The organism is Bradyrhizobium sp. HKCCYLRH3061 (assembly GCF_051168015.1).
In the GTDB taxonomy this organism is placed as follows: domain Bacteria; phylum Pseudomonadota; class Alphaproteobacteria; order Rhizobiales; family Xanthobacteraceae; genus Bradyrhizobium.
Map to the genome: position 1 here is coordinate 225,333 of NZ_JBNPUE010000002.1, position 115,343 is coordinate 340,675.

General features: G+C 64.5%; 101 protein-coding genes and 2 tRNA genes (2 of these 103 cut by a window edge). 29 read left to right on the forward strand and 74 right to left on the reverse strand.

Features of this window, described 5'->3' with window-relative positions:
• From ACQR2C_RS04910 to rpsL, 33 genes are all read right to left on the reverse strand, one after another.
• A protein-coding gene (locus ACQR2C_RS04910; protein ID WP_316216042.1) for a DUF1330 domain-containing protein crosses the window boundary here: on the reverse strand, positions 1 to 17 show its 5' end (the start). The gene continues 280 nt to the left of window position 1, outside the view; only the first 17 of its 297 coding nucleotides appear in the window; it begins with the start codon at positions 15 to 17; its stop codon lies off the left edge, out of view.
• A gap of 8 nt (positions 18 to 25) precedes the next feature.
• Positions 26 to 820, reverse strand: a complete 795-nt coding sequence (locus tag ACQR2C_RS04915; RefSeq protein WP_434847968.1) for an SDR family NAD(P)-dependent oxidoreductase — start codon at positions 818 to 820, stop codon at positions 26 to 28.
• Positions 821 to 1,142: 322 nt separating this feature from the next.
• A complete protein-coding gene (gene rplQ, locus ACQR2C_RS04920) occupies positions 1,143 to 1,556 on the reverse strand; it encodes a 50S ribosomal protein L17 (RefSeq protein WP_006611863.1) in 414 nt (137 codons plus the stop codon).
• 117 nt (positions 1,557 to 1,673) lie between these two features.
• Positions 1,674 to 2,705, reverse strand: coding sequence for a DNA-directed RNA polymerase subunit alpha (locus tag ACQR2C_RS04925; protein WP_315800968.1), 1,032 nt, complete (start codon positions 2,703 to 2,705; stop codon positions 1,674 to 1,676).
• 112 nt (positions 2,706 to 2,817) lie between these two features.
• Positions 2,818 to 3,207 (reverse strand): 30S ribosomal protein S11, encoded by a 390-nt coding sequence (rpsK, locus tag ACQR2C_RS04930; protein WP_006611861.1) that lies wholly within the window; start codon positions 3,205 to 3,207, stop codon positions 2,818 to 2,820.
• A gap of 129 nt (positions 3,208 to 3,336) precedes the next feature.
• On the reverse strand, positions 3,337 to 3,705 hold the full coding sequence (gene rpsM / locus ACQR2C_RS04935; RefSeq protein WP_315714555.1) for a 30S ribosomal protein S13: 369 nt from the start codon (positions 3,703 to 3,705) through the stop codon (positions 3,337 to 3,339).
• Positions 3,706 to 3,900: 195 nt separating this feature from the next.
• Entirely contained in the window at positions 3,901 to 4,770 is an 870-nt protein-coding gene (locus ACQR2C_RS04940) for an adenylate kinase (RefSeq protein ID WP_434880610.1), read from the reverse strand.
• An 84-nt stretch (positions 4,771 to 4,854) separates the two neighbouring features.
• A complete protein-coding gene (gene secY, locus ACQR2C_RS04945; RefSeq protein ID WP_315714557.1) occupies positions 4,855 to 6,189 on the reverse strand; it encodes a preprotein translocase subunit SecY in 1,335 nt (444 codons plus the stop codon).
• Positions 6,190 to 6,345: 156 nt separating this feature from the next.
• A complete protein-coding gene (gene rplO / locus ACQR2C_RS04950) occupies positions 6,346 to 6,831 on the reverse strand; it encodes a 50S ribosomal protein L15 (RefSeq protein WP_009031841.1) in 486 nt (161 codons plus the stop codon).
• A gap of 11 nt (positions 6,832 to 6,842) precedes the next feature.
• Positions 6,843 to 7,034, reverse strand: coding sequence for a 50S ribosomal protein L30 (rpmD, locus tag ACQR2C_RS04955; protein WP_006611856.1), 192 nt, complete (start codon positions 7,032 to 7,034; stop codon positions 6,843 to 6,845).
• Between the two features lie 44 nt (positions 7,035 to 7,078).
• Positions 7,079 to 7,651, reverse strand: coding sequence for a 30S ribosomal protein S5 (rpsE, locus tag ACQR2C_RS04960; RefSeq protein WP_006611855.1), 573 nt, complete (start codon positions 7,649 to 7,651; stop codon positions 7,079 to 7,081).
• 48 nt (positions 7,652 to 7,699) lie between these two features.
• On the reverse strand, positions 7,700 to 8,062 hold the full coding sequence (gene rplR, locus ACQR2C_RS04965; protein ID WP_006611854.1) for a 50S ribosomal protein L18: 363 nt from the start codon (positions 8,060 to 8,062) through the stop codon (positions 7,700 to 7,702).
• Between the two features lie 11 nt (positions 8,063 to 8,073).
• Entirely contained in the window at positions 8,074 to 8,607 is a 534-nt protein-coding gene (gene rplF / locus ACQR2C_RS04970; protein WP_172108074.1) for a 50S ribosomal protein L6, read from the reverse strand.
• 13 nt (positions 8,608 to 8,620) lie between these two features.
• Entirely contained in the window at positions 8,621 to 9,019 is a 399-nt protein-coding gene (gene rpsH, locus ACQR2C_RS04975; RefSeq protein WP_315714559.1) for a 30S ribosomal protein S8, read from the reverse strand.
• A 13-nt stretch (positions 9,020 to 9,032) separates the two neighbouring features.
• Positions 9,033 to 9,338, reverse strand: coding sequence for a 30S ribosomal protein S14 (gene rpsN / locus ACQR2C_RS04980; protein WP_315800970.1), 306 nt, complete (start codon positions 9,336 to 9,338; stop codon positions 9,033 to 9,035).
• A gap of 43 nt (positions 9,339 to 9,381) precedes the next feature.
• Positions 9,382 to 9,939, reverse strand: coding sequence for a 50S ribosomal protein L5 (gene rplE / locus ACQR2C_RS04985; RefSeq protein WP_315800971.1), 558 nt, complete (start codon positions 9,937 to 9,939; stop codon positions 9,382 to 9,384).
• On the reverse strand, positions 9,932 to 10,246 hold the full coding sequence (gene rplX / locus ACQR2C_RS04990) for a 50S ribosomal protein L24 (RefSeq protein ID WP_315737601.1): 315 nt from the start codon (positions 10,244 to 10,246) through the stop codon (positions 9,932 to 9,934). The genes rplE and rplX overlap by 8 nt, the downstream gene beginning before the upstream one ends.
• Positions 10,246 to 10,614 carry a 50S ribosomal protein L14 gene (gene rplN / locus ACQR2C_RS04995; protein WP_006611848.1) on the reverse strand — a complete coding sequence of 123 codons (369 nt, stop codon included), beginning with the start codon at positions 10,612 to 10,614 and terminating at the stop codon, positions 10,246 to 10,248. The genes rplX and rplN overlap by 1 nt, the downstream gene beginning before the upstream one ends.
• Positions 10,615 to 10,713: 99 nt before the next feature.
• The gene (gene rpsQ / locus ACQR2C_RS05000) at positions 10,714 to 10,962 is read right to left on the reverse strand and encodes a 30S ribosomal protein S17 (protein WP_015667612.1); all 249 of its coding nucleotides are present in this window, start codon (positions 10,960 to 10,962) and stop codon (positions 10,714 to 10,716) included.
• 10 nt (positions 10,963 to 10,972) lie between these two features.
• The gene (gene rpmC, locus ACQR2C_RS05005; protein WP_006611846.1) at positions 10,973 to 11,179 is read right to left on the reverse strand and encodes a 50S ribosomal protein L29; all 207 of its coding nucleotides are present in this window, start codon (positions 11,177 to 11,179) and stop codon (positions 10,973 to 10,975) included.
• A gap of 5 nt (positions 11,180 to 11,184) precedes the next feature.
• A complete protein-coding gene (gene rplP, locus ACQR2C_RS05010) occupies positions 11,185 to 11,598 on the reverse strand; it encodes a 50S ribosomal protein L16 (protein ID WP_008963467.1) in 414 nt (137 codons plus the stop codon).
• A gap of 40 nt (positions 11,599 to 11,638) precedes the next feature.
• Positions 11,639 to 12,349, reverse strand: coding sequence for a 30S ribosomal protein S3 (rpsC, locus tag ACQR2C_RS05015; protein ID WP_012045041.1), 711 nt, complete (start codon positions 12,347 to 12,349; stop codon positions 11,639 to 11,641).
• Positions 12,350 to 12,370: 21 nt separating this feature from the next.
• On the reverse strand, positions 12,371 to 12,751 hold the full coding sequence (rplV, locus tag ACQR2C_RS05020; RefSeq protein WP_006611843.1) for a 50S ribosomal protein L22: 381 nt from the start codon (positions 12,749 to 12,751) through the stop codon (positions 12,371 to 12,373).
• A gap of 10 nt (positions 12,752 to 12,761) precedes the next feature.
• Positions 12,762 to 13,040 (reverse strand): 30S ribosomal protein S19, encoded by a 279-nt coding sequence (rpsS, locus tag ACQR2C_RS05025; protein WP_006611842.1) that lies wholly within the window; start codon positions 13,038 to 13,040, stop codon positions 12,762 to 12,764.
• Between the two features lie 12 nt (positions 13,041 to 13,052).
• Positions 13,053 to 13,886 carry a 50S ribosomal protein L2 gene (gene rplB, locus ACQR2C_RS05030; RefSeq protein ID WP_006611841.1) on the reverse strand — a complete coding sequence of 278 codons (834 nt, stop codon included), beginning with the start codon at positions 13,884 to 13,886 and terminating at the stop codon, positions 13,053 to 13,055.
• 12 nt (positions 13,887 to 13,898) lie between these two features.
• Positions 13,899 to 14,198, reverse strand: coding sequence for a 50S ribosomal protein L23 (locus ACQR2C_RS05035; protein WP_172108066.1), 300 nt, complete (start codon positions 14,196 to 14,198; stop codon positions 13,899 to 13,901).
• Entirely contained in the window at positions 14,195 to 14,815 is a 621-nt protein-coding gene (gene rplD / locus ACQR2C_RS05040) for a 50S ribosomal protein L4 (RefSeq protein ID WP_006611839.1), read from the reverse strand. The genes ACQR2C_RS05035 and rplD overlap by 4 nt, the downstream gene beginning before the upstream one ends.
• Positions 14,816 to 15,535 carry a 50S ribosomal protein L3 gene (gene rplC, locus ACQR2C_RS05045; RefSeq protein ID WP_006611838.1) on the reverse strand — a complete coding sequence of 240 codons (720 nt, stop codon included), beginning with the start codon at positions 15,533 to 15,535 and terminating at the stop codon, positions 14,816 to 14,818.
• A 57-nt stretch (positions 15,536 to 15,592) separates the two neighbouring features.
• Complete coding sequence (rpsJ, locus tag ACQR2C_RS05050) at positions 15,593 to 15,901, reverse strand: 30S ribosomal protein S10 (protein WP_002712302.1); 309 nt, start codon at positions 15,899 to 15,901, stop codon at positions 15,593 to 15,595.
• 90 nt (positions 15,902 to 15,991) lie between these two features.
• Positions 15,992 to 17,182 (reverse strand): elongation factor Tu, encoded by a 1,191-nt coding sequence (gene tuf, locus ACQR2C_RS05055; protein WP_006611837.1) that lies wholly within the window; start codon positions 17,180 to 17,182, stop codon positions 15,992 to 15,994.
• Positions 17,183 to 17,221: 39 nt separating this feature from the next.
• Entirely contained in the window at positions 17,222 to 19,294 is a 2,073-nt protein-coding gene (fusA, locus tag ACQR2C_RS05060) for an elongation factor G (RefSeq protein WP_316177107.1), read from the reverse strand.
• Positions 19,295 to 19,327: 33 nt separating this feature from the next.
• Entirely contained in the window at positions 19,328 to 19,798 is a 471-nt protein-coding gene (gene rpsG / locus ACQR2C_RS05065) for a 30S ribosomal protein S7 (protein ID WP_006611835.1), read from the reverse strand.
• Positions 19,799 to 19,828: 30 nt separating this feature from the next.
• Positions 19,829 to 20,200, reverse strand: a complete 372-nt coding sequence (rpsL, locus tag ACQR2C_RS05070; RefSeq protein WP_006611834.1) for a 30S ribosomal protein S12 — start codon at positions 20,198 to 20,200, stop codon at positions 19,829 to 19,831.
• A gap of 649 nt (positions 20,201 to 20,849) precedes the next feature.
• Between rpsL and ACQR2C_RS05075 the strand changes: the two genes are divergently transcribed.
• Positions 20,850 to 22,082 (forward strand): FAD-dependent oxidoreductase, encoded by a 1,233-nt coding sequence (locus ACQR2C_RS05075; protein ID WP_434880611.1) that lies wholly within the window; start codon positions 20,850 to 20,852, stop codon positions 22,080 to 22,082.
• Here ACQR2C_RS05075 and ACQR2C_RS05080 read toward each other — a convergent pair.
• From ACQR2C_RS05080 to ACQR2C_RS05150, 15 genes are all read right to left on the reverse strand, one after another.
• Positions 22,010 to 24,334 carry an ABC transporter ATP-binding protein gene (locus tag ACQR2C_RS05080; RefSeq protein WP_434880612.1) on the reverse strand — a complete coding sequence of 775 codons (2,325 nt, stop codon included), beginning with the start codon at positions 24,332 to 24,334 and terminating at the stop codon, positions 22,010 to 22,012. The two genes, ACQR2C_RS05075 and ACQR2C_RS05080, sit on opposite strands and share 73 nt — an antisense overlap.
• Before the next feature lie 86 nt (positions 24,335 to 24,420).
• Entirely contained in the window at positions 24,421 to 26,484 is a 2,064-nt protein-coding gene (locus tag ACQR2C_RS05085) for an FAD-dependent oxidoreductase (protein WP_315800975.1), read from the reverse strand.
• A 338-nt stretch (positions 26,485 to 26,822) separates the two neighbouring features.
• Complete coding sequence (gene rpoC, locus ACQR2C_RS05090; RefSeq protein ID WP_315800976.1) at positions 26,823 to 31,022, reverse strand: DNA-directed RNA polymerase subunit beta'; 4,200 nt, start codon at positions 31,020 to 31,022, stop codon at positions 26,823 to 26,825.
• Between the two features lie 131 nt (positions 31,023 to 31,153).
• Entirely contained in the window at positions 31,154 to 35,272 is a 4,119-nt protein-coding gene (gene rpoB, locus ACQR2C_RS05095; protein WP_315800977.1) for a DNA-directed RNA polymerase subunit beta, read from the reverse strand.
• A gap of 548 nt (positions 35,273 to 35,820) precedes the next feature.
• Positions 35,821 to 36,198 carry a 50S ribosomal protein L7/L12 gene (gene rplL / locus ACQR2C_RS05100; RefSeq protein ID WP_172108050.1) on the reverse strand — a complete coding sequence of 126 codons (378 nt, stop codon included), beginning with the start codon at positions 36,196 to 36,198 and terminating at the stop codon, positions 35,821 to 35,823.
• A gap of 60 nt (positions 36,199 to 36,258) precedes the next feature.
• Entirely contained in the window at positions 36,259 to 36,777 is a 519-nt protein-coding gene (gene rplJ / locus ACQR2C_RS05105) for a 50S ribosomal protein L10 (protein WP_434880768.1), read from the reverse strand.
• A 686-nt stretch (positions 36,778 to 37,463) separates the two neighbouring features.
• Positions 37,464 to 38,111 (reverse strand): Isoquinoline 1-oxidoreductase subunit, encoded by a 648-nt coding sequence (locus ACQR2C_RS05110; RefSeq protein ID WP_315800978.1) that lies wholly within the window; start codon positions 38,109 to 38,111, stop codon positions 37,464 to 37,466.
• Complete coding sequence (locus tag ACQR2C_RS05115; RefSeq protein ID WP_434880613.1) at positions 38,108 to 40,291, reverse strand: molybdopterin cofactor-binding domain-containing protein; 2,184 nt, start codon at positions 40,289 to 40,291, stop codon at positions 38,108 to 38,110. The genes ACQR2C_RS05110 and ACQR2C_RS05115 overlap by 4 nt, the downstream gene beginning before the upstream one ends.
• A 2-nt stretch (positions 40,292 to 40,293) precedes the next feature.
• Positions 40,294 to 40,758: a (2Fe-2S)-binding protein gene (locus tag ACQR2C_RS05120; RefSeq protein ID WP_434880614.1), complete on the reverse strand. Its 465-nt coding sequence runs from the start codon at positions 40,756 to 40,758 to the stop codon at positions 40,294 to 40,296.
• A 214-nt stretch (positions 40,759 to 40,972) separates the two neighbouring features.
• Positions 40,973 to 41,923 carry an NAD(P)-dependent oxidoreductase gene (locus ACQR2C_RS05125; protein WP_434880615.1) on the reverse strand — a complete coding sequence of 317 codons (951 nt, stop codon included), beginning with the start codon at positions 41,921 to 41,923 and terminating at the stop codon, positions 40,973 to 40,975.
• Between the two features lie 76 nt (positions 41,924 to 41,999).
• Entirely contained in the window at positions 42,000 to 42,692 is a 693-nt protein-coding gene (gene rplA / locus ACQR2C_RS05130; RefSeq protein WP_315754183.1) for a 50S ribosomal protein L1, read from the reverse strand.
• Between the two features lie 6 nt (positions 42,693 to 42,698).
• Complete coding sequence (gene rplK, locus ACQR2C_RS05135) at positions 42,699 to 43,127, reverse strand: 50S ribosomal protein L11 (RefSeq protein ID WP_012045056.1); 429 nt, start codon at positions 43,125 to 43,127, stop codon at positions 42,699 to 42,701.
• Between the two features lie 383 nt (positions 43,128 to 43,510).
• Positions 43,511 to 44,068, reverse strand: coding sequence for a transcription termination/antitermination protein NusG (gene nusG / locus ACQR2C_RS05140; RefSeq protein ID WP_009031827.1), 558 nt, complete (start codon positions 44,066 to 44,068; stop codon positions 43,511 to 43,513).
• Positions 44,068 to 44,259, reverse strand: a complete 192-nt coding sequence (secE, locus tag ACQR2C_RS05145) for a preprotein translocase subunit SecE (protein WP_315800982.1) — start codon at positions 44,257 to 44,259, stop codon at positions 44,068 to 44,070. The genes nusG and secE overlap by 1 nt, the downstream gene beginning before the upstream one ends.
• A gap of 288 nt (positions 44,260 to 44,547) precedes the next feature.
• Positions 44,548 to 46,413: an invasion associated locus B family protein gene (locus tag ACQR2C_RS05150; protein WP_315801371.1), complete on the reverse strand. Its 1,866-nt coding sequence runs from the start codon at positions 46,411 to 46,413 to the stop codon at positions 44,548 to 44,550.
• A 359-nt stretch (positions 46,414 to 46,772) separates the two neighbouring features.
• Here ACQR2C_RS05150 and ACQR2C_RS05155 point away from each other — a divergent pair, with 359 nt between their 5' ends.
• Positions 46,773 to 47,993 (forward strand): ABC transporter substrate-binding protein, encoded by a 1,221-nt coding sequence (locus tag ACQR2C_RS05155; protein WP_434874292.1) that lies wholly within the window; start codon positions 46,773 to 46,775, stop codon positions 47,991 to 47,993.
• Positions 47,994 to 48,082: 89 nt separating this feature from the next.
• Here the strand turns inward: ACQR2C_RS05155 and ACQR2C_RS05160 are convergent.
• Positions 48,083 to 48,158, reverse strand: a tRNA-Trp gene (locus tag ACQR2C_RS05160).
• A gap of 150 nt (positions 48,159 to 48,308) precedes the next feature.
• Between ACQR2C_RS05160 and ACQR2C_RS05165 the strand changes: the two genes are divergently transcribed.
• Positions 48,309 to 49,544, forward strand: coding sequence for a serine hydrolase domain-containing protein (locus tag ACQR2C_RS05165; protein WP_434880616.1), 1,236 nt, complete (start codon positions 48,309 to 48,311; stop codon positions 49,542 to 49,544).
• A gap of 294 nt (positions 49,545 to 49,838) precedes the next feature.
• Here ACQR2C_RS05165 and ACQR2C_RS05170 read toward each other — a convergent pair whose 3' ends face one another.
• Both ACQR2C_RS05170 and ACQR2C_RS05175 read right to left on the reverse strand, forming a co-directional pair.
• The gene (locus ACQR2C_RS05170; RefSeq protein ID WP_315800985.1) at positions 49,839 to 50,606 is read right to left on the reverse strand and encodes an SDR family NAD(P)-dependent oxidoreductase; all 768 of its coding nucleotides are present in this window, start codon (positions 50,604 to 50,606) and stop codon (positions 49,839 to 49,841) included.
• Between the two features lie 152 nt (positions 50,607 to 50,758).
• Complete coding sequence (locus ACQR2C_RS05175; protein ID WP_434880617.1) at positions 50,759 to 51,466, reverse strand: histidine phosphatase family protein; 708 nt, start codon at positions 51,464 to 51,466, stop codon at positions 50,759 to 50,761.
• 145 nt (positions 51,467 to 51,611) lie between these two features.
• Between ACQR2C_RS05175 and ACQR2C_RS05180 the strand changes: the two genes are divergently transcribed.
• Complete coding sequence (locus ACQR2C_RS05180; protein ID WP_434880618.1) at positions 51,612 to 52,397, forward strand: SDR family NAD(P)-dependent oxidoreductase; 786 nt, start codon at positions 51,612 to 51,614, stop codon at positions 52,395 to 52,397.
• A gap of 964 nt (positions 52,398 to 53,361) precedes the next feature.
• The gene (locus tag ACQR2C_RS05185) at positions 53,362 to 53,640 is read left to right on the forward strand and encodes a hypothetical protein (protein ID WP_434880619.1); all 279 of its coding nucleotides are present in this window, start codon (positions 53,362 to 53,364) and stop codon (positions 53,638 to 53,640) included.
• 121 nt (positions 53,641 to 53,761) lie between these two features.
• Here ACQR2C_RS05185 and ACQR2C_RS05190 read toward each other — a convergent pair whose 3' ends face one another.
• Positions 53,762 to 54,820: a phosphotransferase family protein gene (locus ACQR2C_RS05190; RefSeq protein ID WP_434880620.1), complete on the reverse strand. Its 1,059-nt coding sequence runs from the start codon at positions 54,818 to 54,820 to the stop codon at positions 53,762 to 53,764.
• Positions 54,821 to 54,968: 148 nt separating this feature from the next.
• Positions 54,969 to 56,204: an acyl-CoA dehydrogenase family protein gene (locus ACQR2C_RS05195; protein ID WP_434880621.1), complete on the reverse strand. Its 1,236-nt coding sequence runs from the start codon at positions 56,202 to 56,204 to the stop codon at positions 54,969 to 54,971.
• A 226-nt stretch (positions 56,205 to 56,430) separates the two neighbouring features.
• Between ACQR2C_RS05195 and ACQR2C_RS05200 the strand changes: the two genes are divergently transcribed.
• Both ACQR2C_RS05200 and ACQR2C_RS05205 read left to right on the forward strand, forming a co-directional pair.
• A complete protein-coding gene (locus ACQR2C_RS05200) occupies positions 56,431 to 57,099 on the forward strand; it encodes a TetR/AcrR family transcriptional regulator (protein WP_316216031.1) in 669 nt (222 codons plus the stop codon).
• 33 nt (positions 57,100 to 57,132) lie between these two features.
• On the forward strand, positions 57,133 to 57,378 hold the full coding sequence (locus tag ACQR2C_RS05205) for a hypothetical protein (RefSeq protein ID WP_434874289.1): 246 nt from the start codon (positions 57,133 to 57,135) through the stop codon (positions 57,376 to 57,378).
• Between the two features lie 164 nt (positions 57,379 to 57,542).
• Here ACQR2C_RS05205 and ACQR2C_RS05210 read toward each other — a convergent pair whose 3' ends face one another.
• Positions 57,543 to 58,769 (reverse strand): CaiB/BaiF CoA transferase family protein, encoded by a 1,227-nt coding sequence (locus ACQR2C_RS05210; RefSeq protein ID WP_434880622.1) that lies wholly within the window; start codon positions 58,767 to 58,769, stop codon positions 57,543 to 57,545.
• Between the two features lie 370 nt (positions 58,770 to 59,139).
• Between ACQR2C_RS05210 and ACQR2C_RS05215 the strand changes: the two genes are divergently transcribed.
• Entirely contained in the window at positions 59,140 to 59,715 is a 576-nt protein-coding gene (locus ACQR2C_RS05215; RefSeq protein ID WP_315800994.1) for a hypothetical protein, read from the forward strand.
• A 138-nt stretch (positions 59,716 to 59,853) separates the two neighbouring features.
• Here ACQR2C_RS05215 and ACQR2C_RS05220 read toward each other — a convergent pair whose 3' ends face one another.
• On the reverse strand, positions 59,854 to 60,594 hold the full coding sequence (locus tag ACQR2C_RS05220) for an NUDIX hydrolase (RefSeq protein ID WP_316216028.1): 741 nt from the start codon (positions 60,592 to 60,594) through the stop codon (positions 59,854 to 59,856).
• A gap of 107 nt (positions 60,595 to 60,701) precedes the next feature.
• Here ACQR2C_RS05220 and ACQR2C_RS05225 point away from each other — a divergent pair, with 107 nt between their 5' ends.
• Complete coding sequence (locus ACQR2C_RS05225; RefSeq protein ID WP_315800996.1) at positions 60,702 to 61,739, forward strand: SPFH domain-containing protein; 1,038 nt, start codon at positions 60,702 to 60,704, stop codon at positions 61,737 to 61,739.
• The gene (locus tag ACQR2C_RS05230) at positions 61,726 to 62,655 is read left to right on the forward strand and encodes a sugar kinase (RefSeq protein WP_315800997.1); all 930 of its coding nucleotides are present in this window, start codon (positions 61,726 to 61,728) and stop codon (positions 62,653 to 62,655) included. The genes ACQR2C_RS05225 and ACQR2C_RS05230 overlap by 14 nt, the downstream gene beginning before the upstream one ends.
• An 85-nt stretch (positions 62,656 to 62,740) precedes the next feature.
• Here the strand turns inward: ACQR2C_RS05230 and ACQR2C_RS05235 are convergent, their stop codons facing one another.
• The 5 genes from ACQR2C_RS05235 to ACQR2C_RS05255 form a co-directional block, all read right to left on the reverse strand.
• Positions 62,741 to 64,696: an alpha amylase C-terminal domain-containing protein gene (locus ACQR2C_RS05235; protein WP_434838451.1), complete on the reverse strand. Its 1,956-nt coding sequence runs from the start codon at positions 64,694 to 64,696 to the stop codon at positions 62,741 to 62,743.
• Positions 64,697 to 64,716: 20 nt separating this feature from the next.
• Complete coding sequence (locus tag ACQR2C_RS05240; protein ID WP_315800998.1) at positions 64,717 to 65,088, reverse strand: tRNA-binding protein; 372 nt, start codon at positions 65,086 to 65,088, stop codon at positions 64,717 to 64,719.
• A 509-nt stretch (positions 65,089 to 65,597) separates the two neighbouring features.
• Entirely contained in the window at positions 65,598 to 66,590 is a 993-nt protein-coding gene (locus tag ACQR2C_RS05245; RefSeq protein WP_434874287.1) for an AraC family transcriptional regulator, read from the reverse strand.
• Positions 66,591 to 66,745: 155 nt separating this feature from the next.
• Positions 66,746 to 67,720: an AraC family transcriptional regulator gene (locus ACQR2C_RS05250; RefSeq protein ID WP_434880623.1), complete on the reverse strand. Its 975-nt coding sequence runs from the start codon at positions 67,718 to 67,720 to the stop codon at positions 66,746 to 66,748.
• A 188-nt stretch (positions 67,721 to 67,908) separates the two neighbouring features.
• Positions 67,909 to 68,085, reverse strand: a complete 177-nt coding sequence (locus ACQR2C_RS05255) for a hypothetical protein (RefSeq protein ID WP_434880624.1) — start codon at positions 68,083 to 68,085, stop codon at positions 67,909 to 67,911.
• A 371-nt stretch (positions 68,086 to 68,456) separates the two neighbouring features.
• Here ACQR2C_RS05255 and ACQR2C_RS05260 point away from each other — a divergent pair, with 371 nt between their 5' ends.
• Positions 68,457 to 68,864, forward strand: a complete 408-nt coding sequence (locus tag ACQR2C_RS05260; protein WP_315801002.1) for a hypothetical protein — start codon at positions 68,457 to 68,459, stop codon at positions 68,862 to 68,864.
• Between the two features lie 600 nt (positions 68,865 to 69,464).
• Here the strand turns inward: ACQR2C_RS05260 and ACQR2C_RS05265 are convergent.
• The 8 genes from ACQR2C_RS05265 to ACQR2C_RS05300 all read right to left on the reverse strand — a co-directional run bounded on the left by ACQR2C_RS05265 (position 69,465) and on the right by ACQR2C_RS05300 (position 78,858).
• Complete coding sequence (locus ACQR2C_RS05265; protein WP_315801003.1) at positions 69,465 to 70,439, reverse strand: ABC transporter ATP-binding protein; 975 nt, start codon at positions 70,437 to 70,439, stop codon at positions 69,465 to 69,467.
• Positions 70,436 to 71,425 carry an ABC transporter ATP-binding protein gene (locus tag ACQR2C_RS05270; RefSeq protein ID WP_315801004.1) on the reverse strand — a complete coding sequence of 330 codons (990 nt, stop codon included), beginning with the start codon at positions 71,423 to 71,425 and terminating at the stop codon, positions 70,436 to 70,438. Before ACQR2C_RS05270 ends, ACQR2C_RS05265 begins: the two co-directional genes overlap by 4 nt.
• 283 nt (positions 71,426 to 71,708) lie before the next feature.
• Positions 71,709 to 72,626, reverse strand: a complete 918-nt coding sequence (locus ACQR2C_RS05275; RefSeq protein WP_434880625.1) for an ABC transporter permease — start codon at positions 72,624 to 72,626, stop codon at positions 71,709 to 71,711.
• On the reverse strand, positions 72,623 to 73,564 hold the full coding sequence (locus ACQR2C_RS05280; RefSeq protein WP_316237714.1) for an ABC transporter permease: 942 nt from the start codon (positions 73,562 to 73,564) through the stop codon (positions 72,623 to 72,625). The genes ACQR2C_RS05275 and ACQR2C_RS05280 overlap by 4 nt, the downstream gene beginning before the upstream one ends.
• 12 nt (positions 73,565 to 73,576) lie before the next feature.
• On the reverse strand, positions 73,577 to 75,178 hold the full coding sequence (locus tag ACQR2C_RS05285) for an ABC transporter substrate-binding protein (protein WP_434880626.1): 1,602 nt from the start codon (positions 75,176 to 75,178) through the stop codon (positions 73,577 to 73,579).
• 225 nt (positions 75,179 to 75,403) lie between these two features.
• A complete protein-coding gene (locus ACQR2C_RS05290; RefSeq protein ID WP_434880627.1) occupies positions 75,404 to 76,360 on the reverse strand; it encodes an N-carbamoyl-D-amino-acid hydrolase in 957 nt (318 codons plus the stop codon).
• A gap of 75 nt (positions 76,361 to 76,435) precedes the next feature.
• Complete coding sequence (locus ACQR2C_RS05295) at positions 76,436 to 77,965, reverse strand: aldehyde dehydrogenase family protein (protein WP_434880628.1); 1,530 nt, start codon at positions 77,963 to 77,965, stop codon at positions 76,436 to 76,438.
• The gene (locus ACQR2C_RS05300) at positions 77,962 to 78,858 is read right to left on the reverse strand and encodes an NAD(P)-dependent oxidoreductase (protein ID WP_434880629.1); all 897 of its coding nucleotides are present in this window, start codon (positions 78,856 to 78,858) and stop codon (positions 77,962 to 77,964) included. The genes ACQR2C_RS05295 and ACQR2C_RS05300 overlap by 4 nt, the downstream gene beginning before the upstream one ends.
• Positions 78,859 to 78,965: 107 nt before the next feature.
• Here ACQR2C_RS05300 and ACQR2C_RS05305 point away from each other — a divergent pair, with 107 nt between their 5' ends.
• From ACQR2C_RS05305 to ACQR2C_RS05365, 13 genes are all read left to right on the forward strand, one after another.
• On the forward strand, positions 78,966 to 79,922 hold the full coding sequence (locus ACQR2C_RS05305; RefSeq protein ID WP_434880630.1) for a LysR family transcriptional regulator: 957 nt from the start codon (positions 78,966 to 78,968) through the stop codon (positions 79,920 to 79,922).
• 83 nt (positions 79,923 to 80,005) lie between these two features.
• Positions 80,006 to 80,329, forward strand: a complete 324-nt coding sequence (locus ACQR2C_RS05310; RefSeq protein WP_316216017.1) for a hypothetical protein — start codon at positions 80,006 to 80,008, stop codon at positions 80,327 to 80,329.
• A 290-nt stretch (positions 80,330 to 80,619) separates the two neighbouring features.
• Positions 80,620 to 80,790 carry a hypothetical protein gene (locus tag ACQR2C_RS05315; protein WP_434880631.1) on the forward strand — a complete coding sequence of 57 codons (171 nt, stop codon included), beginning with the start codon at positions 80,620 to 80,622 and terminating at the stop codon, positions 80,788 to 80,790.
• Positions 80,753 to 81,775 (forward strand): hypothetical protein, encoded by a 1,023-nt coding sequence (locus tag ACQR2C_RS05320; protein WP_434880632.1) that lies wholly within the window; start codon positions 80,753 to 80,755, stop codon positions 81,773 to 81,775. Before ACQR2C_RS05315 ends, ACQR2C_RS05320 begins: the two co-directional genes overlap by 38 nt.
• 58 nt (positions 81,776 to 81,833) lie before the next feature.
• Complete coding sequence (locus ACQR2C_RS05325) at positions 81,834 to 82,097, forward strand: hypothetical protein (RefSeq protein ID WP_434880633.1); 264 nt, start codon at positions 81,834 to 81,836, stop codon at positions 82,095 to 82,097.
• Positions 82,094 to 82,513: a hypothetical protein gene (locus tag ACQR2C_RS05330; RefSeq protein ID WP_434880634.1), complete on the forward strand. Its 420-nt coding sequence runs from the start codon at positions 82,094 to 82,096 to the stop codon at positions 82,511 to 82,513. The genes ACQR2C_RS05325 and ACQR2C_RS05330 overlap by 4 nt, the downstream gene beginning before the upstream one ends.
• Positions 82,510 to 82,878, forward strand: coding sequence for a hypothetical protein (locus ACQR2C_RS05335; protein WP_434880635.1), 369 nt, complete (start codon positions 82,510 to 82,512; stop codon positions 82,876 to 82,878). The genes ACQR2C_RS05330 and ACQR2C_RS05335 overlap by 4 nt, the downstream gene beginning before the upstream one ends.
• Positions 82,879 to 82,952: 74 nt before the next feature.
• The gene (locus ACQR2C_RS05340) at positions 82,953 to 84,059 is read left to right on the forward strand and encodes a hypothetical protein (protein WP_434880636.1); all 1,107 of its coding nucleotides are present in this window, start codon (positions 82,953 to 82,955) and stop codon (positions 84,057 to 84,059) included.
• A 228-nt stretch (positions 84,060 to 84,287) separates the two neighbouring features.
• Positions 84,288 to 84,752: a hypothetical protein gene (locus tag ACQR2C_RS05345; RefSeq protein ID WP_434880637.1), complete on the forward strand. Its 465-nt coding sequence runs from the start codon at positions 84,288 to 84,290 to the stop codon at positions 84,750 to 84,752.
• A 28-nt stretch (positions 84,753 to 84,780) separates the two neighbouring features.
• Positions 84,781 to 86,646: a phage terminase large subunit family protein gene (locus tag ACQR2C_RS05350; RefSeq protein WP_434880638.1), complete on the forward strand. Its 1,866-nt coding sequence runs from the start codon at positions 84,781 to 84,783 to the stop codon at positions 86,644 to 86,646.
• Positions 86,647 to 86,793: 147 nt separating this feature from the next.
• Entirely contained in the window at positions 86,794 to 87,645 is an 852-nt protein-coding gene (locus tag ACQR2C_RS05355; protein WP_434880639.1) for a GIY-YIG nuclease family protein, read from the forward strand.
• 37 nt (positions 87,646 to 87,682) lie between these two features.
• A complete protein-coding gene (locus ACQR2C_RS05360; protein WP_434880640.1) occupies positions 87,683 to 88,246 on the forward strand; it encodes a hypothetical protein in 564 nt (187 codons plus the stop codon).
• A gap of 228 nt (positions 88,247 to 88,474) precedes the next feature.
• Positions 88,475 to 88,897 carry a hypothetical protein gene (locus ACQR2C_RS05365; RefSeq protein ID WP_434880641.1) on the forward strand — a complete coding sequence of 141 codons (423 nt, stop codon included), beginning with the start codon at positions 88,475 to 88,477 and terminating at the stop codon, positions 88,895 to 88,897.
• A gap of 541 nt (positions 88,898 to 89,438) precedes the next feature.
• Here ACQR2C_RS05365 and ACQR2C_RS05370 read toward each other — a convergent pair.
• Positions 89,439 to 91,016, reverse strand: coding sequence for an ATP-binding protein (locus ACQR2C_RS05370; RefSeq protein WP_434880642.1), 1,578 nt, complete (start codon positions 91,014 to 91,016; stop codon positions 89,439 to 89,441).
• A gap of 172 nt (positions 91,017 to 91,188) precedes the next feature.
• On the opposite strand from ACQR2C_RS05370, the gene ACQR2C_RS05375 reads away from it, so the two are divergent.
• The 3 genes from ACQR2C_RS05375 to ACQR2C_RS05385 are packed head-to-tail and all read left to right on the forward strand — an operon-like array spanning position 91,189 to position 93,472.
• Positions 91,189 to 91,803: a hypothetical protein gene (locus ACQR2C_RS05375; RefSeq protein ID WP_434880643.1), complete on the forward strand. Its 615-nt coding sequence runs from the start codon at positions 91,189 to 91,191 to the stop codon at positions 91,801 to 91,803.
• Entirely contained in the window at positions 91,800 to 92,222 is a 423-nt protein-coding gene (locus ACQR2C_RS05380; protein ID WP_434880644.1) for a hypothetical protein, read from the forward strand. Before ACQR2C_RS05375 ends, ACQR2C_RS05380 begins: the two co-directional genes overlap by 4 nt.
• A complete protein-coding gene (locus ACQR2C_RS05385; protein ID WP_434880645.1) occupies positions 92,222 to 93,472 on the forward strand; it encodes a hypothetical protein in 1,251 nt (416 codons plus the stop codon). Before ACQR2C_RS05380 ends, ACQR2C_RS05385 begins: the two co-directional genes overlap by 1 nt.
• Before the next feature lie 56 nt (positions 93,473 to 93,528).
• On the opposite strand, the gene ACQR2C_RS05390 is transcribed toward ACQR2C_RS05385, so the two are convergent.
• The 3 genes from ACQR2C_RS05390 to ACQR2C_RS05400 form a co-directional block, all read right to left on the reverse strand.
• Positions 93,529 to 93,602, reverse strand: a tRNA-Gly gene (locus ACQR2C_RS05390).
• 422 nt (positions 93,603 to 94,024) lie between these two features.
• A complete protein-coding gene (locus tag ACQR2C_RS05395) occupies positions 94,025 to 94,636 on the reverse strand; it encodes a TMEM175 family protein (RefSeq protein ID WP_434880646.1) in 612 nt (203 codons plus the stop codon).
• Between the two features lie 159 nt (positions 94,637 to 94,795).
• Positions 94,796 to 95,602 (reverse strand): hypothetical protein, encoded by an 807-nt coding sequence (locus ACQR2C_RS05400; protein WP_434880647.1) that lies wholly within the window; start codon positions 95,600 to 95,602, stop codon positions 94,796 to 94,798.
• A gap of 372 nt (positions 95,603 to 95,974) precedes the next feature.
• Here ACQR2C_RS05400 and ACQR2C_RS05405 point away from each other — a divergent pair, with 372 nt between their 5' ends.
• Positions 95,975 to 97,876 (forward strand): acyltransferase family protein, encoded by a 1,902-nt coding sequence (locus tag ACQR2C_RS05405; RefSeq protein WP_434880648.1) that lies wholly within the window; start codon positions 95,975 to 95,977, stop codon positions 97,874 to 97,876.
• Here ACQR2C_RS05405 and ACQR2C_RS05410 read toward each other — a convergent pair.
• On the reverse strand, positions 97,873 to 99,771 hold the full coding sequence (locus ACQR2C_RS05410; protein WP_434880649.1) for an acyltransferase family protein: 1,899 nt from the start codon (positions 99,769 to 99,771) through the stop codon (positions 97,873 to 97,875). The two genes, ACQR2C_RS05405 and ACQR2C_RS05410, sit on opposite strands and share 4 nt — an antisense overlap.
• Before the next feature lie 168 nt (positions 99,772 to 99,939).
• Between ACQR2C_RS05410 and ACQR2C_RS05415 the strand changes: the two genes are divergently transcribed.
• Positions 99,940 to 100,491, forward strand: coding sequence for a hypothetical protein (locus ACQR2C_RS05415; RefSeq protein WP_434880650.1), 552 nt, complete (start codon positions 99,940 to 99,942; stop codon positions 100,489 to 100,491).
• A gap of 110 nt (positions 100,492 to 100,601) precedes the next feature.
• On the opposite strand, the gene ACQR2C_RS05420 is transcribed toward ACQR2C_RS05415, so the two are convergent.
• Positions 100,602 to 115,343: the 3' portion of a VCBS domain-containing protein gene (locus ACQR2C_RS05420; RefSeq protein WP_434880651.1), read on the reverse strand. It continues 315 nt past the right edge of the window; the window shows 14,742 of its 15,057 coding nt (coding positions 316-15,057); its start codon lies beyond the right edge, outside the window; its stop codon occupies positions 100,602 to 100,604.

Genomic DNA, 115,343 nt, shown 5'->3' on the forward strand with positions numbered 1-115,343 from the left:
ATGACGTAAGCCGCCATGGCCGGCCTCAGGCGATGGTGTCGAGTATACCGCCCTCGGCGCGTAGCGCGGCTCCGTTGGTGGCGGAGGCCTGCTGCGAGGCGGCATAGACGACCATGTTGGCGATCTCGTCGACGCTGGCGAAGCGCTGCAGCAGCGAGGCTGGCCGGTGCTGCTTGACGAAGGACGAGGCCGCCTCCTCCTCCGACTGGCCGTTCTGGCGGGCGAGATCCCTCACAAAGGTCTCGACGCCTTCCGACATCGTCGGACCCGGAAGCACGGCATTGACTGTGACGCCGGTGCCGCGGGTCAGCTTGGCAAGCCCGCGCGAGATCGCGAGTTGGGCGGTCTTGGTCGTGCCGTAGTGGATCATCTCGGTCGGAATGTTCACCCCGGACTCCGAGGAAATGAAGATGATGCGGCCCCAGTTGCGCTTCAGCATGCCCTGCATGTAGGCGCGTGCCATGCGCACGCCGGACATCACGTTGGTCTCGAAGAAGCGGCTCCAATCCTCGTCGGGAATGTCGAAGAAGTCCTTGGGCTCGAAGATGCCGGCATTGTTGACGAGGATGTCGACCTCGGGGAGCGCGGTGACGATGGCGTTGCAGCCGTCGATCCGAGCGACGTCGCCGACGACGCCGCGCAGCCGGGCGGCCGGGACAAGCTGCTTGAGCTTCGCGACCGTCTCGTCGACCCGGGCTTGGCTGCGACCATTGATGACGACCTCCGCGCCGGCCGCGGCCAGCCCCTTGGCGATGGCAAAGCCGATGCCGGCGGTGGAGCCGGTGACGAGGGCGGTCTTTCCCGAGAGGTCGATGTGCATGAGCAGCTCTCCGTTGTGCTGAAGCAACGGATGTGGGGCGTCGTCGCGCCAACGCAACGCAGAGCTGATCCTCGAGAAGAACGGTGAATGGCGCGCGCAAATGCCGCCGGCGGCCTCCGTAGGGTGAGCAAAGCGGCCGCCGAAGGCGGCGGCGGGCCCACCATCGATCGACGAATTCTCGGTGAGATGGCGGGCGCGGCGCCGCCAAGAGCACGTGTGAGGGGACGGCGTCGACCCGCCTTTGCCCACCCTAGAAGCGACCACCCTCAAACGAAAACGGCGCCCGAAGGCGCCGTTCTGAAAACTCGGGTCGGATCGCCGCTTACGCGGCTTCCGAGGTCTCCTGCACCGGGCCGGAATCCTGACCCTTGGCATCGACGTCGCGGTCGACGAACTCGATCACGGCCATCGCGGCGTTGTCGCCGTAGCGGAAGCCGGCCTTGATGATGCGGGTGTAGCCGCCGTTGCGGTCCTTGTAGCGGGGCGCCAGCACGTCGAACAGCTTCTTGACCTGGTCGACGTCGCGCATCTCGGCGATCGCCTGACGGCGCAGCGCGAGTCCGCCCTTCTTGCCGAGGGTGACGAGCTTCTCGACGATCGGCCGCAGCTCCTTGGCCTTCGGCAGCGTGGTGACGATCTGCTCGTGCTTGATCAGCGCGGCGCACATGTTGGCGAACATCGCCTTGCGGTGCTCGGCGGTGCGGTTGAGCTTCCGATGAACCTTGCCGTGACGCATAGTGTTAGTCCTTCATTTCAATCTGCCGCGACGGTTCGTCGGACATGTTGCTCAGGTGGGCTGCCTGCGTTCGCCCGGGTGGTTACGGTGGCGGGTAGGACCCTACCCGCCCTCCGCTCAGTAGTGATCCTCGAAGCGCTTGGCCAGCTCGTCGATGTTCTCCGGCGGCCAGCCGGGCACTTCCATGCCGAGATGCAGACCCATCTGGGCCAGCACTTCCTTGATCTCGTTCAGCGATTTGCGGCCGAAGTTCGGGGTGCGCAGCATTTCCGCTTCCGACTTCTGCACGAGGTCGCCGATATAGACGATGTTGTCGTTCTTCAGGCAGTTCGCCGAACGCACCGACAGCTCGAGCTCGTCCACCTTCTTGAGGAAGGCCGGGTTGAAGGCGAGGTCCGGGATGATCTCCTGAGCGACTTCCTTGCGCGGCTCTTCGAAGTTGACGAACACGTTGAGCTGATCCTGCAGGATGCGCGCGGCATAGGCCACCGCGTCCTCCGGCGAGATCGCGCCGTTGGTCTCGATCGTCATGGTCAGCTTGTCGTAGTCGAGGATCTGGCCCTCGCGGGTGTTCTCGACCTTGTAGGAGACCTTGCGGACCGGAGAGAACAGGCTGTCGACCGGGATCAGGCCGATCGGCGCGTCCTCGGGACGGTTACGATCGGCGGCGACATAGCCCTTGCCGGTCGCGACCGTGAACTCCATGCGGATCTCGGCGCCCTCGTCCAGAGTGCAGAGCTGCAGGTCGGGGTTCAGAACGACGATATCGCCGACGGTCTGGATGTCGCCGGCGGTGACCGCGCCCGGACCCTGCTTCTTCACGACCATCCGCTTCGGGCCTTCGCCCTGCATCTTGATCGCGATGTCCTTGATGTTCAGCACGATGTCGGTGACGTCCTCGCGGACACCGGCGATCGAGGAGAACTCGTGCAGCACGCCGTCGATGTGCACCGACTGCACAGCGGCGCCCTGCAGCGACGACAGCAGGATGCGGCGCAGCGCATTGCCGAGCGTCTGGCCGAAACCGCGCTCCAGCGGCTCGGCAACCACGGTGGCGAAACGGGTCGCGTCGGAGCCCGGCGTGACCTGGAGCTTGTTCGGCCGAATCAATTCTTGCCAATTCTTCTGGATCGTCACTGTTTCACCCATGGGCCAGTCATGGGATCTGACTGACTGGCGTTGGAGAACCGCGCTTCAGATCGCGGCAGTCGAAATGTCTCAAAAGCACGACGAGGCGGACATGCTGTCCGCCTCTTTCAGATTAGACGCGCCGACGCTTGCGCGGGCGGCAACCATTGTGCGGGATCGTCGTCACGTCGCGGATCGAGGTGACGGTGAAACCCGCAGCCTGCAGCGCACGGAGCGCCGATTCACGGCCGGAGCCAGGGCCGGCAACCTCGACCTCGAGGGTGCGCATGCCGTGTTCCTGAGCCTTCTTGGACACGTCCTCCGCCGCGACCTGCGCGGCATACGGGGTCGACTTGCGCGATCCCTTGAACCCCATCGTGCCGGCCGACGACCAGGCAATGGTGTTGCCCTGCGCATCGGTGATGGTGATGGTGGTGTTGTTGAACGACGAATTCACGTGGGCGACGCCGGAGGCGATGTTCTTGCGCTCACGACGGCGGACGCGTGCGGCTTCCTTGGCCATATAAGTACCTTTCTCGAGATCTCAACGCCGCCGTAGTGCCAGCGGCTACACCAGAAAGGCGAATGGTGAATAGCGAGTAGCGAATAGGGATCGCCCCTATCCGCCACCCGCCATCAGCAGTTCGCCAGATTACTTCTTCTTGCCGGCAATCGCCTTGGCCGGTCCCTTGCGCGTGCGCGCATTGGTGTGGGTGCGCTGGCCGCGCACCGGCAGACCGCGGCGATGGCGCAGGCCGCGATAGCAGCCGAGGTCCATCAGACGCTTGATGTTGATGCCGGTCTCGCGCCGCAGGTCGCCCTCGACGACGTAGTCGCGGTCGATGATTTCGCGGATCTGCAGGACTTCCTGGTCGCTCAGCTGGTTGACGCGACGATCCTCGGCGATCTTGACCTTGTCAATGATCTCGCCCGCGATCTTCGGGCCGATGCCATGGATATACTGGAGCGCGATCAGAACGCGCTTGTTGGTCGGGATGTTGACACCGGCAATACGGGCCACGGACTTCTCTCCTGTCACCGATCCCAGGATGGACCGGCCTTCGTTCTCGCTATCTCGGGCAGGCGTCCGCAAACGCGAACAAGACGCCCACCCCTCGATTCGTGGGGCCCGGCATCTTTGGAAAACCATCCGACTTGGATGCGGGCTTATTAATGGATTCACACGGCGGTCGTCAACCGCCCCTACAAGATTCGATCACCTCTTGGCGCGCTTTTTTGCAGCCTTTGCAGAGGTTTTCCGGGTTCCCTTGGTCGCCTTGGCAGCGGGCTTGGGAGCCTTCTTCGAGGCCTTGGAGGCTTTCTTGGGGGCCGCCTTTGCTCCCTTTTTGGCTGTCTTTGCGGCCTTTTTCGTCGGCGCAGGCGCCTTCGGAGCCTTTTTAGCGACCTTCTTGGCCGATTTGGCCGGCGCGGTCTTCCCCGCAGCCTTGGCACTGCGCTTGGCCGGGCTCGCCTTCTTCGCCGCCCGGCTGCCGCCGCTGTTACCGACGGCGGCCAGGATCCGTCCGATCTCCTCGGTGACCTGCTCGATCGGCATCATGCCGTCGACGGTCGCCAGCATCCGGTGGTCCGAATAATAGTGGATCAGAGGCTCGGTCTGGTCGCGGTAGCTGGCGAGGCGCTTGGTGAGGACCTCCGGCGTATCGTCGGCCCGCACGGCCTCGCCGCGCGCGCGGGTCTCGGCGGCCCGGCGCTCGACGCGCTCGAGCAGAACGCCCTCGTTGACGCGGAGCTCGATCACCGCGTCGAGCTTCATCTGCTTCTGCTTCAGCAGCGCATCCAGCGCCTCCGCCTGCGGCACCGTGCGCGGGAAGCCGTCAAGGATGAAGCCATTGGCAGCGTCCGGCTGCTCGATCCGGTCCGCGATGATGCCGACCACGACCTCGTCAGGCACCAGACCGCCCGCCGCCATGATGTCCTTGGCCTTGAGCCCGATCGGCGTCTGAGCGGCGACCGCGGCGCGCAGCATGTCGCCGGTCGACAGCTGAACGATGCCGTATTGCTGGACCAGGCGCTGCGCCTGCGTCCCCTTGCCCGAACCGGGCGGCCCCAGAAGAATGAGTCTCATCGAATTTCGCCCCCCGGCACACGGTGAGCGACCCTCCCGCACACCTTGTTCTTGGCTTGGTGGTTCCCGGGCCGCGATCCACCGCTATCCGCGGCGGCGCCCCCGCAACTTCGACTTCCTGATCAGCCCCTCATACTGATGGGCGAGCAGATAACCCTGAACCTGCGCCACGGTATCCATCGTAACGCTGACCACGATCAGAAGCGAAGTGCCACCAAAGTAGAACGGGACGGAAGCGTAGGAAATCAGAATTTCCGGGATCAGACACACGATCGCCAGATAGATGGCGCCGAGCACGGTGATCCGCGACAGCACGTAATCGATATATTCCGCGGTGCGCTCGCCCGGCCTGATGCCCGGGATGAAGCCGCCATGCTTCTTCAGATTGTCGGCGGTCTCGGTCGGGTTGAACACGATCGCGGTGTAGAAGAAGGCGAAGAACAGAATCAGCGCCAGATACAGCACCAGGAACAGCGGCCGGCCGTGGCCGAGCTGGGTGGTGATCCACTGGAACCACTCGGGTCCCTTGCCGGCGTTGAAATTGGCGACCGTGGTCGGCAGTAGCAGCAGCGACGAGGCGAAGATCGGCGGGATCACGCCCGATGTGTTCAGCTTCAGCGGCAGATGCGAGGACTGGCCCTCGAACATCTTGTTGCCGACCTGGCGCTTCGGATACTGGATCAGGAGCCGGCGCTGGGCGCGCTCCACGAACACGATGAAGGCGATCACGGCAACCGCCATCACGATGACGATCAGGATCAGGCCGGTCGACAGCGCGCCCTGGCGGCCGAGTTCCAGCATGTTGGCGAGTGCAGAGGGCAGCTCCGCGACGATGCCGGACAGGATGATCAGCGAGATGCCGTTGCCGATGCCGCGCGAGGTGATCTGCTCGCCGAGCCACATCAGGAACATGGTGCCGCCGGTCAGCGTGATCGCGGTCGAGAGGCGGAAGAACAGGCCGGGATCGGCCACGACGTTGCCGGCGCCCTCAAGGCCGACGGCGATGCCGTAGGACTGCACGGCAGCCAGGATCACCGTCAGATAGCGGGTGTACTGGTTCAGCATCTTGCGGCCAGCCTCACCCTCTTTCTTGAGGGCCTCGAGCTGGGGCGAGACGGTGGTGAGCAGCTGAATGATGATCGATGCCGAGATGTACGGCATGATGTTCAGCGCGAAGATCGCCATGCGGTGAATGCCGCCGCCGGCAAACATGTTGAACATGCCGAGAATGCCGCCGGCCTGGGTGCGGAACACCGAGTCCCAGATGTTCGGGTCGATGCCGGGCAGCGGAATGTAGGTGCCGAGGCGGTAGACCAGCAGCGCGCCGAGGGTGAACCAGATGCGCTTCTTCAGCTCATCGGCCTTCGCGAGCGCGCCGAAATTGAGGTTTGCCGCCAGTTGTTCCGCTGCTGAGGCCATGTCTAGCTTTCTCCCGCCGCCCTTCTTGACCGCATCAGCCCCGCGAGGGCTCGCGAGGCTTGGGCAGACGTCGGATATTATCTGGTACGCGAGCGCGTTCTGTCCATTGCCCTGCCCTCTCCAGCACAAGCCGGCAGCAGGGCAATGACGCAGATGTTACGCCGCCTCGCCTTCGTCCTTGGCTGGCGCCAGGAGCTTGACGGTGCCGCCGGCCTTCTCGACCGCCGCGATCGCCGACTTCGAGGCACCATGCACCTCGATGTTGATCTTGGCCTTGAGCTCGCCGCGGCCGAGCAGACGCACGCCGTCCTTGGCGCGGCGCAGCGCACCGGACTTCACGAGGGACTCGGCGTTGATCACGCTGCCGGCATCGAGCTTCTTGGCATCGATCGCCTGCTGGATCCGGTCGAGATTGATCTCGACGAAATCGAGCGCGAAGATGTTGTTGAAGCCGCGCTTCGGCAGACGGCGATGCATCGGCATCTGACCGCCTTCGAAGCCCTTGATGCGCACGCCGGAGCGCGCGGTCTGGCCCTTGCCGCCACGGCCCGAGGTCTTGCCCTTGCCGGAGCCGATGCCGCGGCCGACGCGCATGCGCTTCTTGCGCGCGCCGGCGTTGTCGGCGATATCGCTGAGCTTCATCGCCCTTCTCCTTACTTCTCGTCGACGATGCGGACGAGATGATGAACCTTGGTGATCATGCCGCGGACCGCCGGCGTATCCGGCAGCTCGGTCACGCGGCCGATCTTGTTGAGCTTCAACCCGATCAGCGTCTCGCGCTGCGAGTGATGCCGGCGGATCGGGCTGCCGATCTGCTCGATCTTGATCGTCTTGGCGCTAGCCATGGTCTTCACTCCGAGATGCGCCGGCCAGAGGCGGCGCGCGTTCGTTAGTCGGCAGCTGCCTCGGCATCGCCACCGACGCGGCGGGCCTGCAGGGTCGACACCTTGATGTTGCGGCGCGCGGCAACCGAGCGCGGTGAATCCTGGTGCTTCAGCGCGTTGAAGGTCGCGCGCACCATGTTGTACGGGTTGGACGAGCCGATCGACTTCGCCACCACGTCCTGGATGCCCAGCGTCTCGAACACGGCGCGCATCGGGCCGCCGGCGATGATGCCGGTACCGGCCGGAGCCGCACGCAGATAGACGCGGCCCGCACCGTGACGACCGAAGATGTCGTGGTGCAGGGTCCGGCCCTCGCGCAGCGCGACGCGGGTCAGGTTGCGCTTGGCGGAGTCCGTCGCCTTGCGGATCGCCTCCGGCACTTCGCGCGCCTTGCCGTGGCCGAAGCCGACCCGGCCCTTCTGATCGCCGATCACGACGAGCGCCGCAAAGCCGAAGCGCTTACCGCCCTTCACGACCTTCGCGACTCGGTTGATGTGGACGAGCTTGTCGACGAACTCGCTGTCGCGCTCCTCGCGCTCCTTGCGATCGCGACCGCCTCGTTCCCGTTCACCTGCCATGGTGCTATCCAATCTTCTGAGGGGCTCTCGCGCCCATATCCATTGATGTTAGAAGCTCAGCCCGCTCTCGCGCGCCGCGTCGGCCAGGGCCTTGACACGACCGTGATAGAGATAGCCGCCGCGATCGAACACGACTTCCTTGATCCCCGCCTTCACCGCGCGCTCGGCGAGCAGCTTGCCCACCGCCTTCGCCGCATCGATGTCGGCACCGGTGTTGCCGGCCGAGCGCATCTCCTTCTCCATCGACGACGCGGAGGCGAGCGTCTCGCCCTTCTGATCGTCGATGACCTGAGCGTAGATGTGCTTCGACGAACGGAACACCGACAGGCGCGGACGGCCGCCGGCGGAGCGGCGCAGCGACAGCCTCACGCGCTGCTTGCGCCGGGCATTCGTAACCTTTGCTCTCGACATGTCCGGCTCCGTTACTTCTTCTTGCCTTCCTTGCGGAAGATGAATTCACCCGCGTACTTCACGCCCTTGCCCTTGTAGGGCTCCGGCGGCCGGTAGGCGCGGATTTCGGCGGCCACCTGGCCGACGCGCTGCGGGTCGATGCCCGTGACCGTGATCTCGGTCGGCTTCGGCACCGCGATCGTGATGCCCTCCGGGATCTGGTAGACGACGTCATGGCTGTAGCCGAGCGCGAGCTGCAGGTTCTTGCCCTGCATCGCGGCGCGGTAGCCGACGCCGGTGATCTCGAGCTTCTTCTCGAAGCCCTTGGTCACGCCTTCGACCAGGTTGGCGATCTGGGCGCGCGCGGTGCCGTACAGCGACCGGGCGCGCTTGGTCTCGGCGCGCGGGGCAACCTTGACCTGGCCGTTCTCGAACTTCACGTCCACGTCGTCATGGACGATGAACTGAAGCTGGCCCTTCGGCCCCTTCATCTTGACGGTCTGTCCGTCGACGGAGGCCGTCACTCCGGACGGCACCGCCACAGGCTTCTTGCCAATACGTGACATGGCTCAATCCTTCTTAGAACACCGTGAAGAGAACTTCACCGCCGACATTCGCGTCACGCGCGCTATGGTCGGCCATGATTCCCTTCGGCGTCGACAAAACAGAAATTCCGAGCCCGTTGTTCACGCGCGGCAGGTTCTTCACCGAGGTGTAGACGCGGCGGCCGGGCTTGGAGACGCGCTCGATCTCGCGGATCACGGGCTCGCCGTCGAAATATTTCAGCTCGATCTCGATCTCGCTGCGGCCCGACGGATGCTCCAGCGTGGCATAGCCGCGGATGTAGCCTTCGGACTTCAGCACCTCGAGCACGCTGGCGCGCATCTTGGAGCCGGGAGTCGAGACCTTCGACTTCGAGCGCATCTGCGCGTTGCGGATGCGGGTGATCAGATCGCTGATGGGATCGTGCGTTGACATGGTGCGATCCTCCTTACCAGCTCGACTTCACGAGGCCCGGAACCAGGCCCTTGGACCCGAGCTCGCGCAACGCGATGCGGCTCAGCTTGTTCTTGCGATAGTTCGACCGCGGACGGCCGGTCAGCTCGCACCGGTTGCGGATGCGGGTCGCCGACGAATTGCGCGGCATCTCGGCCAGCTTCAGGGTCGCGGCAAAGCGCTCCTCCATCGGCTTTTCCTTGTCGGCGATGATCGCCTTCAACCGGGCGCGCTTCGGGGCGGCGTTCTTGGCCATCCGCTTGCGCCGGTTGTTCTTCTCGACTGAACTCTTCTTTGCCATGCTTGGCTCCTGGGTATCCGCGTTTGAGAGGCTGTTCAGCGTCTCACTGCCGGAACGGGAAATTGAATGCGGTCAGAAGGGCACGGGCCTCGTCGTCGGTCGTCGCGGTGGTGCACACCGTGATGTCCATGCCCCAGCTCTCCCCGGCCTTGTCGAAGTCGATCTCGGGGAAAATGATGTGCTCCTTGATGCCGAGCGAATAGTTGCCGCGGCCGTCGAAGCTCTTCGGGTTCAGGCCGCGGAAGTCGCGGACGCGCGGCAGCGCGACGTTGATCAGGCGGTCGATGAACTCGTACATCTTGGTCTTGCGCAAGGTGACCTTGCAGCCGATCGGCTGGTTCTCGCGCAGCTTGAAGGTCGCGATGGCGACGCGCGAATAGGTCACGACCGCCTTTTGGCCGGCGATCAGCGACAGGTCGGCCGCCGCCGTCTCCGCCTTCTTGCGGTCGTTGACCGCCTCGCCGATGCCCATGTTGAGCACGACCTTGTCGAGCCGCGGCACCTGCATGACGTTGGCGTAGCCGAACTTCTCGGTCAGCTGGCTCTTGATCTTGCGATCATATTCCTCGCGCAGGCGCGGGGTGTAAGCGGTCTCAGCCATCGATCTCAACTCCCGAGCTCTTGGCAACGCGGACCTTCTTGCCGTCCGCCTGAATCTTGAATCCAACGCGCGTCGGCTTGCCGTCCTTGCCGACATACGCGACGTTAGACAGGTTGATCGGCGCCTCCTTGGAGATGATGCCGCCTTCCTGGTTCTGGGTCTGCTTCTGGTGACGCTTCACCAAGTTGATGCCGCGTACCAGCGCGGTGCCCTCGTCGGGACGCACCTCGAACACCTCGCCGGTGCGACCCTTGTCGCGACCGGTCAGGACGATCACCTTGTCGCCCTTGCGGATCTTGGCAGCCATCACAGCACCTCCGGCGCAAGCGAAATGATCTTCATGTGGTTCTTGGCGCGCAGCTCGCGCGGCACCGGCCCGAAGATGCGGGTGCCGACCGGCTCCGACTGGTTGTTGATCAGGACGGCCGCGTTGCGGTCGAAGCGGATCACCGAGCCGTCGGCGCGGCGGATGTCCTTGCGGACGCGCACCACGACGGCCTTCATGACGTCGCCCTTCTTCACCTTGCCACGCGGAATGGCTTCCTTGATCGACACCACGATGATGTCGCCGACGGTGGCATAGCGGCGCTTCGAGCCGCCCAGCACCTTGATACACATGACACGGCGTGCGCCGGAATTATCGGCCACGTCGAGGTTGGTCTGCATCTGAATCATTGATGCACCTCGTCCTCTTCATCTGCTGCGCAGGAAAGCTGCGCCTTGTTTGATCCCGAAAGCGAAACCGGCCCCTTTGACAGGGCCGCGTCTCGCGCCTCAGGCGGTTTTCTTGTGCTCGCCCCGGATCACGGTCCAGCGCTTGAGCTTCGAGATCGGCTTGCTCTCCTCGATCCACACCATGTCGCCCGGCTTGAACTCGTTGTTCTCGTCGTGCGCGTGGTAGTTCTTCGAGCGGCGGATGGTCTTCTTGTAGATCGGGTGGGTGAAGCGCCGGTCGACGCGCACAACGATCGTCTTGGCCTGCTTGTCGCTGACGACGACGCCCTGAAGGGTCCGTTTCGGCATGTCGAGCCTCTTACTTCGTCTTGGCGCGCTGCTGCGCGGCGATGGTCTTGATACGGGCGATGTCGCGGCGCGCCTCACGCAGCCGCGCGGTATTCTCCAGCTGCCCGGTGGCACGCTGGAAGCGCAGGTTGAAGCGCTCCTTCTTCAGATTGACGATCGCATCGTCCATCTGATCGGGGCTCATCGCGCGAATGTCGGCAATCTTCATCTCGGCCATGACCATTACTCCGCAATGCGTTCGACGAAGCGCGTCTTGATCGGCAGCTTGGCGGCCGCCAGCAGCAGCGCCTCGCGCGCGATCTGGTTGCTCACGCCGTCGATCTCGAACATCACCCGGCCCGGCTTGACGCGGGCCACCCACAATTCCGGCGAGCCCTTGCCGGAGCCCATGCGGACCTCGGCCGGCTTCTTCGACACCGGAAGATCCGGGAACACGCGAATCCAGACGCGGCCGGCGCGCTTCATGTGACGGGTCAAGGCACGACGAGCGGCCTCGATCTGGCGCGCGGTGACGCGATCCGGCTCCATCGCCTTCAGCCCGAACTGGCCGAAGGCCAGCGTCGCGCCCGAGGACGCAACGCCGTGGATACGGCCCTTATGCGCCTTTCGGAACTTGGTCTTCTTTGGTTGCATCATGGCTTTGAGCCCTCAAACCTGTCTTGTCGCGGCTGATCGATCAGGCCGCGTCGCGGCGCGACCGGGGCTGCGAGCTCTCGCCGCCGCCTTCGTTCATCCGCTTGTCCTGTGCCATCGGATCGTGCTCGAGGATCTCGCCCTTGAAGATCCAGACCTTCACGCCGCAGGTGCCGAAGGTGGTGAACGCGGTGGCCACACCGTAGTCGATGTCGGCGCGCAGCGTGTGCAGCGGCACCCGGCCCTCACGATACCACTCCATGCGGGCGATTTCCGCGCCGCCCAGACGACCCGAGCAGTTGATGCGGATGCCCTCGGCGCCGAGACGCATCGCCGACTGCACGGCGCGCTTCATGGCGCGGCGGAACGCAACGCGACGCTCGAGCTGCTGCGCGATCGATTCGGCGACCAGCGTGGCATCGAGCTCCGGCTTGCGGATCTCGACGATGTTGATGACGACGTCCGACGAGGTAATGTCGGCGACGCGCTTGCGCAGCTTGTCGATGTCGGCGCCCTTCTTGCCGATCACGACGCCCGGACGTGCCGAGTGGATCGTGACGCGGCACTTCTTGTGCGGACGCTCGATCACGATGCGGGCGACGGCCGCCTGCTTGAGCTCCTTGTGCAGGATCTCGCGGATCTTGACGTCTTCATGCAGCAGCTTGCCGTACTCGGCCTTGCCGGCGAACCAGCGCGAATCCCAGGTCCGGTTGATGCCGAGACGCAGACCGATCGGATTGATCTTTTGACCCATCGTATTCTCCCAGCGCCTGCTTTAAGCGCTCGCCTCGACCTGACGCACAATGATCGTCAGCTGCGAAAACGGTTTGAAAACTCGGCCCGAACGGCCACGGCCGCGCGGCGAGAAACGCTTCATCACGATTCCCTTGCCGACGAAAGCCTGCGAGACGACGAGATCGTCGACCTCGAGCTCGTGATTGTTCTCGGCATTGGCGATTGCCGATTCCAGGCACTTCTTGACGTCGACCGCAATCCGCTTGCGCGAGAACTGCAGGTCGGCGAGGGCGGCCGACGCCTTGCGGCCGCGGATCATCTGCGCCACCAGGTTCAGCTTCTGCGGGCTCACCCGAAGCATCCGGGCCACAGCCTTGGCCTCGTTGTCGGGGAGGCTCCGTTCGCGCTTTGGTTTGCTCATCGCTTAATCCTCAAGCCTTCTTGGCTTTCTTATCGCCCGAATGGCCGTGGAAGGTGCGGGTCGGCGAGAACTCGCCGAACTTGTGGCCGACCATCTCTTCGTTGATCGCCACCGGCACGTGCTTCTGGCCGTTGTAGACGCCGAACGTCAGGCCGACGAACTGCGGCAGGATGGTCGAGCGGCGGCTCCAGATCTTGATGACGTCGTGACGGCCGGACGCGCGCGCCGCATCTGCCTTCTTGAGCAGCGACGCCTCGACGAACGGGCCTTTCCAGACTGAACGAACCATGTCCGTCGTTCCTTACTTCTTCCGCTTGTGGCGGCTCAAGAGAATGAATTTATCGGTCGACTTGTTGGTGCGGGTCTTCTTGCCCTTGGTAGGCTTGCCCCACGGAGTGACCGGGTGACGACCGCCCGAGGTACGGCCTTCGCCGCCGCCGTGCGGATGGTCGATCGGGTTCATCGCGACACCGCGGTTGTGAGGCCTGCGGCCCATCCAACGCTTGCGGCCGGCCTTGCCGATCGAGGTGTTCATGTGGTCCGGGTTCGACACCGCACCGATGGTGCCGCGGCAGCGGCCATGCACCAGACGCTGCTCGCCCGAGTTCAGGCGGACAATCACGTAGTCCTGGTCGCGGCCGACGATCTGGGCGTAGGTGCCGGCCGAACGCGCGAGCTGGCCGCCCTTCCCGATCTTGACTTCGATGTTGTGCACGATCGTGCCGACCGGCATGTTGCCCAGCGGCATGACGTTGCCCGGCTTCACGTCGACATAGTTGCCGGCGACGATGGTGTCGCCGACCGCCAGGCGCTGCGGCGCCAGGATGTAGGCGAGCTCGCCATCCTGATACTTGACCAGGGCGATGAAGGCGGTCCGGTTCGGATCATACTCCAGGCGCTCGACGGTCGCGGGAACGTCGACCTTGTCGCGCTTGAAGTCGACCGTGCGGTACGACTGCTTGTGGCCGCCGCCGAGGAAGCGAACCGTGATGCGGCCGGTGTTGTTGCGACCGCCGCTCGACTGCTTGCCTTCGGTCAGCGCCTTGACCGGCTTGCCCTTGTACAGGGCCGAACGATCGACCATCACCAGCTGGCGCTGGCCGGGCGTCGTGGGATTGAATGTCTTCAGTGCCATGGCAGCTCAGCCTTACAGTCCGGTGGTCACGTCGATACGGTGGCCCTCTTCGAGGGTCACGATCGCGCGCTTGCTGTCCGATTGCGAACCGAAATTGCCGCGGAACACCTTGGTCTTGCCCTTGCGGACGAGCGTGTTGACGCTCTTGACCTTGACGTCGAACAGCTTCTCGATCGCTTCCTTGATCTGCGGCTTGGTCGCCTTTGCGGCCACCTTGAACAGAACCTTGTTGTGCTCCGAGGCGAACGTCGCCTTCTCGGTCACGACCGGCGCGATGATGATGTCGTAGTGGCGCGGATCGATGGTCTTCATTTGAAGCGCGCCTCCAGCGCATCGATCGCCGCCTTGGTCAGCACGAGCTTCTGACGGCGCAGGATGTCGTAGACGTTGATGCCCTGGATCGGCAGCACGTCCAGGTTCGGGATGTTGCGGGCCGCAGCAGCGAAGCCGTTATGCAGCTCGGCGCCGTCGATGATCAGCGCGTTGGTCAGACCGAGACCGGAGAAATGACCGATCAACGCCTTGGTCTTCGCCGCCTCGAGGGTGGCGTTCTCCAAGACGACCAGATCACCGTCCTTGGCCTTGGCCGACAGCGCATGCTTCAGCGCCAGCGCACGGACCTTCTTCGGCAGGTCGGTCGCATGCGAGCGCACGACCGGACCGAAGGCGCGACCGCCGCCACGGAACTGCGGCACGCGGGCCGAGCCGTGACGAGCACCGCCGGTGCCCTTCTGCTTGTACATCTTCTTGCCGGTGCGCCAGATCTCGGCGCGGCCCTTGGCCTTGTGCGTGCCGGCCTGGCGCTTGTTCAGCTGCCACTGGACGCAACGCTGGATGATGTCAGCGCGCGGTTCCAGACCGAAGATGGCGTCGGACAGCTGGACGGAGCCGGCTTCCTTGCCCTCGAGCGTGGTGACTTTCAGTTCCATTTATGCGCCCTCCTGCACGGCCGGCGCTTCGGCAGCCTGCTCACCCGCGACCTTGAACTTGCCGGGCTTCGGCGCTTCCTTCGGCAGCGGCTTCTTGACGGCGTCGCGCACCGAGATCCAGCCACCCTTGGAGCCGGGCACCGCGCCTTCCACCAGGATCAGTCCGCGCTCGACATCCGTCTGCACCACACGCAGGTTCAGCGTGGTGATGCGGTCGACACCCATGTGACCGGGCATCTTCTTGTTCTTCCAGGTCTTGCCGGGGTCCTGACGGCCACCGGTCGAACCGATCGAACGGTGCGAGATCGACACACCGTGCGTGGCGCGCAGACCGCCGAAATTCCAGCGCTTCATGCCGCCGGCGAAGCCCTTACCGACCGAGGTGCCGGTAACGTCGACGAACTGGCCGACGACGAAGTGGTCGGCCTGGATCTCGGCGCCGACCGGGATCAGCGAATCCTCGCTGACACGGAATTCGGCAAGCTTGCGCTTCGGCTCGACCTTGGCGACCGCGAACTGGCCGCGCTCCGCCTTCGGCATGTAGACCGTCTTGCGGCTGCCGCTGCCGAGCTGCAGCGCGACATAGCCGTTCTTCTCGGTGGTGCGGTGACCGACCACCTGGCAATTGCCGAGCTTCAGCACGGTCACGGGGATATGTTCGCCGGTCTCCGTGAAGACCCGCGTCATCCCGACCTTTTGTGCGATCACTCCGGAGCGCATCGGCGTGCTTCCTGTTCTTCTCTATGTCCGCGATGGGGCGAACGTGAATCCAAAAACTTAGAGCTTGATCTCGACGTCGACGCCGGCGGCCAGGTCGAGCTTCATGAGAGCATCGACGGTCTGCGGGGTCGGATCGACGATGTCGAGCAGGCGCTTGTGGGTACGCATCTCGAACTGCTCGCGGCTCTTCTTGTCGACGTGCGGCGAACGGTTCACGGTGAACTTCTCGATGCGAGTCGGCAGCGGAATGGGTCCGCGAACCTGCGCGCCGGTCCGTTTCGCCGTGTTGACGATCTCGCGCGTCGACGTATCGAGGATACGATGGTCAAACGCCTTGAGACGGATGCGGATATTTTGGCCGTTCATTGCCGTATCTTTCTTTGAGTAGTGAGTGGCGAGTAGCGAACGGCGAATGGATATCTCCATTCGCCACCCGCCATTCCCTATTCGCTGTTGTTACTCGATGATCGAGGCGACGACGCCGGCGCCGACGGTGCGGCCGCCCTCGCGGATGGCGAAGCGCAGCTTCTCCTCCATCGCGATCGGCACGATCAGGTGCACTTCCATCGCGATGTTGTCGCCCGGCATCACCATCTCGGTGCCTTCCGGCAGGTGAACGACGCCGGTCACGTCGGTCGTGCGGAAGTAGAACTGCGGACGATAGTTGGTGAAGAACGGCGTGTGACGGCCGCCCTCTTCCTTGGTGAGGATGTACGCCTCAGCCTTGAACTTGGTGTGCGGCTTGACCGAACCCGGCTTGCACAGCACCTGGCCGCGCTCGACGTCCTCGCGCTTGGTGCCGCGGAGCAGCGCACCGATGTTGTCGCCCGCCTGGCCCTGATCGAGCAGCTTGCGGAACATTTCAACGCCGGTGACGGTGGTCTTCTGCGTCGGACGGATGCCGACGATCTCGATTTCCTCACCGACCTTGATGATGCCGCGCTCGACACGGCCGGTCACGACGGTGCCGCGGCCCGAGATCGAGAACACGTCTTCGACCGGCATCAGGAAGGGCTGATCGATCGGACGCTCCGGCTGCGGAATGTACTCGTCGACATTGCGCATCAGCTCGAGGATGGCGTCGTGGCCGAGCTTCTTGTCCGAATCTTCCAGAGCGGCGAGCGCCGAGCCCTTGATGATCGGGATCTTGTCGCCCGGGAACTCGTACTTCGAGAGCAGCTCGCGGACCTCGAGCTCGACGAGCTCGAGCAGCTCCGGATCGTCAACCATGTCGCACTTGTTGAGGAACACGACCAGCGCCGGCACGCCGACCTGGCGGGCGAGCAGGATGTGCTCGCGGGTCTGCGGCATCGGGCCGTCAGCGGCCGACACGACCAGGATCGCGCCGTCCATCTGCGCGGCGCCGGTGATCATGTTCTTCACGTAGTCGGCGTGGCCGGGGCAGTCGACGTGCGCGTAGTGGCGGTTCTTGGTCTCGTACTCGACGTGAGCGGTCGAGATGGTGATGCCGCGAGCCTTCTCTTCCGGCGCCTTGTCGATCTGGTCGTAGGCAGTGAACGTCGCACCGCCCGTCTCGGCCAGGATCTTGGTGATTGCAGCCGTCAGCGAGGTCTTGCCGTGGTCGACGTGACCGATGGTGCCGATGTTGCAGTGGGGCTTGTTACGTTCAAACTTAGCTTTGGCCATTTGACTCTCCGTTCAGTCGCTAACTTGAGCTAACGACAATCAGGCAAACTTCTTCTGGACTTCGGCCGACACGTTGGCCGGCGCTTCAGCGTAGTGCGAGAACTGCATCGTGAAGGTCGCGCGGCCCTGGCTCATGGAGCGCAGGTTGTTCACGTAACCGAACATGTTCATGAGCGGCACCATCGCGTTGATGACGTTGGCATTGCCGCGCATGTCCTGGCCCTGGATCTGGCCACGACGCGAGTTCAGGTCGCCGATGACCGAGCCGGTGTAGTCTTCCGGGGTCACCACCTCGACCTTCATGATCGGCTCGAGCAGAACCGACTTGCCCTTCTGCAGCGCCTCGCGGAAAGCCGCGCGAGAGGCGATTTCGAAGGCCAGCGCCGACGAGTCGACGTCGTGATACTTGCCGTCGACCAGCGCCACCTTGACGTCGACCACCGGGAAGCCGGCGACCACGCCCGCGCCGAGCACGCTCTCGATGCCCTTCTCGACGCCCGGGATGTATTCCTTCGGAACCGCACCGCCGACGATCTTGGACTCGAACACGTAGCCGCCACCCGGCTCGTTCGGCTCGACCACGAGGCTCACGGCCGCGAACTGGCCGGTGCCGCCGGTCTGCTTCTTGTGGGTGTAGTCCACATTGGCCGGCTTGGTGATGCGCTCACGGAACGCCACCTGCGGCGCGCCGATGTTCGCATCGACCTTGTAGGTACGCTTCAGAATGTCGACCTTGATGTCGAGATGGAGCTCGCCCATGCCCTTGAGGATGGTCTGGCCCGACTCGTGATCGGTCGAGACGCGGAAGGACGGATCTTCCGCGGCCAGCTTCGCCAAGGCGACGCCGAGCTTCTCCTGGTCGGCCTTCGACTTCGGCTCGATCGCGATCTCGATGACCGGCTCCGGGAATTCCATCTTTTCCAGGATCACCTGGTTGGACGGATCGCACAGCGTGTCACCGGTGCGGGCTTCCTTGAGGCCTGCGAGGGCGACGATGTCGCCGGCATAGGCTTCCTTGATGTCCTCGCGGTTGTTCGCATGCATCAGCAGCATGCGGCCGATGCGCTCCTTCTTCTCGCGGGTCGAGTTCACGACGCCGGTACCCGAGGTCAGGATGCCCGAATAGATGCGGCAGAAGGTGATGGTGCCGACGAACGGGTCGTCCATGATCTTGAACGCGAGCAGCGCCAGCGGCTCCTTGTCGTCCGCCTTGCGCACGACCTCGTTGCCCTTGTCGTCGGTGCCCTTGATCGCGGGCACGTCGAGCGGCGACGGCAGATAGTCGACGACGGCGTCGAGCAGGGGCTGCACGCCCTTGTTCTTGAAGGCCGAGCCGCACAGCACCGGATAGAACGCACCGGTCAGCACGGCCTTGCGGATCAGGCGCTTCAGGGTCGCCTCGTCCGGCTCCTTGCCGTCCAGGAACGCGGTGAGCGCGTCGTCATCGAGCTCGACGGCGGCTTCCACCAGCTTCTCGCGATATTCCTTGGCCTGATCGGCCAGATCAGCCGGGATCTCGGCGTAGTCGAACTTCGCGCCGAGCGCCTCGTCGTTCCAGACGATCGCCTTCATGGTCACGAGGTCGATGCAGCCCTTGAAGTTGTTCTCAGCACCGATCGGCAGCTGGATCGCAACCGGCTTCGCGCCCAGGCGGTCGACGATGTCGGCCAAGCACTTGAAGAAGTCGGCGCCGGTCTTGTCCATCTTGTTGGCGAAGACGATGCGCGGCACCTTGTACTTGTCGCCCTGGCGCCAGACGGTCTCGGTCTGCGGCTCGACGCCCTGGTTGGAGTCGAGCACGCACACGGCGCCGTCGAGCACGCGAAGCGAACGCTCGACCTCGATGGTGAAGTCGACGTGGCCAGGGGTGTCGATGATGTTCAGGCGCTTGCCGTTCCAGAACGCGGTGGTGGCAGCCGAGGTGATCGTGATGCCACGCTCCTGCTCCTGCTCCATCCAGTCCATCGTCGCGGCACCTTCGTGCACTTCGCCGATCTTGTGGCTCTTGCCGGTGTAATAGAGGATGCGCTCGGTCGTCGTGGTCTTACCGGCGTCGATATGCGCCATGATACCGAAGTTACGGTAGTCCTCGATGGCATGTTGGCGGGGCATGAAGGTGTTCCCTGATTTCCGTTCGGGCCGCTGTTACCAGCGGTAGTGCGAGAAGGCGCGGTTGGCTTCCGCCATCCGGTGCACGTCTTCACGCTTCTTCACGGCGTTACCCCGATTGTTCGAGGCATCGAGCAGCTCCGCCGAAAGCCGCTCAGTCATCGTCTTCTCGTTGCGGTCGCGCGCGGCCGAGATCAGCCAGCGGATGCCCAGCGCCTGCCGGCGGGTCGAACGAACCTCGACCGGCACCTGGTAGGTCGCGCCGCCGACGCGGCGGGAGCGGACCTCGATGGTCGGCATGACGTTTTCGAGGGCCTGCTCGAACACCGTCAGCGGGCTCTGCTTGGTCTTGGCCTCGATGATGCCGAACGCGCCGTAGACGATACCTTCGGCGACCGACTTCTTGCCGGCGTACATCACCGAGTTCATGAACTTGGTGACGATGATGTTCCCGAACTTCGGATCCGGAAGCACTTCACGCTTTTCGGCTGAATGGCGACGCGACATGTGATCTTGTTCCCGCTTCTCTCGAACGTCTTACTTCGGACGCTTCGCGCCGTACTTCGAACGGCGCTGCTTACGGTTCTTGACGCCCTGGGTATCCAGCACGCCGCGGAGGATGTGATAGCGCACGCCCGGCAAGTCCTTGACGCGGCCGCCGCGGATCATGACCACCGAGTGCTCCTGCAGGTTATGGCCTTCACCCGGGATGTAGCCGATCACCTCGAAGCCGTTGGTCAGGCGCACCTTGGCGACCTTACGAAGCGCCGAGTTCGGCTTCTTCGGGGTCGTGGTGTAGACGCGCGTGCAAACGCCACGCTTCTGCGGCGACTGCTGCAGCGCCGGCACCTTCTTGCGCGACTTCTGCACTTCGCGCGGATTTGCGATCAGCTGGTTGATCGTCGGCATCTTGGCCTTCACCCTTCTCAACGTTCGCACGGAGACCGCGACCGGCTTCCGCAAATTCTGTTCGAGGTTCCCCGCCTCACCGGGCCGTTTCGCGCGATCAAAACCCGCGCAAAACGAAATCGCGCCAACCGTTCATCGCTGAACGGAAAGCGCTTGACGCCACAGAGGACCGCGATCACCACCAAACAGCTTGCGCTGGCGGGCGGCCTACCGAGGTCATGCATCCGAAATTGGTCTCCAGAGAACGAGCTCGAGAGATCTAATATCGTTTTGGCATTGCCTAGCTATGATCGACAGCGTTTGAGCGGCATTCGTCGAGGGTGGTGCCCGTCCCGCCCTGTTCCGGGTGGTCTGGGTGATCCGTACCGACGCTGGCGAAGCTCACCGCCTGTCGTTGAGTGCCGGCCTTTTATAAGCGGTAAATATCCAAGTCAAGCAAAACGACGCCGCAGGACGCGCAAAGAAGCGCTTCTGGCCGCTGCAGTTTCCGCTCCGACCGCGCCCCTACATCCTAAGGTATCTGTAGACCGCAGAGCCCTGCCCGCGCCGGCCCAGCCCCTCTCCAACCCAGGGACATATCCAGAGACATTGAAGATAAGGCTTTTTTTGGCTTTGGCCGACAAGGATGGCGCCCACGACGAGGCGCCCCGTGACAGACTATATCGATATTGCGATCATTGGCGGCGGCTTGGCCGGCTCGATCACGGCCGCCATGCTCGGGCGTGCCGGCATCCCGGCGATTCTGGTCGATCCCCACGCGATCTCCCCGCCCGACTTTCGAATCGAGAAGATCTCCGGTGCCGGGCAGATCGGCCGATTCCGTCGCACCGGGATCGCCGACAAGGCGTTAACCCAAGCCACCCTGACCCCGGAGAACTGGATCGCCCGATTCGGCTACGTGCTCGAACGGGCTCCGGTCCCGCAATACGGCATCCTTTACGACACGCTGGTGACGGCCGTGCGCGACGAGATCCGCGGCCGCGTGACGCGAATCGTCGCCAAGGCCGTGGCGATCACGCCAGGCGAGGATCGCCAGTCGGTCGTGCTGTCCAACGGGCAGACGATCTCCGCCCGTCTCGTCGTGCTCGCCAACGGGCTGAACGTTGGGCTGCGGCACATGCTGGGAATCACCCGCAAGATCACCAGCCCCGCCCATTCGATCTCGATCGGGTTCGACCTGACGCCGGCCGGCCGCGCCGCCTTCCCGTTCCCGGCCATGACCTACTTCCAGGAGCGGGCCGACGCGCGGGTGCCCTACATCACCCTATTCCCGATCGGCGAGCGTATGCGGGCGAACCTGTTCGCCTATCGCGAGGTGGACGACCCCTGGCTGCGGGCGATCCGGCGCGCCCCGGTCGAAACGCTGATGGCCGCCCTGCCCGGCCTGCGGCGGATCACCGGCCCGTACGCCGTGAGGGGGGAAGTGAAGGTCCGCCCCGCCGACCTCACCATCAACACTGGATACCGCATGCCGGGCGTCGTGCTCGTCGGCGATGCCTTCTGCACCACCTGCCCCGTCACCGGCACCGGCTCCGACAAGGTGTTCACCGACGTCGAGCGCCTCTGCAACGTCCACATTCCGCGCTGGCTGGCGACTGACGGCATGGGCGAGGCCAAGATCGCGGCCTTCTATGCCGACCCGGTCAAGATCGCCTGCGATGCGTGGTCGCTCGACAAGGCCTGGAATTTCCGATCGGTCTCGATCGGGGCCAGCCCCTATTGGCAGGCACAACGCTGGGCGCGCTTTGCGGTCTCGCTCGGCCGCGGGATTCAGCAGCGGCTGACGAAGACCAATGCGCCGCTCAACGTCTATTCCTCATCATCGTCATCATCCTCCTCGTCGTCGTCATCCTCCTCATCATCGCTGTCGTCGTCGGCCTGATCGAGCCGGCTCGGCTGATGGCCCTGGTCGTCCCAGAGCTTGCGATAGGTCCCATTCTTCGCCAGGAGCTCGGCGTGGCTACCGCGCTCGATCGCCCGGCCGCCGGAGATGACGATGATCTCGTCCATCTCGACCACCGAGGTCAGGCGGTGGGTCGACCAGATCATGGTACGGCCCTTGGCGACCTTCAGCAGGGTGCGGTTGATCGCGGCTTCCGTGGTCTGGTCCAGCGCCGAGGTCGCCTCGTCGAGCAGCAGCACGGACGGGTTGCGGATGATGGCGCGGGCGATCGCGATGCGCTGGCGCTGGCCACCGGACAGCGTGTCGCCGCGCTCACCGACGATGGTGTCGTATTTCTGCGGCAGGCTCATGATGTAGCGGTGGATCTCGGCCTTCTTGGCCGCCTCCTCCACCTCCGCGTCGGTGGCGCCCTCCTTGCCGAGCCGGATGTTTTCCCGCAGCGACATGTTGAACAGCATGTTCTCCTGGAACACCACGGCCATGCTGCCGCGCAGCGAATCGCGCGTCACCTTGCGGATGTCGACGCCGTCGATGGTGACGCGGCCTTCATCGGGCACATAGAGCCGCAGGATCAGGTTGAGCAGCGTGCTCTTACCCGAGCCCGACGGACCGACGATCGCGATCCGCTTGCCGACGTCGAGCTTGAGGCTCAGATTGTCGAGCACCGGCGTCTGGCTACCCTCGTACTGGAAGGTCACGCGCTCGAAGGTGATGTCGTGGCTGATGCGGGGCAGATCCGGCGCGCCGGGCCGGTCGGCACCGCGGGTCGGCTCGTCCAACAACTCCTGCATGTGCCGGATCGCGGCCGCCGACGAGATCGACACCGGCACGAAGTGCATCACATGGGCGATGTTGTAGGACACCTCCCAGAATGCGCTTTCGAAGGTAACGAAGGTGCCGATCGTGATCTGGCCCTTGGTGGCGAGATAGGCGCCGAGAGCGAGCACGACGAGATGCAGCAGCAGCACCGAGATCGTGACGGTGCGCTCGACCATGGTCGACAGGAACATCGCATCGGCCATCTTGCGCCGCGCCGCGTCGTTGCGGAAGCTGAACCAGCCGAACACCTTGCGGTGCAGGCTGAAGGCCTTGATGACGGCTTGCGCCGCGATGTTCTCCTGGATCACGCCGAGCAGCGACGCTTCGTTCAGTTTCTGCTCGTAATTGGCCTGAACCGCCTTCGGCGTCAGGATGCGCGGGCCGATCAGGGTGATCGGAAACACCAGCAGCGCGATCGCAGCGAGCTGCCAGTTCAGGAACAGCATCAGAATGATGCCTGCAATCAACTCGAGGAACGGCAGCACGGCGCTGTTGGCGAAACTCTTCACGACGTTCTCGAACGCCGACATGTCGACCGAGAAGCGCGACAGGATCTCGCCGCGCTTGGTGCGCTGGAAATAGGCCGCCGGCAGGTTCTGCACGTGGTCGAACAGCCGGGTGCGGACATCCGAGATGACGCAGGCCGCCAGCCGCGCATCCCAGCGCTCGTAGAGCACGGCAATGATCGAGGTGACGATGCCCGCAACCGCCAGCACGCCGAGGATGCGGTAGAGCGCCTCGAAATCCTCTTCGCCAAGCGCATCGTCGATGAGGAACTTGAGGCTGAGCGGCATGATGACGTTGAACAGGGTCTCGATCAGAACGCCGATCGACACGAAGGCCAGCATCTTCTTGTATTTGGCGAGCAGCGGCGAGACGAAGCCGTAGATGGTCGCGAGCGCGCCGGCGGCCTCCCGCGCGGTGTAGACGACGAGATCCTCGTCGTCATCGTCGTCGTCGAGATCGTCGTCCTCGTCCTCGCCGTCCTCGTCGCCATCATCGTCGGAAGGCGGCGGCGCAGGCTTGCTGGCTTGTGGCGGCTTTGAGGGCTGCGCCGGCTTTGAAGGCGGCGCCGGCTCTGGCGGCTGTGCCGGCTTGGTCGCCTCCGGCGGCGTGCCGGCCAGTAACGGCTCGGAGGGCTGCAGCGCTTCGGTGGTCGGCGGCAGGGCGGCGGCCGGTGCTTGAGTTGCCGGCGGCGATTCGGGTGTCGTTGGCGTCGCGGCGGTTCCGGAAAGCCGCTTTGCGATCTCGGCAGCGGCGCCGGCGGCAGCCGCAATTCGTTCGCCAGCGATCCGATCGTCTTCGGTCTGACCGGGCGCAGCCGAGGCCGAACCGGGTTTCGAGCCTCGCTTCGAGCCTGATTTGGAGGCCGGACCCGACCCTGACTTGGACTCTGGTTTCTTGGGCGCCATGCAACCAACCGAAGCAGCGTGGCCGACGACGCGCCAGCCTTGCGCGTCAGGCCTTTAACATCTGCACGGCGCCGCGGCCAGCGTCCTCAGTCTTCGTCCTCGACCTTGTCGAAGAACGAGTAACGCAGGCTGTCCGCGTCGGCGTACCATTGGCCCGGGCCTTTGTTGGCCGCGAGCGTCGCGGCCCACACCTCGTCGGTGCAGTCGCGGCGATGCATGGCAAGATCGAAGCCGTTGCCGAAGAACAGCTCCGACCACTCCCACCAGGTGCCGAGCTTCTTGACCCCGCGCAGCAGATCGTAGCGGTCGACGAGCGCCGGAGCCATGTCCGAGGTGATCGAGCCGAACACGAGGCCGGTCTTGACGACGCGGTTCAGTTCGCGAATCGCGCGCGCAACCTGCTTGTCACCGAGGTGGCAGAGGCTGGTCTCGAACACGAAATCGAACTCGCCGGTCTTGAACGGCATGTCCGTGATCGAGCCGAGCTTGTTGTACTTCTTGAGCGCCTTCGGCGTCTTGCCGTGGATGTAGCGGTTGTTTTCGATGCCCCAGGCATCGATGCCGCGCTCGCGGAGCGCTCCCACCAGTTCACCGCTCGCGGAGCCGGCGACCAGGAGCTTGTAGCCTTTGCCCTTGCCGGCCCGGTTCCAGACGATCTTGATCAGGCTGGTCAGATAGTCCGGATCGGTGAACTGCGACCACGCTTCGCTGTACGGCCCCTGCCCGCGATAATTGTCGAAATAGTCTCGGTCGATCTTGTCCGACAGCGGCATCTCGGCCTGCGAGCGGACGCGGCGCAGCCGCATCATTTCGGTCAGGATGATGTCGGTGGCGGCGTCCGAGGAATCGAGCAGTCCGTTCAAGGTCGAATCGAACAGGTAGTCACCGACCACGACGATGCCGGGGTGCTCCTTCGGCTCAGGCCGGTGATTGGTCATGACGTCGCGTACCGGCAGACCGCCAGGCAGCGCGTTGACGGACGACAGCCAGCGATGGATCTTGCCTTCCATGAAGTGCGCGCGCGCGTCGCCGAGCGCCGCCGGGAGCGACTTCAGCGCGGCATCGATCAGTTCCTGGTCCGACAGGTTGGCGAAGGCGAGCGCATCCGAGCCTGCGATCAGCCAGTTGAGCACGCCGTGCTTGCCGACATCGTGGCGCGAGCCCTCGTTGTAGATGCAGCAGCCGCCGAACGCCTCAGACATGAACCAGGAGCCCGGAATCTTCTCGCCCCAGAACGGCTCGTCGAACAGGATCGAGACGCGCAGGTAGTGCGCGGGACGATCGAAATAGGCGATGTGCTTGATCATCGACTGGCGCAGCTTCTCGCCCTCCCAGCCGACCGTCGACAGCCAGGAATGCGGCAGGCACACCAGCACTAGATCGAACTCGCGCGTCTCCGGCCCCTTGCCGTTCATCATGTTGAGCCGGTAGCGGCCCGCCTCCGTCTTGCCGATGCGGAGCACGCGATGATTGAGCTGGATGTCGGCATCGACCTCGGAGCGCAGGCACTCGATCAGTTGCTCGTTGCCGTTCTGAATCGAGTACAGGCCGATATAGTCGTCGATATCCATCACGAAGTTCTTGAGCGCATTGAGGCCGTTGGTGTTGTGGGCCTCGGTCGCGAGGTCGGAGCGCGACATCACCTTGAAGAAGCGCTTGGCGGTGGGATCCTCGACCTCCTCATCGAGCAGCTCCTCGCAGGTCTTGTAGGCCCAGGGGTGCTCGTTGTCGTGGGCGCCGACGCCCTCGTAATATTCGACCGGCGACATCACGTCGGTGCAGCGCTTGCGGAACGCCTCGACCGCGGCAGCCGTCTTCGGCCCGTATTTGCGGCGCAGCCCCGGCACGTCGTCGAGCAGCTCGCCGTCGAGCTGGACCTGCAGCGCATCCATCGGGATCGTCTGCAGCCCGAAATGCTGGATCAGCTCGCGCAGCGGATCAGGGCCGGTCATCGAGTAGTCGTAGATTTCTGCGACACCAGCCTCGTACATCGCCGGAGCGGTATCGAACTTGCGCGTCACGATCTTGCCGCCGAGCCGGTCGGATGCCTCGTAGATCGTCACCTTGCAGAGATCGCCGAGTTTGCGCCTCAGATACCAGGCGCTCATCAGGCCACCCGGACCGCCACCAACAATCGCAAGGTCAAGCATCGAAGTTCCGCCATCTCCGGCTGTCAGCGACGTTGCCGGTCGTCCATATCAGGGGTCCTGCCACCCTCGGGGCTCGATCGGCCATAGCCTACCCGGCCCGCAGAAGGTTTGCGCCGGAGCAAATCGGCGCATCGCCACGGGAGTCGACGGAAATCAGCTCAGCGGATCTGATGCTTCCAAAAGCGCCTCTGTCCCTGAAGGGAAGATGAACAACGGGGCAGCAGCGCGGCAACAGGAGAAGAAAATGTCAAAAAAAGGCCGGCAAACGCCGGCCTTTTCTACGCGTGATGAACGCACGGCAGACCCCGACACCGTCAGGGTCATGCCGCAACCGTCCGTTACTCTGCCGGCGGCAGCGCGAGCGGCTGAGGCTCGGGCTGCGCCGGCACGATCGCCGCCTGCTTCTCGCGCTCGTCGAGAATCAGCTTGTCGCGCTTCAAGGCGACCTCGCGGATGCGGGCCATCGAGGCGCCGGTGCCGGCCGGGATCAGACGGCCGACGATGACGTTCTCCTTGAGACCCTCGAGCGGATCGATCTTGCCGTTGACCGCCGCCTCGGTGAGGACGCGGGTGGTCTCCTGGAACGAGGCCGCCGAGAAGAACGACCGGGTCTGCAGGCTCGCCTTGGTGATGCCGAGCAGAACCGGAGTGCCCGTGGCCGGCTTCTTCGCCTCCTCCACGGCCTTCGCGTTGAGCAGGTCGAACTCGATCTTGTCGACCTGTTCGCCCGAGATCATGTCGGTATCGCCCTGGTCGGTGATCTCCACCTTCTGCAGCATCTGACGGACAATCACCTCGATGTGCTTGTCGTTGATGAGCACGCCCTGCAGCCGGTAGACCTCCTGGATCTCGTTGACCAGATAGGCCGCGAGCTCCTCGATGCCCTTGATCGCCAGGATGTCGTGCGGCGCCGGGTTGCCTTCGACGATGAAGTCGCCCTTCTCGACGATGTCGCCATCCTGCAGATGGATGTGCTTACCCTTCGGGATCAGGTACTCGCGCGGCTCCTCGGTCTTGTCGACCGGCTCGATCGAGATGCGACGCTTGTTCTTGTAGTCGCGACCGAACCGGATGGTGCCGGCGATCTCGGCGATGATCGCGGCATCCTTCGGCTTGCGCGCTTCGAACAGCTCCGCCACCCGCGGCAGACCGCCGGTGATGTCGCGCGTCTTGGCGCTTTCCGTCGAGATACGCGCCAGGATGTCGCCCGGCTTCACCGTCGAACCGACGTCGACCGACAGAATCGCGTCGACCGACAGCATGTAGCGGGCATCGCCGCCGCGGGCGAGCTTGAGCACCTTGCCGTCCTTGCCCTTGATCACGATCGCCGGACGCAGATCCGCGCCACCGCGCGTTCCACGCCAGTCGATGACCACGCGCTTGGCGATACCGGTGGATTCGTCGAGCGTTTCCGAGATCGACAGACCCTCGGTCAGATCCTCGAACCCGATCGTACCCTCGGCTTCTGTGAGGATCGGACGGGTATAAGGATCCCACTCGGCGATGCGCTGGCCGCGCTTGATCATGTCGCCGTCGTCGACATGCATGCGCGCGCCGTACTGGATGCGGTGCGTCGCACGCTCGGTGCCGTCGGGGTCGACGATCGTCACGACCATGTTGCGGACCATCGCGATCAGGTGACCCTCGCTGTTGCGGGCGATCGCCTTGTTCTTGATGACCACCTTGCCTTCGAAGTTCGATTCCACGAAGGACTGCTCGTTCAGCTGCGCCGCACCACCGATGTGGAAAGTGCGCATCGTCAGCTGGGTGCCGGGCTCACCGATCGACTGCGCGGCGATGACGCCGACGGCCTCACCGTGGTTGACCGGCGTACCGCGCGCCAGATCGCGGCCGTAGCACATCTTGCAGATGCCGTTGACCAGCTCGCAGGTCAGCGCCGAGCGGATCTTCACCTCCTGCACGCCAGCCTGCTGGATGGCGTCGATGTGGCTCTCCTCCATCAAGGTGCCGGCCTTGACCAGCACCGCGTTGGTCGCGGGATCACGCACGTCGTCACAGGGCACGCGGCCCAGGATGCGCGAGCCGAGCGAGGCCACGACCGTACCGGCGTCGACGATGGCGCGCATCTTGATGCCGAGATGGGTGCCGCAATCGTCCTGCGTGATGATGCAGTCCTGCGCGACGTCGACCAGACGACGGGTCAGGTAGCCCGAGTTCGCGGTCTTCAACGCGGTGTCCGCGAGGCCCTTGCGGGCGCCGTGGGTCGAGTTGAAGTACTCGAGAACCGAGAGACCTTCCTTAAAGTTCGAGATGATCGGCGTCTCGATGATCTCACCCGACGGCTTGGCCATCAGGCCGCGCATGCCGGCGAGCTGACGCATCTGGGCCGGCGAACCGCGGGCACCGGAATGCGACATCATGTAGATCGAGTTGATGTCGGCATCCGCGCCCGTCGCCGTCTTCTTGGTGACGGAGATCTCCTTCATCATCTCCTTGGCGATCTCTTCCGAGGCCTTCGACCAGGCGTCGACGACCTTGTTGTACTTCTCGCCATGGGTGATCAGGCCGTCATTGTACTGCTGCTCGAAATCCTTCGCCAGCGTACGGGTGGTATCGACGATCTTCCACTTGCCCGCCGGCACCACCATGTCGTCCTTGCCGAACGAGATGCCCGCCTTGAAGGCGTTGTAGAAGCCGAGCGCCATGATGCGGTCGCAGAAGATCACCGTCTCCTTCTGACCGCAGTGACGATAGACCTGATCGATCACGCCCGAGATCTCGCGCTTGGTCATCAGCTTGTTGATGACCTCGAAGGTCACGCGCGGATGCTTCGGCAGGAGGTTGCCGAGCATCACGCGGCCCGCCGTGGTCTCGATCCAGCGCTTGGCGATCTTGCCTTCCTCGTTCATCCCCTCCCAGCGGTACTTGATCTTGCTGTGGAGATGGATGGCCTTGGCATGCAGCGCATGCTCGAGCTCGGCCATGTTTCCGAACGCCATGCCCTGGCCGGGCATGCCTTCACGCATGATCGAGACGTAGTAGAGACCGAGCACGATGTCCTGCGACGGCACGATGATCGGCTGACCGTTCGCAGGATGCAGGATGTTGTTGGTCGACATCATCAGGACGCGCGCTTCCAGCTGCGCTTCGAGCGACAGCGGAACGTGCACGGCCATCTGGTCGCCGTCGAAGTCGGCGTTGAACGCCGAGCAGACCAGCGGATGCAGCTGGATCGCCTTGCCCTCGATCAGCACCGGCTCGAACGCCTGGATGCCGAGACGATGCAGGGTCGGGGCGCGGTTCAGCAGCACCGGATGCTCGCGGATGACCTCGTCCAGGATGTCCCAGACCTCGGGGCGCTCCTTCTCGACCAGCTTCTTGGCCTGCTTGACGGTCGTCGAGAGGCCCTTGGCGTCGAGCCGCGAGTAGATGAACGGCTTGAACAGCTCGAGCGCCATCTTCTTCGGCAGGCCGCACTGGTGCAGGCGCAGCTCGGGACCGACCACGATGACCGAGCGGCCGGAATAGTCGACGCGCTTGCCGAGCAGGTTCTGACGGAAGCGGCCCTGCTTGCCCTTCAGCATGTCGGCGAGCGACTTCAGCGGACGCTTGTTGGCGCCGGTGATGACGCGGCCGCGGCGGCCGTTGTCGAACAGCGCATCCACCGCCTCCTGAAGCATGCGCTTCTCGTTGCGGATGATGATGTCCGGCGCGCGCAGCTCCATCAGCCGCTTCAGGCGGTTGTTGCGGTTGATGACGCGACGGTAGAGGTCGTTGAGGTCCGAGGTCGCGAAGCGGCCGCCGTCGAGCGGCACCAGCGGCCGCAGATCCGGCGGGATCACCGGAACGACGGTCATGATCATCCATTCCGGCTTGTTGCCGGAGTGGCGGAACGCCTCGACGATCTTCAGGCGCTTGGCGAGCTTCTTGTGCTTGATGTCGGAGTCGGTCTCCTGCATCTCGGCCCGCAGCGTCTGCTCGAGCTTCTCAAGCTCGAGGCCGCGCAGCAGCTCACGGATGGCCTCGGCGCCGATCATGGCGGTGAAGCTGTCCTGGCCGTATTCGTCCTGGGCCTTGAGGTACTCGTCTTCCGACAGCAGCTGACGGTCCTTGAGCGCGGTCAGACCCGGCTCGAGGACGACGTAGTATTCGAAGTACAGGATCCGCTCGAGATCCTTCAGCGTCATGTCGAGCAGCAGGCCGATGCGCGACGGAAGCGACTTCAGGAACCAGATGTGCGCGACCGGAGCGGCGAGCTCGATATGGCCCATGCGCTCGCGCCGGACACGCGACAAGGTCACCTCGACCGAGCACTTCTCGCAGATGATGCCCTTGTACTTCATCCGCTTGTACTTGCCGCACAAGCACTCGTAGTCCTTGATCGGCCCGAAGATGCGGGCGCAGAACAGGCCGTCGCGCTCGGGCTTGAAGGTACGGTAGTTGATCGTTTCCGGCTTCTTGATCTCGCCGTAGGACCAGGACAGAATCTTCTCCGGAGACGCAATCGAGATCCGGATCTGGTCGAAGACCTGAGCCGGCGTCGTCGGATTGAAGAGATTCATAATTTCTTGGTTCATCGTATTCTCCTCGCGGGCCGATCGGGGGTCGGCCGCAAATTCGAAAATCTCTCAACGGGCGCCTTGTCCTGACCCGCGGGGGAAGGCGCCGGCACCCGGCCGTCCGAGACGGCCGGGCCTGACCTCTTGACCTACTCGGCGGCTTCCGACGTCGGCGCCGGTCCGAGCTTGGAGTTGTGCAGGTCGACGTTGAGGCCGAGCGAGCGCATTTCCTTGACCAGCACGTTGAACGATTCCGGAATACCGGCCTCGAACGTGTCGTCGCCGCGCACGATCGCCTCGTAGACCTTGGTGCGGCCGGCGACGTCGTCCGACTTCACCGTCAGCATCTCCTGCAGCGTGTAGGCGGCGCCGTAGGCTTCGAGCGCCCACACCTCCATTTCGCCGAAACGCTGGCCGCCGAACTGGGCCTTGCCGCCCAGCGGCTGCTGGGTGACCAGCGAGTACGGGCCGATCGAGCGCGCATGGATCTTGTCGTCGACGAGATGGTGCAGCTTCAGCATGTAGATGTAGCCGACCGTCACCTTGCGATCGAATGCATCGCCGGTGCGGCCGTCATAGACCGTCGACTGACCGGATGCGTCGAGGCCGGCGAGCTTCAACATCTCCTCGATGTCGGCCTCCTTGGCGCCGTCGAACACCGGCGTGGCGATCGGCACGCCGCGGCTCAGATTGTGACCAAGCTCGATCAACTCGTTGTCGTTGAGCGACTTGATGGTCTCGTCGTCGCCGTAGATCCGCTTCAAGGTCTCCTTCAGCGGCTTGACGTCCTGCTTCGACAGGTAGGCATCGACCGTCTGGGCGATACGCTTGCCGAGGCCGGCGCAAGCCCAGCCCAGATGGGTCTCGAGGATCTGCCCGACGTTCATGCGCGAGGGCACGCCCAGCGGGTTCAGCACGATGTCGGCATGGGTGCCGTCCTCGAGGAACGGCATGTCCTCGATCGGCACGATCTTGGACACGACGCCCTTGTTGCCGTGACGGCCGGCCATCTTGTCGCCCGGCTGGATCTTGCGCTTCACGGCGACGAAGACCTTGACCATCTTCATCACGCCGGGCGGCAGCTCGTCGCCACGCTGCAGCTTCTCGACCTTGTCGAGGAAGCGCTGTTCCAGCCCCTTCTTCGACTCGTCGTACTGCTTCCGCATGGCCTCGATCTCGGCCATCAGCTTGTCGTTCGGCGATGCGAACAGCCACCACTGCGACTTCGGATACTCGTCGAGCACCGCGCGGGTGATCTTGGTGTCCTTCTTGAAGCCCTTCGGACCGGAAATGCCCTGGCGGCCATCCAGCATGTCGGCGAGACGGCTGTAGACGTTGCGGTCCAGGATCGCCTGCTCGTCGTCGCGGTCCTTGGCCAGACGCTCGATCTCTTCCCGCTCGATCGCCAGCGCACGCTCGTCCTTGTCGACGCCGTGGCGGTTGAACACGCGGACTTCGACGATCGTGCCCTGCACGCCCGGCGGCACCCGCAGCGACGTGTCGCGAACGTCCGAGGCCTTTTCGCCGAAGATGGCGCGCAGCAGCTTCTCTTCCGGCGTCATCGGGCTCTCGCCCTTCGGCGTGATCTTGCCGACCAGGATGTCGCCGGCGCGCACTTCCGCGCCGATGTAGACGATGCCGGCTTCGTCGAGGTTCTTCAGCGCCTCCTCCGACACGTTCGGAATGTCGCGCGTGATTTCCTCCGGACCCAGCTTGGTGTCGCGGGCCATCACCTCGAATTCCTCGATGTGGATCGAGGTGAAGACGTCCTCCTTCACGATCCGCTCGGAGAGCAGGATGGAGTCCTCGAAGTTGTAGCCGTTCCACGGCATGAACGCGACCAGCACGTTGCGGCCGAGCGCGAGCTCGCCGAGATCGGTCGACGGACCGTCAGCGATGATGTCGCCCTTCTTGACGATGTCGCCGACCTTCACCAGCGGGCGCTGGTTGATGCAGGTCGACTGGTTCGAGCGCTGATACTTCATCAGCCGATAGATATCGACGCCCGACTTGGTCGGATCGAGATCCTCGGTGGCGCGGATGACGACGCGGGTGGCGTCGATCTGGTCGATCACGCCCGAGCGGCGCGCCGCGATGGCGGCGCCCGAGTCACGGGCGACCACGCCTTCCATGCCGGTGCCGACGAACGGCGCCTCGGCGCGAACCAGCGGCACCGCCTGGCGCTGCATGTTCGAGCCCATCAGCGCGCGGTTGGCGTCGTCGTTCTCGAGGAACGGGATCAGCGCCGCGGCCACCGAAACGAGCTGCTTCGGCGACACGTCCATGTAGTCGACCTTGTCGGGCGTCATCGGCACGACTTCGCCGGCATGACGGCAGACCACGAGGTCCTCGGTGAAGCGGCCCTTGGCATCGAGCGGCACGTTGGCCTGCGCGACGCGGTAGCGCCCTTCCTCCATGGCGGACAGATACACCACCTCGTCGGTAACGCGGCCGTCCTTGACCTTGCGGTACGGCGTCTCGACGAAGCCATACTTGTTGACGCGGGCGAATGTCGCCAGCGAGTTGATCAGGCCGATGTTCGGACCTTCCGGCGTCTCGATCGGGCAGATGCGGCCGTAATGCGTCGGATGCACGTCGCGCACCTCGAAGCCGGCGCGCTCGCGGGTCAGACCGCCCGGTCCAAGCGCCGACAGGCGGCGCTTGTGGGTGATCTCCGACAGCGGATTGGTCTGGTCCATGAACTGCGACAGCTGCGACGATCCGAAGAACTCGCGCACCGCGGCCGCGGCCGGCTTGGCGTTGATCAGGTCCTGCGGCATCACGGTGTCGATGTCGACGCTCGACATGCGCTCCTTGATGGCGCGCTCCATGCGCAAGAGACCGATGCGGTACTGGTTCTCCATCAGCTCGCCGACCGAGCGGACGCGGCGATTGCCGAGATGGTCGATGTCGTCGATCTCGCCCTTGCCATCGCGCAGGTCGACCAGGGTCTTGATGACCGCCAGGATGTCTTCCTTGCGCAGCGTGCGCTGGGTGTCCGGCGCATCCAGCTCGAGGCGCATGTTCATCTTGACGCGGCCGACCGCGGAGAGGTCGTAGCGCTCGGCATCGAAGAACAGCGACTGGAACATCGCCTGCGCGGAATCGAGCGTCGGCGGCTCACCCGGACGCATCACGCGGTAGATATCGAACAGCGCGTCCTCACGCGTCATGTTCTTGTCTGCCGAGAGCGTGTTGCGGATGTAGGGCCCGACATTGACGTGGTCGATGTCGAGCAGCGGCAGGTCCTTGTAGCCCTGCTCGTTCAGCACCTTGAACAGCTTGTCGGTGATCTCCTCGCCCGCCTCGGCGTAGATTTCGCCGGTCTTCGGGTTGACGAGATCCTCGGCGATGTAGTTGCCGAGCAGCTCCTCGTCCGACATGCGCAGCGCCTTCAGCCCCTTCTCCTGGAGCTGGCGGGCGGCGCGGACGGTGAGCTTCTTGCCGGCTTCGAGCACGACCTTGCCGGTGTCGGCGTCGATCAGGTCGTTGACGGTCGAATAGCCGCGGAAGCGGTTGGCGTCGAACGGAACGCGCCAGCCTTCCTTGATGCGCTTGTAGATCAGCTTCTTGTAGAAGGTCGACAGGATGGTCTCGCCGTCGAGGCCGAGCGCGAACATCAGCGACGTCACCGGCAGCTTGCGGCGACGGTCGATGCGCGCGAACACGATGTCCTTGGCGTCGAACTCGATGTCGAGCCAGGAGCCGCGATACGGAATGACGCGCGCGGCGAACAGCAGCTTGCCCGACGAATGGGTCTTGCCCTTGTCGTGGTCGAAGAACACGCCCGGCGAGCGGTGCATCTGCGAGACGATGACGCGCTCGGTGCCGTTGACGATGAAGGTGCCGTTCATGGTCATGAGCGGGATGTCGCCCATGTACACGTCCTGCTCCTTGATGTCCTTGACCGACTTCGCGCCGGTCTCCTCGTCGATATCGAACACGATGAGGCGCAAGGTCACCTTGAGCGGCGCAGCGAAGGTCATGCCACGCTGACGGCACTCGTCGACGTCATATTTCGGCGGCTCGAACTCGTAGCGGACGAACTCCAGCATCGAGGTGCCGGAGAAGTCGGAGATCGGGAACACCGAGCGGAACACCGCCTGCAGGCCCTCATCCGGCCGCCCGCCCGTGGGCTCGTCCACCATCAGGAACTGGTCGTAGGACGCCTTCTGAACCTCGATGAGGTTCGGCATCTCCGCGACTTCCTTGATGTGTCCAAAGAACTTGCGAACGCGTTTGCGACCGGTGAATGTCTGCTGCGCCATCGTGGCCTCTCATTTCGTCGCCCGGAGGGGCGAACCTTCCGAAACAGCGGCTGCCACCGCCCCTTCGGGTTGAATTTCGATCCATTTCGAGGATCTGAGGCTCAAAGCCGGAACGGAAACGTCCCAGATCTGTTCTTCAGACCAGCAAAACGCAAAACGACGCGCGAGGCGCGAGGACGCACCCGCTCGTCACAACCATCTCGTCACGGACTGCAAAAGCCCGAAATTGCCTATCTCCCAGCGGCTTACGGACGGAGACGCCACTCCACCGATCAACCGGCTTTTCGTGCTGCCGACCCAATATGGGTTGACAATAATCGAGATTCGAGAGCGAAGCCCCCAAATCTCCACACTTTTCCGTGTTCAGCCCACAACAGACGGTTCCGTTGCACGCCTTTTGCAGTGATTCCGAGCCGCGCCCAATACCCCTGCAAAACTCCTTGTCCACATGATGACCGGGCGATGTTACCACCCGGCCATCATAATCTCTCGAAAGCCCCGGACCTGCCCATGGCAGCCCGGGGACTTCGTTCGCGTAATCGAAGCGATTACTTGAGCTCGATCTTGGCGCCAGCCTTCTCGAGCTGAGCCTTGATCTTCTCGGCCTCGTCCTTGTTGACGCCTTCCTTGACCGGCTTCGGAGCGCCCTCGACGAGGTCCTTGGCTTCCTTCAGGCCCAGGCCGGTGATGGCGCGGACTTCCTTGATGACCTCGATCTTCTTGTCGCCGGCCGAAGCCAGGACAACGGTGAACTCGGTCTTCTCTTCCGCCGGAGCGGCAGCGGCGCCACCGGCACCCGGAGCAGCGACGGCCACGGCGGCCGCGGCGGACACGCCCCACTTCTCTTCCAGGAGCTTGGCGAGCTCAGCGGCCTCAAGAACGGTGAGGGCCGAGAGGTCGTCGACGATCTTCTGCAGGTCAGCCATTGAAGTAGTTCCTTGATTTGGTTCGGTTCGAAACCAGGTTGTGAGTGTTTGCGAAGGGCGTCAGGCCGCTTCGCCCTTTGAGGCATGAGCCTGAATGACGCGCGCGACCTTGGCCGCGGGTGCATTGGCGAGCTGGGCGAGCTTGGTCGCCGGAGCCTGGATCAGGCCGACGAGCTTGCCGCGCAGTTCGTCCAGCGACGGCAGCGAGGCCAGAGCCTTGACGCTGTCGACATTCAGGACGGTTGAGCCCATCGAGCCGCCGAGGATGACGAACTTTTCGTTCGCCTTGGCGAATTCGATGGCAACCTTGGGCGCCGCGACAGGATCGCTCGAAGTTGCGATCACGGTCGGCCCCTTCAACAGGGAACCGATGCCGACGACGTCCGTGCCTTCAAGAGCAATTTTGGCGAGACGGTTCTTCGAGACCTTCACCGACGCGCCAGCCTGCTTCATCTGCATGCGCAGCTTCTGCATCTGGGCCACGGTGAGGCCGGAATAGTGAGCGACGACGGCAACGCCCGTGGTCTTGAAGACCTCGTGCAGCTGCTCGACCGCCTCTTTTTTTGCCGCTCGTTCCACAGCAAGCTCTCTCCGGTTGGCGGCCTTCGCCCGAAAGCGGGACCGCCGGGTTGCACCCGCCGTCCCACCAAACCTGACCTCCGGACGGAAGAACCCGAGGACACGCAAGGCAAAACGGCGATGAATAGCCTGCCCTTCCGAAAGCCCCAGGGATCCCTAGGAGGCTCGCGGAGTGTCGAGGTTCGAACCAAACCTGCATGCCACCACGACGAAGGCAGTGGACATGCCGAAATCCGGTCTTCACCCGTCTATGCAGGCTGGATGATTAAGCCATTGAGGAAATTGGATTCCACGCCGGCGCCTGCAGTCTCGGACAGGATCGAGGTGATCGGCGGACCGACCTCCCCTGCGGCATTTTCGAGAGCAGAAAGATCCTTCTTCCTTCCGAGAAATCCAAACGGATATCCTCAAAAGGAATGCTGGCTCCTCTCAACTTTCGGAATGCGCGCACAGGCGCGCCAGCAACAGCCGGCCCGCCTGGAAGCCGGTTCTTTAACCGCTCGATCGCGACTTGCCAAGACCCCAAGAGCAAAAATCGCACCAGTTGGGCCATGCCGTGGAGCCGGGTAGGAGCCCCGTCGCCCGGATGAGCGACAGCCGGCGCGCTGGACGCGCGTTCGGAGATCCGGATGTCGCTGCGCTCATCAGGGCCACCGGGCATTGCGCGCGCAGGGCGCAATCCCGCCTCAGCCCTTCGGACAGGCCGCTCCGGCGTCGGCCCAGGCCTTGATCAGCTCGCCGAACTGCTTCTGGGTTCCCGGGGCCGGGGTCCGCCCTGCTCCCGGATTCCAGCCCCAGCCGACCAGCTCATCCTCAGCCATATGGTGAATCAGCTGCGCCATGGTCTTGCCGCCGTTGCGATTTGGATCCTTGATCTGTGCGCAGATCTGGCCGAGCGACTTGCCCTGCCAAGCCATCTCGATCGGAGCCAGCTGCCATTTGGGATTACCCGGCACGCGCGCCGCGTCGAAATTGGCCTCGTGGTGGCAGGTCGTGCAGGCGAGCCCGCCGGGCGCACCCATGCCGGCCTCGCCGCGGACCACCAGCGGCTGATGCGGAATCATCCTGTCGGTCTGGGTCGGCCGGTCGCCGGCCGGATGGCAGTTCATGCATCGCGGCGACTGCAGCACCTTTCCGGCCTCTTCGAACAGCGCCACGGCGCGCTCGTCCTTGCTCTTGATCCTGGCGAAGTCCGCCACCGGCTTGAGCCCGCCGGCGACGCGCGTCGCCTCGGGCGCCGCATCGGCGCGCCGCAGTGCCGGCAGGGCTACGATCGCAACCGCAGCCAGGCTGCCAGCGAGCAGCGCCATCGTCGCCGTTCTGAACAGGCTCATGCGGTGTCTCCCGGCCGGATCGGCAGTTGGGTGGGCCGCGGCAGACCTAGCCTGGCCATGGCGTTGGCGACGGCAGGTCCCAGCGGTGGCACGCCGGGCTCGCCGACTCCCGAGGGTTTCTCGGCCGACGGCACGATCGCAACCTCGATCTGCGGCATCTCGTGGATGCGCAGCGAGCGGTAGGTGTCGAAATTGCCCGACACCGGTCGTCCCTCGTCGAGCGGCTGCTGCGCATAGAGGACGTGGCCTAGCGCAAAGCCGATGCCGCCCTCCATCTGGGCGCGGATGATGTCGGGATTGACTGCGACGCCACAGTCGACAGCGCACCAGACCTTATGCACGACCGGTCCGTCGGCGCCCATCGACAGCTCGACCACCTGGGCGACGTAGGTGTTGAAGCTCTCGACCACGGCCACACCGCGGGCACGGCCCGCTTCGAGCTTGGCGCCCTTCCAGTCCGCGAGCTCGGCGACCGCCTTGAGCACACCGGCGTGACGCGGCTTGTCGGCCATCATCGCCAGTCGTCCCTCCACAGGATCCTGGCCGGCGGCTTCGAGCAACTGATCGACAAACGCCTCGACGGCGTAGCCGGTATGGGTGTGGCCGACCGAGCGCCACCACAGCACGGGCACGCCGACATCGACCTGATGCAGGTCGCAGCGGAAATTCGGCACCTGGTAAGGGATCTCGTTGGAGCCCTCATAGGCCGTCGAATCGAGGCCGTTCTTCATGGTCATCGCCTCGAACGGCGAGCCCTTCATGATCGACTGCCCGACGATCGTATCCGACCACGCCACGATCTTGCCGTCGCGGACCACACCACGCATCCGGTGCAGGCTGAACGGTCGGTAGTAGCCGCCGCGCATATCATCCTCGCGGGTCCACACCAGCTTGACCGGACGTCCCGGCCCGATCGCCTTGGCGACCTGCGCCAGCTCTGTGGCGACGTGGGTCGACTGCTGCGCCCGGCGGCCGAAGCTGCCACCAGCAAGAATCGTCTTGAGATCGACCTTGGCGATGTCGAGCCCAAGCACCTGCGCGATCACGGCGTGATCAGGCGTCGGAAACTGGCTGCCATAGCGCGCCGAGGCGGTGTCGCCTTTCCAGTGGATGAAGGCGTTGATCGGCTCCATCGGCGCATGGGCCAGATACGGGAAGACGAACTCGGTCTCGATCAGCCTGCCGCCCCTGGCGATCTCGGCGTCAACGTCGCCCTCCTGCTTCACCAGCGCGCCCTGCTTCTTTGCGCGCGCGCGAAACTCCTCCAGCAGTTGCGCCGTCCCGCGCGTCTCCGCCTTGCTGTCGTCCCAGGATATCTCGAGCAGGTCGCGCGCGGTCTTGGCCGGCCAAAAGCCCTCGGCATAGACGGCGACGCCATTTGGCACCTCCTTGACGTCGACGACGCCAGGCACGGCCTTCGCTGCTGATGCGTCGAACGAGGCCACCCTGCCGCCGAAGCGCGGCGAGCGCGCCACCAGCACGGTCAAGGTCCCCGGATCCTTGATGTCGAGCGTATACTCGGCCGAGCCGTTCGACTTCGCCACGCTGTCGAGCCGGGTTACGGCGCCTTCCTTGCCGATCAGCTTGAAGGCGGAGGGATCCTTGAGCTGCGGATTCGCCGGCACCGGCTGCTGCATCGCCTTGGTGGCCAGCGCGCCGAAACCGCTCTGTTTGCCGGAGGGATGTCGGACGATGCCTTTATCGACCGTGATCTCCTCAGCCGGCACCTTCCATTCGTCGGCGGCCGCAGCCACCAGCATCGCGCGCGCGGCGGCGCCGACCTTGCGCATCTGCTCGTAGGAATTGGCGATCGCGCTCGAGCCACCAGTGCCCTGCACCCCGAACAAGAGATTCTTGTAGAGCACCGGATTCGAGGGCGCGTGATCGGCGCGCATCTGCGACCAATCGGCATCGAGCTCCTCGGCCACCAGGGTGGCCATGCCGGTGAACGGGCCCTGTCCGAACTCGATGTGCTTGCAGAGAACGGTGACGGTGTCGTCCTGGCCGATCACCAGGAACGTGTTCGGCGCGATGTTGACGGACTTGGCCGCGGCGCCATCCTGCGCGTAAGCCACACCGTTGCGGGCGACATAGGTGGCGAGCACCAGGCCTGCGCCGGCTTTCAGGAGCGAACGCCGGGACAATGCGGTTGAGGCAGCGGGCTTCACATGTGCATTCATCGTCAGCCCTCCAGCGACTTGGCGGCGGAATGGATCGCAGCGCGGATGCGGACATAGGTCGCGCAGCGGCAGATGTTGCCGTTCATCGCCAGGTCGATGTCCTGGTCGGTGGGCTTGGGATTGAGGCCGAGCAGCGCGGCCGCGCTCATGACCTGCCCCGATTGGCAGTAGCCGCATTGCGGCACATCGTGCGTGGCCCAGGCCTTCTGCACGGCGACGGCTTCCTTGGAGGTCAGCCCCTCGATCGTGGTCACCTCGCTCTTTCCGACCGCCGAGACGGGCAACGAGCAGGAGCGGACGGTCTGGCCATCGACATAGACGGTGCAGGCGCCGCACTGCGCGACGCCACAGCCATACTTCGTGCCGGTCAACCCGACATTGTCGCGGATGGCCCAGAGCAAGGGAGTTCCGGGATCGACATCGACCTGATGCTCGCGCCCGTTGATCTTCAATGTGAACGCCGCCATTGCCGCCCTCGCTGTCTTTCGTTCGACAACGCGAGTTAGATGCATTCGAGAATGGCTCGCAATTCACAGAGCCGTGCAGTGCATCAAAATATTTCTGCACCGGCGCGGAACGATCTGGCAGCGACGGAGCGAGATCCGTAGCCCGAATGAGCGGACGGCTGCGCCCGAAAGGGCGAAGGCGAAGCTCATCCGGGCTACAACACGCGTCCTGCGGCTACTTCACCGGATGCGGCATCGGCTCGCCGGCGAAGAACGCGGTAAGATTGGCGACCACGCAGGCCTGCATGGCGACGTGCGCCTCCCTGGTGTTGCCGCCGATATGCGGGGTCACCACCACGTTCGGCAGCATGGTCAGCTCATCCGGCGCATGCGGCTCGGTTTCGAACACGTCGAGGCCGGCGCCGGCGATGGTGCCGTCCTGTAGCGCCGCCAGCAGCGCGCGCTCGTCGATGACGGAGCCGCGCGAGATGTTGACGACATGGCCGTCGGGCCCCAGCCGCTTCAGGAGCCCGGCGTTGACGACGTGAGTGGTCTCGGTGCTGGCACGGACCGCGATCATCAGCACGGTGCACCATTCGGCGAGCGCCTCGAGGCTCGGGAAATATTGATACGGCAGGTCGTCGTAGCGCGTGCGGCTGAAATAGCCGATTTCGGTCTCGAACACCGCAACCCGGGCCGCGATCTTGCGGCCGATCTCGCCCATGCCGTAGACGCCGACCTTGCAGCCGGCGAGGCTCGGCGGCGGCTTCATCAGCGGCGATGGTTTTGCGGACGCCCAGCCCCCGTCGCGGACGTAAGCGTCTGCCACCATCAGCCGCCGCGTGCTCGCCAGCATCAGCATCACAGCGACGTCCGCGACCGCCGCGGCATTGGCGCCCGGGCTGTGTGCGACGGCGATGTTACGGGCCGCGGCCGCCTTCAGGTCGACCCCGTCATAGCCGGTGCCATAGCAGACGATCGCTCCGAGCGCCGGGAGCCTGTCCATGTCGACTGCGCCGAGCGGCGTGCCGCCGGCCGTGATCAGCGCCCGGATCCGCGCGACCTCGTCCGCCGGAAAAACCTCGTGCGACGGCTTGCCGCCGCTGTCGAGCAGTTCGAAGCGGTCGGCAAAGCGCTGGGTCAGCGACTTCGGCAGGCGGGAATAGATCAGGACCTTGTCGGGCATGGCGGCAGGCACTCCAAATGCGAAGGGCGGGATCGATGAACGATCCCGCCCTTCTAACTAACCTATGCCCGGCCGCTTACGCGAGCACGGTGCCCGGCTCGACCTTGACGCCGGGGCCCATCGTCGAGGACACCGCGACGCGCTGGACGTAGGTGCCCTTGGCGCCGGCCGGCTTGGCCTTCACCACCGCATCCGCCAGCGCCTTGATGTTCTCGACCAGCTTGTCCTCGGCGAACGAGGCCTTGCCGACGCCAGCCTGGATGATGCCGGCCTTCTCGACGCGGAACTCGACCGAGCCGCCCTTGGCGCCCTTGACGGCACCGGCGACGTCCATGGTCACGGTGCCGATCTTCGGGTTCGGCATCATGCCGCGCGGACCGAGCACCTTACCGAGACGGCCGACCAGCGGCATCATGTCGGGGGTGGCGATACAGCGGTCGAAGTCGATGTTGCCGTTCTGCACCTTCTCGACCAGGTCCTCCGCGCCGACCACGTCGGCACCGGCGGCCTTGGCTTCCTCGGCCTTGGCGCCGCGGGCGAACACGCCCACGCGCAGCGTACGGCCGGTGCCGTTCGGCAGCATGACGACGCCGCGGACCATCTGGTCGGCGTGGCGCGGATCGACGCCGAGGTTGATCGAGACCTCGATGGTCTCGTCGAACTTCGACACGGCCCGCTCCTTGATCATCTTGATCGCGTCAGCAAGCGGGTAGAGCTTGGTGCGGTCGATACCCTCGCGGGCCTTCTTCAAACGCTTTCCGAGTGCCATGGCCGCTTACCCCGCAACTTCCAGACCCATCGAGCGGGCGGAGCCCTCGACCATCTTCATGGCCGACTCGATCGAGTCGCAATTCAGGTCCTTCATCTTCTTCTCGGCGATCTCGCGCACCTGCGCCTTGGTCACCTTGCCGGCCTTGTCGCGACCCGGGGCCTTGGAGCCCGACTGGATCTTGGCGGCCTGCTTGAGGAAGTAGGACATCGGGGGGGTCTTCATCTCGAAGGTGAAGGACCGGTCCGCGTAAATGGTGATGACCACCGGGATCGGGGTGTTCTTCTCTTCCTTCTGGGTCTGCGCGTTGAACGCCTTGCAGAACTCCATGATGTTGAGACCGCGCTGACCGAGCGCCGGGCCGATCGGCGGCGACGGGTTGGCCGCGCCGGCCGGCACCTGAAGCTTCAGGTAACCGGTTACTTTCTTTGCCATTGGGATTCTCCAATGCGCTCGCGACCTTGCCTGATGCGAACGCAACGCCTTGGGGCGACAAAACCCGTCAGGCGAGGTTTGGGACCGTGGTCCGGCGCGCTTGGCCCGGCTGGCAAAGCCGGTCACGCCTCCCACGAACGAAATCGCCCCCCGTTTGGGGAGCGAAGGGCGCCCGATACACGAGATCGGACGAAAAGGAAAGGGTTGAGGGCAAAGCTCCCTCCTCCCGTCATTCCGGGGCGCCCGGAGGGCGAGCCCGGACTCCATAGCCACAGGGTGCCGCGTGAGGCACGCTGGAGCTGGCACTTCGCCGTCCCATTCCCGATCGAGGCTATGGATTCCGGGCTCAGCTCTGACGGCGGAGAAAGCGTGGATCGCCGGCCTCAGCCGACGACCTTCTCGACCTGGTTGAACTCGAGTTCGACCGGGGTGGCGCGGCCGAAGATCGACACCGCGACCTTGAGGCGCGAGCGGGCCTCATCGATTTCCTCGACCACGCCGGAGAACGAGGCGAACGGGCCGTCGGCGACGCGGACGTTCTCGCCGATCTCGAACGACACCGACGATTTCGGCCGCTCCACGCCTTCCTGCATCTGGTTCAGGATGCGCATCGCCTCGCCTTCGGAAATCGGCATCGGCTTGTTCTCGGCACCGAGGAAGCCGGTCACCTTGGGCGTGTTCTTGATCAGGTGGAACGCCTCGTCGGTCAGCTTCATCTTCACCAGCACGTAGCCGGGGAAGAACTTGCGCTCGGCGTTGATCTTTCGGCCGCGGCGCACCTCGGTGACGTTCTCGATCGGCACCAGCACCTGCTCGAACAGATCCTCGAGATTGCGCTGCTTGGCCTGCTCGCGGATCGACTCCGCGACCTTCTTCTCGAAGTTCGAATAGGCGTGGACGATGTACCAGCGCTTGTCGGAGCTTTGCGTTGCGATTGCCATCAGTGGATGCCCAGCACGAGGGTGATGAGATAACGGATGATCTGATCGGCGGCGAAGAAGAAGATCGAGGCCAGCGCCACCATCACGAACACCATGATCGTGGTGATGGTGACCTCGCGACGGCTCGGCCACGAGACCTTGGCGGTCTCCGAGCGCACTTCCTGCAGGAATTTGAACGGGCTGGTAGCCATCGTCAGGGGTCCTCGTCCGTCATCGGACGATTGAAGAGTTGACTGGGAAAACCGAACAGCCGACCGTTGCCCACCCTCTTGTCGGAGAGATGAGCCGAATCCACGGGCTCGCTTGTTCGGGGAGTGAAAAGCCGCGCCGGATATCCGCGTGTAGCGGGCCGGCTGCAGGTCCTCGATATCTACTGTCGACCCGGCCGAAGGTCAAGGTACCGAGGTGAACGACGCTCCCACGGCCCTCCGGCCCGGTCGGTTGGTGGATCTGCCCCGGGCGCGTGCGGCCGACGCGTTTCACTTCGGCGTCGCAAAATAGAAGTCGACCCGCCCCGGCACCGAGCCATAGGTATACGGCTGCTGCCGGCGTTCGGTCATGTCCATCACGTCGTCGCGCACGTTGTCGAACAGGCGGCGAACCTCGAGACCTGGAACCTGCATGTTCTTGACGAAGGCCGTGGCGAACGGCGAGTTCGCTGTATCGCCGTCGAGAGCGGTCTCGCCATGCTTTGCGGCGAACACGACCAGCGTCCCGGGATCGGGCTCCATCTGCGCCAGACCGCGGCTGACGGACCTGGACGCCACCGTCATGGTTCGCTTCATCTGACTGGCGAAGGGATTGTCGCGACATGCATCCAGCAGCACCAGGCGCAGTTGCTTGGCCCGCTCCGCAGAGTTGAGCACCTGATCGATCGAGACCGCTTCGAGGCTGATGTCGCGATCGCTTGCGATCCTGGCATCGACCGGGATGAGATAGTTGACTCCTGCGACCTCCATGCCATGTCCGGCGTAATAGACGACGGCCCAGTCGGCGGACTCGGCCTGCCGTGCAAACTCGCGCAGCGCACCGACGAGTTGATCTCTGCCCAGGTCGTTCTCCAGCATCACGGTCTGAAAATTCGCCCGGCGTAGCGCGTCCGCCACCAGAGCGGCGTCCCGGCCAGGATTGGGGAGCGTCGGAACGTTCTGATAGGCCGAATTGCCGATCACCAGAGCGATCCGTTTGCCGGGTGAGTGGCCGGAAGCAAGAACGGCACCGAGGGCAGCCGGCTTGGTCTGGGCGGGCGGCGCAGCGTCGGCGCCGATGGCGTCGGCGATGTTGGCCTGCTGCCCCGTCTTGGATCCCTTCGCGCGCTGCGCCAGCTCCTGCTGCAGCTTCTTCTGCTGGGCTTCGAACGCTTTTGGGTCCGTCGGAGGCCCGTCATAGGCCTTGTTGAAGTCACGCAAGGGCAGGCTCATCGAAACCACCTGCCCGGTATTCATCGTGGCCTGAACGTTGATGGTCTGACCGCGGCGCAGGCTGCCCAACAGTTCCGGGGTGAGCTCGTAGTCCGACATACAACCGTTCTTGAAGCAGATGATGAACGGCTTCTGCAGACTCCGCTCGCTGTCGATCATCAACCGGGTGCCTTCGGCGAAATCCATGCCCAACGGCAGCGTGATCCGCAGCAGCCTCTTCGGGTCGGCTTCCGGCTCGATGACCACGGCCGCGAGCAAGGGTTGGCCCGTTTCGATCCGGCCGTCCTTGCCCGTGAAGCAGACCAACTTGGCATCGGCGTCCTTGCCCTTCAGGCAGAACTTGGTCCAGGGCGCCATGACAGAGAGATTCGGTTTCAAAATCGGGAGGCTCTTGTTGTTCCTGATCTTGAACAGAGCCACGAACATCTTTCTTTGCTGCTCGTCGACAGCATTCCAGTTGCCTGCCTTGGCACCGAGCGCCTGGGCCAAATCGGCGAGCGGAAGCGGAAGCGACAGCGGTGCGCCATTCGCATTGATGGCTTGAACGACCAGGCTCTTGCCGTTCTTCAGCATTTCGATCAGCTCAGGCGTCGCATTGTAGTCCGAGACGCAGCCGTCTGCGCCGCAGAACAAATAGGTGCTCTGGATCGGCTTCTCCGCGTCGACGATGATCCGCGTTCCGTGAACGGTTTGCAGACCGAGCGGGAGAACCACCCTTAAGACCTTACGGGCCTCCCCGTCTCTCTCGACGAGCACGGCCACGACAACTCGCTCGTTCTCGGCGGACCGCGCTGTCTTGGTGGTGAAACAGATCTGCTTGCCGTCAACATCTGCTTCGCGCGTACAGGCCTTCGCCCATGGCGAATACGACAGCTTGATCTCCTGCGCGGGCTTGGTCTGCGCTATCGCGGGTGAGGCCAGCACCGACAACAAGCCGAGCGCCAGTGCGATGCCGCTCCCGACCGCCAGCGCAGCAAAACTCCTCATGCTCCCAACCTCTTTCGCGCCTTCAATGCAGGGTTGAACGGCAGCCTACCGTGTTGCCGGGTTCGCGGCACGGAAAAAACAGCGCCTGCCCGACCGACATCGAGCATTCGCTCAACGGCCGCGCGGGCCTCGAAGACTGGCCACGGATTACCGCTGCCGACCCTGTCTTTCCGCGCGATGGGAGAACGGCGGAGCACCGCGACGAAATGCCGTGGTTCATGCGCAGCCCGCGCTTGCTCATGATGATTCGGGCCCGCATGCTGCAGCCCATAAGAACAATGATCCGGAGGAAATCCATGATGTCTGCCCCGCGGAAGGGCGTGATGAGCCTTGCGGCCATCGGCCTTGCCACTCTCGTCCTCACCGCCGTCCCCGCCCGCGCCCAGGCGCCGCTCAAGATCGGCGTGCTCAGCGACTTCTCGTCGGTCTATTCGGACATTGGCGGCCAGGGCAATCTCGAGGCGACCAAGCTCGCCATCGAGGAATTCGGCGGCACGATGTTCGGCAAGCCGATCGAGGTGATCAGCGCCGATCCGCAGAACAAGGCCGACATCGCCGCCGCGATCGTGCGCAAATGGTATGAGAACGAGGCCGTCGACATGGTCATCGACATGCCGACCTCGGCCACCGCGCTCGCCGGCATGGAGATGTCGAAGCAGTTCGAGAAGCTGATGATCGTGACGGATGCCGCGAGCTCCGACATCACCGGCAAGTCCTGCTCGCCCTACACCGTGCACTGGACATACGACACCTACGGCAATGCGCACACGGTCGGCAGCGCCATCGTCAAGAACGGCGGCAACACCTGGTTCTTCATCACCGCCGACTATCTGTTCGGCCATTCGATCGAGCGCGACACCGGCGACGTCGTGCGCGCCGCCGGCGGCACGGTGGTCGGCAGCGCCCGCCATCCCCTCAACAACCAGGACTTTTCGTCCTTCCTGCTGCAGGCCCAGGCCTCCAAGGCCAAGATCATCGGCATGGCCAATGGCGGTGGCGACACCATCAACACCATCAAGCAGGCCGCCGAGTTCGGCATCGTCGCTGGCGGCCAGAACCTCGCCGGCATCGTGATGTTCATCTCCGACATCCACAGCCTCGGCCTGAAGCTGGCGCAGGGCCTGATCATCACCGAGGCCTATTACTGGGACCTCAACGACCGCACCCGCGCCTTCGGCAAGAAGTTCTTCGACAAGATGAAGCGGATGCCGACCATGAACCAGGCCGCGACCTACAGCGCCACCCTGCACTATCTCAATGCCGTCAAGGCCGCCGGCACCCGCGACACCAGGCCGGTGCTCGCCAAGATGCGCGAGACCCCGGTGCGCGACGCCTTCACCGACAACGGCGTGCTGCGCGAGGACGGCCGCATGGTGCACTCGATGTTCCTGTTCGAGGTGAAGAAGCCGGAGGAATCGAAGGGCCCGTGGGACTATTACAAGGTGCTGGCGGAGGTGCCCGGCGACCAGGTGTTCCGGCCGCTGAAGGACGGCAACTGTCCCTATGTGAAGCAATAAGAGGTCGCCGAAACGCATTCGGGGCTCGCGCATCGCGGGCCCCGGCCTCACCTGTCTCGTCGATTTTTGGCTTAAGTGCTTGATCTCGCTGGCAGGAGTGGAGAGGCTCGAACTCCCAACCCCCGGTTTTGGAGACCGGTGCTCTACCAATTGAGCTACACTCCTAGCGAGCCGGGACAGTGTCGCCGGTTCGCGCGCTTTGAAGCATAGACCTCCCCCCGAATGCAAGGGTGCAATGGGGCAAATCGACTGGTCAGACCACAACTTCCGCGCCAGACTTGATGCAAACCGACAACAGGACTTCAGGGAGAGCCCATGACCCCGCCGACTGCCGCATCCAGCGTGCCCCTTTCCGCGCTCCGCTCGCTGACGCCGCCGCTGCCGGATGACCGCCCCGAGGCGCTGGGCCTGTCCCAGGCTCGGCTGCAGCGGGCCTCCGATGCATTCAAGCGCGAGGCCGACAAGGGAACCATCCCCGGCGCCACCCTGCTGGTCGGCCGCCGCGGCCGGATCGGCTGGTTCGACGCCATCGGCCGGCAAACGCCCGACGCCGACACGCCGATGCGGCCGGATTCGATCTTCCGCATCTTCTCGATGACCAAGCCGATCGTCTCGCTCGGGATCATGATGCTGGTCGAGGACGGCGAGCTGCTGCTGTCCGATCCGGTCGCCAAGTTCATCCCGGAATTCGGCGAGCAGAAAGTGGGCGTCGAGACCGGCGGCCAGCTGGAGCTGGTGCCGGTCGCCCAGCCGATGACGGTCCAGGACCTGCTGCGCCACACCTCGGGCCTCGCGTATGAGCACACCGGCACCGGGCCGGTGCACCAGCTCTACCAGCAGTCGCGGGTGCGCAGCCGCAAGATCACCAATGCCGAGCACGCGACAATCGTCGCCGGCCTGCCGCTGATCTGCCAGCCGGGCGCCGAGTTCAACTACAGCCGCTCGACCGACATTCTCGGGCGCATCATCGAGGTCGTCTCGGGCCAATCGCTCGGCGCCTTCCTCGCCGCGCGCATCCTCAAGCCGCTCGGCATGAACGAGACCGCCTTCTTCACCGCGGAGGTCAATGCCGGCCGGCTCGCCGAGCCGTTCGCCAAGGACCCGCGGACCGGCGAGGCGGTCAACCTGTTCAAGATGACCGAGCAGCCTCTGATGGAATCCGGCGGCGGCGGCCTTGTCGCGACCACCATGGACTACGCGCGGTTCTGCGCCATGCTGCTCAACCGCGGCAGCCTCGATGGCATCAGGCTGGTCGGCCGAAAGACGCTGGAGCTGATGGCCTCCGACCATCTCGGGCCTCATGTGAAGACGCAGGGCACCCTGCTGTCGCCCGGTCACGGTTTCGGCCTCGGCTTCGCCGTGCGCCGCGAGGCCGGCATCGCCCCCTTCCCCGGCTCGCCCGGCACCTTCTTCTGGAGCGGCATCGCCGGCACGTTCTTCTGGATCGATCCGAAGGAGGAGCTGTTCTGCGTGTTCATGGCCCAGGCTCCTGGACAGCGCGACTACCTGCGCACGCTGGTGCGCGACGTGGTGTATGCCGCGGTGGAGTGAGGGGGCGCTTGTAGCCCGGATGAGCGCAGCGACATCCGGGATCTCGCGTACTCTTCGTGTGAACCCGCATGTCGCTTCCGCTCATGCGGGCTACGGGGCATATCACGTTTGCCCGGATGCAGCGACAACCACAACTGTCGTCCCGGCGAACGCCGGGACCCATACCGCGTGATATGTCGTGGGATGTCACTGCCAGTTGCCTGCCTCATGACGGCCGGTGGTTATGGGTCCCGGCGTTCGCCGGGACGACACTGTTGGGTGAGGCCGCAACGCCGGCCACGCGAATAGTTCCCCTCAACTGATCGTCGCGCCGCCGTCGATCACCATGGTCTGGCCCGTCATGAAATTGCCGGCGGCGGAGCCGAGGAAAACCGCCGCGCCGGCGATCTCGTCGGGGATGCCGATGCGGAGCAGCGGCGAGCGCGCGGTGGATGCCTTGAGGTTGTCCGGATTGTCCCACAAGGCTTTGGCAAAATCGGTCTTGATCAGGCCGGGCGCGATGCAGTTCACGCGCACATTGTGCGGGCCGTATTCGCAGGCGAGGTTGCGCGCGAGCTGCATGTCGGCAGCCTTGGAGATCGCGTAGGCACCGAGGATGGTCGAGCCCTTCAGGCCGCCGATCGACGACACGATGATGATCGAGCCGTCCTTGCGCGCGATCATCTGCGGCACGACCATGCTGATCAGCCAGTTGTTGGCGACGATGTTGTTGTCGAGGATCTTCCGGAACTGATCGTCGGAGATGCCGGCGAGCGGCCCGTAATAGGGATTGGAGGCGGCGTTGCAGACCAGCACGTCGATCTTGCCGTAGATGCGGTTGGCCTCGTCGACCAGGTTCTGCAGGTTCTCCTTGCTGGAGATATTGGCGGCGACGGCCGCCGCCGTGCCTGCACCGAAGCGGTCATTGAGCTCCTTGGCGACGGCATCGCAGACATCGGCCTTGCGCGACGAGATCACCACCTTGGCGCCATGCTCGGCCATGCGCTCGGCAATGGCGAGCCCGATGCCGCGGGTCGATCCGGTGATGACGGCGACCTTGCCGGTCATGTCGAACAGGGTCATGGGGAGTCCTCCTGGGTTGAGTTGTTATGAGTTGCGGGATGGCAGCCGCGAGCTCGGTCGCGTAGCCCGGATGAGCGTAGCGACATCCGGGGTCTCACGCGCTGCAACGGTGAACCCGGATGTCGCTGTGCTCATCCGGGCTACGAAGTTCACTACGCCAGCTTGCTCGTCGTCACCTCCGGCCCGGCCGGCTGGTGCATCGCGCGGTGCGCGGCATCGGCGATCCATGGCTGCTGGTTGACCATCGGCAACCGCCAAGTGCTGATGCCGCCAGCCACGATGTGGTCGAGCCGGGTCACCGAGCAGTTGTCGATGTCGAAAGCCAGCCCCTTCTCGACCAGGCCGCCGAGCGCGAGGCCCACCGCAGCCTTGATGGTGCCGCCATGGCCGACGGCGATGACGTCGCGGCCGGCTTCCGAAACGGTGATACGAGCAATCGCCGCGGTGACGCGGGTGTACAGATCCATGTAGCTCTCGCCGCCCGGCGCCGGCTCATCGATGGCGGCGAACCAGTGGCTGCCCGCGGGACGGCTGGCCAGGAACGCGGCGCGGTTCATGCCCTGCCATTGTCCGAGATGCTGCTCGGCAAAAGCGGCCTCCCTGACCATCGCTGCGGGACGCGGGAAGCCGGCGGCCCAGATCGCCTCGGCGGTCTGATGCGTGCGCATCAGATTGCTCGCATACCACGCCGCACTGCGCGGCAGGATTTTTGCGACCGCCTCGAACACCTCGCGATCGGAGGTATCGCAGGCGATGTCGGACTGGCCGTAGATATTGCCGCCGTCGCTGCGCACCGGCGCGTGACGCACCCACCACCAGCGCGTGGTGACGACAGAAGGTTTCGTTGCATCAACCGACATCGCTCAACCCTTCCCTCCGCTCGTCTCTCGCTGTACGTGAAGGCCCAGATCGTCTCAAGCCGCTTGGCGATCTCAGCACGTTTGAAACTGCGTTTGAATTCCGTTGCGCGGCACGCAACTGATCACAATTGAAGCAGGAGGAAACATGGGCCGCCTCGAAGGCAAATCCGTTATCATCACCGGCGCCGGCAGCGGCATCGGCCGCGCCGCATCGCTGATGTTCACCAGGGAAGGCGCGCAGCTGATCGCAGTCGATCGCAGCGAAGGCGTCAAGGAGACGGTCGAGCTCGTCAAGCAGCAGGGCGGCATCGCGGAGGCCGTGATGGCCGACGCCGGTTCGGAAGCCGACGTGAGCGGCTTCATCGATCGCGCCGTTGCCACCTACGGCAAGCTCGACGTCATCTGGGCCAATGCCGGCATCTCCGGCGGCTTGATCCCGATCGCCGAACAGACCGTCGAGCACTGGCAGGAGATCCTGCGCATCAATCTGATCGGCCCGTTCCTCGCGGTGAAATACGCGATGCCGCACATGGTGCGGCAGCAGCGCGGCGCCATCGTCTGCACGGCCTCCGTTGCGGGCCTGAAGTCCGGCGCCTCGGGTCATCCCTATGCGGCGAGCAAGGCCGGCGTCATCAGCCTGGTGCAGACCACGGCCTATTCGCTGTCCGGCACCGGCGTGCGCATCAATGCGGTCTGTCCCGGCCTGATCGAGACCGGCATGACCAAGCCGATCTTCGACGGCGCCAAGGAGCGCGGCACCGAAGGCAAGATCGGCCAGCTCAATCCGTTGAAGCGCGCCGGCCAGCCGCATGAGATCGCCGCCATGGCCCTGTTCCTCGCCAGCGACGAGGCCTCCTACGTCAACGGCCAGGCGTTCCCGGTCGACGGTGGGCTGACCGCGTCGATGCCGTACGCGGGCAAGCCGATTTAGGCAATCCGCAGCGCCAACCTCCGCTGTCATCCCGGCGCACGCCGGGATCCATACCCCCAGGGAGCGGTGCGAACTGGTCATTGGCTTTTCTCCCCACACGTCCGCTGCGGCGTATGGATCCCGGCTCTGCGCACCGCCAGCGCATTCGCGCTGCCGGTGCTTGGCCGGGATGACGTTGTTTGGTGCGGCCGTCATCGCGAGCGCAGCGACGCGATCCAGAGTCGTCACCTGAGCCCTGGATTGCGTCGCTGCGCTCGCAATGACGGAGTCCAATCATGCAGATTTATTCCCGCAACGCCTTCGCGCCCGAGTGATCCGGTAGTCACCGCCCTCCAATCGAAGGGCGCAGGGAAGGCCAGGCGTCGGCTGACGCCTGCGGCCCGCCTGCGAAAGAAATGCAGGCGGCAGGTACCACAGGTGCAGCCGAGAACACCCGGCCTTCCCTGCGCGATGGTCTTAACGCTTATACGCAGTCTCCCTGGTGCGCCGGGCTTGTTGGCCACCATCGCCGCGCGGCGCTCAGGCCAACGCGACTTGATACCAGCATCGGGGTATCAGGACCCTGCGACTTCACGTCCGCGAACTGCCGTTCGTCCGCGTAGCAAGCTACGCTGCGACATCTCCGCGGCCACCGCCTCCCCGCCTCGCGTGTCGTGACGATCGCGCGCAACGCCCCTTCCGAGTGAGGCGGGATGGCGGCCATCAAATCACAAATTCCGAAAAAGCGAAAGTAAAATCTTTCGCCTGCCCAGGCTGAACGAGGCGATCACCTTGATCACGCTCGCAATCTTTCTTTGCCGGCGCGACCGCGTCGTGTCGCAGCGGACAGCGGTCCGGTTCAAGCGCAGGCATCGGCGCTCGCTGCGATTTTTTCAGCCCACGTCTTCGAACCGCCTGCTTCGAGCCTCCGTCGAACGTCGCAAGCGGACCATTCCGGCCTCGCCGAAACCGAAGGATGGATCAGATGTCGAGATTGTCGAAACTAGCCCTGCTCACCTTGGGCGCCCTGGCGGCCGGCGCGGCCATGACGGGCGCGAGCGCGCGCGAGACCCAATGGCCGGGCTGTGAGCTGGTCTCCTGGACGGCCTGCGGCACCGATGCACAGGTGCAGCAATCGCAGCGCCGCCAGAGCCGCGATACCTCGCCGATCTACATGAAGCAGACCGATCCGCGCTACAGCGGCGCGCTGACCGCGGCCGGTGGTGGTGGCGGCGGTGGTGGTGGTGGCGGCGGTGGGCGCTGAGCCCGCACCAACGCGGGCCTGATGAGGAGCCCGGATGCGCGAAAGCGGCATCCGGGTTCAGCACTTCTGCCGGTGAAGAACCCGGATGTCGCTTACGCTCACGCTCATCCGGGCTACCAAGCTACGCCGCTCCCGCCTTCTGCGCGTAGGCCCACGCCTGCTTGGTCATCGGCACCATGCGCTTGACGGACTCGATGGCCTTGTCGTTGGCGGCGGTGCCGTCGCGGATGCGGCCGATGATCCCCTGCAAAATGCCGGCAAGCCGGAACAGGTTGTAGGCGAAGTACCAGTTGAGGTCCGGCAGCTCGGTGCCAGTAACGCCGCGATAGATCTCCGCCGCCTCCTCCATGGTCGGAATGTTCAGCGCCTTCAGGTCGACGCCGGCGAGGCCGGGCATGATCCACTGCATCAAGAGGTAGGTGAAATCGGCCATGGGATCGCCGAGCGTCGACAGCTCCCAGTCGAGCACCGCGATGACGCGCGGCTCTGAGGCGTGGAAGATCATGTTGTCGAGCCGGTAGTCGCCATGCACGATCGAGACGCGCTGCTGCACCGGCAAGGTGCGCGGCAGCCATTCGATCAGCTTCTCCATCTCCGGCAGATGCTCGGTTTCCGAGGCGCGATACTGCTTGGTCCAGCGGTCGACCTGGCGAGCAAAATAGTTGCCGGGCTTGCCGAAGTCGGCCAGCCCGATCGCGGCGGGATCGTAGGTATGGAGCTTTGCCAGCGTCTCGATCTTGCTGGTGAAGATGGCGCGCCGCTCCGGAGCCGCGACATGCGGCAGGGTCGGATCCCAGAACACCCGGCCCTCCTCCATCGACATGATGTAGAAGGCCGAGCCGATCACTCTGTCGTCGTTACACAGCGCATAGGCCTTGGCGACCGGAAAGCCCTGCTTTCCCAGGGCCGCGATGACGCGGAATTCGCGATCGACCGCGTGCGCCGACGGCAAGAGCTTACCGAACGGCTTTCGTCTGAGCACGTAGGAGCGGCCGGGCGTGTTGAGCCGATAGGTCGGATTGGACTGGCCGCCCTTGAACTGCAGCACCGTCAGCGGACCCTGATAGCCCTCGACATGCTCGGCCATCCAGGCCGCGAGCCTGGCCTCGTCGAAGCGATGCCGCTCCTCGACCGGCTTGGTGCCGGAGAATTCTTCGTCCTTCTTGACGCCGTCGGCCACGACGAACTCCCTTGGGTCTCAATTAAATTCGTAGGGTGGGCAAAGCGAAGCGTGCCCGCCATCTTACTTCAAACGCGAATGGTGAGCACGCATCCGGCCGCGCGCTACGCACACAGCCGGACGCTTTGCCCACCTGACGCGTTTATACTCAGTGCCGCGGCTCGTTGGCGTATTTCTTCATCTCGAGCCGGGCGATGGCGCGGTTGTGCACCTCGTCCGGGCCGTCGGCCAGGCGCAGCGTGCGGATGTTGGCGTAGTCCTTCGCGAGACCCGCGTCATCCGAGACACCGGCGCCGCCGAACGCCTGGATGGCGTCGTCGATGATCTTCAGCGCCATGTTGGGAGCGGCGACCTTGATCATGGCGATCTCGCCCTGCGCGGTCTTGTTGCCGACCTTGTCCATCATGTCGGCGGCCTTGAGGCAGAGCAGCCGGCACATCTCGATGTTGGTGCGGGCCTCGCCGATGCGCTGCTCCCACACCGAATGCTCGATGATCTTCTTGCCGAACGCCGTGCGGGTCATCAGCCGGCGCACCATCTTCTCCAGCGACTCCTCGGCCTTGCCGATGGTGCGCATGCAGTGATGGATGCGGCCCGGACCGAGACGGCCCTGCGCGATCTCGAAGCCGCGGCCCTCGCCGAGCAGGATGTTCTCCGCGGGCACGCGGACGTTCTCGAGCAGCACCTGAGCGTGGCCGTGCGGCGCGTCGTCGAAGCCGAACACCGGCAGCATCTTCTCGACCTTGATGCCGGGAGTGTCGAGCGGCACCAGGATCTGCGACTGCTGCTGATGCTTGGCGGCGGACGGATCGGTCTTGCCCATCAGGATCGCGATCTTGCAGCGGGGATCGCCGACACCCGACGACCACCATTTGCGGCCGTTGATGACGTAGTGATCACCGTCGCGCTGAATGCGGGTCTCGATGTTGGTGGCGTCCGACGAGGCCACCGCAGGCTCGGTCATCAGGAACGCCGAGCGGATCTCGCCGTCCATCAGCGGGCGCAGCCATTTGCGCTTCTGCTCCTTGGTGCCGTAGCGGATGAACACCTCCATGTTGCCGGTGTCGGGCGCCGAGCAGTTGAACACTTCGGAGGCCCAGGAGATGCGGCCCATCTCCTCCGAGAGCAGCGCGTATTCGAGATTGCTCAGGCCGGCGCCGCGGAACTCGTCGTCCTCGTGCGGCGACGGCGGCATGAACATGTTCCACAGCCCTTCGGCCTTCGCCTTAGCCTTGAGGTCCTCCAGGATCGGGATCACCTTCCAGCGATCGCCCTCGGCGTCCTGCTGCTTGTAGATCGGCACCGCCGGGCGGACATGCTTGGTCATGAAGCTGCGCACGCGCTCCAGCCATTCCTGCTGCTTCGCCGACATCGTGAAGTCCATGGGACTCTCCTTGGGTGTTTCCTCTGAAATTTTGGCCGCAGTGTCGGCCCGCCCACGGCGTCCGCGCAAGTGTGATCTTGCGCGACACGACCGCGCGAACCGTCGCTGCAGCGCCGAAATGTCGCCCCACGGAAGAACCGTGATTGACATTGCGGCCGTCTCAAACAATAGTTTCATACAATTGTTTGAAACGCAACTCCCCGCTTCATCGTTCGGGAGGACGAGCATGGCGACCGACCAGACCCGGACTGCGATCCTGATCGCCGCCGAGCGGCTCTATGCCGAACGCGGCTTCTCCGACGTGACCTTGCGCGACATCGTGGCGGAGGCGAACGTCAATCTCGCCGCGGTGAACTATCATTTCGGCTCCAAGGACGAGCTGATCGCCGAACTGTTCGTGACGCGCTCGATCGCGCTCAACCGCGAGCGCCTGCGCGAATTGCGTGAAGCCGAGGATGCCGGCGGCGGCCGCGCCGACATCTCCGACATCCTGCGCGCCCTCGTCGGCCCGATCCTGCGCGGCTGCCTCGGCCCTGAGAACCAGCGCTCGGCGGTGGCGCAGTTCATGATCCGCGCCTCGATCGAATCGGTGCCGCCAATTCGCCGCATCAAGACCAAGGAAATCGACCATCTGCGGAAGTTCGCTGGCGCAATGCAGCGCGCCCTGCCCGACAGCTCCGAGGTCGATCTGTTCTGGGGCCTGCATTTTGCGCTCGCCATGGCGCATCACACCATCCGCGAGAGTGAGCGCCTCACCAAGCTCTCCGACGGTCAATGCGACCTCGACGATGTCGAGGATGTGATCGCGCGGGTGGTGCGCGGCGCCGTGCTCGGCTTGACCACGCGCGAGAGCGCGGCAAAGTCGAAGGTCAAGATTGCAGCGCGCAGCCCGTAGCCGGGATCCCACCATCCACCATGGAGTCCACTCGTGACGTACCGACCGCACCTGTTACTCGCCTTCGTCGCGTCCACGCTCGTGATGGTCACCGCCAGCGAGCCGGTGCTGGCCCGCGGCGCCGCCGCCAGCATCATGAACTCGCCGGGCTATCAACGCCGTCTGCAGGAATCGCGGCAGCAGCTCGGCGCGCCACCGCCCGCCCGGTACGGTGTAGAGCCACGCTATCATGCGCCACGGCACAAGGCGAAGCGGCACCGTCATCACAGCCACAATTAGGAGCAAACTCTCTCCGCGGGTCGTCCCGGCGAACGCCGGGACCCATACCGCATGATCCGTCTTGAGGCACGCGGAGAGATATCGAGAATCAGCACGCCGGCCGGTGGTTATGGGTCCCGGCGTTCGCCGGGACGACACCGGAGAATGACGCGACTAGCGGTGCCCTACACGACGCCCTGCTGCTTCAACGCCGCGATCTTGGCTTCGTCATAGCCCAGCCCCGACAGCACGTCCTGCGTATGCTCGCCGAGCAGCGGCGGCGCGCGATATTCGGTGATCGGGGTGCCGGAGAAGGTCAGCGCGTTGCGGATCAGGGACAGCTGCGGCTCGAACGGGTGCTCGACCTTCACCTCCATGCCGCGCGAGCGGACATGCCGATCGGCGAACACGTGCGCAAAATCGTTGACCGGCCCGCATGGCACGCCGGCCTTCTCCAGCTCCTCCAGCCAATGCGCCACCGAGTTCTTCAGGAACAGGCCGGCGAAGATCGCCATGATCTCCTTGCCGTTGACGACGCGGTCGTTGTTCCTGACGAATTTCGGATCGGTGGCGAGCTGGGGCGAGCCGAGCACGGCGCAGGTGCGCGCGAATTGCGCGTCGTTGCCGACCACCAGCATCAATTCGCCGTCGGTGCAGCGGAACACGCCGGCCGGCATGCCGCCATTGCCCCAGGTGCCGCGGCGCGGCGGCGACTTGCCGTTGACCAGGAAGATCTGGGCGTAGTGCGACAGCGACGCGATCACGGTGTCGAACAGGCAGACGTCGATGTGCTGGCCGCCGCCGCCATTGACGTCGCGGTGATACAGCGCCGAAAGGATGCCGATCGAGGTGTTCATGCCGGTCATGTAGTCGACGATCGAGGGACCGACCTTCATCGGCCCCGCCCCCGGTTCGCCGTCCATGTGGCCGGTCACGCTCATCAGCCCGCCCATGGCCTGGAAGATCGCATCATAGCCGGCGCGCGGTGAATACGGCCCGGTCTGGCCGAAGCCGGTCACCGAACAGTAGATCACGTCGGGATTGATCGCCTTGATGGCCTCGTAGTCGAGGCCGTAGCGCTTGAGATCGCCGACCTTGTAGTTCTCCATGAACACGTCGCAGTCCTTGGCGAGCGCGCGGATGATCTCCTGCCCCTCCGGCGAGGCGATGTTGACCGTGACGGACTTCTTGTTGCGGTTGGCGCAGATGTAGAAGGAATTGTTGTTGTTGGCCTTGCCGTCGGGGTCCCTGAGGTAGGGCGGACCGAACGCGCGCGCGTCGTCGCCGGTGCCGGGCCGCTCGATCTTGATCACCTCGGCGCCGAGATCGGCCAGCATCTGCGCCGACAGCGGTCCGGCCAGGACGCGGGTCAGATCGAGAATCTTGATGCCAGAAAGCGGCAGGGCCGACATGGAGTTCCTCCGGGAGTTTTTATTCCTTGGCGCGGACATGCCCTAGCGAGGGCCCCGCCCGTCACTCGCCGATACACCATTTCGCGACTCGGAGCACTGCGCTGGCGGCATGCCGCCTTGCCCGGCACAGGACGTCACCCCGAGCACCGCGCCCCGGGCGACCCAAATCCTGGGCGGTGGAAACTCGTCGCCGCTCCAAGACGGCCGCTCCGGCGCGGACATTGCCGGATTCGCGACGGCGGGCCACTTTCTTGCTTCATTTTGTGTGCGACCGGAGTCCAGACACATCCGGACACAGGGAACAAGGAGCCGTTAAGCGTTACAGCCACAGCTGGAGGCAGGTTTGATGTCTTACCCTCTGGAGCACGCCATGACGTCGATCTCTGCCTCCTCGATGAGCGGCTTTTCCCCGCTCGACCTGCTCAAGCAGGAGCTCACCAAGGAAGTCTCGGCCGGCAAGGTCAGCTCGACCGACCAGACCGCCTTGTCGTCGGCGCTCGACGACATCGATTCCGCGTTGAAGAGCGGCAGCAGCAGCTCGTCCTCGTCATCGACCTCCAGCACACCGCCCTCGCCCAAGGAGATGCAGTCGAAGATCGACGATCTCATCCAGAGCGAGGTCGACAGCGGCAAGCTGACGTCGGACCAGGCAAGCGAGCTGAAGAACGTGTTCGCCAACGCCTTCTCCGGCGGCCCGGGCGGCGCGGGTGGTGCCGGTGGCCCGCCACCCGGTCCGCCGCCGAGCGACGACAGCAGCAGCGACACCACCTCGAGCACCTCGTCCTCGTCGTCTTCATCGTCCTCGTCCCAGGTCGAGGAGCTCCTGAAGAAGCTGCTCGAGGCGCTGCAGAGCTCGAACAGCAGCACGACATCGTCCTACAGCGCCAGCGGCACCAGTTCGTCGAGCTCGACCAGCAAGTCGCTGGTGGTGGACTTCTCGGCGTGACCGAACGAAGACGCGCCGCGTAGTCCGCACGGCCTCGTGGCGCACCGTCTTCCCATCCTGGTCATTGCGAGGCAGCCGGGTTCTCCCAGCCATCGCGTGAGCCCCGCATGTCGCTACGCTCATGCGGGCTACGGGGCTTCACTCCGGCGCGTTGAATGTCCGCGCAAAATACACCGGCGCGGCCGCCGCCTTCAGGCGGTAGAGCTGGGCCGGCCGGTTCGGTCCCTTGCGCATCTTGGCGACCGGCTCGATCAGGTCGGCCGAGAGCATGCGGGTGCGGAAGGCGCTCTTCTCCAGCGGACGATCGAGCACGATCTCGTAGGTCCGCTGCAGCTCGGGCAAGGTGAACTCCTCCGGCATCAGATAGGCCGGCAGCGAGGTGTACTCGACCTTGTTGCGCAGCCGCCGCACGGCGGCCTGCAGGATCTCGGCATGATCGAAGGCGAGCTTCGGCTTCACGCTCATGCCCGCGAGCGGAAACCATTGCGCATCGGCCGCGAGCGCGGCCTCCGCTGCTGACGCCGGGATCAGCGCGAAATAGGCGTGCGTCGCCGACCAGCCGCGCGGGTCACGGTGCGCGCTGCCCCAGCTGCCGAGCTGCTCCAGATAGGGACTGAGGACGCCGGTCTTCTCGGCGAGCTTCCGCCCCGCGCAAGCTTCGAGATCATCGTCCTTGGCCACGTCGACGAAGCCGCCTGGTAATGCAAAGGCGTCCGGGAACGGCTCCCCCTCGCCGTGGCCGCGCCGCACCAGCAGCACGTGCAGCGCCTCCAGCCGGATCGTGAAGATGACGATGTCCACCGTGGTCAGCGGCCGCGGAAAATCCAGTCCGCCCGCTCTCGCGGCCGCTCCGCCGCCCTGCCCCTGCCGTGTTGCCATACCGCCCGCCCCCGAATTCGTCCCTTGACACTAGCATACTTAGTTGTACTGTCCAACTTACTAAGTTGGCGTGACACACTTATGCCATTCAACGTCAGGAGGCCGCCATGTTCGGCTTACGCTTCATCAAGGCCCAACCCACCACCTATCTCCTCAAGTACCGCGCCGGCAGCGTGGTCGAGGAAGGCGCCGGGCTCTCCACCTTCTATTATGGGCCCGCGACCTCGCTGGTCGCGATCCCGATCGGCAGCCGCGATGCCGCCTTCATCTTCCAGCAGATCGCCCGCGACTTTCAGACGCTGACGATCCAGGGCCAGGTGACCTACCGCATCGGCGAGCCGAGGAAGGCGGCCGCGATGCTGAACTTCACGCTCAAGCGCGACGGCAAGACCTACGAGTCCGATGACCCGGAGGAGCTGCCGCAGCGCGTGCTCGGCGCGGTCGAGGTGCTGGCGCAGCAGGCGGTCAAGGACATGACCCTGAAGGAAGCGCTGCGCGCCTCCGACCGCATCGCCGAGGCGATCGCGGCCGGATTGAAGCGCCGCGCCGACATCGATGCGCTGGGCCTGGACATCCTCGGCGTCGCCGTGCGCGCGGTGAAGCCGACGCCGGAGACCGCCAAGGCGCTGGAGGCCGAAGCGCGCGAGGCGATCCTGAAGACCGCTGACGAAGCCATCTTCGCGCGGCGCAATTTCGCCGTCGAGCGCGAGCGGGCGATCCGCGAGAGCGAGCTCGACACGGAGATCGCGGTCGAGCAGAAGAAGCGCTCTATCCGCGAGACGCAGATGGATGCCGAGGCCAGCGTCGCCGCAAAAAAGAACGAGCTGCGCGAGGCCGGCATGGTCGCCGATATCGGGCTCGAGGCCAAGCGCAAGGATTTCGTGTCGCTGAATGCGGCGAACACCCGCACTTTGGCGGATGCCGAAGCCTATCGCGTCGGCGCGCTGATGAAGATCTTCGAGGGCGTCGACACCCGCGTGATCCAGGCGCTGGCCGCGACCGGCATGCAGCCGGGCCAGTTGATCGCGCAGGCGTTCTCGGGCCTCGCCGAAAAGGCCGAGAAGATCGGGCAGCTCAACGTCTCGCCGGAGCTGCTGAACAGCCTGATGCAGAAGCCCGCGGAGGCGCCCCGTGTCCGGCAATGACCGCAAGGTGGTCTTGGTCGTCAGGAGAACGCGGCTCGAGGAGCTGATCGCAAGGTTCCTCACCGCGGACCAGGCCCGCTTCTATGTCGAGCATCTCGGCGCCGATTTCTCCGACTACGAGCGCGAGCACGCGGCCTATCAGGCCGCGCGCGCCACGGCGACGCAGACGCTGGAGCGCTGGGGCCGCTACCAGATCGTCGACCGCGGCTTCCTGCCGAACTTCATCTTCGGCCCCGCCGACATCGTCGCGGCGCTCGGCCCCGACGGGCTCGTCGCCAACACCATGAAATATCTCGACGGCCAGCCGCTGCTCGGACTGAACCCCGACGCTCAGCGCCATGACGGCGTGCTGCTGCCGTTCGCGCCGACCGATCTCGCGAGCCTGCTGCCCGAGGTCGCCGCCGACAAGCGCGCCGCCAAGGCCGTGACCATGGCGCGCGCGAGTCTCGCCGACGGCCAGGTGCTCCATGCGGTCAACGACCTCTTCATCGGCGCGCGTACCCACGTTTCCGCCCGCTATGAGATCGCAACGCGCGACGGTCGGGAACGGCAGTCGTCGAGCGGACTGATCGTCGCCACCGGGCTCGGCTCGACCGCCTGGTTCAAGAGCATCGTCACCGGCGCGCTGGCCATAGCCGGCCGTTACGGCGGCCACGGCGACGGCGACTACACCGCCCTGCCCTGGGACGCCCGGAGCTTGCGCTTCGCCGTGCGCGAGCCGTTTCCGAGCAGGACGTCGCAGACCTCCCTGGTCTGCGGCGGGCTGAACGGTGCCGAAACCTTGCGCCTGCGCTCGCTGATGCCCGAGAACGGCGTGATCTTCTCCGACGGCATCGAGGCGGACAATCTCGATTTCAATGCCGGAACGGAAGCAGTGATCGGGATCGCGGAGCGGCAGGGACGGCTGATCGTGTGAACCGATACCGAACGCCGCTGCAGTTCGCTGCTGGATGGTGGGCACGCCGCCGCCTTCGGCGGCCGCTTTGCCCACCCTACGATCCTCATTTCCTCGCGAACACGAGCACGCCGTTCGCCGGGATCGTCACATCAGCCGAGCTCGGCTGGCCGTGCAGCGGCGGGCCGCCGGCGGTGACGGAGCCATTGTTGCCGACGACGCCCGGGTTGACCCAGTTGTCGTAGACGTCGCTGTTGAACACCTCGAGCCAGGTGCCGCCTGCCGGAAAACCGATGGCGTAGTCGCGCCATGGCGTCTCGCTCAGGCTCACGATCACCATGACGTCGTCGCCCTGGCCATCCCAGCGGTGGAAGGCAAGCACGCGGTTGCCGTCATGGACGTGGACGATGGCGCAGCCCTCCGCGGTCAGCGCCGGATGGGTGCGGCGGATCGCGATCAGCTCTGACGTGAAGCGCATCGCATCCGCGGTGATCTTGTCCTCGCCGTCGAGCAGCGACCACTGGATCGTGGTGTCCAGGCTCGGCGTGTCGCTCCATGGTCTGTCCTCGAACAGCTCCTGGCCCATGAACAGCATCGGGATGCCCGGCGCGGTCAGCAACAGGCCGGTGGCGACGCGGCTGCGGCTGCGCGCATACCAGCAGCGACTGTCGACGGGATCAGCGAGGCGCGGAATGCGCGGCTCGCGGCCGGCATAGACGATGTCGTGGTTCTCGATCGAGTTGACCGCGCGCCAGCGCTTGTCGAGGCTGAGATCGGCGATCGCCGCGGCGATCGGCTGCATCGGGACGACAGCGCCCGCGCCGCCGGCCGCGCTCGCGATGGCGCCGCGCACCGACAACCGCAGGCCGTCGCTCCAGGTCGCGTCGAAGCCGGCGCCGCCCTGCGCGATGTCCCTCACCACCCACGGGTTGACCGGCCAGTATTCCGCGATCTGAATCGCGTCCGGCTTCTCCGCGCGCAGCGCCTCGGTGAGCTGCTGGCAGGTCGCCCAGCCGCCGAAGCGGTCCATCACGCTGACCTCGTCGAAGCGCAGGCCGTCGGCGTGATACTCGCGATACAGCATGATGGCGTTGTCGACGAGGTATTGCCGCACGTCGGCGTTCCAATAGGCAAACACCTGGCCGCCGGCCCAGCCCTGGTCGGTGAAATACAGGCTGCGGTTGGGATCGCCATAGGCCTGACGGTCGAAGAACCAGATGCTGCTCTCGTCGAACCCGCCGCCGGCGTGATTGTAGACGACGTCGAACAGCACGGCGATGCCATGGACATGGCAGACATCGATCAGCGCGCGCAGCTGGTCGTCGCAATGACGCACCGCGCCGATATCGGCGTAAGGCGCGGCGCCGGCAGCCGTCAGGATTTCGTTGGTCCGTGCGAAATAGGCGGCGAGATGCGCCTCTTCGTGCTCGCCATATTCGGTTTCCGGGCTGAACAGGTCGGTGCCGTTGTAGCCCATGCTGAACATGGTCGGGAATTCCTGCACCGGCAGCAGCTCGATGGCGTTGACGCCGAGCTTCGCCAGATGCGGCACGCGCTCGATGACGTCGAAGAAGCAGCCGTCGGGATTGCCCGCCTTCATGTCGAAGGTGCCGACATGGAGCTGATAGATCACGAGCTCGTTGTTGGGCGGCGGCGTGAAGTCGGTGTCGTGCCAGGGAAACGCGCCGGGATTGCGCAGCACCGAATGCGCCTGGGGAAACGGCGGATCGACGGTGAGCAGCCGCGCATGCGGATCGCGCTTGTAGCCGGACGAGCCCTCACCCTCGACGAAATACATGTAGGCGTCGCCGTCCTTGAGCGACGGCACGAAGATCGCCCAATGGCCGTTGCCGATCGGCGCGAGACGGCAGTTCGCATCCTGCGCCCAGTCGTTGAACGGGCCGGAGACGTAGACCGCCTTGGCATGCGGCGCGAACACGCGGAACGTGGCGCCGCCGGTCACCAGGGTGCCACCCATCGGAGCCTGGAGAAGATGCATTTGCCTGAGCGATATCCGTAGGCCTTCGGGAAACGGCGGCAGCGTAACAGGTTCGAGCAGCATATCCACGGCCGGCCCTCCGCTCAGAACAGCCGCGCGCCGTTCGGCACGGCCTTGTCGGGCTGGAACAGCACGACGTTGCCCTGCTCATCGGGAAAGCCGAGCGTCAGGACCTCGGACATGAACTTGCCGATCTGACGCGGCGGGAAGTTGACGACGCCGGCGACCTGGCGGCCGACCAGGGTGGCCGGATCATACAGCGCCGCGATCTGCGCGCTGGAGCGCTTCGTGCCGATACCGGGCCCGAAATCGATCGTCAGCTTCAGCGACGGCTTCTTCGCCTCCGGATAGGGCTCGGCCGCGACGATGGTGCCGACGCGGATGTCGACGGCCAGGAACTGGTCAAAGCCGATCCCTGCTGCCGCCGGTGCTGTCGGATCGTGGGAGAGATGCATGGCGGCCTCATCAAACGCGGGACCGCGCGGGAAGGCTTGCGATCCCGACGCGGTTTGGGCCGGAATCTTTAATGGCCATACGGGCTCCTGACAATGCACCCGCCCGGCGACGGCACGGCATATGGACGATTGGCTGCGTTGGTGTGGCGGGCCGGTCGCAGGCTGAGAAGCCTCCAATCTCTGGCGAGCAAGCGGGGTACCGGCTTTCTGCATCGCCGAGCGGAGGTCCGTGAATCGCCATGGCGTGCTGCTACCCGCCACATCGTCGCATGCGCGCGTTTCCCCGTCCTGCAGCATGCCCGCCGCCGAGCGCAATGACCCTGACACGTCACCTGTAATGTCGCAGTTCGTTCGCTTTTGCCTCCAGACGCAGCACGGAGGCTCAGCCTGCCCGCGAATAGCGGACATCGTCAGCACCCGTCGCCAGGCACAACCTGCCTGCCGCGCGTTGCTGCCTCACTGCTCTTGCGCTCTTGGGATGGTCCTGGCCGGCGCTTCTGACAGGCGAGCTAGGCGGCGCGCCGCCCGCGCGAAAGAGTTTCGGATGGGAGCTCACCGAACATGTCGCGATAGTCTCTTGCGAAGTGTCCGAGATTTCCGAAGCCGCAATTGAAGGCGACTGCAGAGACGGAGGTACGCTGATTGGGCCCCTCGAGCATCTGCTTTGCCTGTCGCAATCGCACCGTTTTCGCAAACGCCATCGGCGAATATCCGCGGCTCTTCTTGAACGCAGCATAGAGCGCGCGGACGCTGACGCCCGTCTGCGAAGCCAGCCCCTCGATCGTGATGGCGCGGTCCCAAGAGGCCTCGATATATTCCTCGGCCAGCCGAACGATCCGCGGCACGACGTCCTTTTCGGCTCTCTCCAACAGCTCGCTGAAATTGTGGCGGTGAGCCGACAGGAAGGAAACGATGAGAGCCTGCTCCAGTTCGACGAGGACCGCGCGTGGCAGCTCTGTCGCCGTCGCATCCAACTGATGAGCGAGGAACATCGCCAGATCGCGCAGGACCAGAGCGTTCGGCTGCAACGCCGCGGCAATCGGATCAAACTTGAGAACACCGGCCGGCTTTGCACCGAGCAGCGTCGTCAGTGTCTGCTCCAACGCCCTCGCGCTTATTCGAAGAATGAGCTGCTCATAACCTGGCTCGAACACAATCCTGTTGGCTTCGCCCGGCGCAACTATGCAGGACTGCCGCTCGGTTATCGCGACCGCCGTGCGATTTAGGACGGTCAAAGCGCTGCCTTTGAGGCCGATTTGCAGGCGCGCGAAGTCGCTCTCCGGGAACTTTACGACCGACCTTCCCCCACCATATGCACAGAAGCCAAGGCCGATATTCGCAAGCTGAAGGTAGTTTCCTACCCCCTGGAATTCATTTGCGTTGGTGACTGCGAAGCCAGTTGCCCCATAGACCGTACGCAACGCGTGCTCCATCGCCTCCGGATCGTCTGTACGAATGACGGGAGCGCGGCTCAGCAGGCTTACGGATCGGTCCAGGTTCATCCAAAGATAGTATCTCAGATTGACCGAACTCAAACCTGGGAAAAACCCGGTCAGCGGCGCGGTGTCGCAGCTCGATCTTCGTGAAAGCCGATATAGCTTTTGAGGCCGTCCCAGCGCTCTTGAGAATGGTGTGGCCGACGCGTCTGTCAGGCGAGCTAGGCGGCGCGCCGCGCGCGTGACAGAGTTTCGGATGGAAGCTCACCGAACACGTCGCGATAGTCTCTTGCGAAGTGTCCGAGATTTCCGAAACCGCAATTGAAGGCGACTGCAGAGACGGAGGTACGCTGATTTGGCCCCGAGAGCATCTGTTTTGCCCGACGCAATCGCACCGTCTTCGCAAACGCCATCGGCGAATATCCGCGGCTCTTCCTGAACGCAGCATAGAGCGCGCGGACGCTGACGCCTGTCTGCGAAGCCAGCTCCTCGATCGTGATGGCGCGGTCCCAAGAGGCCTCGATATATTCCTCGGCCAGTCGAACGATCCGCGGGGTGACATCTCTTTCGCCTCTCTTCAACAGCTCGCTGAAATTGTGGCGGTGAGCCGACAGGAAGGAAACGATGAGAGCCTGCTCCAGTTCGACGAGCACCGTGCGTGGCAGCTCTGTCGCCGCCGCATCCAACTGATTAGCGAGGAACATCGCCAGATCGCGCAAGACCAGAGCGTTCGGCTGAACCGCTGCGGCAATGGGATCAAACTTGAGAACACCGGCTGGCTTTGCACCGAGCAGCATCGTCAATGTCTGCTCCAACGCCCTCGCGCTTATTCGAAGAATGAGCTGCTCATAACCTGGCTCGAACACAATCTTGTTGGCTTCGCCCGGCGCAACTATGCAGGACTGCCGCTCGTTTATTGCGATCGCCGTGCGATTTAGAACGGTCAAAGCGCTGCCTTTGAGGCCGATTTGCAGGCGCGCGAAGTCGCTCTCCGGGAACTCGACGAGCGACCTTGCCCCGCTATATGCACAAAAGCCGAGACCGATGCTCCCGAGCTGAAGATAGTTGCCAACCCCCTGGAATTCATCTGCGTTGGTGACTGCGAATCCGGTTGCCCCGTAGACCGTCCGCAACGCGTGCTCCATCGCCTCCGGATCGTCTGTACGAATGACGGGAGCGCGGCTCAGCGGGCTCACGGATCGATCCAAGTCCATCGAAGGATCAGTCCTCGCTTATAAGGCTCGTGTTAAAATACTGGAGCGCAAGTCTTCCGGACTGATCCAAGTCAACATCGGAAAAGCTCCCGTCGGGCGGCCGGCGGCCGGGCGCAACAGTTCGATCACGTCCCCGATTTATCGCATGTTATTTTGAAGGCGGTAATTGGCTAATGATGCAGCAAATCCTGAGCGATGTTTGCAGAGTTTGGACTTGAGAATGACTTCAGAATCGCCGCGCGACGCGCTTCAATCTCGTTGAGAGGGGCAAGGCGGCCGTCTCTCCAGAATGCGGCGGCAAGCGAGGAGGCGAACGTGGCGGCAAAGGCCGAGCAGAACTCCACCATGAAGTCAAAGCTCGCTGCGCGCATCCTGGCAGCGGCAGCCAAGGGTGCACGTGACCCGAACAAGCTGAGAACCGCGGCACTTTTGGGAGACGATGATGTTCGGAACACTGACACACTTCCCATGGGACACAGTCCTCATGATTGGCTCTCAAGCTCAAGCCGGTCTCGCTCGCCACCTGCTCGACGGCTTTGAGGCGCAATGGGATCAGCAGAGCAAGACAAGCGCCACCCAACCGTCGACGCTGGGCGCTTGAGATACCCGATCTTGCGAAGCAGGTCACCGAGACGATGGACTTATGACTTCGTCACAACGCGAACCTGGCAACGTCCACACGCCTGTCGATATGAGTCGGTATGGAGTGAGTTCTGTCATGCTTATCAAGACGGTCACGTTGCATTCTATCACTTATCTTGTAGGCATTACCAGTTCAGTGGCAGTACACCATGCCATCCCCTCGCCGGGCACAGCGACCATCTTCCAATCTGGCACCACTGCAATACGTTATCAGCAGATCGCCAATCGCTCGACCAAAGGCGATAAGTTGCCGATCTGGCAAGCAACGCGTCAACTCAACAACAAAGCACCCGTACAGAGGCCAGCATACACCGTGCCAATTTCCAAATTCGGAAACGACTGTAAACCGCCAATTGATGTCCCTGGCCGCTGCTTTGCAGACGCCGGAGGGTACCGCAAGGTTGCGTCGTCCGCTCCCGCCCCAATTCGCGGCATACCGATTGCATCGAACCAAATCGGTCCTGCCGCGGCGGATCTGGTGTAGTCGTGGTGCAAAGATGACCAATATTCGAGGCGGCGACCTGTCCAATCCTGCAGTATTGAAATCGCTAAGTAGAATCCGCACAGCAAAGCTGCGCCTCGATCGGCCGACGTCGTGCCAGTCCCTAGAGGCCGACCTGTTGTCGCAGATCGCGCTTTGCGACGTTCTGTTGGACGAGATTCAATCGGTCGCTTGCAGCCTAAAGCTGGCGAGAGCCGTACCCGGTGAGCCGATGCCTGGTCGCAACCGGGCGCGGCTGCGATACCGTTCCTCAAAACATGATGGGCAGCGACGGCGCGCGGCGCAGCGATGTTGCGTGCCATCGAAGTTTCGTTCAGTCGCCACGTAGCGCGGATGGGCGCAGCGACATCCCGGTTCACCGACACGACACGTGAGGCCCCGCACGTCGGCTGGCGCCGACGTGTCCCACGGGCCGGCTGTCGCTCATGCGGGCTACGCGCCGCACCGAGATCCGCATGAGAAACGCACCGTCTCTCCTCCGTGATTGGCGCGGCGGTCGTGCATCAAGCTGTCATTGCACCTGCTTAGTGGGCACGCCGCCGCCTTCGGCGGCCGCTTTGCCAATCCTGCGCAAGGACGTAACTACACATTCTCCAAATGGCACGCCACCCACTGGTCCTCGCCTTTCAGCCGCAGCTCGGGAGCCTCTACGCGGCAGCGGTCGAAGGCCAGGGGGCAGCGGGTGTTGAAGCGGCAGCCTTTGGGCGGGTTGACCGGGCTCGGAACGTCGCCCTTGAGGATGATCGGTGTGCGCTCGGCGCCGGGTTCGGGAATGGGCACGGCTGACAGCAGCGCCTTGGTGTAGGGATGACCCGGTGTGGCAAAGATCTGCCGCCTTGGCGCCATCTCGACGATCTTGCCGAGATACATCACCGCCACGCGGTGCGTCATGTGCTCGACGATCGCGAGGTCGTGGCTGATGAACAGCAGCGCCAGGCCGAACTCGCGCTGCAGATCCTGCAGCAGGTTGACGATCTGCGCCTTGACGGAGACGTCGAGCGCGGAGACCGCCTCGTCGCAGACGATCAGGTCCGGCTTGGCGGCGAGCGCGCGGGCGATGCCGATGCGCTGGCGCTGGCCGCCGGAGAATTCGTGCGGCCGGCGGTTCACCGCGTCGCGCGGCAGCCGCACGATCTCCATCAGCTCGGCGATGCGCGCGTCGCGCTCCGCGGCGGTCTTCGCGAGGCCGAAATTGTTGATCGGCTCGGCCAGGATGTCGCGGATCCGCATCCTTGGATTGAGGCTGGAGAACGGATCCTGGAAAACGACCTGGACGCGGCGGCGCATCTCGCGCAGGCTGCCAGGGGGAAGATCGTCGATGCGCTGGCCGTCGAGCACGATCTGGCCGGCGGTGACGTCGAACAGCCGCAGGATGGCGCGGCCGACCGTCGACTTGCCGCAGCCGGATTCGCCGACCAGGGAGAGCGTCTCGCCGCGCGCGATCTCGAATGACACGCCGTCGACCGCATGCACCTTGCTCTTGCTGCGGCCGAACAGCCCGCTGGAGATCGGGAAGTGCTTCTTGAGGTCGTTGACCTGGAGCAGCGGCATGGTCATGCGGCAGCCTGCTCCTTGGCGGCGAAATGACAGGCGGCGATGTGGTGCGCGGCCTTCTGCTCCAGCCCCGGCGCATATTGACGGCACAGGTCGGTCGCGAGCGCGCAGCGGCCGGCGAACACGCAGCCTTCGATGCGCTGCTTCAAATCCGGCACCTGGCCGGGGATCTCGGCGAGGCGCTTCGTCTCGCCCGACAGCGACGAGCCGAGCTTGGGCAGCGCGCCGAGCAGGCCTTGCGTGTAGGGATGGCGGGGGGTGCGGAACAGCTCCTTGACCGGCGCTTCCTCGACCTTGCGTCCCGCATACATCACCATCACGCGCTCGGCGACCTCGGCGACGACGCCGAGATCATGGGTGATCAGGATGATCGCGGCGCCGACGCGCTGCTTCAGCTCCAGCATCAGCTTGAGGATCTGCGCCTGGATGGTGACGTCGAGCGCGGTGGTCGGCTCATCCGCGATCAGGAGCTTTGGATTGCAGGCCAACGCCATCGCGATCATCACGCGCTGGCGCATGCCGCCGGACAGCTGGTGCGGATATTCGCGCACGCGCCGTGCCGGCTCAGGGATTCCGACGAGAGTCAGCATCTCCACCGCGCGCGCCTCGGCCTGCGCCTGGTCGAGCCCCTGGTGCAGCCGCAGAGTCTCGCCGATCTGGCGGCCGACGGTCAGCACCGGGTTGAGGCTGGTCATCGGCTCCTGGAAGATCATCGAGATGTCGTTGCCGCGGAGCTGACGCATCTCGCGGTCGGACAGCGTCAGGATGTCCCGGCCCTCGAGCAGAATCGAGCCCGCGATCTTGCCCGGCGGCTCCGGAATCAGCCGCATCATCGACATCGAGGTGACGGACTTGCCGCAGCCGGATTCGCCGACGATGGCGAGCGTCTCGCCCGGGTTGACGTGGAAGGAGACGCCGTCGACGGCACGGTTGATGCCGGTCGGCGTACGGAAATGGACCTGGAGGTTCTCGACCTCGAGCAGCGGCATCAGATCGGCTCCCGGCCGCGGTTTGGGGCCTCATGCGGAGACATAGGGGCCTCATGGTTCGAGACGCGTCGCGCATTGCGACTGCCGAATATCACGACCAACTCGGCGCGGCGCTCCTCACCATGAGGCGTTAGCGCCGAGGCCGGTGCTGCACATCGGCGATGAGCAGCGTCGCCATGTGAAATGCTCCCACCCCTCACCCTGAGGAGCCCGCCGAAGGCGGGTGTCTCGAAGGGCCAGGCCCCTGCTCGGACCTCGTGGCTCGCCCGCCTCACTCCGCTGCTCATGGTGATTTGGCCATGCGCGGATCGAGCGCGTCGCGCAGGCCGTCGCCAACGAGGTTGACGGCGAGCACGGTCACCGACAGGAACGCGGCCGGGAAGAACACGATGTAGGGCTTGACCTGCCACAGCGCGCGGCCCTCGGCCATGATGTTGCCCCAGGAGGGAATCGTCGGCGGCGTGCCGGCGCCGATGAAGGACAGGATCGCCTCGGTGATCATGGCGCTGGCGCAGATGTAGGTCGCCTGCACCAGCATCGGCGCCATGGTGTTGGGCAGGATGTGGCGCAGGATGACCATCGGCGTGCGCGTGCCCGACGCGACCGCGCCGTCGACATAGGGCTGCTCGCGCAGGGACAGCACGACGCCGCGCACGAGTCGTGCGACGCGCGGAATCTCGGCGATGGTGATGGCGAGGATGACATTGCCGACGCTGCCGCGCGTGAGCGCCATCAGCGCCACCGCGAGCAGGATCGGCGGGATCGACATCAGCCCGTCCATGCAGCGCATCAGCACGCCGTCGGCCCAGCGCAGGAAGCCGGCCACGAGGCCGATCGCAAGCCCGATCAGCGATGCCGCCAGCGCCACCGACAGCCCGACCGTGAGCGAGACGCGCGTGCCATAGAGCACGCGCGAATAGACGTCGCGTCCGAGCGCGTCGGTGCCGAACCAGAAATCCGCCGACGGCAGCCGGGTGCGCTTGGCCGGCGCGATCGCGGTAGGATCGACGGTGAACAGGAACGGCGCGAACACGCCGATGATGACGAGCATCAACAGCAGCGCGCCGCCGATCGCGACCGTCGGATGATTGCGCAGGAAGCCGAGGGCGCCGCGCCGGATCTTTGGCGCGACCATCAGGTCCGGCAGAACAGGCGCGACGACGAGGCCTGGCGGCGGAGAGGTTGTGGTCGTGGCGGTCAATAGCGGATCCTCGGGTCGACCAGGGTGTAGGTGATGTCGATCAGGAGATTGACGAGCACGTAGACGAAGCTGAACAACAGCACGATGCCCTGGATCACCGGATAGTCACGGCGCAGGATGGCATCGATGGTGAGGCGGCCGAGGCCAGGGATCGCGAACACGCTCTCGGTGACGACGGCGCCGCCGATCAGGAGCGCGATGCCGATGCCGACCACGGTGACGATCGGCACAGCGGCGTTCTTCAGCGCGTGGATGAACAGGATGCCGCCCTGCCCCAGGCCCTTGGCGCGGGCGGTGCGGATGTAGTCCTGCTGCAGCACTTCGAGCATTGCGGCGCGGGTGATGCGCGCGATCAGCGCGATGTAGACGCAGCCGAGCGCGACCGCCGGCAGGATCAGGTTCTGCAGCCACGGCCAGAATCCCTGGGCGAGCGGCGTGTAGCCCTGCACCGGCAGCCAATCGAACTTCAGCGCGAAGACGTAGGCGAGGATGTAGCCGACCACGAACACCGGCACCGAGAAGCCGAACACGGCGAACGCCATGATGATCCGGTCGATCCAGGTGCCGGCCTTCCACGCCGCGATGACGCCGAGCGGCACGGCGATGACGATGGTGAGACACAGCGTCACCATCATCAGCGACAAGGTCGGCTCGATGCGCTGGGCGATCATCGAAGCCACCGGGAGATTGGTGAAGATCGAGGTGCCCAGATCGAAGTGCAGCAGGCGCCACACCCAGCTTCCGAACTGGACCAGGAAGGGCTGGTCCAGTCCGAGATTGGCGCGGATGCGCTCGACATCGGCCGGGCTCGCCTGGTCGCCCGCGATCACCACGGCCGGATCGCCCGGCGCGATGTAGAGCAGGCTGAAGACGAACAGCGCGACGATCGCCATCACCGGCAAGGTCGACAGCACGCGTCGGAGCGCATAAGCGAGCATGGATGTCAGTGCCTATGCGGTCTTCGACACGCCCCAGAACAGCGGGATCGGCCCCTTGGTCACGCCGGAGACGGTCTTGCGCCACGCAGTGTAGCCGAGGAAGAAGCCGGTCGGCGCGAACACGACGTCGTCGATCGCAGCCTTGTTGATGCGGCCGGCCACGACCTTCTCCTCATCGAGCGACTTCGCGTTGAACCAGTTGGTGATCTCCTTCTCCACCGGCTCGCTGTTCGGCCAGCCGAACCAGGCCTTGTCGCCATTGGCGCGCAGCGCGTTGTAGGCAGCCGGATTGATGCAGTCGGCGCCGGCGTGCCAAGTGTGGAACATGTGCCAGCCGCCCTGCGCCGGCGGCGTTTTCAAGGCGCGGCGGGCACCGACCGTGCCCCAGTCGGTCGCGACGAAATCGACGTTCATGCCGAGCTTCTTCAGCAGATCCGCGGTGACGTCGCCGAACGCCTTGGTGATCGGCTGATCCTGCGCGACGAGGCAGGTGATCGGCTCGCCCTTGTAGCCGGCTTCCTCCAGCAGCTTCTTGGCTTTGGCCAGGTCGCGCTTGCCCTTCAGGATATCGCCGCCTTCCTCGGTATAGAGCGGCGTGCCGGGTGTGAACACGCCCGGCAGCGGCTTCCACAGCGCGTTGTCGTCGCCGACCAGCGCGCGCATGTAGTCCTCCTGGCTCATCGCCATCAGGATGGCCTGGCGCGCCTTCACGTTGTTGAACGGCGGGTACAGATGGTTGATGCGGAACGCACCGACATTGCCGAGGGGATCGCCGATGTCGACGCCGATGTTCTTGTTGCCCTTCAGCACCGGCACGAGATCGGTGATCGGGTTCTCCCACCAGTCGACCTCGCCGTTCTGCAGCGCCGCAGCCGCGGTCGCGGGGTCCGGCATGATCACCCATTCGACGCGATCGACCAGCACCTGCTTGCCGCCGGCGAGCCACACCGGCTTCTCCTGGCGCGGCACGTAGTCGGTGAACTTCTCGAACACCGCCTTGGCGCCTGGCACCCATTCGCCCTTGACGAACTTGAACGGGCCGGAGCCGATATATTCGGACATCTGCTTGAACGGATCGGTCTGCGCGATGCGCTCGGGCATGATGAAGGCGCACGGCGCGTTGCCCTTGCCGAGCGCGAACAGCATCTTCGGATAAGGCTGCTTCAGCACCCATTTGAAGGTCTTGTCGTCGACCGCCGTGAGCTCGTTCTGGATCGCCTTGAGCATCAGGCCCATCGGATCGCGCGCCGACCAGCGCGTGAGGCTCGCGACGACGTCCTTGGCGAGCACCGGCTCGCCGTCGTGGAATTTGAGGCCGGGACGCAGCTTGAAGGTCCAGGTCAGGCCGTCGGAGGACACCTCCTCCGATTCCACCATCTGGCGCTGCGGCACGAACTGATCGTCGATGCCGTACAGCGTATCCCACACCATCGCGGCTGCGTTGCGCACGACATATTGGGTGCCCCAGATCGGATCGAAATTGGCGAGATTGGCCTGTGGCACAAAACGCAAGGTGCGTGCGGCAGCGCCTTGGGCGATCGCCGGCGCCGCAAGTCCCGTCAGCGCCAGACCACCCGCGCCCGCCAATCCCTTCAATACCGTTCTGCGATCCATGTTCTCTCCTGATGCAACATGCCCAAGTTCAATTGCCGAAATTGTAAGCAAGGCCCATGCCACGCGTGTGGAGCGCGTTCATTTGAACGCAAATGAGGCATGGGGCGCAAGCCTATCGAAGCCCGGGCGAGCGCAGCGACCCCGGGTTCTCCGAGACTCCTCGTGTGAACCCGCATGTCGCTGCGCTCATGCGGGCTACGGACTTGCGCGCGATTGCCGAACGCATCATGCCTTCCGCACCGGCGAGCCGTCGGCCATCAGCGTCTCGCCCTTGCGCTCGACGATCATGCCGTAAGCGTGCGGCTGGCGATGGACGTCGAAGTTGAAGATCGTCTGCTTGTAGGATCTGCACAAATCGAGGTCACAGCGTGCCAGCGCGATCTCGTCGCCCTTGGTGGCGCAGGCCGCGACGATCTCGCCTGAAGGGGCGATGATGCAGCTGCCGGCGATGTGGTCGATGCCCTCCTCGATGCCGCCCTTGGCGACGCCGATCACCCAGGTGCCGTTCTGATAGGCACCTGACTGCATCACGAGGCGGTTGTGGAACAGCGAGAGGTCATCATGTTCCGGCGCCGGCGGGTTGTGCACCGGCGTGTTGTAGCCGATCAGCACCATCTCGACGCCTTGCAGCCCCATCACGCGATAGGTCTCGGGCCAGCGGCGGTCGTTGCAGATCGCCATGCCGATGACGCCGCCGAAGGCGCCGGCGACGCCAAAGCTCTTGCCCGGTTCGAAATAGCGCTTTTCCAGATGCTGGAACTTGCGCCACGGCTCGTGCTCGGCATGTCCCGGCAGATGCACCTTGCGGTATTTCGAGACGATGGTGCCTGTCTTGTCGACGAGAATGGCGGTGTTGTAGCGGTGCACGATGCCGTCCTCGACTGCGAGTTCGGCATAGCCCAGGCAGAAGCCGATCCGCAGATCCCTCGCGAGCGAGAACAAGACCTGCGTCTCCGGCCCCGGCATCTCGCGCTCGAAATATTGATCGATCTCGGCCTGATCGGCCATGTACCAGCGCGGGAAGAACGTCGTCAGCGCGAGCTCGGGATAAACGATCAGGTCGCAGCCATTGGCGTGCGCCTGCCGCATCAACGCCATCAGTCGCGCAACCACCGCGGTCCGTGTTTCGCTCTTGGCAATCGGGCCGAGCTGACCAATGGCGACGTTGACGAAGCGCGGCATGTTTCCGTTCCTTATTTCGGAACTAAGTGGTCGTTCCGTGGCGCGCAGCTCTTGCACCGATCATGCCACGCCCGCTCAATCGCGCAAGCCCGGCGCGTAGCCGAACGCCACGGCCGGCTCGGCCGCGGTCTCGACCCAAACGCTTTTCACCTGCGTGTATTCGTACAGCGCCTCGCTGCCGGAGGAGCGGCCATGGCCACTGTTGTTATAGCCGCCGAACGGCGAGGCGACGTTGATGGTCTTGTAGGCGTTGATCCAGAACGTGCCGGCCTTGACCTGCGCTGCGACGCGATGCGCGCGCGCGACGTCCCTGGTCCACACCGCGCCAGCGAGGCCGAACTCGCTGTCATTGGCGATCGCGATCGCCTCTTCTTCGGTGTCGAAACGGATCGCGGCGACGACCGGGCCGAACACCTCCTTGCGCGCGATGCCCATGGCGTTGGTGACGTTCTTGAGCACGGTCGGCTTGACGAAATATCCGCCGTCCTGCGCCACGCCATCTGCGCCAGCGACGATCTCCGCGCCCTCGGCTGCGCCTTCGGCGATCAATGACAGCACATGGTCATATTGCCTGGCGTTGTTGATCGGCCCGATCTCGGTGTCCGCCGACAGCGGATCGCCGCATCTGATCTTCGCCGCGCCTTGCGCGACCAGATCGACGAAGCGGTCATAGACCGCGCCCTGCACCAACAGCCTGGAGCCCGCGACGCAGCTCTGGCCGGCGCCGCCGAAGATCGCGGCCTGCGCGCCGACGGCGGCACGTTCGAGATCGGCATCGGCGAACACGATGTTGGCGGACTTGCCGCCGAGCTCGAGCACCGACGGCAGCAGCCTGCGCGCCGCGGCCTCACCGATCAGCCGCCCGGTCGGCACCGAGCCGACGAACACGACCTTCTTCACGGCGGGCTGGCCGAGCGCCGCCTGCCCCGTGGTGTGGCCGAAACCCGCGAGCACGTTGACGACGCCCTTCGGCAGGCCCGCGCGTTCGGCAATGCTTGCGAGCGCCAGCGACGTCAGCGGCGTCAGCTCCGAGGGTTTGAGCAGCACGGCGTTGCCCATGCTGATCGCCGGTGCGATCTGCCATCCCGCGGTGAAGACTGGCGCGTTCCACGGCGTGATCTGCAGCACCACGCCCATCGGTTCGCGGCGCGTGTAGTTGAGATGGCTTGACGGCACCGGGATGACGTCGCCGTGGAATTTGTCCGCCCAGCCCGCATAATACTCGAACATCTCCGCGACCTTGACGACTTCGCCCCTGGTGTCGCGGATCGGCTTGCCGGCGGACAGCGCTTCCAGATGCGCCAGCGGCTCGGCTGCGACGAGGATCGCCCGCGCCACCGCCTGCATCACCCGGCCGCGGCCCGCGGCGGTCAGCTTCGCCCATTCCGCCTGCCCCGCCGCCGCGACACAAGCCGCTTTCGCGGCGACGTCGGCGCCGGCATCGGCGTAGGTGAACAGCAATCGGCCAGTGGCGGGATCATTCACCGAGACCGTCGCGCCATCGCCGACGATCAGGTGACCGCCGACATGGGAGCCAACGGCCTCCAAGTCAGGCCAGAACGGCAGCGTGGCGGCGCGCAGGCGGGGATCGATGAAATGGGTCATGGCGGCACGCTCACGGCTTTCGGCATCGGACCGAGCCGCAGCTCGACGATGCGGTTGAAATCATCGGCGTCGGCGATGCTGGCGGCGCTGTCGGCCCAGATGCGTGCGGTATCTGCAGCGATGGGCAGCGCAAGGCCGAGCTCCCCAATGAACTGCGCCGCGAGCCTGACGTCCTTGCGCATCAGCTGCATAGTGAAGCCGGAATCGAAGGCGCCGTTGAGAATCCAATCGGGTACGTTGACGAGCGTGACGCCGGAGCGGCCGGAGCCGGCATTCAGGCCTTCGAGCAGCCGCCCGGCATCGACGCCCGCCGCGTCGGCGATGCGCAGCGCCTCCGCAGCGGTGAGCAGATGCGCGGCGCAGAGCAGGTTGTTGACGATCTTGGCGACGTTGCCGGCGCCGACGCCGCCGACATGGACGCGCTTGGCGCTCATCCGCTCCAGCACCGGCAGCACGCGCGCAAGATCATCGCCGTCGGCGCCGATCACCATCGTCATGGTGCCCGCCGCCGCGCCCTTCGGCCCGCCGCTGACCGGCGCATCGACAAAGCCCATGCCGCGCGCCTTGAGAAGGGCTGCAAGCCGGCGCGAAGTCTCGGGATGCGAGGTCGAGGTGTCGACGATGACGACACCGGCTTTGGCCTGCGCGAGGATGCCGCCGGCGCCCTCCACGACATCGGCGACGATGCCGGCGGTCGGCAGCGACAGGATCACGATGTCGGCGGCGGCGACCACGCCGCCGATGCTGTCGACGACCACAATACCCTCGGCCGGCAGCGCCGCGCGCGTCGCGGCCAGCGTGTCGTAGCCGGTGACGGCAAAGCCGGCGCCCTTCAGCGTCAGCGCCATGCCGCGCCCCATCCTGCCAAGTCCGATGATACCGACTGCGGTCACGATGCCTCCTGCCAGATCTGCTACCGCAACGTAGCCGCGCCAATCCGGGGCAGACATCAGGGTCCTCCGCCGCTAGTGTTGCCCTCAGGTCAACACGTTCCGAAGCCATGTCCGCCCTGCTCGATCATCACCGCCTGCACTATCTGCACGAGGCGATCCGCCTCGGCTCGGTGCGCGCCGCCGCCGAAGCGCTCGACGTCAACGCGTCGGTGATCAGCCGGCAGATCGCGCTGCTGGAGAACGAGCTCGGCCTCACTTTGCTCGAGCGCCTCAGCCGCGGCATCCGCGCCACCGCGGCCGGCGCGCTGCTGGTCGAGCGCTTCCGGCAATGGCAGGCCGACCAGGCCGACACCGTCGCCAAGCTGCGGGAGTTGCAGGGGCTCAAACGCGGCCACATCGACATCGTGCTCGGCGAGGGTTTCGTCAGCGACCTGATGTCGGGGCCGCTCGGCCGGTTCTGGCAGCGCCATCCCGACCTCACGATGTCGTTCGACCTCGCCGGCACCAACGAGGTCGTCAATGCCGTGGCCGAAGACCGCCATCACATCGGCCTGGTGTTCAACCCGTCAGCCGATCCACGCATCCGGATCGCCACCGCGAGCCGGCAGCCGCTCTGCGCGATCATGCCGCCGGATCACGCGCTGGCGCGGCTCGGCCGTCCCTTGCGCCTGCGCGAGCTCGCCGACCACCCGCTCGGCCTGATGCATGCAAGCTACGGCACGCGTCAGATCGTGGCGATGGCGGAGGCCGCCGAGCGCATCGCTCTGTCGCCGAAGCTCATCACCAGCTCGATCAACGTGCTCCGCCACTTCGTCAAGGGCGGCCTCGGCCTGACGCTCCTGCCCGCCTTCGCGATCGCCGCCGATCTTGCCGACGGCTCGCTCGCCGCGGTGCCGGTCGACAACCGCCTGCTGTCGTCGAGCGAAGCCTGCGTCATCACCCGGCGCGGCCGCGAGCTGCCGCATGCCGCCAGCCACCTGCTCCGCTTTCTCAGCGGCCAGATGCGGGCGTTCCGGGTCGGCGGAGCCGCCGGCAAGACCAGGACACGCGGCGCCGGACGTTGACCCCTGCCGGTCACCGCGGATCGTTTCCGGTTGCGCTGGCACAGGGGTTGAGATTGGATGTTGCAATTTCGGGAGTCGATCTCATGCGCCACGTTCTCGCGATCGCTTTCGGCCTGTGGGCGGCGACAGCAGCTCAGGCCGAGACCTGCCAGCTCATCGGCAACCAGATCCTGTGCGACGACGGGACGTCGGGGCAGCGGATCGGCAACAATACCTATTGGAACGACGGCTCCTCGTCGCAGCAGATCGGGCGCTTCACCTACAACAACGACGGCAGCAGCTCGCAGCAGATCGGCAATCACACCTACTACAGCGATGGCACGTCGGCGCATACGATCGGAAACACGACCTATTTCAGCGACGGCAGGACGTGCCGGCGGATGGGCAATCGCGTCGCTTGCGACTGATCGGCCGGACCGGCTGGGGAGTCTGCACCGACGACCAGGGAAACCGACGTCCCCAGAAGATTGGGACTGCGACATCGCGTGAGCGCCCCATGACGAGGATCGCTTCTGGTCGGATGACGGAGTGGCCGCGGAAGCCTTGGAGCGGGTGAAGGGAATCGAACCCTCGTATTCAGCTTGGAAGGGTTTCGGCGGCTGAAGCCGATCAAGGCCCATTCGGACAAAACCACCCTAAACGTCAGCATTGAAGCCTTTGCGGTTTTTGCCGCCGTCCGAATGCGGAGGGCTGCCCCATGATCGCAACCTGCCGCCTCGAACACCAGAACGACGACCACCGCGCCGATCGCGACCACCTGCACGTCGTCGAGCGCGACGGCGCCAGCAATGACGAGGCGAATGGCGGCGCCTACGGCGCCGGCCTGCACAATGACGCACCGCCGCTACGGGCGCGCGATCCACCCTGACAGCAAACGGCCGCCCCTCCTGATCGAGGGACGGCCGCTGAATGCAACGTGGCCGACGTACACCGGGCGGGCGGACGGCGGTCAAAAAGAAAACCTCTCGCACGAGGCCACCGTGAATTTATCCGAACCATGTACTGCCCGCAAGCCGCCGCCGCGCTCCGTCAAAGCAATTCGACACCGCCTGATCGCTGCGAAGTACCGCGCCGCAGCTCGCGACAAGCAGGATCGTCCGAAGCGGCTGATGGGTAACCTCCGCATGCGCGAGTTCGAACGGCTCCTGAAACATCGGGACGGGCGGCACCTCCCGGCAGACGAACACGGGCGCAACTACGTCATGATCGCCTTCCACCACATTGCCGTGGCGGGCGTCGACGTTGTCGAGCGCTGTCGCGGGTGGGCTGCCGTATGGGCACCATGGATGCCGCCCGAGGAGGCCGAGGCGCTGGCACATATGGCCGCCGGCGATCCGCAGCGGTACAAAGCCGCCCGCCTGGGCGAGCTTCTCGGCCTGACCGACGTCGAAAGGACGGCGCTGAAGATCAGGACGATTTGGGCCTGCGACGTGGCCGAGACACCCGCAGAACGCCGCAAGCGCAAGGACCGGGAACGCAAACGGGAGGACCGCGCTGGCAAGCCCAAGCGGGTTCCACTCAGCCAGACCGAGCCATGGAAAGCGGCAGGCATCAGCCGCGCCACGTATTACCGCCGCAAGGCCAAGACCGGTGAGACTAATCGTGTCCACACTAACCTTGTGGCTCCTACTGTGGACGCGAATTGTCTCAAACCTCGCGGAGGCTCCGTAAAGAGGCCTTTCGAAGGGAGGTTCCGCCTCGCAGATGTGCCCAAAGCAAAAATCCCAGGGATGAGAGGTGCGCGGACCGGCAAGTGCTGCACGAAATTGGCGAAGGAGATCATCCCCGCCGCCATCGCAGATGAGGAAATGGCGCGTCGGCGGATCGGCGCGGCTGTTGGGCGACGATGGTGACGGCCATGGCCCATGTGCAGTCAGATTTGTTCGCTGCCGCCCAGAGGACGATCTTGCCATGCCGTCCGATCCTGATGCCGGATACTGGCAAGCGATGATGGACCTCGCCGACGATCAGCCGGCCGACACTGATGCCGCCGACGATGATACCGGATCGGTGGTCGACATAGAGGCCGTTCGCATCGAGTTGCGACAATGGCAGATGGACGGCTTGGCCGGCCGGCACCGCACCGAGGCGCAGCGCGATCGTGTTGCCGCTCTGTGGCGGCAGATCGACGAAGACCATCGGCGCAGCATGAAGCGAGAGGGCGGCGACCGATGACGACGTTGCGAGAAATCGAGCGGCTCACCGAGCCCGGCAATCGGCAGCAGCGACGTGCGAGGCGCGCCAGGATCACTCGCTTCAGTAGGAGACAGAGCGGCATACTCGACACGGCACTGTTGAGCATAGGCGAGATCAATCGGCATCCACGCCATCAACTTTTCTTTCGCGCGGCCGCGTTCTGGCGCGAGAGGAGCTGCCCAAGCTGTTTTGTCTGCGGAGAGCCGCTTCCCTTTCCTGCGGCCTTCCTATTCGCCACGGCTGGCGCGACGCCAACGCAAGCTGCTGTGTCAGGCATGTGCGCTAACTGCTGGCGCCACGGTGACGAAGTTGAGATCGATGACGCGGCAACGCGCGTGCTCCACGAGGTGGCGCCGGGCGGGCACTTCCTCGATCCGCGCGCGGTGCTGCCATGAAGCCATTGCGCGCGATCGACGTCGCGAGCGCCGAGCTGATTGACGACAACGCCGTCATGATGACGCGCGGGCCGGGGCATCGGCTCCCTGCGACAGTTCGGGCGCTTCGCGAGCGCGACCGGCTGTTGCGCGGTGCCGTGAACCGTTTCTGTGTCGGTATGTCCGCGAGTGGCGCGGCAACGAAGCTGGCGCGCGCCTTGGCGGTTTATCGGAGCACCGCATGGCGACGGGATCGTACTGAGACGTCATGTCCGCAGCGTCATCTCGGCTCGTTGCGCGAAGTCTGCTGGCGCATCCTGCAGGCGCGCGATGCGCCGATCGCAGCACGCACGATCCGCCGCGCGCTCGGCGGCAATGGCGACTAATAAGATCGCGCACGCAGGCTATTCGTGGCCAACGCCTGCCGCCATGGTGGTGGTCGATAAGTAGGAGGACAACCATGGCAAGATCGTTTGAACAGGCACCGTGGGACGCTACAAACATCATTCCAGGTTTCTCGCCTGGCCTTCCGCCGTCGCTCGACGTCGTCGAGCTGCTGCCAGCGTCGCGGCGACCGCTTCTGCTTTCGCTGCGCCAACGCGCCGAAGATGCGATGAACCTGCAACGGCCGCTGTTTGATCAGCTTGGCGAGCTACGCGCTGACCAGCACCGGCTCAAAGCGCGGATCGCCCACCTGAAGACACCGCGCGGCCAGGGCGGTCCGGGTCTGGATGACGACGACGTGAGTGTGATCGACGCCGCGCGCAAGCTCGCCGCCGTCGACGCCGAGATGACCCGGCTGAACGAACTGCTCGAGACCAGGCAGGCCCGCTCGCGCAGTGCTGGAGCGTCGGTGACAAATTTAGAAGGCTGGCTTCGGACAGGCCGGCCGGGCGGCACGGCGATCGTTCCTGCCGACGGTATCGACGTCGCCTCGGTTCTGAAGAAGGGCGAGACGGTCGCGGCGGCGCTCGATCGCATCCGTCATCGCCTCCGCGAGCTGGACGCCGACGAGCACCGCGTCAAATCCGCACCCCTACCAGCTGCACACGCCAAGGCTCAGGCGCGCGCGGCTATCGAGCAACTGGCCGAGCGCGGCATGCCGGACGTTTCCGCGCTGGTCGAAGCAGGACACGCCATCGGCTGGCCGCTGACCATGCAACGGTTGGGGCTGGCCGCTATCGTGGGGAAAACCGGCGATCAGATTGTTGGCAACGCTATGGGCGAAATCATCGATACGGCGGCGCTGTTCGTTTGGCTGCATCGAGACGCCTTGGTCGCACGCCTCGAACGGGAGATTGATGCCATTACCGATGACGCTGCCGCGCTGTCGCCGCAGGATCGCGAACGAAAGCTCTCCGAGATCGCGCAAGACAAGCTGGCGATCGAGCGGTCCGAAGCTTCTCTGGTCTGGTCGTTGCAACGTGACGGCCTGCCGGTCGAGCACCGCACCGACGCCGACCCGCGCGCCGTGCTCGGCGTCGAGCTGCAGGTCACCGCAGAACCGGAAGGCAGCAAATCGCGCGGCATGGCCGCCAAGGCGGTGCAAGTCATCGAGACACGTTGATGGCTCGGCCGCCAGCCCGGTCCAGAGCCTTCTTCGTCAGACATGACGCAGGTTTCGATTAGGCGGCCCGTAGTGCGATGGCTGTCCCAGGCAGGGAATGGAGGGGGCAGAGGAGAGAACGGGCCTGTGGGAGGCCCCTCGAGGCCTTACGGGTCCTTTGGAGCCGAGATGAACCGAGGGGTACGCGCGACCGCGGCGTGTTCCTAGCCGCAGGGGAGATTTCAAGGCATGAAAACTGAACCCGTCACCGCCGCTGAACTGTCCCGCCTGCTCGGCATTGCCAGGGGCACCGTCAGCAATCTGGCGAGCGATGGCGTTCTGCCGCGCGACGGCCGTGGGACCTTCGATCCGTCGAAGGCCGTGCAGGCATACATCAAGCACAAGGTGGCGTCGGCGACAGCGGGCGATGAGAACGTCGCGAGCTTGACAGCAGAGCGGTCCCGCCTGGCTCGATTGAAGGCCGACCGCGCCGAGATCGAAGCCAGGACGATGGCCGGCGAGCTTGTCCCGGCCGCCGACATCGAGGCGGCGTGGCTGAAGGTCGTGGTGGTCGTCCGCGCCCGCATTCTGGCGATCCCGACGAAGCTGGCAACGCGGATTATCGGGCTCAAGACACCCGCCGAAGCTGAAGCTCTGCTCCGGAAAGAAGTTCATGCAGCCCTTGCCGAGATCAGTATCACTCCCGCCGTCTGAGGCGCTGGACAGCGTCACGGCTCGGGCGTTGGCCGGGTTCGCGCCGCCGCCGATGTTGACCGTGTCGGAGTGGGCGGACCGCGAGCGCATCCTGTCACCGGAAGCGAGCGCGGAAGCCGGTCGCTGGGACACCGCGCGCGCCGAATACCTGCGCGGCGTCATGGATGCGATGACGACCCCGGCTGTGCGCTGCGTGGTTGTCGCGAAGGCATCGCAGGTCGGCTACACCGAATGTCTGGGCAACATCGTCGGCTATTTCGTCGACCAAGACCCCGGCTCGATGCTGGTCGTGCAGCCGACGGTCGAAATGGGCGAGGCCTGGTCGAAGGATCGCCTTGTGCCGATGCTGAGGGACACGCCGCGTCTCGCCGGCAAGGTATCGGCACCGCAATCGCGTGATGCGAGCAACACGCTCCGGCAGAAGCAGTTTCCCGGCGGCCGTCTGGCGATCGTTGGCGCGAACTCGCCTGCAGGTCTCGCATCGAGGCCCGTGCGTATCGTCCTCGCCGACGAGGTCGATCGCTGGCCCGTCAGTGCGGGATCGGAAGGCGATCCGCTGGCGCTCGCCGCAAAGCGGCAGGCGACGTTCTGGAACAGGAAGACGCTGGTCGGCTCGACGCCGACATTGAAGGGCACAAGCGTCATCTGGCGTGAGTGGCTCGCATCAGATCAGCGCAAGTTCTTCGTGCCTTGCCCAGACTGCAACGAGCCGCAGGTGCTCGTCTGGTCTAACGTTCGCTGGGACAAGGCGCAGAGCGGCAAGCACTTGGCTGGCACCGCGCACTATGTTTGCGAGCACTGTGGATCGATCTGGACCGATGCCGATCGTCACGACTCGGTCGCGCGCGGTCACTGGCGGGCGACGAACGCCGAAGGTGCTGCACATGGCGTCGCCGGTTTCCACATCTCCGCACTGATCTCGCCATGGGTGGCTTTGTCGGACGTGGTGACGGAATTCCTCGCCGCGCGGAAGGATGCGGCGCTGTTACAGGTCTGGACGAACACGGTCCTGGGCGAACCATTCGAGGAGGAACGCGAAGTGGTCGAAGCAACATCGTTGATGACGCGCGGCGAGAACTATGGGCTGCAATCGGTCCCAGAGACCGTGCGTTTCCTCACAGCGGGCGTCGATACGCAAGGCGACCGGCTCGAAGTGCAGATTGTCGGCTGGGGACCGTTCGAGGAAAGCTGGGCGGTGCGCTATGCAGTGCTGCCCGGTGATCCGGCGCAGCAGTACGTCTGGGATCAGCTTGACGCCGTTCTGCGAGAAACCTATTGCCGGGAGGACGGTCGCGAGATGCGCGTGAGGCTTACCGCGATCGACAGCGGCGGACACCATGCGCACGCCGTGCATTCCTATTGCCGGCGGCGCAAAGGCGTTGTGGCGGTCCGAGGCGTTGCCGGTGCGAAACCGATCTGGTCGGGCCGCGCGAGCAAGACCAAGGCCGGGTATCGCGTCTTTTGGGTTGGTGTGGATACCGCGAAGGACGTCATCTACTCGCGGCTGCGGTTCACCGAGCCAGGTCCCGGCTACATGCATTTTCCCGTTGGCGGTATGTTCGGTGATGAATATTTCCGGCAACTGACGTCGGAGGAAGTCCAGACCCGCTACAGCGAGGGGCGGCCGTATCGCGTCTGGATGCTACCCGGCGGCCGGCGCAATGAGGCTTTGGACACCGCGGTCTATGCGCTTGCCGCGCGCCAGGCGTTGCCCTACCGGCTCGACACCGCGGCGCCAAAGCCGCGTCCGCCGGCACCGCCGCCGGCGCCATTGACTGCTGATGAATTCGTTGCACTCGCCGAAAAGGTGCCGCCGGCGCCGCCACCTCCGCAATATCGAACCGGGTTGCGTCGGGGTCGGATGATCGTGCGCAGCTCCTTCCTTGCCCGATAAGCCAGAGCGCCTTTGCCAAGGTGTTCCTCCCTGTCTTCTGTGCCCATCGGGTTGCCCACTGCAATAGCGGCTTGCCTGTCCCTCACGGTTGGGCGATCCTCTGGCTTGTGCGCATGGATCGGCCAGATGGAGCTAAACGAATTATTGATGGTCAAGGGTATCGATCCGCGCGAAGCTATCGTGTTTCGCCATCGACCCACTGAGCCCGAACTGAACAAGGTCTTTCCGCTTCTAGCGGCGGAGCGGCCCGACCTGTACAACGCCTATCAACAGACGCATGGCGAAAAAGTCGAAAATGCCCTGCGGTCAGCCAAGTACGTGGTTTCGTTCATCCGGCATGGCTCCGGCAAAGCGCTATTCGTCGGAGCGTACGCTCTTGGAAAATCAAAGTCTCTCACGCATGCGCAGTATTGGCGCGTTCCGGCGCACGTCGAATTGAAGAAATTCGGGATGCGCGGGTTTATTGCGGGCCGCAGATCAAGTTGTTTGTGGTTCGACCTGAAGCCGATGAATTTCTATTCCGAGTGGAAAGGCAAGCTGATCGTAGACTGGCCACCGCCGGAGCGCTCTTGGTGGCGACGTGCCCATCGCAACAAGATGCCAATTCACGCGATCCTAGAGGATAGCGCCCTCGACGCCGCGATGCAAAAGTGGAATGAGCTAGACTTTAGTTGGAGTCAACTCAGCGTCTTGCCGAAACGCTGGCAGGCCAAGCTCGCCGAGTGGCGCGGCATCTACTACATCTTCGATAGCTCCGATGCAAAGGGCTATGTCGGCTCGGCTTACGGCGCAGACAATCTCCTAGGCAGATGGCAACACTATGGGACATCGGGACATGGAGGAAACAAGCTTCTTCGCCGGCGTGATCCCGCGAATTTTCGCTTCACGATCCTCGAACTGGTGTCTCCAACCATGCCTGCCGAAGAAGTTCAATGGCTCGAAAGCAACTGGAAAGAGCGGCTGCACACCCGCCAACCTTACGGTCTCAATGACAATTGAGTAGAATGTGGAACCAATACCACGGAGGTCCTAGGGCGTGGGACAAGAAAGCGAGTTTGTTGCAATTGCGTTAGCGGCTGCTGAACGGATCCTGTCCTCGCCACTTGTTGTTAAACGAGGTCAACCGCTGCTGTACGAGGTCCTAGTTGATAACAATCTGAAACTGACGGTCGATCCAACGCACCCCATCCGTGGTGAAAGCGCGTTTCAAACCGATCTGTGCATCTTGGAGAAAAAGCAGGAGATCGAAGTTCCCCGCGTCGTACTGGAATTCAAGACCCGAATAACTACTCACGACGTCCTCACCTATAGTGCTAAAGCGCGCAAACATAAGCAAGTGTACCCCTACCTTCGGTATGGCATAGTAGCGTCTGAGGAGCTGCAAGTGCCTCGACGGTTTTTCATTCACAACGATGCGTTGGATTTCTTTGCCGCTTTGAAGAACATCAGAGGGTCGAATGATCTTGACCGCTTCTTTACGGACTTTCTCAAAGCAGAAGTCGAAACATCGAGGCGAATGGAAAAAATCACCTTTGGTGGAGGGCGATCTAATGTATTCAGGTCCGAGATTTTCGTAGATCAGTTTGTCAAAAAGGCATAGGTCTCTACACGCTCCTGTGCAACCTATAAGATTATCCCCCCCAAAAAAACAAACCCATTTCCGCGCGCTTTTGCGATGTCTACCTTATCGGCAACTCTTCCGAGGTAGTCGACCTATAATGCGAAGCATATTGAACGTTGTCGAAGCGCACGTTCGGCCATCAAAGGCGCGTCCACGATCTCGTTCGCCGGGAGTTAGCCTATTACTGAAGCAAGATGGAGCACGGAAATGTGCCAGCAATGGCTTAGCATCATAGGTTTGATGCTCGATATCTCTGGATTTCTACTGATCGCTCGGGAATGGTACGAAATGTTCCGGCGCTACATCAACGAGAGAGAGCTTGAGATCAGCGAATTTTATGCCCGCTACTTTGCGCGAATGGAAGGGAGATCGCGAACCGAATACGAGATGGATGAGGACAACTATTCGTTGGGCAGACATATGGGAATGGGCCTGCGGGAGGATGTAAGACATCGTCTTAAACTGTTTGGGTTTGGTGTGGTACTTGTAGTCTTTGGCTTCTTGGGGCAGGCACTTGGATCGGTACCCGGCGGAGTGCCAGGTACTGGCCTTCAAAGCTGCTCAACGTTCGGCTTCGCTCCACCAACGTTATCAGCACCAGCGATAGTCAGCACCCCTTCAAGCCGATGAGAGGCACGTCGTCGGCTAAGTTCAATGGTGAAGGACCGATACGCCCGCGGACGTTAGCAGCAAGGGGTCAACGGGACTGTTTTGGAGGTCGATCATAGGCGTCGACATGTCTCGAACCTCGAGAGCATAACCTCTCAATACCGGGAGATCACTGGCCGTCCGATCCATTTGACCCGGCCACGCGTGTATATGGAACGCCATATTGAGCTCTCACCGCTTTGCCAGACGCTCCACTGGCCATGTCGCGTATCCATCCGCGTCCAATGCTCGGCTTCCCGCCCCGGGGAAGCTGTAGCCCATTTGCGCTCGTCAAGGTTTGCACCATCGCAAGGCGATGAGGCCCAAGCCCGCAGTTGCGAAAACTGTCAAGTGGGCGCCAAAAGAACCGTCCGTCTTCACATTGCGTTGCCGGACGTTCGACCACCAATATGCGTAAGCGAAAGTCAGGACCAAAGGCAACAAGGCCAACCATCCTGAAAACCGACTGCACATCATAGCTGTTCGCGCGTATTGGACGTAGAGGCGGCGCGTGGCATTTCGGCTACGCTTGGTAGGGAATGATTTCCTCAGGCTTAAGGATCGCCCGACGAATGGAACGATAGTCGTCGGGGGGGACGTCGACATAGGTACCTTCATCCGCAGCGAGAAGTCCACCGGGCGCACGGGATGTCGATATCAGGTCGACGTAACAACCATAGTCAATCTTGTATACGTGATAGCGTCTGCCCGGCTCGTCGTTTGAAGCGATGCTTTTTTTGAGAAGATGAAGAAGGCGGGCATCGTACAAGCGGTCGATCTCGGTCGAACTAGATGCTGCAGGAAAAAGGAAGGCTCTGGTACGCCTATTTTCAATAACCTCATTGATGATGTGATTTAGAACGTCTGCGAGTACAGGCGCACTCTTAGTGACGGACATCTTGTCCTGTTGATACCATTCTCGCGCCGCCTTCCTCACGTCCGTAACGCCGATCTTGCGGCCGAAAGCGATGCGTCCCATTGCTGCAGCCAAATTCAGAGCATCGCGCGGGACGCCTTCAATGGCACGAACATACTCCTCAAATGCCGTGACTTGCGTGAAGGCGGCAGAGATCAGTTTGTCGGCCGTGTCGATTAAGGGGTTGGCTCGCTCGCCCACCTGGTAGTGCTTGAAGATCAGGTTCTTGAAGAACTCGGTGGCACGACGCTGATCCACATCGTACACGACGAAATCATCAAGATTGATATCGGCGGTCACATCGGCCCCGATCTCGATGCCTACGTATGATCCCCCGGACCCAAGCTCCGCGAATTGCGACCTGTGTTCAATCGCAGCGATTTTTACGATCATGCGCGGTTGCGGGAGGATCGTGCGGCGGATCAGATCAGCTAAGTAGGGTTGGAGATCGATTGGTATCTCGCTCCATTCGTCGATTAGCAGCCAAATTGTTGGTGAGCCGAGAACGTCCACCAAGCCTGAGAGTGCCCCCTGAAGCGGTCCGAAATCTATGCTTATCGAGGCCTCTCCCGAATGTTTCGTGCGGTTCATATCGGTGACGGCGTTCTTTCTGCCAAACCCGCCCGATAATTCCACAGTCTTCATGTCAGATTTACCGGAGAGAGTCTTGTTCGTTTCTTGGGCCTCCGAGGTTGTCTTTTCTTCTTCGACGGTCCCCTTAACCTCGACGGAACGTATTGCTGCGCCAAGGTCGTCAAGCCGCATGGTGATCTGCTGTGCATCCCTTGCGTTGTCGATTTGCTCGATAGCGATCGCGGTCAATTCCTGCTCGACCGCTTCAAGCACATCAATGATCAAGCGAGACGCCCGCTCGGCTAGAGTGCGCTTGCCATCCGAGTAGATCGAGCCGTTTGATCCGACAGACCGGAGATCAACGTAGATCGGCATATCTTGGCGAGCTCGAAGCGTCTCCGCCAAGTATTTAAGCGCGTGGGTTTTGCCTGTTCCCCGTCTTCCGTAAAAGACCTGATGATTGCGGCTCGATAGCTGGATGAAGAGAGGCTCCGCGTCTACGAATGTGCGAGCAAGGATATCCTGAGACACCTTCTCGGCTCGACGATCGAATTGCATAAACGTCGCTTGGATTTGCTGTACCATTTCGACTTCACTGGTAGCATCGGGCATTGTCAAGTTTCCCAGATCGGTGACCGGCTCAGCCAGCAAATGATCGGCGCGCTAGGGTATCACATACCCGTGACAAAAACCCTTCGGCCGTTAGCAACGTCTCGTCTATACCAACCTGCTCGGCTACCTCCCATGTGGCCCGCCTTACTTGGAGGTCGTCATGTGACCATTCATGGACGGCTCGCACAAATCTGTCTCGGACAATAGGCGACACCTGCAGCGACATGCGTGCCAGGCTGGTAAACAGCGCGGCCTCCTTGAGAAGTTCGATCGTCCTTTCAGGTATCACATCACACTGATCTTTGCGAAATACAGCCATTTCGGTGAAGAAGTCTTGCAATGTCTCAAGCGGCGCGTCGGCATACACTGTCATTACGATGGTCTCCGGCCTGCTCCCTTCAGCATTATCGGCGCTTCCTCCAAGCAATTGCCGCCGCAAGCCCTCGCACCAATGATAAGCGGCGCTTTTCTTGCGATGGAATTCCGCAAGATTCGCAACATCTTGGGCTGCTTGATATGTTGTCTACACAAGATGTTGTGGATGGGTGCAGCTTCGAATATATATGTTTGCGTTGTGTTCACAAAAGCTTTTGCGACGGGGACGACCCTGATGAAAACGCCACGAAGAAAGCGGCGCCCCATGCAGCGCGGCCCGCTGACGAAAATGCTCGTAAACGTGCCGGACGATCTTCGGGCTTGGCTGCGAGACCAAGCGGCGCGATCTAACATGTCGATGACGAGCCTGATCGTCGCTGCGGTCCGTGAGCGGATGGAGCGGACTGCGTGACGGAGCTTTCCGCAACCATCGAGGTTCTGGCTGAGCGACTTCACAGCGGCGCCAACCTGCTCGACCGATTGCGTGCGCGAAACGCCAGCCGGCCCAAGCGCGCCGCGAGCCACCTCGACGATATGGACGCGCTGATGGCGCGCATCACGGCACGGGGTGCGGCTGATTTTGCGGTGTACCAGGCGGCGCATCAGGATGATGAGGAGGAGGTATCAGCTAAGCCTGTACGCAAGCGCAGGCCCTTAGTATTTCGTGAACGCGACATTACCCGCGCCATCGCCGGTGCCTTGAAGGCCGGCCTCAGTGTCCAGCGCACTGAGATCGACGTCACAGGTCGCATCGTGATCGTCACCGGCCGGCCGGAGCCAACCGATCTTGTGCCGGATGAGACGCCGAAGACGCTGCGGGAGCTGATCTGATGAAACCGCCTCGCACCGCCCTGCCCTTGCCGCGCTACGTCGAGCGCAAGCTGACGAAGGCCGGATGGGGCTACTTTTGGCATTTGCCAACGTGGGCCAAGAAGGCCGGCTGTCCAATTCATAACGAACCTCTTGGCCTCGATTACGATACTGCGGTGAAGCGCGCCGAAACGATCCTGTTACCGGCCTTCGATGCGTGGCGATCGGGCGACCGCGCCATTGCATCCACACAGCGGCCAACTGTGGCGCAGATAGGCACGCTGGATTGGGTGTTCGCAGAGTATCGCGCTGACCGCCGCTACACCAAGCTGGACGGCAAGACGAAGCGCAACCATGAGCACGGCTTCAAGATCGTTGGTGGCTACGTCCTGAAGGACGGCTCACGGCTTGGAGCCCGCCGCGTCGGTCTAATCGACACTAGTGTCACCGATGCACTCTACGAGAAGCTGTTGGTGCTGACCGACGACGGCGGCAATATAATCGGTGAGCGCCGCACCACCGTCAATCACGCGATGAAGTCCTGTCGGCGCGCTTGGAATGTGTGCGCCCGCCGCAATCCCGGCAGGCTGCCGTTGGTCAACCCATTCGCGCAGATGGGCCTACGTTCGTCCGACCGCCAGACGCCGACCGCGACCTATGAGCAGTTGCAGACGTTCCGCACCAAGGCCAAAGAGATGGGCCTTCCGTCACTGGCAACCGCCGCGCTAATCGGCTGGGAGTGGCTGCAGCGCGAGACCGACATCTTCGCGACCTTCGACGTGTCGCACTATCGGCCGAAGGAGCATCCGAACATGGTGCGCGTGGTCGACGAAAAGACGCGGGCCGAAAGTTGGATTCCACTGTTCGACGATGCAGGCGTGCCGCTCTATCCCGAACTGATGGCGGAACTGGATGCGATCAAGCGTGAGCGTATCGGTGGCCTGATGCTTTGCCGCGACTGGGGCAATCGTGGTCCGTGGCCAACATGGCCCAAGCCCGACATGCCCGACTTCACGCACACGAGCCGCAAGGTGAAGGAAGTGATTCGCGCAACCGATTTGCCCGACGAGTTGTCGTTTGCGTCATTCCGCCACGGCGGCCTGACCGAGACAGGGGACGCAGAACTGACCGATCGCGAGATACTGGCGCAGAGCCGGCACACGACGGTCAAGGTGCTGCCGAAGTACGTCAAGCGGACGACGAGACAGATCGCCACTGGCACCAGGAAGCGGCGCGCAGTTCGAACAAAAGCCGATCAGGTGTCCGAATGAGCGGTAGCCGACTTGTCCGAATGGAAATTAAAGATGCGCGAAGCTCTTGAAATCATTGGAGCGGGTGAAGGGAATCGAACCCTCGTATTCAGCTTGGAAGGCTGCTGCTCTACCATTGAGCTACACCCGCATCGGGGCGTTCCCTAACATGGTCCGCGGCGGCTCTCAACCTCTTCGCCACGGGGTCTGGAGGCGGATGCATCGGGATCCGCGGTTGGAACGGCCGGAATCGAGCGGAATCCGCGACCCGAGCCGCAGCGCAGCACGACGGCGGCGGCTGGTGGGTTCCGTAATCGGCCCCCCTACCCTCGCGGCCCGGACCATCCTATATTCCGGTCACCATCAACAACGAAAGGAGGTGATCCAGTGTCTTTCACCAAGCGCTGTCACCTCGCTGGGATCGCCCGCTGAGCGGCTCTTCATGAGCGACGTGTGAGCGCATGATTCGTCAGCGTTTCAGCGCCATCGCGGCTCGGCAACGGGGCGGTCTCGGCCCTGGACCAGCGAGTTCAAGAACGGAAGCGCGGCGGGTCTCACGGCCCGCCGCGTTTTTTATGGCAGCTCCGCCTTCTCGCCGGCCAGCGCCACCGGCGGGCTGCGGACGAACCGCCGCGCCAGGAAGCCGCCGAAGCCGAGCATCCAGAAATACTGCACGTACTCCGGGGCAATCGCCGCGATGACGATGCCCGGCACGAACACGATCACGGGAAAGATCGCGCCGGCGATTTCGGCATGGCGGCCACCGGGAAGCGCGAGCCACCACAGCGCGGCGTTCAGCGACGCAATGATCGTCAGATGCAGGCCATAGAGGACGGCCACCGCGCTGCTCAGCCTGTAGCCGCCGTAGAGCCCGTTGGTCACCGGCAGCAGCACGATCGACAACAGGAAGAACAGATTCAGGATGACCACGGGCCGGCCCGCGAACGGCTGCCGGGCCAGCCGCCGGTGGTGGCTGATCCAGAACACGCCGGCGATGATGAAGCTGAGGACCAGCCCGGCGAGCCGCCCGGAATAAGTGTGCACCAGGTCGATCCAACCGGGCATATGCGCGAAATTGGGCTTCGGCAGGTCGTAGGCGAGAAGCGTCATCGCAACACCGAAGATGGTGTTGGAGAGCGATTCCAGCCGGCGCATCTCGAACAGGTCGGACTGAGGCTCTGCCATGTCGAATCGGAAGCAACCGCGGCGAGGGACGGAGATGAGGACTCCGGTTCTATAGCAGCTCCGGCGCCGCGCTGCTCGACTTCGCTGCCGCCCTTGGGCGGCAGGCCGTCACGTCACTCGCCGCCGGCCTCCAGACCACCGGCCCTCGAGCGTCAGCGCTCACCGGCAGGCATAGGTGTGGCCATCGAAGCCGCGATAGCTGTGCGTCGCCGGATTGTAGCTGCGGAACTGGACGCAGGCCGGCAGTCCCGCGGTGCGCAGTCGCGGCCTGCCCTCCGCCTGCAGCCGGGCCGAGGTCGGGGTTGCGGTGGCAGGCCTTGCCATCACGATCATCGGCCGGCTGGCGACCATCCGCGATGTCCTGCCGGCATCCTTGACCGCTGCATCCCTGGCGGCAACCACAACGGCCTGCGCCTGGGCCGCCTTGCCGGATGACGGCTTGGCCGATGATGCCCCGGCTGGGGATGGCGTCGTCGCGGGCGGATTGGCCGCGGCCGTTCTGGGAGAGGACGGCTTGGCAGAAGACGACTTGGCAGAGGGCGGCTTGGTCGCTGGCGCCGCCATCGATGGCGATTTCACGGACGGCTTGGTCAGGGAAGGCTTGCCGGCGACTGGCTCTGCTGCCGCAGCCTTCTGAACCGCATCCTGCTTGTCCGTAACTGCGGCCTGCTTCGGCTCAGCCGACGCGGTGGGTATCGTCGCAACCGCTTCCGCAGCCGCGGCAGGCTTGACCTCGGGACCGGCCGGAATGTCGGCGCTGGCCGCCTGGCTCGGAACGGATGGCGCAGGATCGACCGACGCGGTCTTGTCGTCAGCTGGGGTCTTGTCCTCGGCGACGGGCGCCTCGACCGGCTTCTTGATCAGCTTCTTGCAGTCCAGCGGGAACACCAGCTCGCCCGATGCCGTCAACCCGATCGGCTCGCATCCGCCGAACGGCCCGCTCTCCTTGCCCTGATCCTTGGCCACCTCGCCTGCGGGTGGTGAGGAGCCGCCGGGCTCGGCGCTTCGCGCAAGCGAAACGCCAACCACAACCTGAAATAGAACAACGCCGCACAACAATCCGGCCCGGCCGGCCTTCTGCCCCAATGTACGCATGACACGCTCGCTCGACGCATGAACTCCGGCAAGGCCATCACGCCATTGAGGCAAGTCTGTGAAGGCAAGCCGCGGATTCCCGCTGCGATCTCAATTCGATGGCATTGTGTCCTGTTTGCACGACCAACGGTGCCGCAGGAATCCCTCAATGCGGTTGCAATCGGAGCCTACCAGGGTCGCCTGCGTGCAGTGACCGTCGGGGATTGACGGCCGCCGCCAGATGCGAGCGTCCGGACAGAACCCTTGAGCGCAACCGGCTATCGTCCCGACATCGACTGCCTGCGCGGCTTCGCAGTGATCTCGGTGATCGCGTTCCACTACGACATCTCGCCGTTTCGCAGCGGCTATGTCGGCGTCGACATCTTCTTCGTCATCTCGGGCTTCCTGATCACGCGGATCATTCATGCGGAGGTGCAGACCGGAACGTTCTCGTTCGCGGCGTTCTACCGGCGCCGTGCCCGGCGCATCCTGCCGGCGGCCCTGGCGATGCTGTGCGTGACCCTGCTCGCCGCCAGCGTGATCCTGTTGCCTGGGGACGCGGTGTCGGTGGCGCAACAGGCGCTGGCCGTGCTCGTCTTCTGCTCCAACATCCTGCTGTGGTCGCAGCAGGGCTATTTCGACGCCGCCGCCATCACCAAGCCGCTGCTGCACACCTGGTCGCTCGGGGTCGAGGAGCAGTACTATCTGCTGTTTCCCATGCTGGCGCTCGCCGCCTTCGCGCTGCGGCGGCCGCTGATGCTTGCGAGCTTCGCCGGGCTTTGCGCGACCTCGTTCCTGCTCTGCTTGATCCAGACCCGGCTGCAGCCCGCCGCCGCGTTCTTTCTGTTGCCGGCCCGGGTCTGGGAGCTCGCGCTGGGCGCGCTGCTGGCCGTGGAAGCCCTGCCGGCGCCGCACAGCCAGTGGCTCAGGATCACTGTGGCCGCACTGGGCTGGATCGCGCTCGGCGCCGCCGTCAACCTGTTCTCGCCGCACACGCCCTATCCCGGCACGGCCGCGCTGCTGCCGTGCCTCGGCGCCGCCGCCGTGATCTGGGCCAATCCGTCCCCGAGCAAGGCCGTGCTGACCGCGGTCAAACCGATGATCGCGGTCGGGCTGTGGTCCTACTCGCTCTATCTCTGGCACTGGCCCGTCGTCTCGCTGGCGACGGCGGTCTGGGGTCCGCCGAGCTCGATTCAGCACAAGCTGGCGCTGCTCGGCGCCTGCACCGCGATGGCGCTGACGAGCTTCTATCTGATCGAGCAGCCGGCGAGGCAGGCGCAGTCGCCGGTCACGGTGCGCGCGCTGGTCGCGAGCGCATCGGTCGTGCTGCTGGCCTCACTCGCGATCATCGGGCTTGCCGGATTTCCCGCCCGCTTCTCGCCGCAGGAGCGGACGCTGGCGGAATTCATCAGCTACGACCATCAGTCCGCCTATGAGAGCGGCACCTGCTTCCTCGATCCGGGCCAGACCTTCGAGGCGTTGCAGCCGTCGTGCCTTGCCAAAGGCCCGCGCCCGCGCATCCTGGTGTGGGGCGACAGCCACGCCGCTCACCTCATCCCTGGCCTGAAGCGAGCCCTGCCCCAGGCCTCGCTGCTGCGCGCCAGCCTCGCGCAATGCGTTCCTCACGCCGAAGCAGGCCAGTCCGCCGCCTGTGCGGATTTCAACCGCCGGCTGCCACTTCTGGTGCGCGAGCTCACACCCGACATCGTCGTTCTCTCGGGCAATTGGACGCGCACCGCGATGACGCCGGCCGCACAGGCGAGCCTGCTCGCCACGATCAAGGCGATCACGGACATCGGCAGCAAGGTGGTGGTGGTCGGGCCGAGCCCGCAGTTCGACCGCCCACTGCCGCATCTGCTGATTGCCGCGAAGCGCTTCGGCGTCTCGACCGACGGGCACATGCTGGATGGTCTCGGCGAGGTCGACGGCTTCATGCGTGTTCTGCTGAAGGATTCAGCGCGGACCGACTACGTCTCGCTGCTCGCGCTGCTGTGCCCGGCCGGAGATTGCGCGCTCCAGACCCCAGACGGCGCGCCGCTCGCCTGGGACGGTGGCCATCTCACGGCGCAGGGTTCGGAGCTCGCAGGGCCACGGATCGTCGCGGCGTCGCCGGCATTGGCCGCGGCCGCAAGCGCGCCGCAACTGACGGCGAACAGCGCCAACTAGTCGTCCGACAGGAACCTCGCGAACACCGGCGCGGCGCGCTCGCCCATGCGCTGGGCCCCGGCCACGGTGAAATGGCCGGCATCCTGGAACAGCCACACGCCATCCTCGACGACCGGGCAATCCTGGTCGCAATAGACCTCCGAGGGCCTGAGCAGCGTCACCTTGGCGAGCGGCCTGATCGCCTCCGACAGGACGGCGTCGATGACGCGGTTGGTCGCGATTGCCTCGCTCTTCGGCACGGCATCGCACGGCTTGGCGGGCGCGTGCCAGCGCGGCCCCGGCAGCATGCGCAACTGATCGAAGGCGCAATTCACCGGACGGACCTGGCCGCCGACGACGAGGAAATGCCGGCCGGGCCGATCGAGCAGACGGATGGTCTCGGCGAGATGACCGGCGACCGCGGCGTTGCGGGTCCGCGCTGCCGGCCCATCACCGAGATCGAGATAATACTGCCATGCCTGCCCGATCACGACGAAATCGGCCGGCGACTGCCGGATCCGCGGCAGCTCGCTGTCGCGCAGCTCGGCGCAGACCTGGGCGCGAGGTCCCTCGGCGGTGAGCCCCGCGAGGGTGGGACATCCGCTCATGGTGGAGACGTGCCCGATCATGCCGCGCGCCTTCAGCGTCGCATCGAGCGCGGCGACATATTGCTGAACGTAGGAATCGCCGAGCAGCTCGACGCCGCGCGTACCCTCGAGATCGCCGAACGCACACAGACGGCCGACGGCGCGGCCGCATTTGTTGAGGCCGAAGCCCTGCAGCTGGAACAGCGCGAGCTGATCGTCGGGCAGCCGCGACACGACGCCGTTGGCGCGGAAAGTGACGTGGGTGAGCGCGGCACCGACGATAAGCACCGTCGCAAAGCTCGCCACCTGCGCGACGCGCGGCCACGGCAGCCGCCGCAGCGGCCGCTCGACGATGGCGAACATCAGCGTGGTCAGCACTGCCATCAGCGCGAGCTGCGCTGCCAGTCCGGCCGCGGTCTGCGCCGCATCGCCGAAGATGAAGCGGACGAAGAAGATCACCGGCCAGTGCACGAGATAGAGCGAATAGGAGGCGGCGCCGATGGCGTGCACCGGGCGAGCCATCACCAGCGACGTCGGGGCATTGGCCGCAATGATGACGGCCGTGGCGATGCAGGGCAGCAGCGCGGCGACGCCTGCCTGGGACTGATAGTAGCCGATGAGGAGAAGGCTGCCGAACAACAGAACATCACCGCAGGCGGCGGCGAGAGAGCGGGCGCGCGGCGACGCTGCCAGGCGAGCCTCGAGCGGAATGGCGAGCGCGCCGATGGCGAATTCGAACACCCGGAATGGCGTCAGGAAGAACACGGCGTCCGGATCGCGCGATGACCAGAGCGCGGCCGCGGCAAGGGACAACAACCCGATCGCGGCAATGGCGCGGAACACATGCCGGCGCGTGCCGAGCCACATCAGCAGCAGCGGCGCCAGCGCGTAGAATTGGACCTCCGCCGACAGCGACCACAGGTGCAGCAGCGGCAACTCATCCGCGCTCGGCGCGAAATAGGCGCTGGCCTCGCGCCAATACTGGATGTTGGCGATGGAGAGCAGCCCATGCGTCGCCTCCTTGGCGAGCTGGCGCAGGGCTTCCGGCGACAGGAACAGCCAGCCGACCGCGAACGTGGCCGCAATGGTTACAACCAGCGCCGGCAGGATGCGCCTTGCCCGCCGCAGATAGAACTCCGACAGCGAGAAACGCCGCGCGGCGACATCGCGCAGGATCTGCCCGGTGATGAGATAGCCGGAGATGACGAAGAAGATGTCGACGCCGGCATAGCCGGCCTCGAAGCCGGCGATCTTCAAATGGAAGAGAACGACGATGACGACAGCGATCGCCCGGAGGGCATCGATGTCAGCCCGATGACTGCGTTCCAATGTCGTCCACTCCGCGCATTCCTCGAGGCGGACGAGTTGCGCAGACACGGATGGCAACAGCGGGAAACAGTCATGACGTCATCGGACCCATCCGATGACACCGCGCCGGCGATGCCGTGGCGGACGTGAAGGAAGTTTGCTGGAGTCGGCCGCAAGTTCGGCAATCCGTTGAACGATCAGCTCGAATACGGCAATCTGGCGGCGCTGAGGGACAATGCGGGGCTGAGGGCGGTGATGAACCTGTTGCGAGGAGAATGGCGGTCAGCGTTCGCGGGACTGGCCGTCACGGCGCTGCTGGCGGCGGCCACCGTCTCCTCGGCGCAAGCCCAGACGCCGGCTCCCGGCGCCTCAACTCCCGTGCCTGCTCCCGCTCAGACCACGGTCGAGCGCAACGCCAAGGGCGTCGCCGGCAAGCCGATCCAGGTCGGCATCTATCTCAACGTCCAGCCCGACTGCTCATCCGGGCCCCTTCCCGCCATCCGCCTGGTGACGCCGCCGGGCAACGGCACCGTCACGATCAAGCGCGGCAAGGTCAGTGCCACCAACTACAAGCAATGCCTCGCCCTGGAAGTGCCGGGCTTCATCGCCTTCTACCAGTCGAAGGCCGATTTCGCCGGCACCGACACGCTGACGCTGGAGGTCAAGTTCCCGCAGGGCCGCACCGAAGTGCAGCGGATCATGATCAACGTCGGCGTCGGGCCGGCGGGGCAGAAGATCTGAGCCGCAACGCATCGACGGCGCGACGACGCCTCCAGCGATGAAGCCGCCTCCAGCCATGAAAAAGGGCCGCCTCATCGGCGGCCCTTTTGCTCGTCCGACGCCGGCCGGGATCAGACGTGGACCTGCGTCTGGGCGTGGCTGTTGTCGAGGATCATCTTGATGACGTCGTCGCCGCCCGTGAGGTTGGTGCCGGTGTCCTTGATGGTCGCCACATTGGTCCAGCCGGAGCCGGTATTGACCTGCAGCGTCAGGTCGCCGTTGTTCAGCACGCCGCTGCCATTGGCCGAGGCGAGGCTGGAGTGCCCGCCGCCGTCGACGAAGCGCACCGCGTCGGCGTGGTTGCCGGACACGCTCGCCAGCAGGCCGGAGAGGTCGATGACGTCGCCGGAGGTGCCCGTCTGGAAGTCCAGGATGGTGTCGAGGCCGCCGCCGGCCAGGTCACCGGCGTTCCACTTGAACGTATCCGAACCGCCGTTGCCGGTGAGCTGGTCGGAGCCGGCGCCGCCGATGAGAACGTCAGCGCTGCCCGACCCGATGATCGTATCATTGTAGTTCGATCCGATCACGCCTTCCATATTCTTGTAGCTGTCCGTGCCGAGACCGGGAATGGACACGTTCGTGGCGGTCGAGCTCTGAGTCAGCGTCAACGTAAAGCCGGCCGTCGCGTCGGAGAAATCGAGCAGGTCGATCCCTGCCCCGCCGTCCATGGTGTCGTTGCCGCCACCGCCGCGGATGATGTCGTCGCCGTCGCCGCCATTGATCGTGTTGGCAGCACTGCTGCCGATCAGGATGTCGTCGCCCGAGCCACCGGTCACGCGCTCGATGTTGGCGATCGAGCTGAAGCCGGTGGCGGTGCCGGCTCCGAGATTGACCGTCACGTCATCGCTGGTGATATAGGTCAGCGTGTCACTGCTGCTGCCGCCGAGATCGGCGGTCACCGCCTCGATATTGCTGAGCTTGGTTCCGTTGACGTCGGTGATGACGCCGCCGGCCAACGTGACGTAGATCAGATCCTGCGACGACGTCCCCTCGATGACGAACGTATCAGTGCCAGTGCCGCCGTCGACGATGTCGACGCCGTCATTGACGCCCCAGTAGAAGGTGTCGTTGCCCGAGCCGCCGATCGTGACGTCGTTGCCGCTGCCGCCCCGGATCGAGTCGTTGCCGGCGCCGCCATTGATGTAGTCGTTGCCGGCGCCGCCGAGCAGCGTGTCGTTGCCGCCGAGGCCGTAGATGCCGTCATCGTCGGCGCCGCCATTGAAGTTGTTGCCGCCGCTCGACCCGATCATCACGTCGTAGCCACCGTTGGCGTTGGCCTCGAGCGGGTTGTCGACCGTGGCGGTGATCGCGTCGCCGTCATTGGCGCTGTAGCCGGACAGCCAAGGTGCCGAGCCGGTCACATAGGACTTGTCCGACAGCGAGTTGATGGTGAGATTGAAGGCGCCATTGTCGAGCGCGTTGAAGGCCAGATAGGTCGACACGGACGACACCGAATCGGTGGCCGTGACCTTGTAGACGTACAGGCCCGCGTCGTTGTTGTTCGGATCTCCGGTGAACTGATTGCCGGTCCGGTGGATCCAGCTGTCGTCGCCGGTCGAGCTGTAGACGAGGCTGTAGGTGTAGGTGACCGTCCCCGTTCCGCCTGAGAACAGCGTCGCCGCATCCAGGCTGATGACGTTCGGCGAGTCGATGTTCTTCGACAGCGCATAGCGTCCATCGGCACTCGTGGTGTCCACAACCGACAGCGGCGCGGGCTCATTCGTGCCGTTGATGGTCACGTCGATGACCTGGCTGGCCGTGCCGTCGACCGACTTCACCGTCAGCGTGTCGTGCTTGACGTCGCCATTGTTGAGCGCCTGCACGTTGGCCGCCGAGTTGTTCAGCGTATAGCCCCAGGCCCCGGTCGCCGCATTGAAGGTGAAGGTGCCATACGTCCCTGCCAGCGACGCCGGCGTCTGGAACTGGGCTTCGCCGCTGTCGACGTCGGCAACCGTCAGGGTGCCGCCGGCCGTGAGCGTGCCGTCCTCCTTGACCGTCCCGCTTGCCGTTCCGGTGATCGACGCCGCATCGTTGACGCCGTTCACCGTGACGGTGACGGTCTGCATCGTCGTCCCGCCATGGCCGTCGTCGATCTTCACCGTGTAAACCTGATCGATGTGGTCGCTGGCGCGCAGCGACTGGATGTCGGCGTCGTTGACGCTGAACGTCCAGTTGATCTTATGACCGGTATTGTCGACCGTGGCGTTGAACGAGCCGTAGTAGTTGCTGCCCGCCGGGGTCGTGGTGGTCACCGTCTGGGCGTCGCCGTCCACATCGGTGAAGGCGATCGCGCCGGACGCCTTCTCTACGCCCGGCGTCAGGGCCGTGCTCGGTTGCACCGAAATGTCGTCGATGACCGCGCCGCCCGCGCTCGCGAACTTGATGGTGGTCGACGTCGAGGTTGCCGTGAACTGGTAGGTCTGCTCCGTCCAGCCGAGGTTCCACGCGCTCGTCGTCAGAATGGTCGTTCCGTCGACAGCCGATGTCACGGCCGTGCCGTAGGTCATGACGTAGAAGTCGACGGTATAGGTCATGCCGACGACGGTGCTGATGGTCTGGCTCATCGAGCTCGATGCGCCGTAGAAATCGGCCGAGCCGCCGTCGGTGCGGCCGCCCACGACGGTGACGGCATGGGCGCCCCCGACCGTCCACGCATCCAGCGTATAGAAGTTGCCGTTGTAGTAGCCGAACGAGCCGTTCTGGATCAGGTTGCCGGTCGGCGCCGCATACGAGGCGTCCTCGGTGACGCTCGCCGTGGTCGTGCCCGCCCCGAAGGTCGGCGCGTGGTTCGGCGCGGTGACCGAGCCGGTCTGGCCGCTGGTCACGTTCTCGGCAAAGCCCTGGCCGTCGGTGTAGGTGACGTTGGCCGAGATCTTGTGGCCGACGTCGTTGGACCCCAGCGTGTAGGTCGAGCCCGTCGCGCCGTTGATGACGGCGCCGTCCCGCAGCCAGTGATAGACGACGTTCGACGCGGCGCCATCCGGATCGCTGCCGAGATTGGCGGTCAGCGTCTGGCCCTGCGTCGCCGTGCCCGACACGGTCACCGTCGCAGCGCCGTCATTGACCGGCGTGATCGTCAGCGTGAAGGCATCCGAGGCGGCATACTCGCCGTCGCTGGCATAGACTGTGACGTTGATGGCGCCGGCGAAATTCGCCGGCGGTGTACCGCTGAAGGTACCCGTCGTCGCGTCGAAGTGCAGCCACGCCGGCAGGGCGCTGCCGTCGCTCAGGTTCGCCGACAAGGTCAGCGGACCATTGCTGCCGTCGAAGCGTCCATCGACGTCGGCGAAGGTGTTGGACGGGATGGCGAAGCTGAACGGCTGGTCTTCCGCCGAGCTGCGGTCGGCCAGCGCGTTCTGCAGGGTCGGCGCGTCATTGTTGCCGATGATCTGGATCGTCACCGTCTTGGCGGTGCCGTCCTCGGTGTAGACCGTGAAGCTGTCGGTCAGCGTGGTCTGGTTTTCCTTCAGCGCCTGGACGGTCGGATTGTTGTTGTAGAGCCCGTAGGTCCACTTGCCGTCGCTGCCGATGTCGAACCAGCCGTAGCCATTGGCCGTGTTCGAAGAGGCCGCCTGCCACACGTCGTTGTGACCGTCGACGTCGGTCGAGTTGAGGTCGCCGCGGGCGATGCCGTAGAGCGGGCTGCTCTGGCTGTTGGCGATGCCGCCCTCCTCGGCGATCGTGCCGGTGGCATCGCCGCTGATCACGGCCGCGTCGTTGACGCCCGTGACCGTGATCTTCAGCGTCGCGGTGTTCGACACGGCGCCCGACGGGTCCTTGTCGGTATAGGTGAAGGTGTCGATCGCGTTGACGCCTGCGGCCAGCGCATCGGACTTGTCGGCGACATAGGTATAGGAGCCGTCCGAATTCAGCGTCAGATGGCCGTAGGTGCCCTCGATCGAGGTGCCGACGCCCGCCCCTTGCGTCACGCTGCCGGTGCCGGCGACGACGCCCGAGACGACGAGCGAGCTGACGGGGGTGTCGACGTCGCTATCCGCGGCCGAGCCGCCGGTCGAGCCGCGGATGACGCCATTCGCCGCCGAGATGTTGAGGCTGCCATCCTCGAGCACCGCGTTGGTGTCGGAGTTCGCCACCGGCGGGTGGTTGGCGGGGATGACCTCGACGCTGACCGTCTGCGTGGCACTCAGATTGCCGCCGCCGACATTGCCGTTGTCGTTGATGGTGATCGTGACCGACCCCGGATGGTCGCTGTTCGGCGTGAAGACGGCGGAGGCCAGATAGGTGTTCAGATCGCTGATCTTGAACCCGCTCATCGTGAGCGTCTGGCTGGCGTCGAAGACGCCGAGAGACGGGATCGAGAACGTCCCGCCGGAGATATCGAACCTCACGGACTCGACGACATCGCCGTCCGCGTCGGAGAAGGTGATCGCGTTGGCGCCGGTGAAAGCGAACCCGGCGCCTTCATTGGCGGTCACGTGCGTCGGGGCGTGGACCTCGGGTGCATCGTTCACCGGCGCCACGTTGATCGTCAGCGTGCCGGTGTCCGTCTGTCCGGCCGCGTCACGCACCGTGTAGTCCACGGTATCCGCGCCGTAGAAATCGGCCTTCGGCTTGTAGACATAGGTGCCGTCGGCATTGAAGTGGATGGTGCCGCCCTTGGCCGTCGTGAAGTCGCCCGGCACCACGCTCAGCGTGTCGCCCGTGTCCGGGTCGCGATCGTTGTGCAGAACGCCCTGCACCGGATTGGACACCGTCAGCGTCGTGTCCTCGTTCACGCTGGCTGTGTCATCCACGGCCGTGGGGGCATCTTCGATCGGATTGATGTTGATCGTGATCGTCTGCGTCGCGCTGAGATTGCCGCCGCTGCCGGTATTGCCGTTGTCGTTGATGGTGATCGTGACCGATCCCGTCGTGTCGTTGTCGGCGGTCGGCGTGAACACGGCGGAGGCCAGATAGGTGTTCAGATCGCTGATCTTGAACCCGCTCATCGTGAGCGTCTGGCTGGCGTCGATGACGCCGAGTGACGGAACGGATAGCGTACCGCCGGAGATGTCGAACCGCACGAACTCGACGACGTCGCCGTCCGCATCGGAGAAGGTGAACGCGTTCGCGCCGGTGAAGGCGAATGGCGTATCCTCGTTCGTCGTCACCTGCGCCGGCGCATGGATCTGCGGCGCGTCGTTGACCGGGGTGACCGTGACGTCGATCGTCTGCAGCGCGGTGTTGGCGACATCGGTATGGACGTTGCCGTCCGACAACGTGGCGTGGTCGGCGACCTCGGCGACGACCGACAATGAGAACGTGCCGTTGTAGTTTGCGGGCGGCGTGACCTGCAGCGGATGGCTGTCGAACGCGGCAATCGCTGCAGCGTCGTCGATCACCCATTTGCCGGCGTCGGCGCCGGTTCCCGCATGGCCGACCGAGAAGGTCGCCCCGGCCGGATAGCCCGAAATCAGCAGCCGCACGCTTTCGGAGCCGTCGGTATCGGTGACGGCGGCGCTGATGAGCTTCAGGTCGATCGTCTGATCCTCGGCGCCCGAGGCCGGGCCGAGGTCCATGAAGCTCAGCGTCAGCGAGTCGGCCTTCGGCGCGACGTCGACCGTGACATGCGCGGTCGCGGTGCCGCCATCGCCGTCGCTGACCGTGTAGTCGAAGCCGGCAACGCCGGAGAAGTTCTTGTCCGCCGTGAACACCGGGTTGCCGTTGCTCAGCGACACCGAGCCATGCGTCGCGTTCGACACGCCGGTGACGGTCAAGGTGTTGTTGTCGACGTCGGTGTCGTTGTTGAGAAGGCTGAGCAGCGCGTTGACCGTGAGCGGGCTGTCTTCGCTCGCTTGCACCACATCGTCGTGCGCCACCGGCGGCGTGTTGAAGACGCCGGTCAGCGTGCGCGTACCGTCGGTGAAGGCAAAGCTCTCGTAGTTGGTAAACGTGTCGGTCAGGCCGTTGTGGGTGACCTGCACGCCGATCAGCGTCACGCCGTCCGCCGCGAACACCTTGGTGTAGGTCGCGTCGGCAAACTTGAAACCGAACTTGACGGTGTCGCTGTCGGCGCCGCCGTCGGACACGACGCTGGTGTTGCCGGCAAACCGGACAAGATCCAGCGTGTCGTTGCCGGAGCCGCCGTTGAACACGATGGTCGACGGCGCGATCGCGGTGCCGCTGATATCGGTGATCGTCACCGTGTCGCTGGCGGTGCCGCCGGTGATGGTGATGCGCTCGATCTCGTCGGCGCGGATGGTCGCGCCGTTCGGACCGTCGTAGCGCACCAGAATGTCGGTGGCGTTGCTGGCCGAGGGGTCGTTCAGCGTCGGATTGATCTCGGTGCCGGTCGAGGTCTTGCCGATGGTGAAATTGCGGGCATTGGCATCGCCGGTGATCGCGAGCACGTCGTAGTTCGGATAGGCCGCGCCGGACTCCGAGCCGCCGTCGACGACGTCGCTGCCGTCGCCAACGGTGTACAGGAAGGTGTCGTTGCCGGCGCCGCCGAACAGCCGGTCGTCGCCTGCCCCGCCCTTGATGACATCGTTGCCAGCACCGCCATACAGCGCATCGGCGCCGCTGCCGCCGACCAGGATGTCGTCGCCGCCGGAACCGTGGGCCTCGGTCACGCCGCCCAGCTTGTCGGTGCCGACGACCTTGTCGGTCACCGCGGCACGGTCGGTCACGCTGTGGGCGCCGACCGTCTCGCCGAGAACCGTCGCCGAGCTGTCGCCGAGATTGATGAACACCGGCGAGTTCGGCGCGTCATAGCGCGTTGTCGTCACGGTGCCCGCGGCATCGACCCGGATGGTGAAATTGTTGGTGAAGACGTCGTGGTCGCGATCCTCGACCGCGAACGCGAAGTTGAGGTCGAGATACTGGTCGGCAGCGGCCGAGGTGCCGATCGGCGCGGGGTGATCGAGCGGCTGCAGCAGAATGAAGTTGTAGGAGCCGGTGCCGGCTTCCGACAGCGTTACCGTGAACACCGCTGCATCGGCGGCGTTGCCCGTCACCAGGCCGTTCTGGCCGATGTAGCTGCCACCGCTCATGCGATAGGCGGTCAGCGTCGTATGATCCGCCGACATCACATAGGTCAGGCCGAAGCCGAGCGAGGTCAGCCCGGAGAGCTGGTGATTGGCCGCATCGTAGACGCGGACCGGCGACGCGCCGAAGAAGGTCACCGACGGACCGGAGCTGTCGCCGTCGGCTCCGTAGGTGATGCGCAGATCGACCGCGCCGGTCGAGACATTGCCGGCCGCCTCCGAGACGGCGACGGTGTCGACATCCTGTGACTGCGGGGCGTCGTCGTTGACCGTGATGATGATCTGGTCGTGCAGCGCGACGGAATCGCCGTCCGAATCGGTGGCGGTCACCGCCGTCGACAGATCGAGCGTCAGCGTGTTGTCATGGCCGGTGCCGACGTGGTCCAGCGCGCCCTTCAGACGGAACGAGTACTGGCCGGTGTTGGCGTCGACCTGGAACTCGAAGATCGTGACGCTGCCAGCCTTGGCGATCAGCGTGTTGTCGGCGCCGATGCTGTAGGTCAACGCCACGCCGCCCGACGTCAGCGACAGCAGCTCGGGCGCGAGGTTGGTCTTTTCGACCGTATAGGTGCCGGGCTTGTCGGCGCCGAATGACACCAGCGAGCTCAGATTGCCGGTGAAGTAGGAATCGTTGCCGTTGCCGTCCCCGTTGAGGTCGCCGCCATGGTTGCCGGTGGCGGTCACCACCGTGCCGTTCGGCAGCTCGCTCTCGTAGACACTGGCTCTCAGCACCGCCGCGGTCGCGACAGGGGTGTCGTCGTCGATCGTCACCGCGAATGACGAGCTGGCGCTGTCGCCATCCGCATCGGTGGCGGTGAAGCCGAAGGTCAGCTTGACGTCGTTCTCGTTCTGGCCGGCCGGATGATCGACATGCTTCAGCAGCGTGAAGCTGTAGCTGCCCGCGCCGGAATCATCGAGCGAGACCTTGAACACCTGGCTGGCCGTCGACGGCGGATTGCCGTTGGTCGGATTGCTGCCGGTGTAGCCATAGACCGTAGTGCCGACGACCCAGAGCTTGACCTGGACGCCGTCGACCGTCAGCAAGCCCGCGTCCGAGGTCGCGTTCTGACCGTTGGTGATGCCGCTGAACGCGACCGCGCGATTCACGCTGCCGCTGTTGTTGTCGTCGGCGCCCCATGAGATCGCCAGCGAACCGTTGGCCGTGACATTGGCGCCGGCGACGTCGCCGGTGGCCGGTCCGGTGTTGCCGCCGGAAAGACCGTCCTCGTCGACGGTCCCGGCATCGGCCGTGCCGATCGCGGGCCTGCCGTTGTCGTCGTTGATGGTGACGGTGAAGTTGCCGCCGGAGGCGGTATCGCCGTCGGCGTCGGTCGCGGTGAAGCCGAGCTTCAACGCCAGTGCGTTGGTCTGGCCCGAGCCGACATGATCGACATTGTCCAGGAGCTCGAAGGTGTAGCTGCCGGAGCCATTGTCGGACAGCGTGATGTGGAACACCTTGCGGTCGTTCGTCGTGAGCTGGCCGCCATTGTCGTTGGCGACGCCCCAGATCTCGGTGTCCGACACACGGATGAACTGCACCGCCGTGCCGTTCGAGGTCAGGGTCGGGCTGCCCGCGCCGGTGGTCTTGACCACATCGCCGGTATGGATCGCGCTGTCGAACGCCACGCTGCGATTGGCCGCGCCCGAATTGTTGTCGTCGGCGCCCCAATTGATGTTGAGCGCGACATTGGCCGCAGTCTGGGTCTGGAACACCTCGGCGCCGGCGGATCCCGTGGTGTTCTCGGTCAGCGTCGCCGCGCCCGCCGAACCGAGCACCGGCACGTCGTCCTTGACCGAAACGGTGAAGCTGTTGCTGGAGGTGTCGCCGTCGCCGTCGGTCGCCGTGAAGCTGAAGGACAGCTTGACGATGTTCTCGCCGCTGCCGGCGGGGTGATCCAGGGTGCCGAGCAGCTTGAAGCTGTAGGAGCCGTCGTTCTGGTCGCTCAGCGACACTTCGAACACGCGGGTGCCGTGAGCGAGATCGCTGCCGGTGTAGCCGACCAGCACGCCGTTCTCGAAGCTGTACTTCACCGTCTGGCCGTCCGACGTCAGCGTCAGATTGTGGCCCGCGCTGTCCTCGGCGTCGACATTCGCGCCGGCGCTGGTGTAGCGGAAGGTGACCGAGCGGTCGCCGAGCCCGCCGCCCGCGGTCTTGTTGCTGTCGTCGGAGCCCCAGTTGATGTTGAGGTCGCCGCTGACCGAGGTCGACTCCTTGGAAGAATCGGTGCCGCTCGGCAGATCGTCCTCGTCGACGGTCCTGGCATCACCGGCCGCCGCCACCGGCGCGGTGTCGACCACGGTGACCTTGAAGCTGCTGCTGACGCTGTCGCCGTCGGAATCGGTGGCCTTGAAGCCGAAGGTCAGCGGCAGGCTGGTGCCGTTCTGGCCGGACGCCGGGTGGTCGATGTTGTCGTACAGCGTGAACTTGTAGCTACCGTCGCCAGTGTCGGACAGCTGGATGGTGAAGACGGTGCGGTGATCCGCGGTGACTGCCGTCAGCAAGGTGCCGTCGCCGGAGATCGTGTAGCTGATCGCCGAGCCGTCGGAGGTCAGGCCCGTGGCGCCGGCGACGGTGGTGAAGGCCACCGCGCGGTTGTGCCCGACACCCGTATTGTTGTCGTCGGCGCCCCAGGAAATGGCGAGGCTGCCGGTCTGGACGGTCGAGTTCGACGCATCCGGGTGGCTCGTGTCGTAACCGTCGGTCGGCAGATTGGCCTCGCTGACGGTCTCGTCCTCGGCGCAGCCGACGGTCGGCACGTCGTCGGTCACCGCAACCGTGAAGCTGCTGGTGGCGCTGTCGCCGTCGGAATCGGTGGCCTTGAAGCCGAAGCTCAGCGCCAGGCTGTCGGCACCCGACTTGCCATGGTCGAGGTTGTCGAGCAGCGTGAACTTGTAGCTGCCGTCGCCGTCATCGCTCAGCGTGACGGTGAAAACAATGCGGTGGTCGGTGGTGACCGCGCTCAGCGTGGTGCCGTCGGACGAGACCACATAGCTGACCGCATAGCCGTTCGACGTCAGCCCGTCCGGTGCGGTCGTATTGAAGAACGCCACCGAGCGGTTGTTGGTCGCGCCGGAATCATTGTCGTCGGCGCCCCAGGAAATCGCGAGATGCCCGGTCTGCACGGTCGAGTACGGCGAATCCGGGAAAACGACGTCGTAGAGATCGGTCGGCAGGTTGGATTCGCTGACCGTCTCGCTCTCGGCGTGCCCGATCGTCGGGACGTCGTCGACGACGGTGACGGTAAAGGTGCTGCTGCTCGCATCGCCGTCGGAATCGGTCGCAGTGTAGTCGAAGGTCAGCTTGACGACGTTGCTGCCCTGCCCCGCCGGATGATCGAGATTGCCGAGCAGCTTGAAGGTGTAGGTGCCGGTGCCGTCGTCATCGAGCGAGACCTCGAACACGCGCTGACCGGAATTGAGGCTGTTGCCGGTGTAACCGACCAGCACGCCATGATCGAAGGCGTATTTCACCTGCTGACCGTCCGACGTCAGGCCGCTGAGACCGACATCGCTGCCGTTGGTCACATGGACGTCGGCGGCGGCGTTGGACGTGTTGGTGAAGCGGACCGAGCGATCGGCTGCGCCGTTGTCGTTGTTGTCGGCACCCCATTTGATGTTGAGCGCGCCGGTCACCTGGGGATCATGGCTGCCGCCATCATGACCGCCGAAATCGGGGCCGCAATCGCCGCCGCCGGCGTTGAGATCGGCTTCGTTGATGCTCTTGGCCGTCCCGGTATGCGCCTCCGGGCTGTCGTCGTTGACGCTGACCTTGAACGTGCCGCCGATCTGATCGCCGTCGGAATCGGTGGCGACGTATTTCAGAGTCAGCGCAATGCTGTCCTCGGTGTTGGGCACCGGGTGGTCGAGATTGTCGAGCAGCGTGAAGGTGTAGGAGCCCGAATCGAGATCGGACAGCTTCACCGTGAACACGGCGGCATTGGCCTTGTTGCTGGTCCAGTTGCCGTTGCCGTCGATGTAATGCTGTCCGTCGAAGCGGTAGGCCGTGATCAGCGTGCCGCCTTCGCTGACGGCGTAGGACAACGCGACGCCGTTCGACGTCAGGTGCTGCGCGGCGAGCGAGGAGGTGGCGTCGGAGGCGAAGGTGACGGCGCGGTCGCCGTTCACCGGTGACGCACCGGTGATCCCGACATTGCCGAGATTGTTGGCGCTGTCGGCGCCCCAGGAGATGCCGAGAGCACCCGTTGCGACGGTGTTCTGGCCGGGAACGTCGCCAGGCCCGCCCGCGAGCCCGGTGGCAAGCCCGTCCTCATCGACCACGCCAGTCGCAATCTCCCGGTTCAGCACCGGCGCGTCATCGTTGATCTTGATCTTGAAGGTGTCGGAGACCGCATCGCCATCCGAATCCGTGGCGACGAAGCCGAGGGTGAGCGTGACGTCGTCCTCGGTATTGTGGCCCGGATGATCGATGTTGTCGATCAGCGTGAAGCTGTAGGACCCCTGCCCCTGGTCGGACAGCGACACCGTGAACACCGCGGCCTTGGCCGGATCGCCGGTTGCATGGCCCTGGCCGTCGACATAGGTGTGATGGGCTTCATCGTAGCGGTAGGCCGTCAGCAGCGTGCCATCGGCTGACACGGTGTAGCTCAGCGCCACGCCGTTCGACGTCAGATGCTGTGCGGTGAGCGTCGAGATCACGTCGGAGGCGAAGGTCACGGCGCGGTCGCCGTTCACCGGCGCCCCGTTGATGCCGCCGTCGACATGGCTGTTGGCGCTGTCGGCACCCCAGCGGATGCCGAGGAAATCGGTCACCGTCAGATTGGCGCCCGCAGCGTCCTTGCCGTCCGCATAGGAGTTGCCGGGATTGCCGAGACCGTCCTCGTCGACCACGGAATAGCTGACGCGCTCGCCGAACACCGGGGCGTCGTCGTTGACCTCGACATTGAAGCTGCCGTGGATCGCATCGCCGTCGGAATCGGTGGCGACGAAGCTGAAATTCAGCCCCTGATTATCCTCGCTGCCGTGGACCGCGTGATCGAGATTGCCGGTGAGATTGAAGGTGTAGGAGCCGTTGTCCTGGTCCGACAGCGACACGGTGAACACCGTGGCGCTGGCGAGGTCCTCCGTCGGCTTGCCGTTCGCGTCGACATAGGTCTCGTGGGCGGCGTCGTAGCGATAGGCGGTCAGCAGCGTGCCGTTCTCGGAAACCTGATAGCTCAGCGCCGTTCCGTTCGACGTCAGCCCCAGCTCCTCGAGCGAGGACACGGCGTCGGCAGCGAAAGTCACGGCGCGATCACCCTTGACCGGGGCGCCATCGATGCCGCCGTCGACATGGCTGTTGGCGCTATCGGCGCCCCACAGGATCGCGAGCGACCTGGTCACCGTCAGATCGGCGCCCACGACGTCGCTGCCGTGCGGATAGCTGTCGCCGGCATTGCCGAGGCCGTCCTCGTCGACGACGCCGGCACTCGGCGCATCGCCGAACACCGGCGCGTCGTCGTTGACCTTCAGGGTGAAGCTGTCGGTGACCGCGTCACCGTCCGAGTCGGTGGCGACGAAGCCGATGTTGAGCGTGATGTCGTCCTCGGTGCCGTGCACCGGGTGATCGAGATTGCCTTTCAGCTCGAAGGTGTAGGAGCCGTGGTCCTGATCGGACAGCGACACGGTGAACACCGTCGCATGGGCCGAATCCGTCGCCTTGCCATCCGCGCCGACATAGGTCTCGTGCTCGGCGTCGAAGCGATAGGCCGTCAGCAGCGTGCCGTTCTCGGACACGACATAGGTGAGACCGAAGCCGTTCGAGGTGAGATTCTGGGCGTCGAGCGTCGCGACCACGTCGGCCGCGAAGGTCACGGCGCGGTCGCCGTTGACCGGCGTGCCATCGATGCCGCCATCGACATGGCTGTTGGCGCTGTCGGCGCCCCAACGGATGCCGAGCGTATCGGTGACCTTCAGGTCTTCGCCATAGGCGTCGCCGTCGTCCTTGTAGCTGTTGCCGGCGTTACCGAGGCCGTCCTCGTCGACCACCGAATAGCTCGGCTTCTCGCCGAAGGTCGGCGCGTCGTCATTGACCTTCACCGTGAAGGTGTCGGTGATCGCATCGCCATCGGAATCGGTGGCGACGAATCCGATGTTGAGGGTGATGTCGTCCTCGGTGCCGTGCACCGGGTGATCCAGGTTGCCCGACAGCGCGAAGGTGTAGGAGCCGTGGCCCTGGTCTGACAGCGACACCGTGAACACCACGGCGCCCGACAGACCCTCGCCTTCCAGCGGCTTGCCGTTGGCATCGACATAGGTCTCGTGCGCGGCATCGTAGCGATAGGCGGTCAGCACGGTGCCGTTCGCCGACACGTCATAGCGCAGGGCAAAGCCGTCGGAGGTGAGATCCTGCGCCTCGAGCGAGGCCACCACGTTCGCGGCGAAGGTGACGGCGCGGTCGCCGTTGACCGGCGCGCCGTTGATGCCGCCGTCGACATTGTTGTTGGCGTCGTCGGAGCCCCAGCGGATTCCGAGCGTATCGGTGACCGTCAGGTCCTCGCCATAGGCATCGTGGCTGTCGGCGTAGCTGTTGCCGGCATTGCCGAGGCCGTCTTCGTCGACCACCGAATAGCTCGGCTTCTCGCCGAAGCTCGGGCCGTCATCGGCGACGTTGACGGTGAAGGCGCTGTTGACGGGGTCGCCGTCGGCGTCGGTTGCAACCACCTTGAAGGTCAGCGGCAGCGACGCGTCGTTGGCGCCGTTGTGGTCGATGTTGTCGGACAGCGTGAAGGTGGCGCTGCCGGAGCCGGTGTCGGACAGCGACACGCTGAAGATGGTGCGCGCGCCCTCGCCCTCACCTGCCGTCGCGATGATCTCGGTGCCGTTGGCCGACAGCGTGTAGGAGATGGGCTCGCCGTTCGAGGTCAGGCCCAGCGCCTGCAGGGTCGCGATCTCGGACGCGTCAAACACCAGCGAGCGGTCGCCGTCGACCACGGTGCCGTTGGAGCCGCCATCGACCTTGCTGTTGCCGTTGTCGGCGCCCCAGCCGATGTGGAGGTCCACGCTCGCGGTGGTCGGCTCGAAGCCGTCGCCGCCCGAGGGCTTGGCGTCGCCCACGATTTTGGCGCCGAGCTCGCTCTCCCCGCCGCCCTCACTGCCGCCGCCGGTGTGCTCGGCGACATTGATCGCCTCGACGGTGCCGGCGACCGGCGAATCGTCGTTGATGCCGATCACGATCGTCACCGGCGCGGTGTCGCCGCTGCCGTCGATGGCGATGACGTTGAAGGTGAGGTTCAGCGTGTCTTCGGTGCCGAAGACCGGATGATCGAGCGGCTGCAGCAGCGTGACCGTATAGGTGCCAGCAATCGTCGAGTTGGCGTCGAGCGTGACGGTGAAGACGTGATTGGCGACGATCGAGGGATCGCTGCCGATATAGCCGATCAGCTCCGGCTGGCCGTTGACGGTGGTGATCGCAAAATGCACCTCCTGGCCGCCGGAGGTCAGTCCGGCGAGACCGGGCTGCGACGCCGCGAACGCAAAGGCGCGGCCGATCACGTCGGTGCCGAAGTCGACGTTGAGCGAACCGGTGAAGCTCGTCGCCACGCCGCCGATGTCGCCGCTGCCGCCGGGCCGGCCCTCGGACAGTCCGTCCTCATTGAGCACGACGCTGTCGGCAACGCCGGCGATCGGCGTCGGATTCGGCGTGACCGGCCTGTCGCCGAATTGAGTGCCGATGTCTTCGGCTCCCAGGAGCCCCAGCGGCGTGCCGACAGTCAGCGGGTCGACCTTGAACGTTCCGAAGTTCGCGCCGGCAGGCACGCCCGGCGCTCCGGGCGTCCCCGCGGCCGGCAGCACCGACTGGTCGGTGGTGATCGGAAACAGTTCGGCAAA

Bases quoted from the DNA above. Each gene is read 5' to 3' on its own strand.
- ACQR2C_RS04915 (WP_434847968.1), bottom strand. From the start codon at position 820: ATGCACATCGACCTCTCGGGAAAGACCGCCCTCGTCACCGGCTCCACC.
- rplQ (WP_006611863.1), bottom strand. From the start codon at position 1,556: ATGCGTCACGGCAAGGTTCATCGGAAGCTCAACCGCACCGCCGAGCAC.
- ACQR2C_RS04925 (WP_315800968.1), bottom strand. From the start codon at position 2,705: ATGGGTGAAACAGTGACGATCCAGAAGAATTGGCAAGAATTGATTCGG.
- rpsK (WP_006611861.1), bottom strand. From the start codon at position 3,207: ATGGCCAAGGAAGCCGCACGCGTCCGCCGTCGTGAGCGCAAGAACATC.
- ACQR2C_RS04940 (WP_434880610.1), bottom strand. From the start codon at position 4,770: ATGAGACTCATTCTTCTGGGGCCGCCCGGTTCGGGCAAGGGGACGCAG.
- secY (WP_315714557.1), bottom strand. From the start codon at position 6,189: ATGGCCTCAGCAGCGGAACAACTGGCGGCAAACCTCAATTTCGGCGCG.
- rplO (WP_009031841.1), bottom strand. From the start codon at position 6,831: ATGAAGCTCAGCGATATCGCCGACAACGCCGGCGCGCGCAAGAAGCGC.
- rpmD (WP_006611856.1), bottom strand. From the start codon at position 7,034: ATGGCTAGCGCCAAGACGATCAAGATCGAGCAGATCGGCAGCCCGATC.
- rpsE (WP_006611855.1), bottom strand. From the start codon at position 7,651: ATGGCAGGTGAACGGGAACGAGGCGGTCGCGATCGCAAGGAGCGCGAG.
- rplR (WP_006611854.1), bottom strand. From the start codon at position 8,062: ATGTCGAGAGCAAAGGTTACGAATGCCCGGCGCAAGCAGCGCGTGAGG.
- rplF (WP_172108074.1), bottom strand. From the start codon at position 8,607: ATGTCACGTATTGGCAAGAAGCCTGTGGCGGTGCCGTCCGGAGTGACG.
- rpsH (WP_315714559.1), bottom strand. From the start codon at position 9,019: ATGTCAACGCACGATCCCATCAGCGATCTGATCACCCGCATCCGCAAC.
- rpsN (WP_315800970.1), bottom strand. From the start codon at position 9,338: ATGGCAAAGAAGAGTTCAGTCGAGAAGAACAACCGGCGCAAGCGGATG.
- rplE (WP_315800971.1), bottom strand. From the start codon at position 9,939: ATGGCTGAGACCGCTTACACCCCGCGCCTGCGCGAGGAATATGATCGC.
- rplX (WP_315737601.1), bottom strand. From the start codon at position 10,246: ATGGCTGCCAAGATCCGCAAGGGCGACAAGGTGATCGTCCTGACCGGT.
- rplN (WP_006611848.1), bottom strand. From the start codon at position 10,614: ATGATTCAGATGCAGACCAACCTCGACGTGGCCGATAATTCCGGCGCA.
- rpsQ (WP_015667612.1), bottom strand. From the start codon at position 10,962: ATGCCGAAACGGACCCTTCAGGGCGTCGTCGTCAGCGACAAGCAGGCC.
- rpmC (WP_006611846.1), bottom strand. From the start codon at position 11,179: ATGGCCGAGATGAAGATTGCCGACATTCGCGCGATGAGCCCCGATCAG.
- rplP (WP_008963467.1), bottom strand. From the start codon at position 11,598: ATGATGCAACCAAAGAAGACCAAGTTCCGAAAGGCGCATAAGGGCCGT.
- rpsC (WP_012045041.1), bottom strand. From the start codon at position 12,349: ATGGGTCAAAAGATCAATCCGATCGGTCTGCGTCTCGGCATCAACCGG.
- rplV (WP_006611843.1), bottom strand. From the start codon at position 12,751: ATGAGCAAACCAAAGCGCGAACGGAGCCTCCCCGACAACGAGGCCAAG.
- rpsS (WP_006611842.1), bottom strand. From the start codon at position 13,040: ATGGTTCGTTCAGTCTGGAAAGGCCCGTTCGTCGAGGCGTCGCTGCTC.
- rplB (WP_006611841.1), bottom strand. From the start codon at position 13,886: ATGGCACTGAAGACATTCAATCCCACGACGCCCGGCCAGCGCCAGCTG.
- ACQR2C_RS05035 (WP_172108066.1), bottom strand. From the start codon at position 14,198: ATGAAGACCATCGATCCGCGCCACTACGACATCATCATCGCGCCGGTC.
- rplD (WP_006611839.1), bottom strand. From the start codon at position 14,815: ATGGAACTGAAAGTCACCACGCTCGAGGGCAAGGAAGCCGGCTCCGTC.
- rplC (WP_006611838.1), bottom strand. From the start codon at position 15,535: ATGCGCTCCGGAGTGATCGCACAAAAGGTCGGGATGACGCGGGTCTTC.
- rpsJ (WP_002712302.1), bottom strand. From the start codon at position 15,901: ATGAACGGCCAAAATATCCGCATCCGTCTCAAGGCGTTTGACCATCGT.
- tuf (WP_006611837.1), bottom strand. From the start codon at position 17,182: ATGGCCAAAGCTAAGTTTGAACGTAACAAGCCCCACTGCAACATCGGC.
- fusA (WP_316177107.1), bottom strand. From the start codon at position 19,294: ATGCCCCGCCAACATGCCATCGAGGACTACCGTAACTTCGGTATCATG.
- rpsG (WP_006611835.1), bottom strand. From the start codon at position 19,798: ATGTCGCGTCGCCATTCAGCCGAAAAGCGTGAAGTGCTTCCGGATCCG.
- rpsL (WP_006611834.1), bottom strand. From the start codon at position 20,200: ATGCCGACGATCAACCAGCTGATCGCAAATCCGCGCGAAGTGCAGAAG.
- ACQR2C_RS05080 (WP_434880612.1), bottom strand. From the start codon at position 24,334: ATGGCGCCCAAGAAACCAGAGTCCAAGTCAGGGTCGGGTCCGGCCTCC.
- ACQR2C_RS05085 (WP_315800975.1), bottom strand. From the start codon at position 26,484: ATGCTTGACCTTGCGATTGTTGGTGGCGGTCCGGGTGGCCTGATGAGC.
- rpoC (WP_315800976.1), bottom strand. From the start codon at position 31,022: ATGAACCAAGAAATTATGAATCTCTTCAATCCGACGACGCCGGCTCAG.
- rpoB (WP_315800977.1), bottom strand. From the start codon at position 35,272: ATGGCGCAGCAGACATTCACCGGTCGCAAACGCGTTCGCAAGTTCTTT.
- rplL (WP_172108050.1), bottom strand. From the start codon at position 36,198: ATGGCTGACCTGCAGAAGATCGTCGACGACCTCTCGGCCCTCACCGTT.
- ACQR2C_RS05110 (WP_315800978.1), bottom strand. From the start codon at position 38,111: ATGAGCCTGTTCAGAACGGCGACGATGGCGCTGCTCGCTGGCAGCCTG.
- ACQR2C_RS05115 (WP_434880613.1), bottom strand. From the start codon at position 40,291: ATGAATGCACATGTGAAGCCCGCTGCCTCAACCGCATTGTCCCGGCGT.
- ACQR2C_RS05120 (WP_434880614.1), bottom strand. From the start codon at position 40,758: ATGGCGGCGTTCACATTGAAGATCAACGGGCGCGAGCATCAGGTCGAT.
- ACQR2C_RS05125 (WP_434880615.1), bottom strand. From the start codon at position 41,923: ATGCCCGACAAGGTCCTGATCTATTCCCGCCTGCCGAAGTCGCTGACC.
- rplA (WP_315754183.1), bottom strand. From the start codon at position 42,692: ATGGCACTCGGAAAGCGTTTGAAGAAGGCCCGCGAGGGTATCGACCGC.
- rplK (WP_012045056.1), bottom strand. From the start codon at position 43,127: ATGGCAAAGAAAGTAACCGGTTACCTGAAGCTTCAGGTGCCGGCCGGC.
- nusG (WP_009031827.1), bottom strand. From the start codon at position 44,068: ATGGCAATCGCAACGCAAAGCTCCGACAAGCGCTGGTACATCGTCCAC.
- secE (WP_315800982.1), bottom strand. From the start codon at position 44,259: ATGGCTACCAGCCCGTTCAAATTCCTGCAGGAAGTGCGCTCGGAGACC.
- ACQR2C_RS05155 (WP_434874292.1), top strand. From the start codon at position 46,773: ATGATGTCTGCCCCGCGGAAGGGCGTGATGAGCCTTGCGGCCATCGGC.
- ACQR2C_RS05165 (WP_434880616.1), top strand. From the start codon at position 48,309: ATGACCCCGCCGACTGCCGCATCCAGCGTGCCCCTTTCCGCGCTCCGC.
- ACQR2C_RS05170 (WP_315800985.1), bottom strand. From the start codon at position 50,606: ATGACCCTGTTCGACATGACCGGCAAGGTCGCCGTCATCACCGGATCG.
- ACQR2C_RS05175 (WP_434880617.1), bottom strand. From the start codon at position 51,466: ATGTCGGTTGATGCAACGAAACCTTCTGTCGTCACCACGCGCTGGTGG.
- ACQR2C_RS05180 (WP_434880618.1), top strand. From the start codon at position 51,612: ATGGGCCGCCTCGAAGGCAAATCCGTTATCATCACCGGCGCCGGCAGC.
- ACQR2C_RS05185 (WP_434880619.1), top strand. From the start codon at position 53,362: ATGTCGAGATTGTCGAAACTAGCCCTGCTCACCTTGGGCGCCCTGGCG.
- ACQR2C_RS05195 (WP_434880621.1), bottom strand. From the start codon at position 56,204: ATGGACTTCACGATGTCGGCGAAGCAGCAGGAATGGCTGGAGCGCGTG.
- ACQR2C_RS05200 (WP_316216031.1), top strand. From the start codon at position 56,431: ATGGCGACCGACCAGACCCGGACTGCGATCCTGATCGCCGCCGAGCGG.
- ACQR2C_RS05210 (WP_434880622.1), bottom strand. From the start codon at position 58,769: ATGTCGGCCCTGCCGCTTTCTGGCATCAAGATTCTCGATCTGACCCGC.
- ACQR2C_RS05215 (WP_315800994.1), top strand. From the start codon at position 59,140: ATGACGTCGATCTCTGCCTCCTCGATGAGCGGCTTTTCCCCGCTCGAC.
- ACQR2C_RS05220 (WP_316216028.1), bottom strand. From the start codon at position 60,594: ATGGCAACACGGCAGGGGCAGGGCGGCGGAGCGGCCGCGAGAGCGGGC.
- ACQR2C_RS05225 (WP_315800996.1), top strand. From the start codon at position 60,702: ATGTTCGGCTTACGCTTCATCAAGGCCCAACCCACCACCTATCTCCTC.
- ACQR2C_RS05235 (WP_434838451.1), bottom strand. From the start codon at position 64,696: ATGCTGCTCGAACCTGTTACGCTGCCGCCGTTTCCCGAAGGCCTACGG.
- ACQR2C_RS05240 (WP_315800998.1), bottom strand. From the start codon at position 65,088: ATGCATCTCTCCCACGATCCGACAGCACCGGCGGCAGCAGGGATCGGC.
- ACQR2C_RS05245 (WP_434874287.1), bottom strand. From the start codon at position 66,590: ATGAACCTGGACCGATCCGTAAGCCTGCTGAGCCGCGCTCCCGTCATT.
- ACQR2C_RS05255 (WP_434880624.1), bottom strand. From the start codon at position 68,085: ATGGTGGAGTTCTGCTCGGCCTTTGCCGCCACGTTCGCCTCCTCGCTT.
- ACQR2C_RS05260 (WP_315801002.1), top strand. From the start codon at position 68,457: ATGCTTATCAAGACGGTCACGTTGCATTCTATCACTTATCTTGTAGGC.
- ACQR2C_RS05265 (WP_315801003.1), bottom strand. From the start codon at position 70,439: ATGACCATGCCGCTGCTCCAGGTCAACGACCTCAAGAAGCACTTCCCG.
- ACQR2C_RS05270 (WP_315801004.1), bottom strand. From the start codon at position 71,425: ATGCCGCTGCTCGAGGTCGAGAACCTCCAGGTCCATTTCCGTACGCCG.
- ACQR2C_RS05280 (WP_316237714.1), bottom strand. From the start codon at position 73,564: ATGCTCGCTTATGCGCTCCGACGCGTGCTGTCGACCTTGCCGGTGATG.
- ACQR2C_RS05285 (WP_434880626.1), bottom strand. From the start codon at position 75,178: ATGGATCGCAGAACGGTATTGAAGGGATTGGCGGGCGCGGGTGGTCTG.
- ACQR2C_RS05290 (WP_434880627.1), bottom strand. From the start codon at position 76,360: ATGCCGCGCTTCGTCAACGTCGCCATTGGTCAGCTCGGCCCGATTGCC.
- ACQR2C_RS05295 (WP_434880628.1), bottom strand. From the start codon at position 77,965: ATGACCCATTTCATCGATCCCCGCCTGCGCGCCGCCACGCTGCCGTTC.
- ACQR2C_RS05305 (WP_434880630.1), top strand. From the start codon at position 78,966: ATGTCCGCCCTGCTCGATCATCACCGCCTGCACTATCTGCACGAGGCG.
- ACQR2C_RS05310 (WP_316216017.1), top strand. From the start codon at position 80,006: ATGCGCCACGTTCTCGCGATCGCTTTCGGCCTGTGGGCGGCGACAGCA.
- ACQR2C_RS05315 (WP_434880631.1), top strand. From the start codon at position 80,620: ATGATCGCAACCTGCCGCCTCGAACACCAGAACGACGACCACCGCGCC.
- ACQR2C_RS05320 (WP_434880632.1), top strand. From the start codon at position 80,753: ATGACGCACCGCCGCTACGGGCGCGCGATCCACCCTGACAGCAAACGG.
- ACQR2C_RS05325 (WP_434880633.1), top strand. From the start codon at position 81,834: ATGCCGTCCGATCCTGATGCCGGATACTGGCAAGCGATGATGGACCTC.
- ACQR2C_RS05330 (WP_434880634.1), top strand. From the start codon at position 82,094: ATGACGACGTTGCGAGAAATCGAGCGGCTCACCGAGCCCGGCAATCGG.
- ACQR2C_RS05335 (WP_434880635.1), top strand. From the start codon at position 82,510: ATGAAGCCATTGCGCGCGATCGACGTCGCGAGCGCCGAGCTGATTGAC.
- ACQR2C_RS05340 (WP_434880636.1), top strand. From the start codon at position 82,953: ATGGCAAGATCGTTTGAACAGGCACCGTGGGACGCTACAAACATCATT.
- ACQR2C_RS05345 (WP_434880637.1), top strand. From the start codon at position 84,288: ATGAAAACTGAACCCGTCACCGCCGCTGAACTGTCCCGCCTGCTCGGC.
- ACQR2C_RS05355 (WP_434880639.1), top strand. From the start codon at position 86,794: ATGGTCAAGGGTATCGATCCGCGCGAAGCTATCGTGTTTCGCCATCGA.
- ACQR2C_RS05365 (WP_434880641.1), top strand. From the start codon at position 88,475: ATGTGCCAGCAATGGCTTAGCATCATAGGTTTGATGCTCGATATCTCT.
- ACQR2C_RS05370 (WP_434880642.1), bottom strand. From the start codon at position 91,016: ATGCCCGATGCTACCAGTGAAGTCGAAATGGTACAGCAAATCCAAGCG.
- ACQR2C_RS05375 (WP_434880643.1), top strand. From the start codon at position 91,189: ATGGACGGCTCGCACAAATCTGTCTCGGACAATAGGCGACACCTGCAG.
- ACQR2C_RS05385 (WP_434880645.1), top strand. From the start codon at position 92,222: ATGAAACCGCCTCGCACCGCCCTGCCCTTGCCGCGCTACGTCGAGCGC.
- ACQR2C_RS05395 (WP_434880646.1), bottom strand. From the start codon at position 94,636: ATGGCAGAGCCTCAGTCCGACCTGTTCGAGATGCGCCGGCTGGAATCG.